General features: G+C 66.3%; 102 protein-coding genes. 28 read left to right on the top strand and 74 right to left on the bottom strand.

Annotated features, from left to right (window positions below; translation table 11 throughout):
- Window positions 1-603 precede the first annotated feature (603 nt).
- The 3 genes from VSR71_RS04795 to oxlT all read right to left on the bottom strand — a co-directional run bounded on the left by VSR71_RS04795 (window position 604) and on the right by oxlT (window position 3473).
- The gene (locus VSR71_RS04795) at window positions 604-822 is read right to left on the bottom strand and encodes a hypothetical protein (protein ID WP_342912775.1); all 219 of its coding nucleotides are present in this window, start codon (window positions 820-822) and stop codon (window positions 604-606) included.
- Between the two features lie 139 nt (window positions 823-961).
- Window positions 962-1900 (bottom strand): LysR family transcriptional regulator, encoded by a 939-nt coding sequence (locus tag VSR71_RS04790; protein ID WP_342912774.1) that lies wholly within the window; start codon window positions 1898-1900, stop codon window positions 962-964.
- 232 nt (window positions 1901-2132) lie between these two features.
- Window positions 2133-3473 carry an oxalate/formate MFS antiporter gene (oxlT, locus tag VSR71_RS04785; RefSeq protein WP_342912773.1) on the bottom strand — a complete coding sequence of 447 codons (1341 nt, stop codon included), beginning with the start codon at window positions 3471-3473 and terminating at the stop codon, window positions 2133-2135.
- 212 nt (window positions 3474-3685) lie between these two features.
- Between oxlT and VSR71_RS04780 the strand changes: the two genes are divergently transcribed.
- Both VSR71_RS04780 and VSR71_RS04775 read left to right on the top strand, forming a co-directional pair.
- On the top strand, window positions 3686-4627 hold the full coding sequence (locus tag VSR71_RS04780) for a LysR family transcriptional regulator (protein ID WP_342912772.1): 942 nt from the start codon (window positions 3686-3688) through the stop codon (window positions 4625-4627).
- Between the two features lie 119 nt (window positions 4628-4746).
- On the top strand, window positions 4747-5052 hold the full coding sequence (locus VSR71_RS04775; protein WP_342912771.1) for a LysR family transcriptional regulator: 306 nt from the start codon (window positions 4747-4749) through the stop codon (window positions 5050-5052).
- Window positions 5053-5158: 106 nt separating this feature from the next.
- On the opposite strand, the gene VSR71_RS04770 is transcribed toward VSR71_RS04775, so the two are convergent.
- Window positions 5159-5473 (bottom strand): HigA family addiction module antitoxin, encoded by a 315-nt coding sequence (locus tag VSR71_RS04770; protein ID WP_342912770.1) that lies wholly within the window; start codon window positions 5471-5473, stop codon window positions 5159-5161.
- An 11-nt stretch (window positions 5474-5484) separates the two neighbouring features.
- On the bottom strand, window positions 5485-5742 hold the full coding sequence (locus tag VSR71_RS04765; RefSeq protein WP_428979347.1) for a type II toxin-antitoxin system RelE/ParE family toxin: 258 nt from the start codon (window positions 5740-5742) through the stop codon (window positions 5485-5487).
- A gap of 316 nt (window positions 5743-6058) precedes the next feature.
- Between VSR71_RS04765 and VSR71_RS04760 the strand changes: the two genes are divergently transcribed.
- Entirely contained in the window at window positions 6059-6646 is a 588-nt protein-coding gene (locus VSR71_RS04760) for a TetR/AcrR family transcriptional regulator (protein ID WP_342912769.1), read from the top strand.
- Window positions 6647-6660: 14 nt separating this feature from the next.
- On the opposite strand, the gene VSR71_RS04755 is transcribed toward VSR71_RS04760, so the two are convergent.
- The 11 genes from VSR71_RS04755 to VSR71_RS04705 all read right to left on the bottom strand — a co-directional run bounded on the left by VSR71_RS04755 (window position 6661) and on the right by VSR71_RS04705 (window position 21512).
- The gene (locus VSR71_RS04755; protein WP_342912768.1) at window positions 6661-7665 is read right to left on the bottom strand and encodes a tripartite tricarboxylate transporter substrate binding protein; all 1005 of its coding nucleotides are present in this window, start codon (window positions 7663-7665) and stop codon (window positions 6661-6663) included.
- A gap of 76 nt (window positions 7666-7741) precedes the next feature.
- A complete protein-coding gene (locus VSR71_RS04750) occupies window positions 7742-9328 on the bottom strand; it encodes an AMP-binding protein (protein WP_342912767.1) in 1587 nt (528 codons plus the stop codon).
- Window positions 9329-9617: 289 nt separating this feature from the next.
- On the bottom strand, window positions 9618-10055 hold the full coding sequence (locus VSR71_RS04745) for a PAS domain S-box protein (protein ID WP_342912766.1): 438 nt from the start codon (window positions 10053-10055) through the stop codon (window positions 9618-9620).
- A gap of 149 nt (window positions 10056-10204) precedes the next feature.
- Window positions 10205-11455 (bottom strand): formyl-CoA transferase, encoded by a 1251-nt coding sequence (gene frc / locus VSR71_RS04740; protein ID WP_342912765.1) that lies wholly within the window; start codon window positions 11453-11455, stop codon window positions 10205-10207.
- Between the two features lie 41 nt (window positions 11456-11496).
- Window positions 11497-13236 carry an oxalyl-CoA decarboxylase gene (gene oxc, locus VSR71_RS04735; protein WP_342912764.1) on the bottom strand — a complete coding sequence of 580 codons (1740 nt, stop codon included), beginning with the start codon at window positions 13234-13236 and terminating at the stop codon, window positions 11497-11499.
- Between the two features lie 626 nt (window positions 13237-13862).
- The gene (gene pntB / locus VSR71_RS04730) at window positions 13863-15263 is read right to left on the bottom strand and encodes a Re/Si-specific NAD(P)(+) transhydrogenase subunit beta (protein ID WP_342912763.1); all 1401 of its coding nucleotides are present in this window, start codon (window positions 15261-15263) and stop codon (window positions 13863-13865) included.
- Window positions 15264-15288: 25 nt separating this feature from the next.
- On the bottom strand, window positions 15289-16851 hold the full coding sequence (locus VSR71_RS04725; protein ID WP_342912762.1) for a Re/Si-specific NAD(P)(+) transhydrogenase subunit alpha: 1563 nt from the start codon (window positions 16849-16851) through the stop codon (window positions 15289-15291).
- Window positions 16852-16895: 44 nt separating this feature from the next.
- Window positions 16896-17678, bottom strand: a complete 783-nt coding sequence (locus VSR71_RS04720) for a fumarylacetoacetate hydrolase family protein (RefSeq protein WP_342912761.1) — start codon at window positions 17676-17678, stop codon at window positions 16896-16898.
- 212 nt (window positions 17679-17890) lie between these two features.
- Window positions 17891-19123 carry a formyl-CoA transferase gene (gene frc, locus VSR71_RS04715; RefSeq protein WP_342912760.1) on the bottom strand — a complete coding sequence of 411 codons (1233 nt, stop codon included), beginning with the start codon at window positions 19121-19123 and terminating at the stop codon, window positions 17891-17893.
- A gap of 408 nt (window positions 19124-19531) precedes the next feature.
- Window positions 19532-20251 carry a GntR family transcriptional regulator gene (locus VSR71_RS04710; RefSeq protein ID WP_342912759.1) on the bottom strand — a complete coding sequence of 240 codons (720 nt, stop codon included), beginning with the start codon at window positions 20249-20251 and terminating at the stop codon, window positions 19532-19534.
- Between the two features lie 283 nt (window positions 20252-20534).
- Window positions 20535-21512, bottom strand: a complete 978-nt coding sequence (locus VSR71_RS04705) for a 2-dehydropantoate 2-reductase (RefSeq protein WP_342912758.1) — start codon at window positions 21510-21512, stop codon at window positions 20535-20537.
- Between the two features lie 183 nt (window positions 21513-21695).
- On the opposite strand from VSR71_RS04705, the gene VSR71_RS04700 reads away from it, so the two are divergent.
- From VSR71_RS04700 to VSR71_RS04690, 3 genes are all read left to right on the top strand, one after another.
- On the top strand, window positions 21696-22457 hold the full coding sequence (locus VSR71_RS04700) for a TerC family protein (RefSeq protein ID WP_342912757.1): 762 nt from the start codon (window positions 21696-21698) through the stop codon (window positions 22455-22457).
- Window positions 22458-22587: 130 nt separating this feature from the next.
- Window positions 22588-24189, top strand: a complete 1602-nt coding sequence (locus VSR71_RS04695) for a glucan biosynthesis protein D (protein ID WP_342912756.1) — start codon at window positions 22588-22590, stop codon at window positions 24187-24189.
- A 125-nt stretch (window positions 24190-24314) separates the two neighbouring features.
- A complete protein-coding gene (locus VSR71_RS04690) occupies window positions 24315-25007 on the top strand; it encodes a GntR family transcriptional regulator (protein ID WP_029047007.1) in 693 nt (230 codons plus the stop codon).
- 19 nt (window positions 25008-25026) lie between these two features.
- Here VSR71_RS04690 and VSR71_RS04685 read toward each other — a convergent pair whose 3' ends face one another.
- From VSR71_RS04685 to VSR71_RS04670, 4 genes are all read right to left on the bottom strand, one after another.
- On the bottom strand, window positions 25027-25914 hold the full coding sequence (locus VSR71_RS04685) for an EamA family transporter (protein WP_342912755.1): 888 nt from the start codon (window positions 25912-25914) through the stop codon (window positions 25027-25029).
- A 224-nt stretch (window positions 25915-26138) separates the two neighbouring features.
- Window positions 26139-26324, bottom strand: a complete 186-nt coding sequence (locus tag VSR71_RS04680) for a hypothetical protein (RefSeq protein WP_135702917.1) — start codon at window positions 26322-26324, stop codon at window positions 26139-26141.
- Window positions 26325-26853: 529 nt separating this feature from the next.
- Entirely contained in the window at window positions 26854-27039 is a 186-nt protein-coding gene (locus VSR71_RS04675; protein ID WP_342912754.1) for a hypothetical protein, read from the bottom strand.
- Between the two features lie 567 nt (window positions 27040-27606).
- Window positions 27607-27819: an alpha/beta hydrolase gene (locus tag VSR71_RS04670; RefSeq protein ID WP_342912753.1), complete on the bottom strand. Its 213-nt coding sequence runs from the start codon at window positions 27817-27819 to the stop codon at window positions 27607-27609.
- A gap of 95 nt (window positions 27820-27914) precedes the next feature.
- On the opposite strand from VSR71_RS04670, the gene VSR71_RS04665 reads away from it, so the two are divergent.
- On the top strand, window positions 27915-28040 hold the full coding sequence (locus VSR71_RS04665) for a hypothetical protein (RefSeq protein WP_342912752.1): 126 nt from the start codon (window positions 27915-27917) through the stop codon (window positions 28038-28040).
- 615 nt (window positions 28041-28655) lie between these two features.
- The gene (locus tag VSR71_RS04660) at window positions 28656-29084 is read left to right on the top strand and encodes a DoxX family protein (protein ID WP_342912751.1); all 429 of its coding nucleotides are present in this window, start codon (window positions 28656-28658) and stop codon (window positions 29082-29084) included.
- A 261-nt stretch (window positions 29085-29345) separates the two neighbouring features.
- Here VSR71_RS04660 and VSR71_RS04655 read toward each other — a convergent pair whose 3' ends face one another.
- From VSR71_RS04655 to VSR71_RS04640, 4 genes are all read right to left on the bottom strand, one after another.
- Window positions 29346-30506, bottom strand: coding sequence for an MFS transporter (locus tag VSR71_RS04655; protein WP_342912750.1), 1161 nt, complete (start codon window positions 30504-30506; stop codon window positions 29346-29348).
- On the bottom strand, window positions 30503-31858 hold the full coding sequence (locus tag VSR71_RS04650) for an MFS transporter (RefSeq protein ID WP_342912749.1): 1356 nt from the start codon (window positions 31856-31858) through the stop codon (window positions 30503-30505). The genes VSR71_RS04655 and VSR71_RS04650 overlap by 4 nt, the downstream gene beginning before the upstream one ends.
- Window positions 31859-31915: 57 nt before the next feature.
- A complete protein-coding gene (locus VSR71_RS04645) occupies window positions 31916-32674 on the bottom strand; it encodes a glucose 1-dehydrogenase (RefSeq protein ID WP_342913121.1) in 759 nt (252 codons plus the stop codon).
- A gap of 89 nt (window positions 32675-32763) precedes the next feature.
- A complete protein-coding gene (locus VSR71_RS04640) occupies window positions 32764-34539 on the bottom strand; it encodes an FAD-dependent oxidoreductase (RefSeq protein WP_342912748.1) in 1776 nt (591 codons plus the stop codon).
- A gap of 172 nt (window positions 34540-34711) precedes the next feature.
- Between VSR71_RS04640 and VSR71_RS04635 the strand changes: the two genes are divergently transcribed.
- Window positions 34712-35509, top strand: a complete 798-nt coding sequence (locus tag VSR71_RS04635; RefSeq protein ID WP_342912747.1) for an IclR family transcriptional regulator — start codon at window positions 34712-34714, stop codon at window positions 35507-35509.
- 181 nt (window positions 35510-35690) lie between these two features.
- On the opposite strand, the gene dmpG is transcribed toward VSR71_RS04635, so the two are convergent.
- The 7 genes from dmpG to VSR71_RS04600 form a co-directional block, all read right to left on the bottom strand.
- Entirely contained in the window at window positions 35691-36713 is a 1023-nt protein-coding gene (gene dmpG / locus VSR71_RS04630) for a 4-hydroxy-2-oxovalerate aldolase (RefSeq protein ID WP_342912746.1), read from the bottom strand.
- 10 nt (window positions 36714-36723) lie between these two features.
- A complete protein-coding gene (locus tag VSR71_RS04625) occupies window positions 36724-37665 on the bottom strand; it encodes an acetaldehyde dehydrogenase (acetylating) (protein WP_342912745.1) in 942 nt (313 codons plus the stop codon).
- 13 nt (window positions 37666-37678) lie between these two features.
- Window positions 37679-38467, bottom strand: coding sequence for a 2-keto-4-pentenoate hydratase (gene mhpD, locus VSR71_RS04620; protein ID WP_342912744.1), 789 nt, complete (start codon window positions 38465-38467; stop codon window positions 37679-37681).
- Between the two features lie 73 nt (window positions 38468-38540).
- Window positions 38541-39536: a SphA family protein gene (locus tag VSR71_RS04615; protein ID WP_342912743.1), complete on the bottom strand. Its 996-nt coding sequence runs from the start codon at window positions 39534-39536 to the stop codon at window positions 38541-38543.
- Window positions 39537-39778: 242 nt separating this feature from the next.
- Entirely contained in the window at window positions 39779-41320 is a 1542-nt protein-coding gene (locus VSR71_RS04610) for a bifunctional 3-(3-hydroxy-phenyl)propionate/3-hydroxycinnamic acid hydroxylase (protein ID WP_342912742.1), read from the bottom strand.
- A complete protein-coding gene (locus VSR71_RS04605) occupies window positions 41313-42131 on the bottom strand; it encodes an alpha/beta fold hydrolase (RefSeq protein ID WP_342912741.1) in 819 nt (272 codons plus the stop codon). Before VSR71_RS04605 ends, VSR71_RS04610 begins: the two co-directional genes overlap by 8 nt.
- A gap of 1 nt (window position 42132) precedes the next feature.
- A complete protein-coding gene (locus VSR71_RS04600) occupies window positions 42133-43029 on the bottom strand; it encodes a VOC family protein (RefSeq protein ID WP_342912740.1) in 897 nt (298 codons plus the stop codon).
- Window positions 43030-43373: 344 nt separating this feature from the next.
- On the opposite strand from VSR71_RS04600, the gene VSR71_RS04595 reads away from it, so the two are divergent.
- A complete protein-coding gene (locus VSR71_RS04595) occupies window positions 43374-45095 on the top strand; it encodes a sigma 54-interacting transcriptional regulator (RefSeq protein WP_342912739.1) in 1722 nt (573 codons plus the stop codon).
- 100 nt (window positions 45096-45195) lie between these two features.
- On the opposite strand, the gene VSR71_RS04590 is transcribed toward VSR71_RS04595, so the two are convergent.
- Together VSR71_RS04590 and VSR71_RS04585 are read right to left on the bottom strand one after the other, a co-directional pair.
- Complete coding sequence (locus VSR71_RS04590) at window positions 45196-45648, bottom strand: PaaI family thioesterase (RefSeq protein WP_342912738.1); 453 nt, start codon at window positions 45646-45648, stop codon at window positions 45196-45198.
- 12 nt (window positions 45649-45660) lie between these two features.
- Window positions 45661-46815: an acyl-CoA dehydrogenase family protein gene (locus VSR71_RS04585; RefSeq protein ID WP_342913120.1), complete on the bottom strand. Its 1155-nt coding sequence runs from the start codon at window positions 46813-46815 to the stop codon at window positions 45661-45663.
- Between the two features lie 181 nt (window positions 46816-46996).
- On the opposite strand from VSR71_RS04585, the gene VSR71_RS04580 reads away from it, so the two are divergent.
- From VSR71_RS04580 to VSR71_RS04565, 4 genes are all read left to right on the top strand, one after another.
- Window positions 46997-47377 (top strand): MarR family transcriptional regulator, encoded by a 381-nt coding sequence (locus VSR71_RS04580; protein WP_342912737.1) that lies wholly within the window; start codon window positions 46997-46999, stop codon window positions 47375-47377.
- 172 nt (window positions 47378-47549) lie between these two features.
- Entirely contained in the window at window positions 47550-49214 is a 1665-nt protein-coding gene (locus VSR71_RS04575; RefSeq protein WP_342912736.1) for a long-chain-fatty-acid--CoA ligase, read from the top strand.
- A 75-nt stretch (window positions 49215-49289) separates the two neighbouring features.
- Complete coding sequence (locus VSR71_RS04570) at window positions 49290-50288, top strand: Bug family tripartite tricarboxylate transporter substrate binding protein (RefSeq protein WP_342912735.1); 999 nt, start codon at window positions 49290-49292, stop codon at window positions 50286-50288.
- Between the two features lie 289 nt (window positions 50289-50577).
- Window positions 50578-51333: a glucose 1-dehydrogenase gene (locus VSR71_RS04565; protein ID WP_342912734.1), complete on the top strand. Its 756-nt coding sequence runs from the start codon at window positions 50578-50580 to the stop codon at window positions 51331-51333.
- Between the two features lie 42 nt (window positions 51334-51375).
- Here VSR71_RS04565 and VSR71_RS04560 read toward each other — a convergent pair whose 3' ends face one another.
- The 5 genes from VSR71_RS04560 to VSR71_RS04540 all read right to left on the bottom strand — a co-directional run bounded on the left by VSR71_RS04560 (window position 51376) and on the right by VSR71_RS04540 (window position 56021).
- On the bottom strand, window positions 51376-52296 hold the full coding sequence (locus VSR71_RS04560; RefSeq protein WP_342912733.1) for an SMP-30/gluconolactonase/LRE family protein: 921 nt from the start codon (window positions 52294-52296) through the stop codon (window positions 51376-51378).
- Between the two features lie 50 nt (window positions 52297-52346).
- The gene (locus VSR71_RS04555) at window positions 52347-53300 is read right to left on the bottom strand and encodes a tripartite tricarboxylate transporter substrate binding protein (protein WP_342912732.1); all 954 of its coding nucleotides are present in this window, start codon (window positions 53298-53300) and stop codon (window positions 52347-52349) included.
- A 68-nt stretch (window positions 53301-53368) separates the two neighbouring features.
- Complete coding sequence (locus VSR71_RS04550) at window positions 53369-54313, bottom strand: NAD(P)-dependent oxidoreductase (RefSeq protein ID WP_342912731.1); 945 nt, start codon at window positions 54311-54313, stop codon at window positions 53369-53371.
- Window positions 54313-54996, bottom strand: coding sequence for an RraA family protein (locus VSR71_RS04545; protein WP_342912730.1), 684 nt, complete (start codon window positions 54994-54996; stop codon window positions 54313-54315). Before VSR71_RS04545 ends, VSR71_RS04550 begins: the two co-directional genes overlap by 1 nt.
- A 47-nt stretch (window positions 54997-55043) precedes the next feature.
- The gene (locus VSR71_RS04540) at window positions 55044-56021 is read right to left on the bottom strand and encodes a tripartite tricarboxylate transporter substrate binding protein (protein ID WP_342912729.1); all 978 of its coding nucleotides are present in this window, start codon (window positions 56019-56021) and stop codon (window positions 55044-55046) included.
- A gap of 95 nt (window positions 56022-56116) precedes the next feature.
- Between VSR71_RS04540 and VSR71_RS04535 the strand changes: the two genes are divergently transcribed.
- Window positions 56117-56887, top strand: coding sequence for an IclR family transcriptional regulator (locus VSR71_RS04535; protein WP_342912728.1), 771 nt, complete (start codon window positions 56117-56119; stop codon window positions 56885-56887).
- Between the two features lie 28 nt (window positions 56888-56915).
- On the opposite strand, the gene VSR71_RS04530 is transcribed toward VSR71_RS04535, so the two are convergent.
- From VSR71_RS04530 to VSR71_RS04505, 6 genes are all read right to left on the bottom strand, one after another.
- Window positions 56916-58055, bottom strand: a complete 1140-nt coding sequence (locus VSR71_RS04530; protein ID WP_342912727.1) for a porin — start codon at window positions 58053-58055, stop codon at window positions 56916-56918.
- A 44-nt stretch (window positions 58056-58099) separates the two neighbouring features.
- Window positions 58100-59044, bottom strand: a complete 945-nt coding sequence (gene yddG / locus VSR71_RS04525; RefSeq protein ID WP_342913119.1) for an aromatic amino acid DMT transporter YddG — start codon at window positions 59042-59044, stop codon at window positions 58100-58102.
- 168 nt (window positions 59045-59212) lie between these two features.
- Entirely contained in the window at window positions 59213-60721 is a 1509-nt protein-coding gene (locus tag VSR71_RS04520; RefSeq protein ID WP_342912726.1) for an aldehyde dehydrogenase, read from the bottom strand.
- A complete protein-coding gene (locus VSR71_RS04515) occupies window positions 60721-61629 on the bottom strand; it encodes a dihydrodipicolinate synthase family protein (protein WP_342912725.1) in 909 nt (302 codons plus the stop codon). The genes VSR71_RS04520 and VSR71_RS04515 overlap by 1 nt, the downstream gene beginning before the upstream one ends.
- A gap of 45 nt (window positions 61630-61674) precedes the next feature.
- Complete coding sequence (locus VSR71_RS04510) at window positions 61675-63003, bottom strand: MFS transporter (RefSeq protein WP_342912724.1); 1329 nt, start codon at window positions 63001-63003, stop codon at window positions 61675-61677.
- 95 nt (window positions 63004-63098) lie between these two features.
- The gene (locus VSR71_RS04505; RefSeq protein ID WP_342912723.1) at window positions 63099-64418 is read right to left on the bottom strand and encodes an FAD-binding oxidoreductase; all 1320 of its coding nucleotides are present in this window, start codon (window positions 64416-64418) and stop codon (window positions 63099-63101) included.
- Between the two features lie 298 nt (window positions 64419-64716).
- Between VSR71_RS04505 and VSR71_RS04500 the strand changes: the two genes are divergently transcribed.
- Window positions 64717-65448, top strand: a complete 732-nt coding sequence (locus VSR71_RS04500; RefSeq protein WP_342912722.1) for a GntR family transcriptional regulator — start codon at window positions 64717-64719, stop codon at window positions 65446-65448.
- 25 nt (window positions 65449-65473) lie between these two features.
- On the opposite strand, the gene VSR71_RS04495 is transcribed toward VSR71_RS04500, so the two are convergent.
- Window positions 65474-65614 (bottom strand): hypothetical protein, encoded by a 141-nt coding sequence (locus tag VSR71_RS04495; RefSeq protein ID WP_342912721.1) that lies wholly within the window; start codon window positions 65612-65614, stop codon window positions 65474-65476.
- Window positions 65611-66894 (bottom strand): MFS transporter, encoded by a 1284-nt coding sequence (locus tag VSR71_RS04490; RefSeq protein ID WP_342912720.1) that lies wholly within the window; start codon window positions 66892-66894, stop codon window positions 65611-65613. The genes VSR71_RS04495 and VSR71_RS04490 overlap by 4 nt, the downstream gene beginning before the upstream one ends.
- 222 nt (window positions 66895-67116) lie before the next feature.
- On the opposite strand from VSR71_RS04490, the gene VSR71_RS04485 reads away from it, so the two are divergent.
- Entirely contained in the window at window positions 67117-68058 is a 942-nt protein-coding gene (locus tag VSR71_RS04485; RefSeq protein WP_342912719.1) for a LysR substrate-binding domain-containing protein, read from the top strand.
- Here the strand turns inward: VSR71_RS04485 and VSR71_RS04480 are convergent.
- The 7 genes from VSR71_RS04480 to VSR71_RS04450 all read right to left on the bottom strand — a co-directional run bounded on the left by VSR71_RS04480 (window position 68027) and on the right by VSR71_RS04450 (window position 75006).
- Window positions 68027-68332 (bottom strand): DUF2917 domain-containing protein, encoded by a 306-nt coding sequence (locus tag VSR71_RS04480; RefSeq protein WP_342912718.1) that lies wholly within the window; start codon window positions 68330-68332, stop codon window positions 68027-68029. The genes VSR71_RS04485 and VSR71_RS04480 overlap by 32 nt on opposite strands.
- A gap of 123 nt (window positions 68333-68455) precedes the next feature.
- Window positions 68456-69490 (bottom strand): porin, encoded by a 1035-nt coding sequence (locus VSR71_RS04475; RefSeq protein ID WP_342913118.1) that lies wholly within the window; start codon window positions 69488-69490, stop codon window positions 68456-68458.
- A gap of 61 nt (window positions 69491-69551) precedes the next feature.
- Window positions 69552-70547, bottom strand: a complete 996-nt coding sequence (locus tag VSR71_RS04470; protein ID WP_342912717.1) for a tripartite tricarboxylate transporter substrate binding protein — start codon at window positions 70545-70547, stop codon at window positions 69552-69554.
- A gap of 109 nt (window positions 70548-70656) precedes the next feature.
- A complete protein-coding gene (locus VSR71_RS04465; protein WP_342912716.1) occupies window positions 70657-71820 on the bottom strand; it encodes an acyl-CoA dehydrogenase in 1164 nt (387 codons plus the stop codon).
- A 30-nt stretch (window positions 71821-71850) separates the two neighbouring features.
- Window positions 71851-73074, bottom strand: a complete 1224-nt coding sequence (locus VSR71_RS04460) for an acyl-CoA dehydrogenase family protein (protein WP_342912715.1) — start codon at window positions 73072-73074, stop codon at window positions 71851-71853.
- 13 nt (window positions 73075-73087) lie between these two features.
- Window positions 73088-73777: an enoyl-CoA hydratase/isomerase family protein gene (locus VSR71_RS04455; protein WP_342912714.1), complete on the bottom strand. Its 690-nt coding sequence runs from the start codon at window positions 73775-73777 to the stop codon at window positions 73088-73090.
- Complete coding sequence (locus VSR71_RS04450) at window positions 73774-75006, bottom strand: CoA transferase (protein WP_342912713.1); 1233 nt, start codon at window positions 75004-75006, stop codon at window positions 73774-73776. Before VSR71_RS04450 ends, VSR71_RS04455 begins: the two co-directional genes overlap by 4 nt.
- A gap of 392 nt (window positions 75007-75398) precedes the next feature.
- On the opposite strand from VSR71_RS04450, the gene VSR71_RS04445 reads away from it, so the two are divergent.
- Window positions 75399-76652, top strand: a complete 1254-nt coding sequence (locus tag VSR71_RS04445) for an alkyl sulfatase dimerization domain-containing protein (RefSeq protein WP_342912712.1) — start codon at window positions 75399-75401, stop codon at window positions 76650-76652.
- 60 nt (window positions 76653-76712) lie between these two features.
- Here the strand turns inward: VSR71_RS04445 and VSR71_RS04440 are convergent, their stop codons facing one another.
- From VSR71_RS04440 to VSR71_RS04415, 6 genes are all read right to left on the bottom strand, one after another.
- Window positions 76713-77714: a tripartite tricarboxylate transporter substrate binding protein gene (locus VSR71_RS04440; RefSeq protein ID WP_428979355.1), complete on the bottom strand. Its 1002-nt coding sequence runs from the start codon at window positions 77712-77714 to the stop codon at window positions 76713-76715.
- A gap of 2 nt (window positions 77715-77716) precedes the next feature.
- Window positions 77717-79054, bottom strand: a complete 1338-nt coding sequence (locus tag VSR71_RS04435) for a DUF1254 domain-containing protein (RefSeq protein WP_342912711.1) — start codon at window positions 79052-79054, stop codon at window positions 77717-77719.
- A gap of 18 nt (window positions 79055-79072) precedes the next feature.
- Window positions 79073-80383 (bottom strand): DUF1254 domain-containing protein, encoded by a 1311-nt coding sequence (locus tag VSR71_RS04430; protein WP_342912710.1) that lies wholly within the window; start codon window positions 80381-80383, stop codon window positions 79073-79075.
- A gap of 48 nt (window positions 80384-80431) precedes the next feature.
- Complete coding sequence (locus tag VSR71_RS04425; protein WP_342912709.1) at window positions 80432-81430, bottom strand: tripartite tricarboxylate transporter substrate binding protein; 999 nt, start codon at window positions 81428-81430, stop codon at window positions 80432-80434.
- Between the two features lie 93 nt (window positions 81431-81523).
- Window positions 81524-83704: an acetate--CoA ligase family protein gene (locus tag VSR71_RS04420; RefSeq protein ID WP_342912708.1), complete on the bottom strand. Its 2181-nt coding sequence runs from the start codon at window positions 83702-83704 to the stop codon at window positions 81524-81526.
- Between the two features lie 52 nt (window positions 83705-83756).
- Entirely contained in the window at window positions 83757-84563 is an 807-nt protein-coding gene (locus VSR71_RS04415; RefSeq protein ID WP_342912707.1) for an IclR family transcriptional regulator, read from the bottom strand.
- A 162-nt stretch (window positions 84564-84725) separates the two neighbouring features.
- On the opposite strand from VSR71_RS04415, the gene VSR71_RS04410 reads away from it, so the two are divergent.
- From VSR71_RS04410 to VSR71_RS04400, 3 genes are all read left to right on the top strand, one after another.
- The gene (locus VSR71_RS04410; protein ID WP_428979346.1) at window positions 84726-85724 is read left to right on the top strand and encodes a Bug family tripartite tricarboxylate transporter substrate binding protein; all 999 of its coding nucleotides are present in this window, start codon (window positions 84726-84728) and stop codon (window positions 85722-85724) included.
- A 22-nt stretch (window positions 85725-85746) separates the two neighbouring features.
- Complete coding sequence (locus VSR71_RS04405) at window positions 85747-86733, top strand: LysR family transcriptional regulator (protein WP_342912706.1); 987 nt, start codon at window positions 85747-85749, stop codon at window positions 86731-86733.
- Window positions 86734-86864: 131 nt separating this feature from the next.
- A complete protein-coding gene (locus VSR71_RS04400) occupies window positions 86865-88400 on the top strand; it encodes a sensor domain-containing diguanylate cyclase (RefSeq protein ID WP_342912705.1) in 1536 nt (511 codons plus the stop codon).
- A 49-nt stretch (window positions 88401-88449) separates the two neighbouring features.
- On the opposite strand, the gene VSR71_RS04395 is transcribed toward VSR71_RS04400, so the two are convergent.
- The 9 genes from VSR71_RS04395 to VSR71_RS04355 form a co-directional block, all read right to left on the bottom strand.
- On the bottom strand, window positions 88450-89718 hold the full coding sequence (locus VSR71_RS04395; protein ID WP_428979345.1) for a YihY/virulence factor BrkB family protein: 1269 nt from the start codon (window positions 89716-89718) through the stop codon (window positions 88450-88452).
- Between the two features lie 222 nt (window positions 89719-89940).
- Window positions 89941-90975, bottom strand: coding sequence for a LacI family DNA-binding transcriptional regulator (locus VSR71_RS04390; RefSeq protein WP_342912704.1), 1035 nt, complete (start codon window positions 90973-90975; stop codon window positions 89941-89943).
- A gap of 662 nt (window positions 90976-91637) precedes the next feature.
- The gene (locus VSR71_RS04385) at window positions 91638-92621 is read right to left on the bottom strand and encodes a tripartite tricarboxylate transporter substrate binding protein (protein WP_342912703.1); all 984 of its coding nucleotides are present in this window, start codon (window positions 92619-92621) and stop codon (window positions 91638-91640) included.
- 42 nt (window positions 92622-92663) lie between these two features.
- Complete coding sequence (locus tag VSR71_RS04380; protein WP_342912702.1) at window positions 92664-93767, bottom strand: porin; 1104 nt, start codon at window positions 93765-93767, stop codon at window positions 92664-92666.
- Window positions 93768-93869: 102 nt separating this feature from the next.
- Window positions 93870-94211, bottom strand: a complete 342-nt coding sequence (locus VSR71_RS04375; RefSeq protein ID WP_133094357.1) for a cupin domain-containing protein — start codon at window positions 94209-94211, stop codon at window positions 93870-93872.
- Window positions 94208-95185, bottom strand: a complete 978-nt coding sequence (locus tag VSR71_RS04370; RefSeq protein ID WP_342912701.1) for a zinc-binding alcohol dehydrogenase family protein — start codon at window positions 95183-95185, stop codon at window positions 94208-94210. Before VSR71_RS04370 ends, VSR71_RS04375 begins: the two co-directional genes overlap by 4 nt.
- Window positions 95186-95226: 41 nt before the next feature.
- Complete coding sequence (locus VSR71_RS04365) at window positions 95227-96111, bottom strand: 3-keto-5-aminohexanoate cleavage protein (protein WP_342912700.1); 885 nt, start codon at window positions 96109-96111, stop codon at window positions 95227-95229.
- 56 nt (window positions 96112-96167) lie between these two features.
- Entirely contained in the window at window positions 96168-96917 is a 750-nt protein-coding gene (locus VSR71_RS04360; protein WP_342912699.1) for an SDR family oxidoreductase, read from the bottom strand.
- 40 nt (window positions 96918-96957) lie between these two features.
- Complete coding sequence (locus VSR71_RS04355; protein WP_342912698.1) at window positions 96958-97893, bottom strand: dioxygenase; 936 nt, start codon at window positions 97891-97893, stop codon at window positions 96958-96960.
- A gap of 458 nt (window positions 97894-98351) precedes the next feature.
- Between VSR71_RS04355 and cqsA the strand changes: the two genes are divergently transcribed.
- Window positions 98352-99656 (top strand): alpha-hydroxyketone-type quorum-sensing autoinducer synthase, encoded by a 1305-nt coding sequence (gene cqsA / locus VSR71_RS04350; protein WP_342912697.1) that lies wholly within the window; start codon window positions 98352-98354, stop codon window positions 99654-99656.
- A 9-nt stretch (window positions 99657-99665) separates the two neighbouring features.
- Window positions 99666-100988 carry a HAMP domain-containing sensor histidine kinase gene (locus VSR71_RS04345; RefSeq protein WP_342913115.1) on the top strand — a complete coding sequence of 441 codons (1323 nt, stop codon included), beginning with the start codon at window positions 99666-99668 and terminating at the stop codon, window positions 100986-100988.
- Between the two features lie 6 nt (window positions 100989-100994).
- Here VSR71_RS04345 and VSR71_RS04340 read toward each other — a convergent pair whose 3' ends face one another.
- Both VSR71_RS04340 and VSR71_RS04335 read right to left on the bottom strand, forming a co-directional pair.
- The gene (locus tag VSR71_RS04340; RefSeq protein WP_342912696.1) at window positions 100995-101588 is read right to left on the bottom strand and encodes a uracil-DNA glycosylase family protein; all 594 of its coding nucleotides are present in this window, start codon (window positions 101586-101588) and stop codon (window positions 100995-100997) included.
- Between the two features lie 67 nt (window positions 101589-101655).
- Window positions 101656-102576 carry an IclR family transcriptional regulator gene (locus VSR71_RS04335; protein ID WP_342912695.1) on the bottom strand — a complete coding sequence of 307 codons (921 nt, stop codon included), beginning with the start codon at window positions 102574-102576 and terminating at the stop codon, window positions 101656-101658.
- Between the two features lie 132 nt (window positions 102577-102708).
- Between VSR71_RS04335 and VSR71_RS04330 the strand changes: the two genes are divergently transcribed.
- Together VSR71_RS04330 and VSR71_RS04325 are read left to right on the top strand one after the other, a co-directional pair.
- Window positions 102709-104367, top strand: coding sequence for a choline dehydrogenase (locus VSR71_RS04330; protein ID WP_342912694.1), 1659 nt, complete (start codon window positions 102709-102711; stop codon window positions 104365-104367).
- Window positions 104368-104492: 125 nt separating this feature from the next.
- Window positions 104493-105809 carry an MFS transporter gene (locus tag VSR71_RS04325; protein ID WP_342912693.1) on the top strand — a complete coding sequence of 439 codons (1317 nt, stop codon included), beginning with the start codon at window positions 104493-104495 and terminating at the stop codon, window positions 105807-105809.
- Between the two features lie 61 nt (window positions 105810-105870).
- Here the strand turns inward: VSR71_RS04325 and VSR71_RS04320 are convergent, their stop codons facing one another.
- The 3 genes from VSR71_RS04320 to VSR71_RS04310 all read right to left on the bottom strand — a co-directional run bounded on the left by VSR71_RS04320 (window position 105871) and on the right by VSR71_RS04310 (window position 108672).
- The gene (locus VSR71_RS04320) at window positions 105871-107010 is read right to left on the bottom strand and encodes a DSD1 family PLP-dependent enzyme (RefSeq protein WP_342912692.1); all 1140 of its coding nucleotides are present in this window, start codon (window positions 107008-107010) and stop codon (window positions 105871-105873) included.
- 90 nt (window positions 107011-107100) lie between these two features.
- Entirely contained in the window at window positions 107101-107850 is a 750-nt protein-coding gene (locus VSR71_RS04315; protein ID WP_342912691.1) for a BON domain-containing protein, read from the bottom strand.
- A 150-nt stretch (window positions 107851-108000) separates the two neighbouring features.
- Entirely contained in the window at window positions 108001-108672 is a 672-nt protein-coding gene (locus tag VSR71_RS04310; protein ID WP_342912690.1) for an alpha/beta hydrolase, read from the bottom strand.
- 474 nt (window positions 108673-109146) lie between these two features.
- Here VSR71_RS04310 and VSR71_RS04305 point away from each other — a divergent pair, with 474 nt between their 5' ends.
- From VSR71_RS04305 to VSR71_RS04295, 3 genes are all read left to right on the top strand, one after another.
- Window positions 109147-111606, top strand: a complete 2460-nt coding sequence (locus VSR71_RS04305) for a DUF3772 domain-containing protein (protein ID WP_342912689.1) — start codon at window positions 109147-109149, stop codon at window positions 111604-111606.
- Window positions 111607-111881: 275 nt separating this feature from the next.
- The gene (locus VSR71_RS04300; protein WP_342912688.1) at window positions 111882-112235 is read left to right on the top strand and encodes a mechanosensitive ion channel protein MscS; all 354 of its coding nucleotides are present in this window, start codon (window positions 111882-111884) and stop codon (window positions 112233-112235) included.
- Window positions 112236-112237: 2 nt separating this feature from the next.
- Window positions 112238-112822, top strand: a complete 585-nt coding sequence (locus VSR71_RS04295; protein ID WP_342912687.1) for an SAM-dependent methyltransferase — start codon at window positions 112238-112240, stop codon at window positions 112820-112822.
- 105 nt (window positions 112823-112927) lie between these two features.
- Here VSR71_RS04295 and VSR71_RS04290 read toward each other — a convergent pair.
- A protein-coding gene (locus VSR71_RS04290; RefSeq protein ID WP_342913114.1) for an IS5 family transposase occupies window positions 112928-113745 on the bottom strand; the annotation gives its coding sequence in 2 pieces (ribosomal slippage) (window positions 112928-113397 and window positions 113397-113745; 819 coding nt in all).
- Window positions 113746-113907: the final 162 nt, after the last annotated feature.

Raw genomic sequence — 113907 nt, 5'->3', positions numbered from 1 at the left:
CTAGTGCTATACGGTATGTGATATATCAACCAAGTCAAGCGTATTCGTTGCGGCACTGCAGCAAACACTTTCCGCAACCTGCGCCGGCAATGCCGATGTTGCGGCGCCACTATTGCGCGCCTTGCATCAACGGCCCTGCCGCTGGTACCGGGAATCCTTGGAAATCAAGCAGTTGCCTTGAGTCGGCGCATCAATGCACGCGCCGGTGGCAACCATCAGCATGCCGGGGATTAAGGCGCGAGAAAACCGGGAAAGCGAGCGGTTGGGGAAAGTCCCTAGTTTGATACATTTAAAACAACGTGACTTCCGCTTGGCATGAGCGACCGGCAGGCCAGGTGCTGGTTTTGCCGAAATACAGGGAGAGGAAGGAAGCCAAGCGTCTCGTTGCATGCCTGGCGGCACGTTGGACGGGAGGCTAAAGCGGATTTGGATAGCGCGCAGGACAGCGCACCGAAGGAGGGAGAAATGGCGGCCGCGGGGTCTTCAAGCGAGGCTTGAGACGGACAGCTCTACAACAAGGAAGCCGGCCGCTACATCCTTGTCAGAGGCGCTCGAGGCGGTGCCATGCGCAATACGCGCGGACAGCGCCCGGCGCAGCGCCGATCAGGCGTATGCCAGTTCGCCGGCAGCGGGCACGACACGCGCCCGGCGTGCGCGGCCCACTCCGTCGCTTTCCTGGCTCGATCCCAGTCCGGCAAAGCGGCCATGTTCCTGCGCGGTCACCAGCACGTCCATCGGCAGGCGGGTAGCCAGCAGGATGGTCATGGCGGTACCGCCGGCAAGAACGGCCAGGCCAAGGACGAAGAGCAATGCGACTTCCATTTGAAAACTCCAGTTGCGTTGTGGTCAGGAGTTTTCATTATATGCTGCGCCGCACTATGTGTAAATATCCTGTATGTAATATATCAGTAGAGAGTTTGCTCCAATACAACAGCGGTTGGGATGGCGATCCCGCATCTGTTCATACGGTGGTGGTATCCCGGCGCACCGCTGCGGCTGTGGCTGTGGCCGGGGGTTCGTACTCCAGGCCGCGCAACGCGTCCCAGATGGCGGCGGCGTTGGGCTTCAGCGACCGGCTCTTGCGCCGCACCAGCATGACGGTCGAAGTGACCTGCGGCCGCAATGGCCGCATCACGGCGGCCGGGCTCAGGCCGGCCGCCTGCGCGCGCGACGGCACGACGCCGATGCCAAGCCCCAGCGCTACCATGCCGAACACCGCGGCAAAGTGCCCGAGCAGCTGCAGCGAACTGGTCCGCACGTGGTAGCTGCTGAGCGCCTTCTCCACCGCCGGCTGCATGCCGCACTGCTGGTCCAGCGTCAGCACGCTGGCATCGCTGAGCTCGCCCCACCCTACCGTGTCCCGCGCGGCCAGCGGATGCTGCGCCGGCAGCACGGCGTGATAGGGATCGATGCACAGCGGTTCGCAGTACAGGTCATCGGCGGCGCGCGGATCGGTGGCGATGCCGAAGTCGACCTCGCCGCTGCGCACGCTCTGCAGCACCGATTCCTGCGAGCGGTCCTTCAGGTGGATTGCAATCGCGGGCCATGCCTGCCGGCAGCCCGCCAGCCATGCCGGCAACGACATCGAGCTGAGCACCGGGTCCGACGCGATCTGCACCAGGCCCTGGCACGGACGGCTCGCGCTCTGGCTGTCGCGTAGCGTCTGCTCGACCTCCTCGATCAGGTGGCAGATTCGCTGCGACAGGTGCAAGCCGGCGTCGGTCAGTTCCACCTGGCGCGTGGTGCGGTCGAACAGGCGCTGGTCGATCTCTTCTTCCAGCTCGCGCACGCTGCGGCTTACCGCGGACTGCGTCAGGCCGAGCTCGGCGGCCGCGCGCGTAAAGCTCTTGTGCCGCGCCACCGCGGCGAAGGCCTTCAGTTGGGGGAGCGAGATGTTCATGGCCGCCCTCCCTGACACGCGACGGCGCGGCTCAGGCGCAACCCGTGGTCGGGCGCGGCGGGATGTCGCGGTGCGGGTACCGATGCATGCGGTCCGGTCATGGCAGTCTCCTTGATGGGGCGTGGCTGTGGGCAGCCATCGATAATGTGGGTATGGATTTGCTGGTGTCGCGGTCGTTGGCCTGATGTCATGGCAACGGCCTGCGTGCAGGCAGGCCGTTCTTCCGGGGTACTTAGTCTCCTTCTCTCTGGATTCGCGGCAGATAGGCGGCATCCGCAATCTGCAGGCCGTCGGCCTGCCCGGTGATAAATCGCCTGCGCATCGGCGCCAGCAATACCTTGGCCGAGATCCCCGCGGCGATCGTCACCACCGCCGCCACCGTGAACACCGCCTCCCAGCCGCCGCGCGCCGACAGCACCGATGCCAGCGGCACCAGCATCGCCGCCGTGCCCTTGGCCGTGTACAGCGTCCCGGCGTTGGCCGCCGCGAACTTGCTGCCGAACGTGTCCGCGCACAGCGCCGGGAAGATCGAGAAGATCTCGCCCCAGAACAGGAACGTCAGTGCCGCGAAGAACATGAACCAGTACGGGTTGTGCCCCAGCTGCATCAGGCCCAGCAGTGCCAGCCCCTCGCCGATGAAGATCACGAACATCGTGTTCTCGCGGCCGAACTTGTCCGACAGGAACCCGCACAGCGGCCGCGTGAAGCCATTGCACAGGTTGTCGATCGACAAGGTCATCGTCAGCAGCGGCAACGTGAGCCCCAGCAGCGTCACCGGCATCGACACAAACCCGTAGTCCTTCGCGATCGGGCCCAGTTGTGCCGTGGCCATGATCCCGCCCGCCGCCACCGCGACAAAGCTCGCGTAGATCAGCCAGAACACCGGCGTCTTCACCATCTGCCCCGGCGTGTATTCCACCGGGTTGGTCAGCACCGCCTTGGCAGCCACCGCTCCCTTGGGCGCCCTGGGCTTCACCAGCAGCAGCGCCAGCACGAAGATGCACGCGCCCTGCAGGATGCCGAAGAACAGGAACGCCTTTTCATACCCGGCGCTGTGGATCATGTTCGCGATCGGGATCACCGTGATCGCGGCGCCCGCGCCAAACCCCGCCGCGGTCAGCCCGGCCGCCAGCCCGCGCTTGTCCGGGAACCACTTCAGCGCATTGCCCACGCAGGTGCCGTACACTCCGCCAGCGCCGATGCCCGCGATCACCGCGGCCGCATACAGCTCCGGCAGCGTGGTGGCGTAGGCATTCATCACCCACGCCAGCCCCGCGCAGATCGCGCCACCAGCCACCACCGGGCGCGGACCGAACTTGTCGACCAGCCAGCCCTCCAGCGGTACCAGCCAGGTCTCGGTTACGATAAAAATGGAAAACGCCACCTGGATCGCGGATGCTCCCCAGTGATGCCTGGCGTCCATCGGGGATACGAACAAGGTCCAGCCATACTGCAGGTTGGCCACCAGCCCCATGCATACCACGCCGATTGCGAGCTGGATCCAACGGTTCTGCAGGCCCCGGCCGTTCACATTGCTGTGAGCGGGCGTGGCCGCCGCTTCATATTGCGCCATCTGTTCTTGTCTCCTGATGCTTGTCAGCTGCGTCCCGGATGGGACACCCTCCCGGGCCTCTTCGGTGCGGGCCCTTGGTCGCGATGAGATCGGCGCCTGACATTGCGGCATGCAAATCAGGGATTGATGCTACTTGAATCTAAGATCAGCACTGCATAAAGTTTTTTATCGTTTGTATTGATGACCGTTTATATATTGCACGGAACGATTGAATGAAGAACGCCACGCTGCGGCAACTGAAGGTCTTTGAAACCGTCGCCCGCCATATGAGCTTTTCGCGCGCCGCCGAGGAGCTGCACCTGACGCAGCCAGCCGTGTCGACCCAGGTGAGGCAGCTGGAACACCATGTCGGCCTGCCGCTGTTCGAGCAGCTCGGCAAGAAGATCTACCTGACGCCGGCCGGGCACGAGATGCTGCACTACAGCCGCAGCATCATCCAGCAGTTCCGCGAGGCCGAGGACGCCATGTCGCAGCTCAAGGGCATTTCCGGCGGGCGCCTCAACGTGGCGGTAATCAGCGCCGGCGACTATTTCTTTCCGCGGCTGCTGGCCGAATTCATGGAGCGCCATGACGGCGTGACGCTGAATCTTGCGGTGCACAACCGCGAAGAATTGCTGCACCAGCTGGCCGGCAACCTGACCGACCTGGCGGTGATGGTGCGTCCGCCGGAAGGCATGGATACCATCAACGAAGCCTTCGCGCCCCACCCTTACGTCATCGTCGCGGCGCCGAGCCATCCGCTGGTCGGCAAGCGCAACATCCCGCTTTCGGTATTGGCCGGCGAGGCCTTCGTTTCGCGCGAAAAGGGGTCCGATACGTGGAATTCGATGCAGGAAGGCTTTGCCGGCCGGCTGTCCAACCTGCGCATCGCCATGGAGATCAAGAGTACTGAGACCATCAAGCAGGCGGTGATCGCCAACATGGGCATCGCCTTCCTGTCGGCGCACACGGTCGGACTCGAGTTGCAGGCGGGGAAGCTGGCGGTGCTCGATATCGAGGGCTTTCCGGTGATGCTCAACTGGTACGTTGTGCATCGCAAGAACAAGCGCCTGCCGCCGGTGGCGCTGGCGTTCAAGCAGTTCCTGATGGAGGAAGGCGCGGGGCTGATCCAGCGGATTACAGGCGTGGAAGGATTGATTCGCCTGGAAGCATAGCCCCTTAATCTATAACCGATAACTTATGGTTTATCGCTGAAACTTTAATTATCGTAAATCGTTTGACGTCCCTATGCTTGTCTCAACCCCACCGCTACAGCGAATCGAGGAGACAAGCCATGAACCAGGTCCAGACTGACAGCCGCCCCGCAGCCATCACGGTCGGCACTGACAACCAGCCCATCCCGCGCGAAACGCAACTCGCGGCCTATAACGCCGCCTTTATCGAACTGGAACTGAGTTTCCGCTGGGACGCCGAGATGTACGAATGGCTGTGCGGCATCGAATGCGAAAAGGCCCGCGTCGCCCGCTATATCGAAGAGCACCACGCCCACCTGCTCGCCGCCTATGATGCGAGCTTCCTCAGCGGGCTGATCTTCGAGAAAAAGAACGAATACCTGCGCGCGGTCGGCCATCTCAACTAAGAGGGTCCGATCGGTTACAGGCGAGGCGCTCTGGCGGTCTCGCCTTTTTTATTCCGGCGATCGTCTCCACGCCCGCATTGACATTGGACTGCCTGCGCGCCGAGGCTCACGCCGCCATGCCCTCTACTTCGGAAGTCCGCCGGATCAATCGCTTGATACGAGGACGAGGCTGTTGTGCCGCAAGCCAAAGGTCATAGGCCATCTGCATGCCACTCCACATCTCGCGGCTCGCCCCAAGCGCGTCTTCGAGCCGGATGGCGATGTCAGGCGTGATAGACGAGTGTCCGTTGAGGATGCGCGAAAGCGTTGCACGCGTTACGCCGATATGCGCGGCAAACGCCGTGATGGTCATGTCCTCTACACCTTCGAGCCAGTCGGCCAGCACGGTTCCGGGATGAGGCGGGTTGTGCATGCGCTTCATGATGCAGTCCTTCAATGGTAGTCCTGGTAGTCGACGACGATGGCGTCCCTTCCCTCAAACCTGAATGTCAGCCGCCAGTGGCCATTGACAGAGACGGACCAATGGCCAGCCAAGTCCCCGCATAACGGATGCAAGCGCCAGCCGGGAACAGCCATGTCTTCCGGCCGGATGGCGTGATCCAGCGCACCGGGCTGCTTGCGCAGCCGATCTGCGTGATGTGGTTGAATTCCTGCCTTGGAGCCTCTCGAAAAAGCGCTGGAGGCCGGCATGGGCGAAGCTCTTGATCATCGAAGTCTGAGATAGTCGGCATTGTATAGCGTATAGATACGCTATACAACGGGATCGAAAACTGGACGGCATTGGATACACCATCGGAGACAAATCGATTACGTTTGACAGGTCTGGCCGTGCATACCGCAGGCGCCGTGCCGCATCCGCACCGATCGCTCGTGACCATAGCCCGCTGGCCTGCGCCCAGCAATCAGATTGGAGCGCGTCGTCACGAGGGCACGTACTTGCGCGCTGATCGTCGTAAGATGCGAGGGTTCTCTCGACACCCGGCATTCCGCCCTTCGCTTTTCATTCATGGCCACCCGACGCACCGACGATGAATTCATTCAGGAACTGACCCGGCTGCTGAGTACTGAAGGCGTTTCGTCGCTGACCATTGGCGAGCTGGCGCAGCGCATGCGCTGCTCGCGGCGGCGGCTGTATGAGATCGCGCCGACCAAGGAAGCGCTGTTCGTCGGCATCTGCGAGCGTGTGCTTGCGGCGAGCCTGGAAAAGGGTTTTGCCGCGGCGCGCCGCGAGAGCGATCCGGCGCGCGCGGTTTCCGCTTACCTGCACGCCACGCTGAACACCTCGGGGCTGAGCAAGACAGCGCTGACCGACCTGGATGCGATCGACAGCGGCAAGGCCGTGTTCGATGCCTACCAACTCGCCCGCGTGCGCGGGCTGGAAAACTTGCTGGAGGCCGGCATGCGCGCCGGGCAGATGGCGCCGCACAATCCGCGGCTGGTGTCCGAAGCCATCCTCGGTGCCGCGCACCGGCTGCGCAACCAGCAGTTCCTGAAAGAGACCGGCATGAAGATCGGCGATGCCTTCAGCGAGTTCTACGAGATCATCCTGAACGGCCTGCTGTGCCGGCCGGGGCAGGACGCGCGCGCGCCCTAGCCCGGCAAGCCGGATCACTGCGGCGGGATGTTCGCCGCGCGGACCACCTTGCCCCACTTGGTGTACTCGTCCTGCACGAAGCGGCTGGCCTGGTCCGGCGCGCCCGTCACCGGGATCAGCGCCGCCGCGTCGAGCGTAGTGCGCAGGTCGGGGTTCTGCTGCGCCTGATTGATGACCTCGTTCAGCCGCGCCACCACCGGCGCCGGCGTGCCCCTGGGCACGAATGCCGCCATCCAGCCGACCACTTCAAAACCCGGCACGCCCGATTCGGCAATGGTCGGCACGTCCGGCATCTGCGGCGCGCGCTTCGCGGTCGTCACCGCCAGAGCCCTGACCTTGCCCGACTTGACTTGCGTGACCGCCGCACCGATGTTGGCGAACAGAAAGTCCACGTGTCCGCCGATCAGCGCCGACATGGCTTCGGATGGGCCGCCGTACGGCACGTGCGTGTATTCCAGCCCCTTCACTTCCTGCTTGAGCAGTTCCGCCGCCAGGTGCGCCGAACTGCCGACGCTGCCGGACGCATAGTTGACCTTGCCCGGCCGCGCCTTGATATAGGCAAGGAACTCGGCAAAGGTCTTCGCCGGGAAGCTGTTGCTGACCAGCAGCACATTGCCGTTCAGCCCGAACACGGCCACCGCCTGGAAGTCCTTCAGCGGGTCATATGGCGTCGAGGCCAGCAGCCGCGGATTGATCGCGTGGGTGACGTTGGTGCCTAGCAGCAGCGTGTAGCCATCCGGCGCCGAGCGCGCGACAAAGTTGGCGCCGATGGTCGCGCCCGCGCCGGGCTTGTTCTCGGTCACCAGCGGCTGGCCCAGCGTGTCGCCCATGTACTTGGCGAAGGTGCGCGCGGTCAGGTCGGTCACGCCGCCGGGGGCGAATGGAACGACGAAACGTATCGGTTTGGCCGGATACGGCTCGCTGGCGTGAGCGGCGGGGCTGGCCAGGCAAAGCGCCAGCAGGCACGCCTGGGCGGCGCGCACGGCGTGGCGCGCATGCCGGATGATGCGGAATGACATGGTCTCCTCCATGGTTGTTGTTTTCGTTCTGCCGCCGGCCCTCTGCCGGGGCCGGGGGGCATGACTCGGCCGGCGCTCAGGCCACTTGCCGCTCCTGCCCGCCCCAGTAGCGGCTGCGGAGCGCCTTGCGGTCGATCTTGCCCAGCGCGGTCAGCGGCAGTTCGTCGGCAAACACCACCTGCTTGGGCGCGTTGACCACGCCCTTGTGCTGCGTGACATGGCCGACCACGTCGGCCTCGGTCACCGCCGCGCCGGGCCGTGCCACCACGATGGCCATGACCGACTCGCCCCACTTTGCGTCCGGGATGCCAATCACCGCCGACATGGCAATGGCCGGGTGCTGCGCCAGGCAATGTTCCACCTCGCTCGGATACACATTGAAGCCGCCGCTGATGATCATGTCCTTGGCGCGGTCGACCAGGTACAGGTAGCCTTCGCTGTCGCAGCGCGCCATGTCGCCGGTATGCAGCCAGTCGCCGGCGAACACTTTTGCGTTCTCTTCCGGCCGGTTCAGGTAGCCTTCCATCACCAGCGGCCCGCGCACGCACAACTCGCCGACCTCGCCCGGCGCGACTTCGCGCAACTCCGCGTCGAGCAGCCGCACCTGGTTGCCGGCGATGACCTTGCCGCATGAACGCAGCCGATCCGGCCGCTCCGGGTCGTGGTCGGCACGCGCCAGGTAGCTGATGCACATCGGCGCTTCGGCCTGGCCGTAGATCTGGCCGAACACCGGGCCAATGCGGCGCAGCGCATCGGCAAGCCGCACCGGAGCGATCGGCGCGGCGCCATAGAGCACCAGCTCCAGGCTGGACAGGTCGGCCGTATCGAGGCCATCGCAGTCGAGCACGCCGTAGATCTGCGTCGGCACCAGGAAGGTCAGGTTGATGCGGTGCCGGGCCACGCGCTGCAGGAAATCGGCCGGGCTGAACTTGTCGCACAGGTAGACGGTGCCGCCGCGCAGCAGCGTCGGCAGGATCATGCTGCCCGACGCATGCGAGATCGGCGTGGTCACCAGGTAGCGCACCTGCGCCGGCCATTCATAGGTGGCCAGCATGTATTGCAGCACGGTCACCGTGGTCCGGTGGGTATGCAGGATCCCTTTGGAGCGGCCGGTGGTGCCGCCGGTAAAGGAGATCTTGCTGATTTCCGTGGGATCGTCGCCGGGGATAAAGTCGGCGCCATCCATCGCCGCCGCCGCGCTGGCCAGACCGGGACCGAATTCGCCGTCGTCAAGCGGCAGCACCTGCACCGCGCAGGCACCGGCCAGCGCGCGCGCCCGCTCGGCAAAGCGCGCGTTGTCGACCACCAGCGCCGTCGCGCCCGCCTCCTGCAGCACGAAGGCGTGATCCGCTTCCGAGGCCATCGGATGCAGCGACACGTTCTTCAGCCCGGCCAGTTGCGTGGCGATGATCGCGGCCACCGCTTCGGCGCGGTTGCCGACCAGGAAGGCCACGGCATCCTGCCGCGCCAGCCCTTTGGCGGCGAACAGCCGCGCGATGCGCGCGCACCGTTGCGCAAGTTCGTCGTAGCCCAGCGTGATGTCGTCGCCGACGATGGCCGGCACACCCGGCCGCGCGCGCAGTGCCGTGGCGTAGAGCTGGCCCACGGTCGCGCCGCCATGCACGCGCGCGGCCGCCGGAACTCCGGGGGGCTGAAGCGTCATCTTGTCTCCTCGGTGGCTGTTCTTGTCAGGCCCCAATGTAGGCGCCGTTTGGTACCACGTCAACGCTTTTGGTACCGAAAAGGCGGCGTTCAGTCGCGTGGAAGCGGCGCGCAAGGTGCGCGGTGGGTGCCACGTGGGTATTAACGAGGGGGCGACAAGATGGGGGCAGCGCCGCGGCACAAGGCGGCGGCGCTGGCGACAAGCAGGCAGGGAGATCGCGGATGCAGTCTCCCCGCTTCCAATCATGGAAGCGGGGAGCAAACCGGCGGCATAACGCCTTGCCGGCGAATCAGGCCTGTTCCTTGACCTGGGTCTCCAGCTCGACCAGCCGCTTCTTCAACGCGCGCTCTTCCTGGAAGCGCACGGTCTCGTCGCGGATCACGGCGACGATGCCGGTAATGGCACCCGCGTCATCCTTGAGCAGCGCCACGGTAAAAGCGATCGACAAGGTCTTGCCGTCCTTGTCGGCCGCGGGCACCTTGAGCAGGTCATGGCCGTAGCGCGTGATGCCGGTGGCCATGGTCTTGTCATAGCCCTCCCAATGGCGCCCGCGCAGCCGTTCGGGAATGATGAGGTCGAGCGACTGGCCCATGGCCTCGGCCTGGGTGTAACCGAACATGCGCTCGGCGGCGGGGTTCCACAGCGTGATGGCGCCCTTGGCGTCGGAGATGATGATGGCGTCGCCGATGGCCGACACCAGTTGCGCGTAGTCGATGGGTTCTGGCATGGGGAGTCCCTCTCTGTCGGTCATTGCCGGTTGGGGTATGTGGCCATCAAGGTAGCGCGGCACGGGGCCGCGCTGCAAGCAAAATGCCGGGGCGGCGCGGTTGGCGCGGCCCCGGCGGACGCCCCGGCACATATGCCGGGCGGGCGGCGTCAGATCACCTGGGACTCGCGCAGGCGCTTGATGTCGTCCGCGCCGTAGCCCAGTCCGGCCAGCACTTCTTCGCTATGCTCGCCCAGCAGCGGCGAACCCGTGATTTCCGGCTTGAGGTCGGAGAACTTGATCGGGCTGCCCACCGTCAGGTAAGTACCGCGCTCCTTGTGCGGCACCTCGGTGATGCTGCCGCTGGCGCGCAGCGACGGATCGGCGGCGATCTCCTTCATCGACAGCACCGGCGAGCACGGGATGTCGTGCTTGCGCAGGATGTCGACCGCCTCGTACTTGGTCTTGTCGGCGAGCCAGTCCTCGATGGTCTTGAAGATATCGAAGATATGCGGCTGGCGTGCCTTGGCGGTGCTGTAGTTGGGATCGTCGATCCATTCCGGCTTGCCCAGTGCCTTGCAGATCGGCTCCCACGCGTGGCCCTGGATGGTGAAGTAGATATAAGCGTTGGGATCGGTCTCCCAGCCCTTGCACTTCAGCACCCAGCCCGGCTGGCCGCCGCCGCCCGCGTTGCCGCCGCGCGGCACCACGTCGCTGAAGCTGCCGTGCGGATACTGCGGATACTCTTCCAGGTAGCCCAGGCGGTCCAGGCGCTGCTGGTCGCGCAGCTTGACGCGGCACAGGTTGAGCACGGCGTCCTGCATCGACACGGCCACCTTCTGGCCCTTGCCGGTCTTGTCGCGGCCGATCAGCGCGGTCAGGATGCCGATGGCCAGGTGCATGCCGGTGTTGGAGTCGCCCAGCGCCGCGGCCGAGACGGTCGGAGGACCGTCCCAGAAGCCCGTGGTCGACGCCGCACCGCCCGCGCACTGCGCCACGTTTTCATAGACCTTCAGGTCCTCGTAGTGGTGGCCGTCGCTGAAGCCCTTGACCGAGGCGACGATCATCTTGGGGTTCAGCTCGTTGATGCGTTCCCACGAGAAGCCCATGCGGTCCAGCGCGCCCGGGCCGAAGTTCTCGACCAGCACGTCCGACTCGCGGATCAACTGCTCCAGGATCTTCTTGCCATCCGGCTTCTTGGTATCCAGCGTCAGGCTGCGCTTGTTGGAGTTGAGCATGGTGAAGTACAGCGCGTCGACATCCGGGATGTCGCGCAGCTGCGTGCGCGTGACATCGCCCGAACCGGGGCGCTCGACCTTGATCACGTCGGCGCCGAACCATGCCAGCAGCTGCGTGCACGCGGGGCCGGCCTGGACGTGCGTGAAATCGATGATCTTGATGCCGTTCAGTGGGAGGTTCACGTTCGTTCTCCTATTGGATCAGAGGGGTGAGTTCGGGTGAATTACTTTTTGGCCGAGCTTTGCGGGTTCAGATTGGTCAGGCGACCGCTTTCGGTGCCGGCAGCCGGGTCGATGACGGCGTTGACCAGCGTGGGCTTGCCCGACTTCAAGGCTTCGTTCACGGCAGCTTCGAGTTCCGCCGGCGTGGTGACGTTGTAGCCGACACCACCGAACGCTTCCATCATCTTGTCGTAGCGCGCGCCCGGGACGAACGTCGTGACCGCCGGATCTTTGCCGCCGGTCGGATTCACGTCGATACCCTTGTAGACGCCGTTGTTGTTGAAGATGACGATGCAGACCGGCAGGTTGTAGCGGCAGATCGTCTCGACTTCCATGCCCGAGAAACCGAACGCACTGTCACCGCACAGCGCCAGCACCGGCTTGTTCGTCTCGACCGCCGCGGCGACCGCGTAGCCCATGCCCACGCCCATCACACCCCAGGTGCCCACGTCCAGGCGCTTGCGCGGCTCGTACATGTCGATCACGGCACGGGCGTAGTCCAGCGTGTTGGCGCCTTCGTTGACGAACGAGATGCCCGGGTTGGCCTTGACGACATCCTTCAGCACGCCCAGCGCGCCGTGGAAGTTCATCGGCGACGCATCCCTGGCCTTGACCAGGGTCTCGGCCATCTTCGCCAGGTTCGTGTCCCTGCGGTCGGCTACCGCATTCAGCCAGTCGGCACCCGGCTTGGCAAAGTCGTTGCCTACCTTGTCGAGAATTGCCGACACGCACGAACCAATGTCACCCACGACCGGCGCGGCGATGGCGACGTTGCTGTCCATCTCGGTCGCCGCGATGTCGATCTGGATGAATTGCTTCGGCTTGCCCCAGGTCTTGCCCTTGCCGTGCGACAGCAGCCAGTTCAGGCGGGCGCCGACCAGCAACACCACGTCGGCTTCAGCCAGCACATACGAGCGTGCGGCCGAGGCCGATTGCGGGTGCGTATCGGGCAGCAGGCCCTTGGCCATCGACATTGGCAGGTACGGAATGCCCGTCTTCTCGACCAGCGTGCGGATATCCGCTTCGGCGCGTGCGTACGCGGCACCCTTGCCCAGCAGGATCAGCGGGCGCTTGGCGCTCTTCAGCAGCTCGACGGCACGGTCGATCGAGTCCGGTGCAGGCAGCTGGCGCGGAGCCGGGTCCACCACCTTGATCAGCGACTTGCGGCCCTTCTCGGCTTCCATCGACTGGCCCAGCAGCTTGGCCGGCAGGTCCAGGTACACACCGCCCGGACGGCCCGACACGGCGGCACGAATGGCACGCGCGATACCGACACCAATGTCTTCGGCGTGCAGCACGCGGAAGGCAGCCTTGGCGTGCGGACGGGCGATGGCCAGCTGGTCCATCTCTTCGTAGTCACCCTGCTGCAGGTCGACGATCTCGCGCTCGCTCGAGCCGCTGATCAGGATCATCGGGAAGCAGTTGGTGGTCGCATGCGCCAGCGCCGTCAGCCCGTTCAGGAAGCCGGGCGCGGACACGGTCAGGCAAACGCCCGGCTTTTGCGTGAGAAAGCCGGCAATCGCTGCTGCGTTGCCTGCGTTCTGCTCGTGACGAAAGCTGATGACGCGCATGCCGTTGGCCTGCGCCAGACGAGCCAGATCGGTGACCGGAATGCCGGGCAGGCCGTAGATGTTTTCGATGCCGTTCAGCTTCAGCGCGTCGATGACCAGATGAAAACCATCGGTTTGTGCCTGATGTTCTTCCGCGGCGTGACGCTGCAACTCGTTTCCGACTTCTGCCATGGTTGCTTCCTTCTATGCAAATTGACCGGGGTTGGAATTCTTTTATTTCAGGGTGTCTTCCGCGGTGTGCTGGCGGACCGCTTGGCTTCGACGACTTCGGACATGTCTTGGTCTCCTCGTTTGAACTCTGCTTGCCTGGCGGGCTTCAGGTTCTCTTTCCTGCGTGCCCGGTGTTGCTGTTTGCCTTGCGGCGCCTGATCGTTTTCGTCGATCTTGATGACATACGGTATGTGATATATCAGAACGACGCAAGAAGAATTTCCACTGATTCCTGAATTTTTATACGGTGCGATGCAGCAAAATTAACGATAATTGCTGCCAGATACGGGAAATTACTGAATGGATCGGATTAAGGAACAAATGACGTGAATCCCCGCCGGGGAAGTGCAGAGGAAGCACGCAATCTCCGTTGATATATTACATGCCAAGGATTTGCGCAGATTGCCTCTTCCCTCAGTGCGTCGTCCCTCACTCTCGAACAATGGCCGCGATTCATGCTAACCGAAGCTAAATTGGCGCTGGCTTAAAGTTTTTTATCGTATGTATTCACGATCGTTTATGCATCGGCGTCAGCGCATGACACGGCCAAAGGGAAGGCATACGCCTTCCCGCTTGACCACACCCGGTCATGCCGGTGTCTCTTCCAGCTGCCGCAGCAACGCATCGACACTGCCCTTGGCGTCGCCAAACCACATCCGGGTGTTGTCCTTGTAGAACAGCGGGTTGTCCACGCCCGCGTAGCCCGCCGCCATGCTGCGCTTGGACACCACCACGGTCTTGGCCTTCCACACTTCCAGCACCGGCATGCCGGCGATCGGACTGGCAGGGTCTTCCAGCGCACCCGGGTTGACGATGTCGTTGGCGCCGACCACCAGCACCACGTCGGCCTTCTCGAAATCGTCGTTGATCTCTTCCATTTCCAGCACGATGTCGTATGGCACGCGCGCCTCGGCCAGCAGCACGTTCATGTGCCCCGGCAAGCGCCCTGCCACCGGGTGGATGCCGAAGCGGACATTGACGCCCTGCGCACGCAGACGCCGCGCGATCTCGCTGATGGTGCCCTGCGCCTGCGCCACCGCCATGCCGTAGCCCGGCACGATGATGACCTCGCTGGCATCCTTGAGCAGGCCGCTGACTTCCTCGCTCGACACCGGCAGCACCTCGCCCTGCTCCGCAGCCGCGCCGCCCTGCGCCTGCACCGCGCCGAAGCCGCCCAGGATCACCGACAGGAACTTGCGGTTCATCGCCTTGCACATGATGTAGCTGAGGATGGCGCCGCTCGATCCCACCAGCGCTCCGGTGATGATCAGCAAGTCGTTGCCCAGCATGAAGCCGGTCGCCGCGGCCGCCCAGCCGGAGTAGCTGTTCAGCATCGACACCACCACCGGCATGTCGGCGCCGCCGATGGCCAGCACCAGGTGCGCGCCGACCAGCAGCGCGATCACCGTCATGGCCGCCAGCGGCACCAGCCCCTGCTGCACATCCGGCGCGCTGAGGAAGGCATAGCCCAGCCACAAGCACACCGCCAGTGCCCCGGCATTGAGCACGTGGCGGCCCGGCAGCAGCATCGGCTTGCCGCCCATGGTGCCCTGCAGCTTGAGGAAGGCGATGATCGAACCGGTAAAGGTGACCGCGCCGATCAGGATGCCAAGATAGGTCTCGACCTCATGGATCACCTTCTCGGCGCCGGCCAGCGTGGTCGGCTCCAGGTAGTTGGCATAGCCCACCAGCACCGCGGCCAGGCCGACAAAGCTGTGCAGCACCGCCACCAGCTGCGGCATCTGCGTCATCTCCACCCGTTTGGCCAGCACCGCGCCGGCGATGCCCCCCACCAGCATCGCGCCGATGATGATGGCGACGCCGTCGGGCGTGCCGGCCAGCACGGTGGTCACCACCGCGATCACCATGCCGGCGATGCCGAACAGGTTGCCGCGTTTGGCAGTGGCGGGATGGCTCAGCCCGCTCAGGCTAAGGATGAACAGCGCGCTGGCGCCAAGGTAAGCGATATTGCTGATTCCGGAAGGCATGGCTCGGTCTCCTTTGCCCTTGTATTCAGTCGCGCTGGAACATCTTCAGCATGCGCTGCGTGACGAGGAAGCCGCCGGCGATGTTGATGGTCGCAACCAGCACCGCGCAGCCCGCGATCACCGCCGTCAGCAGCGACGGCTTGCCCAGCTGCACCAGCGCCCCCACCACGATGATCCCGCTGATGGCATTGGTCACGCTCATCAGCGGCGTGTGCAGCGCGGCGGTAACGTTCCACACCACCTGGTAGCCAACAAAGATCGCCAGCACGAATACGGTGAAGTGCGCCATGAACGCGGGCGGCGCCACAGCCCCGAGGGCGAGCAGGGCAATCGCCGCCAGCGCCAGCGCGGCCAGCGTCACGCCGGTGCGGTTGCGCGGCGGGGACGCTTCCGCCTCCACCGGCGGCGACGCGGCAGGCGCCTGCTGCTGCGGTATCGCCACCGTCAGCGGCGGCGGCGGCCAGGTCACCGCGCCCTGGTGCTGCACCGTGGCACCGCGGATCATCTCGTCGTCCATGTTGACCACGAGCTGGCCGTCCTTGCCCGGCGTCAGCTCGGTCAGCAGGTGGCGGATATTGGTCGCGTAGAGCTGGCTCGACTGCTCCGCCATCCGGCTGGGCAGGTCGGTATAGCCGATGATCGTCACGCCGTCGCGGCGCACGCTTTCGCCCGGCACGGTCAGCACGCAGTTGCCGCCCTGCTCGGCGGCAAGGTCCACCACCACGCTGCCGGAGCGCATGAGCCCGACGGTCCCGGCTTCCAGCAGCTTCGGCGCCGGCTTGCCCGGGATCAGCGCGGTGGTGATGATGATGTCCACCTCGCGCGCCTGCTCGGCGAAGAGGCGCATTTCCGCCTCGATGAAGGCGGGACTCATCTCCTTGGCATAGCCGCCGCTGCCGCTGCCGTCCTCTTCGATCTCGACGGTCAGGAACTCGGCGCCCAGGCTCTCGATCTGCTGGCGCACCACCGGCCGCGTGTCGAAGGCGCGCACCACGGCGCCCAGGCTGCGCGCCGCGCCGATTGCCGCCAGCCCGGCCACGCCCGCGCCGATCACCAGCACCCGCGCCGGCGGGATCTTGCCCGCGGCGGTGATCTGGCCGGAAAAGGGCCGGCCGAAGGCATGCGCGGCCTCGATCACCGCGCGGTAGCCCGCCATGTTGGCCATGGAGCTGAGCGCATCCAGCTTCTGTGCGCGCGAGATGCGCGGCACGCAGTCCATCGCCAGCACCGTGGCGCCGCGCTGCGCCAGTCGCTCCAGCATCGGCATCTGCTGCGCCGGCCAGACGAAGCCTATCAGCGTGGCGTGCTTCTTCAGCAGCGCCGCCTCTTCCACGCCCAGGCTGGGGTGGACCTGCGGCGGGCGCACCTTGACCACCACGTCGACCGAGGCCCACAGGCTCGCCGCGTCGACGATGGCGGCGCCGGCGGCGCGATAGTCATCGTCGGAGAACGAGGCCTCCTGGCCCGCGCCGGTCTCTACCGCGACCTGGTAGCCGAGCTTGAGCAGTTCCTTGACCGAGTCCGGGGTGGCGGCAACGCGCCGCTCGCCCGGGTGGACCTCGCGGGGCACACCGATCGTCATTGGCATGGCATTCACCGTTTCGAGTTTGGTTGGGTCGGCATGGGTCGCGCTCAGCCGCGCACGTGGTTGACCAGCGAGCCGATGCCCGCGATCGACACCTCCACCACGGCGCCGTCCTTCATCGAACCCACGCCCAGCGACGTCCCGACGGCAATCACGTCACCGGGCATCAGCGTCAGGTCCTGCGAGATACGGCTGACCTGCTCTTCCGGCGAGAAGATCATGTCCGACAGCGGGTAGTTCTGCCGCTCCACGCCATCAAGCCGCGTCACAACGCTGGCACCGCGCCAGTCAAAGCCGGTGACGATGGCCGGGCCGATGCAGCCGAAGGTGTCGAAGCCCTTGGCGCGCGTCCATTGCGGGAAATTAGGATCGGCGGTGATCAACTCGGCCGCGGTCACGTCGTTGACGATGGTGTAGCCGAAGATATGGGCGCCAGCCTCTCCGACCGACACGTTGCGCGCCTTCTTGCCGATGACGATGCCGAGCTCGCCCTCGTAGACGATCTTGCCGTCGTAGCTCTTGGGGCGCTGCACGGCGTCGTTGGGGCCGGCCAGCGACGATGCCGGCTTGATCAGGAACAGCGGGTGCGTCGGCACCGGCTTCTCCAGCTTGCGCGCGAGCGCGTGGAAGTTGTTCCACAGCGCCACCACCTTGCCGGGTTCGCAGGGCGCGACCAGCGTCAGCGCGGCGCGTTCATGCACGGCGCCCGTGGGCTCGGGATGGCTGAAGCCGTCGCGGTCGTATTCGACCACGCGGTTCTGGTCGGTACCCTCAAGGCGGCCATGGCCGATGCTGCCGTCGGCACGGCGAAAGCGTATCCAGGTTTGCACGGGAATGCTCCTTGCGCAGGCAAAGGCGGGCCCTGCCTGCGCCGATATCGGTTGCAGGATGGTCAAAAGATGGGAACAAGCGCGAGAGCGGCGTCGGCGTGTCCGCCCAACATTCCCGCGACGGGGGAGCCCAGTGGCTTTGAAAGACGCTGGATTCCCCTTGCGCGGGAATGACGGAGGTACGCCGGCCGCGTTGCCTTCCGGCTAGCGCGTCATACCGCCCCGGCCAGCTTCATCGCCGAGATCTGCGCGGGCGTGCGGCCCAGCCATTCGAGGATCTCGTCGGTATGCTCGCCCAGCAGCGGCGAGCGCTCCACCTGCACCGGCGATGCCGACATCGTGATCGGGCAGCCCAGCTGCACGTAGTTGCCGCGCTGCGGATGCTCCAGCTCGACCAGGTAGCCGCGCTGGTACAGCGACTGGTCCTCGATCAGGTCCTTCATCGACAGGATCGGGCCGCACGGCACATCCACCTCGTTGAGCGCGGCCATCACGTCGAACTTGCTGACCTTGCTGGTCCACTTCTCGATCACGGCGAAGCAGTCGGCCAGGTGCTTGAGCCGTGCCTCCGGCGTGGCGTAGTCCGGGTTGGTGATCAGGTCCTCGCGGCCGCACAGGCGCATCAGCGGTTCCCAGCCCTGCGGCTGGATGATGACGTAGACGTAGTCGTTGGGGCCGCCCGGCGCGCAGCGCAGCGCCGCGCCCGGCTGGCCGCCGCCCGAGGCATTGCCGGCGCGCGGCACGTGGTCGCCGAACTCCTGGTTCGGGTATTCGCGCAGCGGGCCGTTGTCCAGGCGCTGCTGGTCGCGCAGCTTGACGCGGCACAGGTTCAGCACCGCATCCTGCATCGCCACCTCCACGCGCTGGCCGCGGCCGGTGTGCTCGCGATGCAGCAGCGCGGCCAGGATGCCGACCACGCAATGGATGCCGGTGCCCGAATCGCCGATCTGCGCGCCGGTCACGGTCGGCACGCCATCGGCATCGCCGGTGGTCGAGGCGGAGCCGCCCATGCACTGCGCCACGTTTTCATACGCCTTGCAGTCGGCGTACGGCCCCGGGCCGAAGCCCTTGATCGAGGCATAGACCAGCCGCGGATTCAGGTCCTGCAGGTGCTCCCAGTCGAAGCCGGCGCGCGCCAGCACGCCGGGCCCGAAGTTCTCGATCAGCACGTCGCTGCGCTGTACCAGGTCTTCGAGCAGCGCCTTGCCTTCAGGCGTCTTCATGTTCAGCGTCAGGCTGCGCTTGTTGGAGTTGAGCATGGTGAAGTACAGGCTGTCGGCGTTGGGCACGTCGCGCAGCTGGCTGCGCGTGATGTCGCCGCGGCCGGGCATCTCCACCTTGATCACGTCCGCACCCAGCCACGCCATCAGCTGCGTGGCCGAAGGGCCTGCCTGGACGTGGGTCATGTCCAGGATGCGAACACCTTGCAGTGCCTTGGTTTCCATTGCGAAAGTCTCCTCGGGCGATGGTTTTTACTTGTACATGGTTTGGTTCATGGTGCCCGGCGCGTACTCGCTCGGATCGACCCAGATATCGGTGGTGCTGGCGGTCCTTCTGGTTTCGACGATTTGGGACATGTGCTGGTCTCGTCGAAGCGTTTTGCCGCCCCTGATGACATACGGTATGTGATATATCAGAAGAGAGCAAGAGGAGTTTCGAGCAGAAACCGAAAATATCGACGACGCGGCGCAACATAAGCGGCTGACAAGTCGCTCAAGCGTTGCATTGAGGGCAAGGAAAAGCTTCCCCTCTCACATTGATATATCACATACCGCAAAGTGAAATGGTGGCGAACCGGGCGCCAAACAAAAACGGCGGACCACAGTCCGCCGTTTTTGTTTGCCCCGCCGCCTTCAGTCGAGGAAGTCGCAGTGCTTCTCCACGTAGTCCGCCAGGTCCAGCGAGTGCTGGCGCACCAGCCGCTCGGCCAGTTCGGTATCGCGCTTCTCCAGCGCTTCGATGATGCGCAGGTGATCCACGATCGACCTTGCCGCCCGGTCGCTCTGCGAGATCGTCATCTTCCGGATCGCGCGCACATGGATAAAGATATTGCGGATCGTGTCCATGATGATCTGAGACCTGGACAACTGCACGATCGCCTGGTGGAACGCGATATTGGCGTCGGAATACTCCTCGATATGTTCGGCCGGCGTCGAATCGCGGAAGCTGTCGAACATGCGCCGCAGCTGGGCGATTTCCTGGTCGGTGGCATTCTGCGTGGCAAGGCGCGCCGCCATGCTCTCGAGCGCCGCCCACATCTGGATCATCTCGACGATCTCGCGCTTGGTCTTGCGCATGATGTAGATGCCCCGGCGCGGCACGGTGCGCAGGAAACCTTCCTGTTCCAGCAGCGTCATGGCTTCGCGGATCGGCGTGCGGCTGACGCCCATGGCTTCGCTCAGCACTCTTTCGTCGAGCCGGATCTCGTCATGCGACTGGTAGATATCGGCGTCGGCGATGGCCTGCCGCAACATGGCATAAGCCTGGTCGCGCAGGCTTGCGCCGGCATTGATCGGTTGCACGGACAAGGTCAGCCCGCTGGGCTGGACGATGGATTGTGGTTGCGCAGACATGGAATATGCTCGTGTGAGACCGGTGGCGCGGCGGCCGGAATGGCCGCCCGCCACATTTCCGCACAGCTTAGCAAAACGCCCGACTCATTACGAAAATGCATCAAGCAATACGTTGCGGTTATGCATCGGCACCGTCAGCGTGCGCGGCCTGTCGTATATGGTATATCACAATCGTCTTGCCATTTCTTGCCCAAAAGCGGGCCGGGCGCAACATTTGGGCCGCCCGCTCAGGGCGGGAGCACCAAACCCGTGGGCGCTCCCGTCACCCGCCTGCCGCCGGCAATCACGCCGCCAGCTTGGCCATCGAGTCGCGCTGCTTGATCAGACCCAGCACGGCGTCGCACATCGGCGTCGGCTGCCCGACCAGCCGGCCCATTTCCTGAACCACCGTGAGCAGCGGATCGATTTCCATGGCCCGCCCCGCCTCCAGGTCCTGCAGCATCGAGGTCTTGTGCGCTCCCACCGCTCCCGCGCCGTCGATGCGCCGCTCCACGTCGACGCGGAACTTGACCCCGAAGCGCTCGGCGATGCCCTGCGCCTCCACCATCATCTGGCGCGACAGCGCACGCGTGGCCGGGTCCGAGGTAATGACATCGAGCGTGGCATGGGTCAGCGCGCTGATCGGGTTGAAGCAAAGGTTGCCCCACAGCTTCAGCCAGATCTCGTCGCGGATGTTGTCGCGCACCGGCGCCTCCAGGTCGGCCGCCATCATCAGCTCGCTGAGCCGGGTCACGCGGGTCGAACGGCTGCCGTCCGGCTCGCCCAGCGGAAACTTCTTGCCATAAACGTGCTTGATCACGCCGGGCGCGACGATTTCGGCGGCAGGATAGACCACGCAGCCGATCGCGCGCTCCGGCCCGAAGCCCCGCCATTGCCGGCCGCCCGGATCGACGCTTTCCAGCGTCGATCCCGCCAGTTCGCCGCCGTGCTTGTAGAAATACCAGTAAGGAATGCCATTGACGCCGGTCACGACTGCGGTTTCCGGACCCAGCAGCGGCTGGATCAGGTCCACCACGCCCGGCACCGAATGCGCCTTCAGCGTAATGAAGACATAGTCCTGCGGCCCCAGCTCGCGCGGATCGCTGGTACAGCGCACCCGCGCCGCGCGCTCCTCGCCGTCGATCAGCAGCCGGACCCCGTGTTCCTGCATCGCCGCCAGGTGCGGGCCGCGCGCGACAAAGCTGACATCGGCCCCCGCGCGCGCAAGCTGCGCCCCGACATAGCCGCCGATGGCGCCTGCGCCGTAGATACACACTTTCATTTGCTGCCTCCTTGATGGCTCGATTGGATATTTTGATATATCACATACTATATTCCACTCAGATGCAAAACAACCTTTATCTTCGAGGACACATTGCGGTAAGCGACGCTGCGCTAACATGAAACCTCGTGCGCCTGGAACGATGCCCGGGCGCCGGTTGCATACCGATACCGGAGCCCGTTCATGGAATCGTCGCTGGCTTTGCTGCAGGACCCCGCCGCGTGGGCGGCGCTGGCCACGCTGGTGGCCATGGAAATCGTGCTGGGGATCGATAACCTGATCTTCATTTCGATCCTGACCAACAAGCTGCCCCTGGAAATACGCGAGAAGGCACGCAAGATCGGCATCAGCCTGGCGCTGCTGATGCGTCTCGGCTTGCTGGCCACCATTGCCGTCATCGTCAAGCTGACCGAGCCGGTGTTCACGATCCTGGGCCAGGGGCTGTCGTGGCGCGACCTCATCCTCATCGCCGGCGGCGCCTTCCTGGTGTGGAAGGCCACCCGCGAGATCCATCACCACGTCACCGCGGCAGAGGAAGGCGAAGGCGAAGGCAATGGCACCGGCAAGGTGGCGCACAGCTTCGCCGCCGCGATCGGACAGATCCTGCTGCTGGACCTGGTGTTCTCGATCGACAGCATCATCACGGCGGTCGGCATGACCGAGCATGTCCAGATCATGTTCGTCGCGGTGATCGCCGCGGTGATGGCGATGCTGTTCGCCGCCACGCCGCTGGCCAACTTCATCAACCGCAACCCGACCATCGTGATGCTGGCGCTGGCCTTCCTGATGATGATCGGCATGACGCTGATCGCCGAAGGGCTCGGCACCCATGTGCCAAAGGGCTATATCTATACGGCGATGGCATTCTCGGCCGCGGTCGAAGGACTCAACATGCTGGCCCGGCAGCGGCGCCACGCACGCCGCGCTCGCCGCGAGGCCCACTGAGCGTCGGGCTGCACAATGTGACCTGTGTGCCGCCGCAGCCTGTAACAGACGGTGTCCGAACTTTTCCCCGGAAACGCCGTCTTTTAGAGTTCTGCTCAACCCACGGACAAGAAAAGGACGCTTTCGCCACATGATGAACCGCCGAACCCTGCTGGTCTCCGCCACCGCCTCCGCCGCGCTGGCCGCGCTGGGCATTACCCCATCGGTGCTGGCGGCCAGCCGGATCAAGCTCGGCGAGGCGCAGCCGTTCGGCTTCGACGCGCTGATCGAGCGGGCCCGCACCCTGGCTGCCAAGCCTTATGCGGCCCCGCCCTCGCCGCCTGCCGACGTCCTGGCGCGCATCGACTACGATGCCCATGGCAAGATCCGCTTCCGCACCGACGATGCGCTGTTTGCCAACGGTCCAGGCCAGTTCCCGGTCACCTTCTTCCACCTCGGCACCTACTTCCGCACCCCGGTGCGCATGCATGTGATCGAGCGCGGCAAGGATGGCCCCGGCCGTGCCCGCGAGATCGTCTATGACGATGCCTACTTCGACATGCCCGCCGACAGCCCCGCGCACAAGCTGCCGCCGGGCAGCGGCTTCGCCGGCTTCCGTTTCCAGGAAAGCCGCCTCGGCGACCAGAAGACGCGCGACTGGCGCAAGAACGACTGGGTTGCCTTCCTGGGCGCCTCCTACTTCCGCGCCATCGGCGACCTGTACCAGTACGGGCTGTCGGCGCGGGGCGTCGCCATCGACGTGGCCGAGGCCGGAAAGTCCGAGGAATTCCCGGCCTTCACCCATTTCTGGTTCGAAACCCCGGAAGGCAACGGCGATACCGTCACGGTCTACGCCCTGCTCGACGGCCCCAGCATCTCGGGCGCCTACCGCTTCGTGATGCAGCGCGCCAAGGCCGTGATCATGGACGTCGAATGCGCGCTGTTCCTGCGCAAGGACGTGGCGCGGCTGGGACTGGCACCGCTGACCTCGATGTACTGGTTCTCGGAAAGCATCAAGGGCATTGCAGACTGGCGCCCGGAAGTCCATGACTCCGACGGCCTCGCCATCTGGAACGGCGCCGGCGAGCATATCTGGCGCCCGCTCAACAACCCGCCCCAGACCACGGCATCGGCATTCTCCGACGACAATCCCAAGGGTTTCGGGCTGCTGCAGCGCGACCGCCTGTTCGACCACTACCAGGACGGCGTCAACTACGAACGCCGTCCGAGCCTGTGGGTCGAACCGCGCGACGGCTGGGGCGCCGGTGCCGTGCAACTGGTCGAGCTGCGCACCGACGACGAGATCCACGACAACATCGTTGCCATGTGGGTCCCCAAGGCGCCCGCCAAGGCCGGCGCCACCTACCGCCTGCGCTATCGCCTGCACTGGCAGGCCGACGAACCGAACCCCTCGCCGCTGGCGCGCTGCGTCGCCACGCGCCTTGGCAACGGCGGCCAGCCCGGGCAGCCGCGGCCCAAGGGCGTGCGCAAGTTCATGGTTGAATTCAAGGGCGCGCCGCTGGAAAAGCTGCCGTTCGGCGTCAAGCCCGAAGCCGTGCTGACCGCTTCGCGCGGCACCTTCTCCTATGTCTTCACCGAAGCCGTGCCCAACAATGTGGCCGGCCACTGGCGCGCCCAGTTCGACCTGGCCACCGATGGCAAGGGGCCGGTCGACATCCGCCTGTTCCTGCGCCTGAACGGCAAGCCGCTGTCGGAGACGTGGCTGTACCAGTACCACCCGCCCCAGTCATAAGCCCGCGCCGGTCGCAGCCGGCAGCCGGCGCCGCTTTGCAGGATATTGCGACGCCGTGATGTCAGGCGCGCTCGAGCAGGTATGATGGCTGGCTACGACAGTCAAACTGCACCAGCCAGCCTCACATGATTTCTCAAGAGTTTGCCGGTGCCGCCGACGGCGGCCAGGCTGCATCGCTCCCGCGCTCGGAGCGTGCCTACCAGCAACTGCGCGCCGCCATCCAGGCGGGGCAGCTTTCTCCCGGCACCCGGCTGCGCGAAGTGGAACTGGCGGAATCGCTGGGCTTGTCGCGCACGCCGGTGCGCGAAGCGCTGTCGCGGCTGGAATCGGAAGGCCTGGTGGTCAACGAGCCCAACCGGGGCATGATGGTGACCCAGCTCGACGCCAGCATGGTCAGCGAGCTGTATGTGATGCGCGAGGTGCTGGAAGGCACCGCCGCGGCGCTGGCCGCGCGCCATGCCACCGATGTGGAGATTTCGCTGCTGCGCGATATCGTCGAGCGCGACCTGGCGTTCGCCGACGATCCGGACCGGCTGGCGCAGAACAATCGCCTGTTCCACGAGACCCTGCACCGCTGCGCCCACAACCGCTATCTGCTGAAGAACCTGCGCTCGCTGCATGAATCGATGGCCCTGCTCGGGCGCACCACGCTGGCGGTTCCCGGCCGCGCGCGCAGTTCTTACGAAGAGCACACTGCCCTGGTCGAAGCGCTGGAAAAACGTGATCCGGCGCAAGCCGAGCAGATCGCCCGGCGCCATATCCAGCAGGCCTACAAGGTGAGGCTGTCGCTATGGATCCAGGAGCAGTCCGGCAGCTGAGCCTGCGCGCCGGAATGCTTCAGGCAGCCGCCTGTGCCCGCGCCGTGCGCAGCGTGCCGACGCTCAGCACGGCGAGGGCAAGCAGGATCAACACCACCGCGTACAGCGTCTGCGGCGCGATCAGCTCCCCGCCCAGCCAGGCGCCCATCGCCAGCGCCACCGGCGGATTGACGTAGACATAGCTCGCCGACAGCGTCTGGCTGACCGTCGCCACCAGGTACATATAGGCGGAGAACGCCACCAGCGAGCCCGCCACCACCAGGTAGACCCAGGCCCAGCCGGCTTGCGCGCTGATCGACGACAGCGAGGCCGGCCACGGCTCCTGCCGCAGCGCCGACAGCGCCATCAGCACCACCCCGCCGATCAGCATCTCCTCGGCAAAGGCCGCAGCGCCCGGCGGCAGTTCAAGCCGGCGCACCAGCTGCGAGCCGAACGACCAGCTCGCCACCGCCAGCATCAGCGCCACCACGCCGCCCGTGCTGACGCGGAACTCCGCCCCCGCGGTCAGCACCAGGATGCCCGCGCTGCCGATCGCGATCGCCACATATTCATACCACTTGGGGCGCTGGCCGAAGCAGGCTGCCCAGATCAGGGCAAAGATCGGCATCGAGCCAATCATTACCGTGGTCGCGCCCGACGAGATGGTCTGCTCGGCAATCGCGGTCAATCCCATGCCGCCTACCAGCAGGAACAGCGCCGGCACCGCGCAATTGCGCAGCTGCCGCCACGACGGCATCGGCGTGCCTCGCCACGCCAGCCACGCAGCCAGCAGCAGGCCCGCGCAGAGAAAGCGCGTACCCGTCATGAACAGCGGCGGAAAGCTCTCCAGCGTAAAGCGGATCGCCAGGTAGGTCGTACCCCAGACCACGTAAGTGATCAGCAGGCAGATAAGGACAAGCGGGGGCATGGTCGCGGACGGTTCTGCAAAGGCATCCAAGATAGCCTCCGGCAGCGCCGCGACAAAATGAAAAGGTCTGGCAAGCCTTGCCAAAGTTGCTCACAAGGCACGTCGACCGCGAAGCGAGCGGGCAAAACAAAACCGGCCGCGTCTTGCCCATTGGGGCGCGCGTCTGGCCGGTTCTACAACGCAGCCACAGGGGCCGCGGGTACTGCAATACCGCTGGAAACTGCTTAGCCGTTGGCGTAGACCACCTTGGCCTTGCGGGCCTGGGACTGCAGGCGGGCGATGACTTCCTGCACTGCGGCGATGGCGCGCTTGGCGTCGTGCACGAAGCCCAGGCTTTGCTTGCCGAGCTCACGCTCGATGAGGTCACGTTCCAGTTGATCGGTCAGCTTGATGTCGGATTGGGTGTTCATGGCTTCCTTCCTTGCTTGCTTTCGAGGGATTACCCTCATGGGGTTTTCCCGAATTGTAGCAAAGGAATTGTCGCAACGCAGCATTAGGTAATAGTGCGTATGCGGGAAAGCAACGGCTTTGGGACAGTTACGCGTAGCGGAGCTCGGAGTCGATCTGGCACTTGCCAACCAGAAAGCGCCGCATGAGTCCCAATGCGGCGGCACATTCGTGGTTTGAGTGACTGTTTCGACGACTTGTTGCAATGCTGGATCGCGCTTATCCAATTGCGCAAATATCTTTCGCTTCGAAATCGCAAGGATCAACCCGCGTGCCAGCCGACAGGACACCGGGCCCTCCAGCGGCCACCTTCGCCAGCATGGCTGCCGGGAGCGAAGCGGAGCGGGTGCATCTGACGGTCCGCGACTCAGGCGGCGGCTTTCCCGCTGGAGATACCGAGCGGCTCAGGGCGACAAGCAAAGGCAGAAGCTCCTGCTCCCTGGGTGTCAGGGTTTCGTACAGCTATGCGGATAGCGATAAGCCTTTCGATGGCTATGAACCGAAGACTATCGCCACATAGCCCGGGAAATCCAGGCCGAAGAACGGCGTCTCGATGGTCGCCAGCGACAACGCCCGTCCGTTGGACAGGTACGCCAGTGCAACCGAAGGCGGCCCGCCGAGATCGTGACTCAGTATGTGAAACTTGTCCACGCCCTCTGCCGCCAGCAGCTCTAGCATGCCTGCGGGAGTTGCTGGAATATTCGGCGCCTGCGGACCGCCAGCATTTCAAGCCTCGTGCGATCAGATGCCCGCCGGGCGCCTCCACCATCGCCAGGGTCAACTCGGCATCAGGTACGCCGACAACGCTGTCCAGGAATTCGCTTGGCGGATAGGGTGATTGCGGGTAACGAGTCGAAAACCGAGCACATCCTTCGCGTACAACCCCACCGCCCTTCCGGAAGAGGAGGTGCAGCAGTACGTGACGCAGATGCGTCAGCCAGGCAACCTGCGCGCGAGCCTCAATCATTACGGTTATATCCCGCAGATGGCCGAGCAGACGGCGGAACTCGCCAGGAACAGTCCCGGAAGAAATGCCGCAGGTACTGCTCCTCACATCCCTCCACGAGGAATCGCGTGATGTCCATGTTCATGTGCATGCCCAGGTGCCAGTACGGCACGCGTGGGTCCCACCCAGAACTTCAGCGATTCATCGAGTGAGGCGACGGTGAAACCAGTGTGATCGGCGCGAGTGATACCCGCAGCGCCAGACAGCGGCGTTTGACTTGCGTGCATGATGTCCCCCTGTCAGCTATGGGACGTCCAGAATGCGCCAAGTTGCTCAATGATGAACGCCGGCTTTTCTTCGAATACCCAATGCCCGCACTCCTCGATCACGCCGCCCTGCGCAGACACCGAGATGGCCTTGGCGCAATCGAAGCAGTGATCGCCAAACGAGGAGCGGCCGACCTTCAGCTTGATTTCAGAATTTTTGATGGACGCATTGCTGTTGGATCGCATCCATGCCGCACCTGACAGCCTAAAATCCCGACAAAAGACGGTGAAAAATATTTGAATTTTTTTTTGCCCTTCTGCGTAACCCAGGCAGCACTATCATGACTACGACAACTATTTCCCAATTGAACCTGCGGCAGGGCCCCGTTCTCATTATTGCTGCTCTCTTGATTGGCGGGATACTGAAGGTTGGCGGCTACGCGCTGATTGTTGCGTTATTTTCCTGAACTTCAGGATGCCCAGACAGGCGGCCCCGCAACTACCGGTGGCCTGGATGACCGTGTTGCGCGGGCAAGACGGGACGCTGGTCACTGGTTGGTACTCATGGTGCGCTGGACTCACCTCGGTACCTCGGTACTGCTCCTCCTCGGTAGTGCTTCTTGATGGCCGTCACCTCAAAGCGCTGACAAAAGTACACGCCCGGCGCTATCAGTCCTGCTGAGTTGCCACCCTGCGTCGCCCGCTGGTATGGAGGACGATCCGACAGCGTGCAGCCCCGGCAAGCCCGAGTATCCGCTTTCCAGGCGGACCGCGATCCTCCCACCGCCAGCATCCCGGCTATTGTGGTCAGCACGAGCCGCTCGCAAGACTGCCTCGCGGCCGCCGCCTCCTCGCCGGCCTCGACGAAGCCGATCGGGAACAGACATTCGCCCCCCATCTCCTACGACCGCCGGGCAATGTGCCTTCACATACCGTGAAATTGTTAAATATTTTGAATGACATGTTTCGCAATGACGGGCGAAGTACCGGCGTTCGACGCCTATCATCCTTTCTGTGCAAGGCGATAGTAATTCGATTTTTTTAATCGATACGCCATGCAAAATCCAATACGGAGCACTATCATGACCGCCACCACCTCCCCCTCCACCCTGGCCACCCCGAGCGCCTCCCACCTGTACCCCGTCGGCCGCGCCCTCCTGGGTTCCATTTTCCTGATCTCGGGCGCCTTGAAGATCGTGGGCTTTGCCGGCACTGCGGCCTGGATGGCCAGCGCAGGCCTACCCTTGGCCAGCGTGTTGCTCGTGATGACGATTGCCATCGAGATTGGCGGAGGCCTGACGTTGATCACTGGCTGGAATGCGCGGTGGGGGGCGCTGACCCTGGCGCTGTTCCTGGTCCCGGTTACGCTGATCTTTCACGGCTTCTGGAGTGCAGATGCTGCAAACTTCCAGAACCAGCTCAACCACTTCCTGAAGAATGTGTCGATCCTGGGCGGTATGCTGACGGTGTTCGCACTGGAATCGTCGCGCCAGCAAGCAAAGAGCCTTTAATCCGGGCTCTGCGCAAGGGACGCAGTTGACAGCGTCCCTTGCAGGGAACCGGCAGGTCCCACCTTCAATCCCTCTGGCGCAGTTCTCTCCACGCTTTCCGAAGTGGGCTGACTTGCGGGAAGCGGAGAACCTGCTGGATCCGCTGGCATGGGGCTGGTGGGTCATCACGGTCACGGGCGCAACGGGCCTGATCGGCGAACTGGTCCCCCGGCGAACCTTCGGCCGTCGTCTTGTTGAGTAGTGAGGTGAATCGAGGGCGAACTATCCGGCGCAGTGACCGGGACGCTCCGCGCGGAGCCTTCGTCCGAACGCCATGCCAAGAACAGGAAGCACGACGGCAGCCGCAAGGAACAGGCAACGTTCCCCGAGCACGGCTACCACTTCCGCCGCAACGCCCATTCCGATCGCCTGGCCAAGGAACAGGCTCGCGGCAAACAGTCCGATCGCCGTACCGCGCGCGTGCGGCGACATCTGGGTGGCCTCGGCCTGCAGCGTGTTGTGCAAGCTATAGAAGCCGAGCCCGCCAAGGAAGCAGCCGACCACGCTCCATTCCCAACGCGGTCCAATGGCCACGATGACGAATGCGGACCCCAGCAACACGCCGCCGAGGCTCGCGATCTGCCCGATGGCAAGGCGTCCGAGCAATACGCGGGACAGCGCGACATAGGTCAGCCCGCCCACGCCATACATCGCCATCACCGCACCAGCGGCACCAAGGCCAAGCCCGAAACGGGCGTGCAGGTAGGCCGGGACGAAGGCCAGGCTGGTCAGCGTGAACAGGCCTTCGATCGCCGTGACCGCGAGGACCAGCTGTGCCCGTGGCACCTCGATCACCGCTCTGAACTGTGCCCTGTAGGCGCGTCGCGCCGCCACCTCGGGTGCCCGGCCAGGGGCTTGCGCCTGCACCAGCAGGGCGGCGAATCCGGCTCCGGTTGCCAGTACGCCGAATACGACGCGCCAGTGCCACAGATCCGCGATGAGCCCGGATACCCACTGGCCGCCGATCATGCCGCCGATGGTCGCCAGCAGGAAGTGCGCAAGAACCTGCTGCCTGGCCCTCACCGGCACCGAGTCGCCGATCATCGCCATGCTCGTCGGGATGACGCCAGCCGCCGCGGCGCCGGCAAGACCCCGGGCCAGCGCGAGCGAAGCCATGGTCGGGGCGAGGGTCGCCATCATGTTCGCGACGCAGCACGCCATCAGTGCCATGGCGATGACGCGCCCCTTGCCGAAGCGATCGCCGAGCGGTCCATAGACGAGTTGCATGACACCGTAAGCCAATACAAAGGCGGAAATGGACCATGCCGCCACGCCGACGGACACGCCGAATTCGGCCGACAGCGCAGGAAGCATGGCATCGCAGGCGCGCATGGAGGCCATGCTCATGGCTGCCGCAACGGCGAGAGGCCAGAACAGTTTCACTCCGCCACCCTCGCGATCGGGTAGACCTCCTGCGGCTTCGCAATCACGAACACGGCGCATGCCGCCACCAGCGCGGGCACGGCCAGCAATCCGAAGACGTCGCCGAAACCCCAGCCAAGCCCAAGCAGGCCGGCGCCGATGAAGGATCCCGTCACGCCGCCGATGCGCCCGATCCCCTGCATCCACGCGACGCCGGTGGTACGCGCCTCGGTCGGATAGAGGCTCGCGGCATAGGTCGACATCGAAGTCGCCGCGCTCGTCACGAGTGTTCCGCACAGGAAGAGCGAGATGCCCAGGAACTGCGGATGGTCGACGCAGCGCCCCACCGCGATGACCAGCACGGCGGCCAGCATGTAAGCCACGACGATCGTGCGGTTGGCGCTGAAGCGATCCATCATCCAGCCCGCGGCCAGGTTCCCGAGCAAGCCGCCGAGCGGGAACAGCGATGCGAGGAGCGCGCCACGTTCGACGCTGAATCCAGCCTCGCGGAACAGTGTCGGCATCCAGTTCGTCATCAGGTAGTAGATCACCAGGCCCATGAAGCACGCCAACCACAGCAGGAAGGTGCGCCTGCGGTATCCGGCCGACAGGATCAGTGCGAGCGCCGAGGCCTTTCCGCTCTTGCCGGCCAACGCCACCGGCGCGACGAACGTGCAGTGTTCGAGCGATTGCCGGGGATCGATGCGCTTCAGGATTGCCGCGATCCGCTCGCGCGCGCCGGCCCGCACCGCCAGGAACTGAGCTGACTCGGGAAGCAGTGCCAGCAGCAGCACCGCAAGCCCCAGCGGAGCGATGCCGCCAGCGGTCAGCACGCTGCGCCAGCCAAAGTGGGGAATCAGCCAGGCCGATGCCGCGCCGCCCGCCACCAGTCCGCATGAGAATCCGCAGTACATCGCGTTGACCGTCAACGAGCGAAGACGCGCCGGCGCGTACTCCGACATCATCGTGATGGTCGTGGGCATTGCCGCGCCGAGGCCGAGCCCGGTCAGGAACCGGAGCACCGTCAACCCGACGATGGTCTGCGCGTGGGCGGCAACCAGCGTCCACGCCCCGAAGCACGTGACCGCCGCCACCAGTACCGCCTTCCGGCCGATGCGATCCGCCACAGGTCCCGCGAAGATCGCGCCCAGGCTCAGGCCGGCGAGCGCGGCGCTCATCACGACACCGAGTTCGCCGCGGGCAATGCCCCATTCGTGCGCCAGCGACGGCGCGATAAAGCCGATTGCGGCCGTGTCGTAGCCGTCAGCCGCCACGACGAGGAAGCAGAAGGCAAGGACCAGCCATTGGCAGGGAGAAAAGCGTGCGGTGTCGATGAAGGACTGCACGTCGATCGTTCGGGATGCCTGTTTCATCGTTGTCTCCTGAATGCGTGGGCAGGCGCTGTCCGCGCCCGCCTCCTTTATGGAAGGTCAGGCGGCGAGATAGCCGCCGTCGACGGGAAGGGTCACCCCTGTGACATAGGTGGACATCGACGAGGCCAGGAACAGCACTGCTCCAACCAGTTCTTCCGGCTTGCCGACGCGGTTCATCGGCACGCGGCGCATGAAGCGTTCGAGCTTCGCCGGGTCCGAGCGCGTCGAGACGGTCATCGGAGTTTCGATGACGCCAGGTGCAATGGCATTGACACGCACGCCATCGGCTGCGAGATCGGCCGCCAGCGACTGGGTCAGCATCTTCACCGCCCCCTTCGAGGGCGAGTAGCCGAGCGTATCGGGCTGGCCGGAGAACGACGCGATGGACGCGACATTGACGATGGCGCCCCGCGTCTGGCGCAGTGCCGGCAGCCACGCGTGGCAGACGTTGAACGTGCCCTCGTAGTTCACCCTCATCACCTGCTGCAGGTTGTGTAGCGCATTCGCGCTGTCGATGCCCTCGCGAATCAGGATGCCGGCGTTGTTCACCAGCACGTCGACGGGGCCCACGCTTTCAGTGATCGCGGCAGCGACTGCGCGGCACTGGCCGGCGTCGGTCACGTTCAGTCCACAGGCGCGCGCCGCATGTCCGCGGGCGTCGATCATGGCGGCGGTCTCGTGGGCATTGGCTTCGTTCATGTCGGTGACGACGACTGTGGCGCCGGCCTCGGCGAGACCGATGGCGATGGCACGGCCGTTGCCCTGGCCGGCGCCGGTAACGAATGCGACCTTCCCGGTCAGCAGTTGGGGAATCATCATGATGGTGAGCGGAAGAATTTCAGGGTGAGCGCCGCCACGCGGCCGCCGCAGGGCGGTCGCGGGACGACAGGAACCGGAATGGAAAATCAGTGCATGGCCAGTGGCGCGCGCCCGGCTGTGGCGGTGGCGGTGGCAGCCGCAGCCGGCTTCGGGCGAGCGACGTGCGCATGATCGGCGATGTGGTTGCCCGCGACGTAGCCGAAGGTCAGCCCCGGGCCAAGCGTGATGCCCGCGCCGCTGTACTCGCCGCCCATGATGCTCGCGGCATCGTTACCGGCGGCGTACAGCCCGGCGATCGGCTCGCCGTCGCCCGAGACGACCTGGGCGTGCTCGTTGGTGCGGATTCCCATGAACGAGCCCAGGTCGCCCGGGACCAGCTTGAGCGCATAGAACGGTCCCGTTTCCAGCGGCGCGACACAGGGGTTGGGAGAGTGCAGCGCATCGCCCTGGTAGCGGTTGTAGGCCTTGCTGCCACGGCCGAACTCGGGGTCGCGGCCGAGCTGTGCGGTCTCGTTGTACTGGCGGATGGTTGCGGCGAGCGTCACCGGATCGACACCGATCTGCCGCGCGAGCGCCTCGACGGTCTTGCCGCGCTTGAGGTAGCCGTTGCGCAGATGCGGGCCCAGCGGCATCGGGAACGGCTTGACGAAACCGAGCCCGTAGTGGCGGATGGCGGCGTGGTCGGCAACCAGCCAGCACGCCGTCTCGGACTTGCCCTTCGAGGCCGCGATCATCGCCTGCACGAGATCGTGGTAGGAGTTGGCCTCGTTGGCAAAGCGCCTGCCGTCCAGGCTGACCGCGATCACGCCCGGTTTCGCGCGGTCGATGAAATGGGGCATGATGCCCGTCGTGCCGTCCTTGCGCGGCACCAGCGACATGGGCGTCCATGCGGCGGCGTTCGAGAGGGACTTGTCGAACATGCCGCCGGCCTCCTCGGCCATGCGCACGCCGTCCCCCACGTTGGTCTGGGGCGTCGGCGAGAAGTGGCCGTGACCGGCCTGTACGTGGGGATAGGTGTCCTTGCGGCGCGCGAGGTCGTGCGGGAATCCACCGCTGGCCAGCACGACACCGAGGCGCGCCCTCACGTTGACCGCCTGCCCACTGCGCTCCAGCACCGCGCCCGTGACCTGGTCGCCATCCCGCAGCAATCGCACGGCGGGCGACGACAACCAGACCGGGATCGACAGGTCCGCCGCCGACTTCGCCAGCCGCGCGGCCAGTGCGTTGCCGTTGGTCAGTGTCATCCCTCGTCCATACTTCATCACCTCGAGAAAATGCCGGGTCAGGCGCTTGGTGACGTACCACGCGGACGCGAGCGAGCGCGTGACGCGCATGAAGTGGACAATCTCCTTGCCCGAGCCAATCGTCACGCCGAAGACCGTCAACTCCGGCAGCACGGGACCGAGCATCTCCAGCAGCGGGCCGAGTTCGCGTGCGTCGTAAGGGCGGGTCACCATCGAGCGCCCGCCTTGCGCGGCGCCGGGTGCTTCGGCGTGGTAGTCCGGGAAAGTGAGCGGCATGTCGAACTGGACCGCGGTCTTCGACATGAAGAACGCGATGGCCTTCGGGCCGTTCTCCAGGAAGGCGCGCACCCGCGCCTCGTCGAACCCGGCCCCGGCCTGGTTGCGGATATAGGTCAGCGCCTGGTCCGGCGATTCATGGTGACCGTAGGCCTTGGCCAGATGGGTGTTGGGCACCCAGAGCCAGCCGCCCGAGCGTGCGGTGGTCCCGCCGTAGTAGCTCGCCTTCTCGGCCACGATCACCTTCAGTCCCCGGCTGGCGGCGGTAATGGCCGCCGACATGCCGGCGACGCCCGATCCGATGACCAGGACGTCACATTTTTCCTCTTGCAGTGTAGACATCGACTTCTCCGTTCAAGTTGCGGGCGGTTGGCCGTGAAACCGGGCGTCGCCATGTTTGCTAGATTAGAACTAGCGAACTTGAAATGATCTACACGTTAACCCTACGCTTGTTCGCTAGATAATATCTAATGCTATACTGCGCGCACTATCCATCTCATGGCAGGGACGTACCGTGGATCACACCGAGCCGGCACCCGAGCGCGAGCGTCGCGGCATACAGTCGATCGAAGTGGGGGGAGAAATCCTGAAGGTGCTGGCCTCGGAGGCCAGGCCGATGGCGCTGCGCGATCTCGTGCGCGCGGCCAACATGCCGTCGGGCAAGATCCATCCGTATCTGGTGAGCTTCGGGAAGATCGGGCTCGTCGCCCAGGACCCCGTGACGGGTCATTACCTGCTCGGCCCCATGGCGATCCAGCTTGGGCTGACGAGCCTGCAGACGCTCAACCCCATCCGCGAGGCTACGCCGTTCGCGGAGGCGTTGTCGGAAGAAACGTCACACGCGGTCGCGCTGGCCGTGTGGGGGAACCTGGGACCGGTCATCGTGCGGCTGATCGATGCGTCCTATCCGATCCACACGAACATCCGCACAGGGACCGTCATGTCGCTCGCCAATACGGCGACCGGAAGGGTCTTTTCGGCGTTCCTGCCACGCCAGTTCACCGAAAAGCTGCTGCTGGACGACCGCATCCGGCTCGGCCCCGATATCGCGCACCCGCTCGAGGCCGGCGTGGTGGAGGAAATGATCAGGGAAGCGCGGGACCGCCACATGTCCCGCAGCGTCAACCATCCCACGCCGGGGATCGTCGCCTTTTCCGCGCCCGTATTCGACTACTCGGGAAATATTGCGTTGACGATCACCATCATGGGACCGACCGGCACGGTCGATACCGATTGGGAGGGCCCTGTTGCCCAGGCGCTCGCCAACTGTGCGCAGGCAGTTTCGAAACGCCTAGGGTACCGGGCCTCATAGGCGTGCACGGCGGGTGGAAGGGCCCAAGCTGGTAGAACGCTGTCTAACCTGATGCGGCCCCAAGTCCAATGTTCCCCGGGGTCATTTCGCAGTTCGACAGCGGCAACCTGGCTTCAGGGGACTGCACCTGATCGAGACGTTGAGCGTACCGCGAGCACTTTGAGCCTTTGGTCGCCCGGGCTTATGCCTTGTTGATGAGGTCGAGCGCGACGTCGACAATCATGTCTTCCTGGCCGCCGACCATGCGGCGCTTTCCCAGTTCAACGAGGATGTCGACAGTCTTGAGGTTGTACTTCTTCGCGGCCACTTCCGAGTGGCGCAGGAAGCTCGAATACACGCCGGCGTAGCCCAGTGCCAGAGTTTCGCGGTCGACGCGGACGGGGCGGTCCTGCAACGGACGCACCAGGTCGTCGGCGGCGTCCATCAGCGCATAGAGATCGATGCCGTGTTCCCAGCCGAGCCTGTCGGCGGCGGCGATGAAGACTTCCAGCGGCGTGTTGCCGGCGCCGGCGCCCATCCCGGCCAGCGAGGCGTCGATGCGGTCGCAACCTTCTTCCACGGCCACAATCGAGTTGGCCACGCCCAGCGACAGGTTGTGGTGGGCGTGCATGCCGGTCTGCGTTTCCGGATTGAGCACTTCCTTGAAGGCGCGGAAGCGGGCACGCACGTCATCCATGCCAAGAGCGCCGCCGGAGTCGACCACGTAGATCGTCGTCGCGCCGTAGCCTTCCATCTTTTTGGCCTCGACTGCCAGGCTCTCCGGCGTGGTCATGTGGCTCATCATCAGGAAGCCGACGGTATCCATGCCGAGTTCGCGGGCGCGCTCGATGTGCTGGCGGGACACGTCCGCCTCGGTGCAGTGGGTAGCGACGCGCACGATGCGGGCGCCGGCCTTGCAGGCGTTTTCCAGGTCATGGATGGTGCCGATGCCGGGCAGCAACAGCGTGGCGATCTGTGCGTGCTGGATTTCGCCGGCCACGGCCTCGATCCACTCCAGGTCGGTGTGGGCGCCGAAGCCATAGTTGAAGCTGGAGCCTTGCAGGCCGTCGCCGTGGGCCACTTCGATGGAATCGACCCCGGCCTTGTCGAGCGCGCGGGCGATGTCCTTGACGTTCTGGATCGAATACTGGTGGCGGATAGCGTGGCTGCCGTCGCGCAGCGTGACGTCGGAAATGTAGAGCTTCTTGCCGGGGTTGAAAGGCATGGCGGGTTCCTCAAGCGGTCAGTACGGACTGCGCCATGCGCTCGGCGGTGGCCAGCGCGGCGGAGGTCATGATGTCGAGATTGCCGGCATAGGCAGGCAGGTAGTGGGCGGCGCCTTCGACTTCCAGGAACACGGATGTCTTCAGGCCGCTGAACTTGCCGAGGCCCGGGATGTTGAGCGGCGCGCTGGCAGGGATCTCGTCGAACTGCACCTTCTGCTTAAGGCGGTAGCCGGGCACATAGGCCTTGACGGCAGCGGCCATTTCTTCGATGGACGCTTCCACTTCGGTCCGGTTGGCGGCTTCGCTGAGCACGTAGACGGTATCGCGCATGATCAGCGGCGGCTCGGCCGGGTTCAGGACGATGATGGCCTTGCCTTTAGCGGCGCCACCGATCACTTCAATGGCCTTCGACGTCGTTTCGGTGAACTCGTCGATATTGGCGCGCGTGCCAGGGCCGGCGGACTTGCTGCTGATCGATGCCACGATCTCGGCGTAGTGCACCTTCGCCACGCGGGACACGGCCGCCACCATGGGGATGGTGGCCTGGCCGCCGCAGGTGACCATGTTTACGTTGAGCGCGTCCAGGCGTGCGTCCAGGTTGACCACGGGCACGCAGTAGGGGCCGATGGCCGCCGGGGTCAGGTCGATCATGCGGATGCCGGGCTTCGCTTCGCGCAGGCGGGCGTCGTTTTTGACGTGGGCTCCGGCGGAGGTGGCGTCGAACACCACGTCGATCTCGTCGAACACCGGCAGGCCGACCAAGCCTTCCACGCCTTCATGCGTGGTCGCCACGCCCATGTGCGCGGCGCGCGCCAGGCCGTCGGAGGCCGGGTCGATGCCGACCATGGCGCCCATCTCCAGGTGCTTGCCATGGCGCAGGATCTTGATCATCAGGTCCGTGCCGATATTGCCGGATCCGATGATCGCGGCCTTGAGTTTGCGGGTAGTCATGGGTGGGGATTCCTTATTCGGTAAACGTCGCACGGACGCTGCCGAGTCCTTCGATCTGCGCCGTGAACGTGCCGGGCCGCGTGACGGCAACCATGGGGCCGAGCGCGCCGGTCAGCAGCACGTCGCCCGCGCGCAGCGGGGTGCCGAGCCGGACCATGCGGTTGGCCAGCCAGACCGCGGCATTCAGCGGGTTGCCCAGGCAGGCGGCACCGCTGCCGCGCGAGAGCAGTTCGCCGTCCCGGGTGAGCGTCATCGCGCAGGCGGTGAGGTCGATGTCGCGGAGCGAGACCGGCCGGCTGCCCAGTACGAACATGGCGCTCGACGCGTTGTCCGCCACGGTGTCGACGAAGCGGATGTCCCAGCCCTGGATGCGGCTGTCGACCACCTCGATGGCGGCCAGAGCATAGGCGGTGGCGTCGATGATGTCGGCGAAGGTGTGCTGCTCGTGCGTGAGGTCGCGCGCCAGCACGAGGGCGATCTCGGCCTCGACCTTGGGCTGGATCAGACGCGACAGCGGCATGGGCTGGTCATCGCCATAGGCCATGCCCGCAAACAGCGCGCCGAAGTCGGGCTGGTCCACGCCGAGCTGCTTCTGCACCGCCAGCGAGGTCAGGCCGATCTTGCGGCCGACGATGCGCTCGCCGTTCGCCACGCGGGCGTCGACGTTGGTCTGCTGGATGGCGTAGGCAGTGGCCATGTCATCCTGTGCGATTTCGCCACGAATCGGCCCGATTGGCTGACGCGACAATTCGGCCGCGTTCAGCCGCCCGGCGATAGTAGTCAAGAGCTCTATTTCAGGCATCGAAAATTGCATTTCTTGGTTGAGGAAGCGGAGGCAGCCGCAGTCCGATCAAGGGCTGGGCTGAACCTTGCGATTACAAAGACAAAGGAAATATGGCACGAACCCAGAGCGCACTTCCTTGTGCGCGATTGCGGACTCCCGTTTCGAATTCGTACTTGAGCGTCGCAAACCATCCCTTGCCGCTGTCATACTTGATCGACGGCCCGATGGCCCAGGCTCTCCCCTTGTTGTTTGGGACAATGTTTCCAGCCTGTTTGTCCTCGGTAGTCTGCTGATAGAAATACCCACCCGCGCCGACAACCCATCCGGCCCCGATTCCATAGCCCACTGCGTAGTCGATGATCAGTTCCTGCCCGGATCGGTAGTCGGTGTCGCGATTGATCATGTTGAACGTGTACATGACCTTCATGTCCCCGTTGAATCCTTCCGGGTCAATGTAGGTGATACCGAAGAGAGGCTGAACTGCCCAGTAGTTCCGTCCGATATTGGCAAGGTCGTTCTTGTTATAAGCCCCGGTGGGGAGAAACAGATCGACGCCCAATACGGTATGGAGATTGGGGCCATGGTGCCAACCCAGTGCCGTGCCAAGAGTCATGTCGCCGATACCAGTCTTGCTTTGACTGGCGGCAGCGGTCTTGACCTCCAGATTGACGAGCGGAAGCACTCCATGGAATGCGAGTGATCCGCCCATCAATTGCTGGTTGGTTACCCAGACCAGACGAGGCACAACGGCGGTCGACCGGACTCGGAATCCGGGAATGGGCACTTCATTGCCATCATTGCCGCGGAGGGAATCCGCCGAGTAGTGCTCGCCATAGGCAAGGCCATAGACGCCCGGGGGCGGCAGCGCACAGCACGAGAAATTCTCAGCGCCGACGGGGTAAATTGAGCCGCCGCCTTCGGTCGCGATGGCAAGGCGAGGCAACAGGTTTGCCGCCAAAAAAATGGTGAGGGCAGCAAGGACTTTCTCAATACGCATGAACTTGTCTCCGTTTACAACTTTGTATTTTTTCGTTGTGTGAACCAAATTGATTTCTGCTACTGAGGCGCTCCCGAACAGGAATCGCATACATCTCCAGTCCGTAATGCCTGTAACCGGATGAAGCGATCGCCTGCATTCTCAAAAATCGAAAAAGCGCTGCCCCGCCCCCCTGGATGGGGAGCTGAGGACATACTTCCTTTTTCTCTGACGTCAGCCGATTACGCCAGTCAAGACCGGGATGGATGTCGGATAAAGGTATGTCGTTGTGTACCTGAATCCGTTATGACCCATCGCGTATCGACCTGATGATGGGAAGCGCGGTTCAACTGTCAAAGCGCAGGCACGTTGAGATTGCCGCTGGCCGCAGCGACGATCTTGTCCTGGCGCACGACAACGACGTCCACGTCTTCCTTTTGCATCCAGGCAATGAGTTCGCCGTTGATGTCGAACACGTCGTCGTCGGCTTGCGCTCGCTGGTCGGCCGACCGCACCGCGATGAACGTCGCGCCCAGCATTTCCCACGCGGCTTTCTGCTCGGCATCGAGCTTGCTTGCCGGATCCGTGTTTGCCCCCAGCACGATCAGACCGTTGCCGGTAAGTTCGTCGAGCAGGCCGACCTGTCCCTTGCAGTTGGCCGCGCGCGGCTGCGGCAGAAATTTGCCGACGACGTCCTTGCTGCCTTTGCCTTTCTGCAGCCAACCTTGCTGATAGTGGGGCGGACGCAGCACCATTGGCAGGTCGCCGGTGGCGCGCTCTTCCTCCATCATCGCAGCGACCTGCTCATCGCTGAGTTCACGCTTGATGATCATGCCGAGGCCGACCGAGATGTTCGTGTAACGCGCGACGTCCGGCGCGCGTTCCTGCTCGTAGGTGTCGAGCAGATCTTCCGGAAGGCGACCCTCCAGCACCTCGACCAGCTTCAGGCTGGCATTCTGCGCATCGCGCATGCCGGACTGCATGCCGCTGCCGGCCCATGGCGGCATCAGGTGTGCGGCATCGCCGCACAACAGTACGCGGCCGACGCGCCAGCGCTCCGCATGACGTACGTGATGGTTATAGAAAGCGTGCTGATGAATCTCGACTTCATTCTCGGTCACGCCAAGCGAATTGAGGAGCCTCCACAACTGGTCGTGGCTCTGGAAGTCGGCGTCGCTCTCGTCCGGATTCAACGGAAATTCCCAGCGATGGTTGCCAAGGCCCAGCGGAATGTCCACCACCGGACGGCGCGCGTCCGACCAGAACGTATGCATATGGCGGTTCGGCCACCACCGCTTGACGCGGCAATCGATCACCACCCAGCGCACCGACAAGGTATCGCCGATCAGCTCAACACCAAGTTCCTGGCGGGTTCTGCTGGACCCGCCATCGCACGCCAGCACATACTTCACGCGAATGGTTTCGGTCTCGCCGGTAGCAAGATTGCTCATCCCGATGGTGACGCCACCCTCGTCTTGCCTGAGCGTGGTCATTTCGCGTTCATAGCGGACGTCGACGTTGCTGTAGCGCTCCACGCCTTCCCGCAGCACGCGCTCCATTTCCGGCTGGTAGAGGCAGTATGCCGTGGCATAGCCGTAGATGCTGGACGGGAAAGGCATCCACGTCAGCTCTCGCCCTTCGTAGTCGACCCAGCGGAGTGAATGCATGCCATCCATCACCGCCAGTTGCTGCTCGGCCAGGCCAAGATCCTGCACGATGCGCATCGTCCAGTCATTCACCGTCACTGCGCGGGCACGGGCATAGATGTCCTTGAAGCGCTCGATGGCGATGGTCTTGACGCCGCGCTTGCCCAGCATATTGGCGGCTACCACGCCGCTGGGCCCATAGCCGATGATGGCGACGTCAGCGTCGTATTTCTGATTCGTCTCAGTCATTCTTCAGGAACCCCAAAACGGTCTTGTTGAATTCGTCCGCGTGCTCCCACTGCGCCCAGTGGCCGCACTGTGGCATGACGAAGAGTCGTGCACGCGGAATCTGCTTCATCAGCACGAAACCGGTATCCAGCGGCATGACGCGGTCTTCGCGCCCCCAGATGATCAGCGTTTCATGGGGAAGCCTGGCCATGCGCGGATCGCGCCACAGTTCTTCCAGCACCACGCCGGGACCCATGCGCATCGGCGGGTTCTCGATAATGCGCTGGTCCATCGCCGCCTCGAGGCGCTGGGCCATCAGTTCTTCCGTGATCTGCGAGGGGTCATAGACGAACTGGTTGATGAAGCCTTGCAACCGCTCCATCGACGGGCCGGGGCCATCGTAAAAGCTCACGAGAGTCTTGATGCCTTCGGTCGGGAGCACGGAGGTGACTGGCGTACCGCCGCCGGGTCCCATCAGGATCATGCGTTCCACGCGCGACGGGCTTTCCATGGCGATCTTGAGCGTGATCGCGCCGCCAAGGGAGTTGCCGACGAAGTGAGCCTTCTCGATGCCGAGGTAATCGAGCAATTCGACGATCTTGTCCGCCCACCAGCCCGGAATCGGCGTTCCCGCTGGCTTCATGTCGGATTTGCCGAATCCCGGCAGGTCAGGAACGATCACGCGGAAGTGCTTCGCCAGGGCTTCGATGTTGCGGATGAAGTTGGCGCGACCGCTGGCGCCGGGCCCGGATCCGTGGATCAGGATCAAAGCCGGCCCCTGGCCCACATCGTCGAAATGCAGCTTGATGCCGCCGAGGTCGGCGATCTTCATGTCAGGCATTGGCATGGGCGCGCTCCTCCGGGTTGATGGTCAGCTCGTGGCCCCAGATGCTGATGGAATCGTGACGTTCCACGGTCCAGGTCGCGTCGTCAATTTCGCGCGCTCCCCAGCCGAACTCCAGTTCCCACCTGGAGGGCGACAGCATGTAGAAAGAGGTCATGTGGTCGTTGGTGTGGCGGCCGAAGTCCCAGGCAATCGGTACCCCGGCTTTCCTGGCGCGATCGCGCGCCAGTCCGACATCATCGAGATGATTGGCCTGCAGCATCAGGTGGACGATTTTCTTTGCGCCGGGAACGCAGGCAAACGCCAGCGTGTGGTGGCGCGGATTACAGTGCATGAACGTCACGTTGGCATGAATGCCCGGGGCCGGCTGGAACTCGATGTAGTCGCTCAGGCGGAAGCCGAGCTTGCTCCAGAAGGCTTGATAGACCTCCGGATCAGGCACGGCGATGACGATATGACCCATGCCTTGTTCGCCGGTGACGAAGCCTTTCACACCGGCGGGCGACACGAACGGACGCTGGAATATCCGCGTCCCGCCGTAGAACACCTCCACCGTGACGCCTGCCGGATCGACGAAGGTCGCCAACTCGACCACGCCACGCTGCCTGGCCAGCGCTGCATCCTTCGTGTACTTCACGCCTTGTGCATCGAGCGCCGCCAACGCGTTGGAGAACGCGACCGGCGTAGATGTCTCGAAGCCGACGGACTTCACGTCATCCGAAGGGCCTTGTTCGACACGAATGCGCCAGGCGCGGTCGTCGATCCGCAGTTCGAGCGCGCCTTCCACTTCGTTGCACTCGACACCCAGTATGTTTCGCGCGTAGTCAGCCCACGCCTTGAGGTCGCTCGCTTCGACGACCACATAACCCAATGCGGAAATTGCCATACGTTTCCTTGTCCCCTTGATTGCTGGTTTGTGCACCGATGCTTTTCACACTTCGGAGCGGCGCTCTTTACGCAACCACCGTGCCATCGCACGATTGCTGCATCGCACACAGCCACGCTTTTCCTGGAATCGCGCGGATTAACGACGCGATGCAGATTCGGCACGCGTCGTTATCCCGCATCGCAGCAATTCTGTGGGTAGTGGTGTCCCTATTGAAAATTCACAGGCGACGTCGAAAAATAGACGGCCACTGAAAAATTTTGCGGGCCGCGTGAACGAGGCGCCGGGCGCCATCGGGGCGCAGCGAGACAGGGCAAGCCATAAGAATGAATCTGGAGACTGGAGTGCAGAGCATCTACCCAAGTCCGACATTGCCGGACGCACTAATCGAGGCGAGGCTCAAGTTCAGCGCCGAGCGCGCTGAAATCATCCTGGGTGACCAGCGGATGATCCTGATGCATACCGCGTCACTCCATGACTTGCGCAGCGAACTGATCGCGTCGCTGGGCAGCCAGACGGCACGTACCCTGCTGACTCGCATAGGGTTTTCCACCGGCACGCGCGACGCTCAGTTGGCGTTGCAACTGCATACACCGGAGGAGAGCATTTTCGATCTCCTTTCGCGTGGCGGGCAGCTGCATGCACTGCAGGGCGTCGCGCTGGTCGAGTTAGTCAGTGCGGACCTTGATATCGAAAAGGGCCTCTGTTCACTGGAGTTCCTGTGGAAGCACTCGTTCGAGGACGAGCACTACGCGGCGCAGGACAACGCGCAGACCACGCCGGTGTGCTGGCTCGAGACTGGCTACGCGAGCGGCTACCTCAGCGCCTGTGTGGGCAAGCTGATCATTGCGCGCGAAATAGAATGCCGGGCAATGGGCTTCGACGCGTGCCGCGTGATCGCGCGGCCGGCAAGCGAGTGGGAAGATGCCGAAGCGGATCTCCAGTTCCTGAAAGCGCCGGTACTTCGCGAAGCCCTTGGGTTGAAGACACGTGGCGACGCGAGCAAGCACCGGAGCGCCCTCGCCGCGCTTGAACAGTCAAAGAGCCGCTCGGACGTGGTGGGTCTTTCGCCGGCGTACCAGGCCGTCGTTGGCAAGATCAATCGTGTTGCCGGAACGGGCGCCACGGTGCTGCTGCTCGGCGAGAGCGGCGTCGGAAAGAGTACTTTCGCGCGGCTGCTGCACGAACAGAGCCGGCGAGCCGGCGGCCCGTTCGTCGCCATCAACTGCGCCACGATTCCCGAAACACTGATGGAATCCGAGCTGTTCGGCGTTGAACGCGGGGCATTCACCGGCGCAGACGCCGCGCGTGCCGGACGCTTCGAGCTGGCCGAAGGCGGTACCTTATTCCTGGATGAGGTCGCCACGCTCCCACTCATCGCGCAGAGCAAGCTGTTGCGCGTGCTCGAGACCGGGCAGTTCGAGAGGCTCGGCAGCGGCACGGCGCGCCAGGCCAACGTGCGCATCATCGCCGCAACGAACGATGATCTGTGGGCGGCGGTTTGCGCGGGACGGTTCCGTGAGGATCTGTTCTTCCGTCTACACGTGTTTCCGATCGAGATTCCGCCGCTACGTCAGCGCAAGGAAGATCTCCCGATCTTGATTGAGCATTTCATGCAACGCTTTGCCGAGGCCTATGGCCGAGACGTGTATGGCCTGACCCCCGAAGCCATGTCGTTGCTGCTCGGCTATGCATGGCCCGGCAATATCCGGGAACTCTCCAACGTGGTCGAGCGCGCTGTGATCCTCGCCGAGGATGGCCGCGCACTCGATGCAGTACACGTCGTCCTCATGAAGGATTTGGCGCGCGAAAGAATTGACACCTCGACGCGGGTTGCGCCTGTGTCCCGGCATGCGCCGGCAGTCCCGGAGTCGCCGGAGAAGCCTGCGCCTTCGCTCGCGGAGATTGTTGGCGGCCTGATGAAAGATCGCGGCCTGACGCTCGAGGGGATGGAGAACACCATGGTCGAAGCCGCGATCGAACATGCGGGTGGCAACATGTCACGCGCCGCGGCGTTGCTCGGAATCTCCCGGGGTCAGTTACTCTACCGGCGCAAGCGCCTGTAGTGCGATGCTCGATAAAGATGGAACGCCTTGTTCAGCCTCCCGACACGGTGACGCCATAGCGGATCGTTGCGATCAGGCGGGATTCTCCTGCCGCAATGGCTTACCCCGCGCCCAGCATCAACGTCGACGAGGCCGAAGCGACCAAACGCGCAGGCGCATCCACTGGCATCAGCACTGATTGCGCGAAGGCAACTGCGCTGCCCTTGCGCTCGATCCGGCCGACGGCCAGGTAGTCTCCACGCGGCGCCGGACGCAAGAAAGCGGTCGCAAGATTGACCGTCGCGCAAGTCCGTCCGTCTGGCAGTGCCGCAAGTACGGCGAACGCCATGGCGAAATCGAGCATCGCTGAAACGGCACCACCCTGCAGCACGCCTGCGCCCTGAATGAACAGGGGTTCCGGCGAAAACGAAAGCGTCACGGCGCCCTCCTCGTCGATGCGTACCAGCCTGGCACCCAGCGCGATAGCCATCGAGTTGGAATCCACGGGGCACGGTGTGTCCGGCCGGGCCTGGAAGCGCCGGATGACGGCTTGATCTGTATTCGGCTGCACCATTGGTTCTCCAGGCTAGTGTGTCCGCTCATCCAGCACGTGCCGGGCGATAATTTCCTTCATGATTTCTGAAGTCCCTGCGTAGATCCGTTCGATGCGCGCATCGACGTAAGCTCTCGCGATGGGAAACTCCGCCATGTAGCCATAACCACCGTGCAGTTGCAGGCAGGCATCGACCACGCGACCCAGCATCTCGGTGTGCCACAGCTTGCCAGCGGATGCCGAAGCCGCGTCGAGCCGCCCTGCGAGATGCAGCGCTACGAGTTGGTCGCAATAGGCGCGGCCGGCCTGCAATTCGGCAAAGATGCCAGCGAGGCCGAAGCGTGTGTTCTGGAAGCCGCTCAGCGCCTGCCCGAAGGCCTTGCGCTCGCGCACGTAGTCGCGTGTCCATGCCAGGGCAGCTTCGGCACGCGCCTGACACTGTACCGACACAAGCAGGCGCTCCTGCGCCAGCCCTTCCATCAGATAGCGAAACCCTCCGCCAATCTCACCAAGAACGTGACTTTCCGGAATTCGCACGTTCTCGAAGAAGAGCTCTGCCGTATCCTGGGCGTGCTGGCCAATCTTATGGAGATTGCGGCCGCGCGAGAAGCCGGCCATGTCCGCCTCGACGACCATCAGCGAAACGCCACGCGCCCCTGCTGCCCTGTCAGTCTTGCACGCCACCACAATCACGTCGCTGTGATGGCCGTTAGTAATGAAAGTCTTCTGGCCATTCATCACCCAGTGGCTGCCCTGCTTCTCCGCACGTGTGCCGATGGCTGCCACGTCGCTGCCCGCGCCCGGTTCCGTCATGGCAATGGCGCCAATCAGGCTGCCGTCGGCCATTCCGGGAAGTAGCCGCTGCTTCAGTGCATCGGCGCCATGCCGGACAATATACGGCGCAACGATCACCGAGTGCAGCGGGAAGCCAGGGCCCGTCGCTCCCACGCGGCCGAGTTCTTCACTCACGATGAAGTCGAACAACAGGTCTGCGCCCGGCCCGCCGAGCGCTTCGTTGATCCAGCAGCACAGCATGCCGTTTGCACCCGCCTGCCGCCACAGCTCGCGCGGCACCTGATGAACGGCAGCCCAGTCCTCATGATAGGGAACGATTTCGCGCTCGCAGAAGCGCCTGACCTGCTCACGGAACGCGTCGTGCTCCGCGCTGAACAGTGTGCGCGGTAGGATGTGCATAGTGATGTCTCCGGTAATCGATATGATCCGCGCCTGACAAGTGTGCTGGCGGATGACGAGCGGATGATGTAGTGCTCAGGATATAATGTCAACAAACATTGACAAACAAGGAAGGTAATTGAAGAAGACTCGGAAGCCATTCCTGCGCGATCTCTTGCTTGCAAGGATGGAATGGATGGAAGCGCGCGTCATGGAGGGTGCACAGCGCAACGGCTATGGCGAGGTGACGCCAGCCATGAACAAGATGTTTGCCCATATGGTGGGGCCACCGGTAAGCCTGTCAGAACTCGCACGCCACCTGGCTGTATCGCGCCAGGCCGTCCACCAACTCGCCAACGAGGCTGCGCGGCTGGGGCTGGTCGAATTTGTGCCAAGCGAGCTGGATGGCCGCGTCAGGCTGCTACGCTTCACTGAAAAGGGCTGGACGATGTCGGCGGTGGCTGCAAAGGACTTCGAGTCGGTCGAAGACGAACTCGCAAAGCGGATCGGTAACGACGATCTGGCAACGCTGCGCAGGATCCTCGGAAAGGCGTGGTCGGAGGACGAACAGGCCTGACTGGTACCACCACTCACACAATCCCACGGGAAATCCCCAATCCGAAATGTTGTCAGGGTAACTTGACAAATATCGGTCTCCACCGAAGAATGACGGAATCGTCAAGGTACATTGACATTCAGATCCGTGACGCCGGGATGAACCGGTGCGCTGATCGTCCGGCAAGGAGACCATGGACCCGACCGAATTTGAGGCGTGCCGCCGCAACCGCGCCCTCCAGGCGCTACCGTGCACGATGATGGATCGGCCCCTGCGCGTGACAGACGTCATGCGCAGGGCCGAGCAATTGTTCCCGACGCGCGAGATTGTCACCCGCACGGCGCCAGGCGTAATTTCGCGTCGCACCTATGCCGATGTCGCCCTGGAAGCGCGGCGCCTGGCCACAGTCCTGGCGGAACGTGGAGTGCAGCCGGGCCAACGGGTGGCCACCCTGATGTGGAATCACGATCGCCATCTGGCCGCCTATTACGCGGTGCCCGCACTGGACGCGGTACTGCATCCCATCAATCCCCGTCTGTCCGCGCAGGAAATCGCCTATATCATTGCCGACGCCGGCGATGTCGCCCTGCTCATCGACGAGGACCTCCTCCCGCTCTGGCGGGAGGTGCACGGGCTGGTGGCCGTTCCGCTGGTCATCGTGCACGGCGACGGCATGGCCGCGCGCACTGCCGGGTTGCCCCGCTGGCAGGATCTGGTGCGCGACGACGTAGTGCCGCGCGCCTGGCCGTCCACTCCCGTCGACGAAACCGCACCGGTTTCAGTCTGCTACACGTCCGGAACCACCGGCCGGCCCAAGGGCGTGGTCTATTCCCACCGCTCCATCCTTCTGCATGGTCTCGCTGCCTCGCTGCCCGACGCATTTGGCATCTCCGGGCGAGATACCCTGATGCCGCTGACGCCTATGTTTCACGTCAACGGATGGTCCATGCCTTATACCGCCGTGCTACTGGGGGCGAAACTGGTGCTGACTGGCGCCCGGCCATCGAGCCGCGACATCCTCGACCTGCTCGACAGCGAGCGCGTCACGGCCACGTTCGGTGTCCCCACTGTCTGGACCGACGTGCTCGCCGCTGTCGATGCCGCCCCCACCCGCTGGCGACTGCAGCCAGGTCTGCGCATTTATGCAGGCGGCTCGGCGCCGCCGCCAGAAATGTTCCGCCGCTTCGACGCATTAGGCGTCTGGCTGCAGACCGGCTGGGGCATGACGGAGTGCTCGCCGATCGGCACGCAGACCTGGTTGCGTCCCGAGTACGACGGCGCAGACGCCGCCCAACGCCTGCAGATCCGCTGCAGCAACGGCCTGCCACTGCCCTTCATCGAGATACGCCACGTCGGCGACGCTGGAGACGCTCTGCCGTGGGACGGCAAGGCACTGGGCGAACTGCAGGTACGCGGACCCTGGGTGACTTCAGCCTATGTCGGTATTGCGGGTCCTCTGCCGGCAGTCAGCGACGATGGCTGGCTGAAGACGGGGGATATTGTCCGGATCTCGCCCGACGGCTATCTGTGGCTCGTGGACCGGCTTAAGGATCTGGTGAAGTCCGGCGGCGAATGGATCAGCTCCATCGACATGGAGAACGCCTTGTGCGAACACCCCGACGTACTGGAAGCCGCAGTCATCGCCGTGCCGGATCCGCACTGGAGTGAGCGTCCCCTGGCGCTTGTAGCCCCGCGCGCGGGTGCATCGCTCACCGGGCAGCAGCTTCGTGAGCACCTCCTGAACCAATTCCCGAAATGGATGGTGCCTGAGCACATCGAGATCGTCCCGGCTCTGCCGAGGACGTCAGTCGGCAAGATCAACAAGCTGGCGCTTCGGCAGCGTTACACCGGGACCTAGCGAGTCCCTACCCGGACGGACGCGACCGGTACGCGTCCGGCGGCAATCCCTACAAAGACACCGGAGGAGACAGAAATGACCATGACCCGACGCCAGTTCCTGGCATCCACAGCGACTACCGCCGCGGCGACTTCCGCCGGGCTTGCAGCCCTGCCCGGTGTCGCACTCGCACAAAGCGACACCGCGCGCATTCTTGTCGGCTTCCCGCCCGGTGGCACGCCGGACGTCCTGGCTCGCCGCCTGGCGGAGAAGATGCAGGGTGGTTACGCCAAGGCAGTCATCGTCGATAACCGCGCCGGGGCGGCCGGGCAAATCGCCGCGCAGGCCATGCGAGCTGCCGCTCCGGACGGCAATACGATGCTTCTGACGCCGATGTCGATCCTCGGCGTCTATCCGCACACGTACAAGCATCTCTCCTATGACCCACGGACAGATCTTGTTCCGGTGACGAAGGCGGTCTCCTTTGATTATGTTCTGGCGGTAGGCCCCGCTGTCCCGGATTCCGTACGGACTGTCCCCGAGTTTCTGGCCTGGTGCAAAGCGAATCCGGGCAAGGCAAGCTTCGGCTCTCCGGCAACAGGCTCGACCCTGCACTTTATCGGCATTCTGCTTGGTCGCGCGGCAGGCGTGGAGTTGACTCACATCGGATTCCGCGGCACACAGGCTGCGTTGCTCGACCTGGTCGGCGGACAGATTCCGGCCGTGTGTGGACCGCTCGGAGAGTTCATGAAATTTGCGTCCGCCGGCAAGTGCCGCGTGCTGGGGACATCTGGCGCCAGCCGCAGTCGTTTCTTCCCCAACGTGCCGACCTTCGTCGAGCAAGGCTACAAGGGCATGGCATTCAGCGAATGGTACGGCTTCTTCCTTCCCGCTCGCAGCAGTGCGGCGACGATCCAGAACCTGAACGCCGCGGTACGCACAGCGCTTTCGCATCCTGATGTCGTCGAGAGCCTTGCCGCCTTCGGACTCGAACCCGCGCCGTCGACTCCCGCAGACCTGGATGCCACCCTGCGCGCTGATACTGCCCGTTGGGCCAAACTGGTTGCTTCCGTTGGCTTCACTGCGGAATCGTAGTTGGCCCTCCCGGCTCCCGGCCGGGGTATTGCGCCAGGACATTGCTCCGGGTGTGCCCGAGGCCGTTGACCATTCCGAACGGATTCCGGCTATTTCCGGCTAGTCCAATTGAACGATGCGGGAAACGCCATCGGCCAGCAGAGTTGCGCTCGACGAAGCCATCCGCTTTTCGCGCGCGGTTGGGGTGCAGCGCGACAAACGTGATCGTGCCTGGAGCACAACCGGACATGCGAGGGATGACATTATGAAGCGGCGTCCTGCATTTCCATATATGGCCATGGAGCTTCCAATGAAGTCATTCGAAGGTAAGGTTGCGTTGGTAACCGGCGCGGCGACTGGCATCGGCCGCCAGACCGCACTGAGCTTTGCCAGCGCTGGTGCCGATGTCGCATTATTGGACACCGCAGTCACCGCTGCTGAAGAAACAGCCCATGAAATCGAGAAGGCCGGCTCGAGGGCACTGTTTGTTCGCGCGGACGTTTCGCAGGGCGCAGACGTTGCCAGGGCAATCGGCGAGACCATCGGCTCGTTCGGCCGCCTTGACTACGCGTTCAACAATGCAGGCATAGCGCCCCGCGGAATGCCGATCACCGAGTTATCCGAGGAAGAATGGGATAAAGCGATTGCCGTGAACCTGAAGGGGGTCTGGCTGTGCATGAAGCATCAATGTGCATGGATGCTGGAGCACGGTGGCGGCGTGATCGTGAACACATCCTCCATCATGGGACTCGTCAGCGGGCCGGGGCTCTCGGCATACTCGGCCTCGAAAGCAGGTGTGATAGGGCTGACACGGTCGGTGGCCGTCGACTATGCCAGCCGTGGCATTCGCGTCAATGCCATCTGTCCCGGAGGCATCGCGCACACAGCCATCACGGACCGCCCGGAGAATCAGCAGGACATGGCGCAGCTTAGGTTGGCTACGCCAATGCAACGGCTAGGGGAGCCGGCTGATATTGCGGGCACGGTCATGTGGCTCTGCTCCCCGGGCGCTGGCTTTGTCACGGGCCAGGCCATCGCTGTCGATGGGGGCTTCACCATCTGGTGATTCCCGCGCCGACCTGTGCTGAGCGGACATCCTTCGTCCGGCTTACTTCGCCAGGTACGGGGGCCTCACGCCGGGGACCGACATGCCGACTTGCAGGATTTCGCCCGCGCTCGAATCGGTAACGTAGAGCGCCCGCCGGTCCTCTCCGCCGAAGGCGACGTTCGTCAGCGAGTGGCCCGGAGTGCCACGAATCACCTCGACCGGCTCGGCCCGGTGATTGAGCACCCAGACATAGGCAAGCCCCGGATTGGCGACAAGCAGGCGCCCATCGACGTCCATGGCGAGGCCGTCCGGCCCGCTGGGGCCGTATGACGTGAAGAATTGCCCGGCCTTGGATACGCTGCCGTCTTCCTGCAAGGGCATGCGCCAGACGCAATTGCCCCGCGTGACGGCGACGAACAGGAAGCGCTCGTCTGGCGACAGCACGATGCCGTTCGGGCTTGGCACATTGCCAAGCAGCAGTTCGAGCCGCCCTTCCCGGGTCAGCCGGTATACCCGGCCGCTGGGGTCATGCAGGCCGGTCTGTCCCTGGTCGGTGAAATAGATATTCCCGTGCGAATCCAGCGTCAGGTCATTCACGCCCTTGAAGCTTTCGGTATTGCGGCGTGGCAGGTACGGACGGACACTGCCGGCGCGCAGGTCGACTTCCATCAGCCCGTTGCGGTAGTCCGTGACCAACAGACGCGCCGCGTCCAGAAACTTCATGCCATTGGGCTCGCCGTCCCATTCGGCAACCACGTCCCAATCGCCTTTCCGGTCAACCCTGAAGATCCGGCCATTGGGGATATCGGTGACGTACAGGTTGCCGGCGTCGTCGACGACCGGGCCTTCCAGAAAGGAATCGATCTCGCGGCCACCCTGGTTCGCCCTGGACCATTCGCTTCGCCGCGCATGGCGATAGCGCGCGGGAAGGCTGGAGAACGACACGGCCTCACGGATGACCGGTGAATTCAGTAGAAACATGTCTCGACGCCTGTTCCTGTTGTTCGTGCCTTGTCGCGGTGGCGCATCCGTTACTGCTTCTGAAACCCGGTACCGCGGGCGACCTTCCCCCAGAATGCCGTCCTGCTGGTCATTTCGGTCCTGAATGCGCCGGCATCCCAATAGCCCGGCTCGGCGCCGATACTCTCAGCATAGGACTGCATGTCCCGGGTCGCCATGGCCTTGCCGACCTCTTTCTGGATGCGGTCGAGCACGTCGGCCGGCGTGCCCTTTGGCGCCCACAAACCGGTGAAATTGATGACACCGTAATCCTTGACGCCGGCTTCGGCAAACGTGGGCACGCCGGCCAGCGCGGGCAAGCGTTTGGTACCGCTGACGGCCAGCACCGCCAGCTTGTTGCCCTTGACCTGCCCGATCACGCCCGGAATGGAAGCCATCTGGAAGTCCACGGTACCGCTCAGCAGCGCGACGGTGGCCTCGCCCGCGCCCTTGAATGGCACGTGCATGAAGTGCGTTCCCGCGGCGAGGCCCAGGGCTTCGCTGGCGAAATGTGGGGTCGACCCCGGCCCACCCGATCCGTAGGACACCTTGTCGTCGGACTTCGCCGCGGTAATCAGGTCGGCCAGCGTCTTGTACTTTCCGTCAGCCTTGACCACCACGCCCATCGGGGCAAACACGTATGCTGCGACAGGCTGCAGGTCTTTCGCCGGATCGAAGGGAAGCGACTTGAAGATGTGAGGCAGCAGCGCGTAAGTCGTATCGTTGGCGAGCAGCGTGTAGCCATCCGGCGCGGCGCGCGCGACCTGGGCCGTGCCGATCGTGCCGGTCGCGCCGGCCTTGTTCTCGACATAGAAACTCTGGCCCGTCTGCTCGGAGAGACGCTGCGCCATCTTGCGGGTGACGGCGTCCACGGCGCCGCCCGGCGGGTAAGGAACGATGATCTTGACCGGCTTGGCCGGCCATCCCTGCGCTTGCGCCGCCATCGACATGGCGGCAAGGGTGGCGATCGCCAGCGCCCGGAACATCGAGGCTGCGCCTGTATTGAAATTCATGCTGTCTCCATTCGCGCGAACATTTTTTCAGGGTATCGGGGCTAGTGCTGTCCAGGCGCCGGCTCGGCCACCTTGCGCAGGACCGCCAGGGTATTGTTCGCCGCGGCGACTCCCATGTTGACGTAGGCGGCGCTGGTCACGCCACCGATATGCGGGCTCAGCACAAAGCCCGGCTGCCCATGGAAAATATGCGGTGCCTGCATCGGCTCGTGCGCAAAGCTGTCCAGGCCGGCAGCGGCCACGTGGCCCGAGCGGACAGCTTCGAGCAGCGCCGCTTCGTCGATCAGCCCGCCGCGCGCAGTATTGATGAGGATCACGCCGCGCTTGCACTGCGCCAGCGTACCGGCATTGACCATCTCCTTGTTATCGGCCGTCAACGGGCATTGCAGCGAGATGACATCGGAATCCTGCCAGATCCTTTCCAGCGGCACGGCCTCGATATAGTCCGGCAGGTCCGTGGCAAACGGATCGAAGCCGATCACACGCATGCCGATGGCATCGCACATCCTGGCGAACCGTCGCCCGATCGCGCCCAGGCCAATGAGGCCGATGGTCAGGCCATTCAGTTCCAGGCTCTTGTGGGTGGCCTTGTCCCAGTGGCCGGCATGCATGCGCGCATCCAGCTGCACCACCGACTTGGCGCAGGCAAGCATCAGCGCCAGCGCATGCTCGGCAACGGCGGCCGCATTGGCCCCGGCCGCGGCGGTCACCTCGATGCCGCGTGCCTCGGCAGCGGCCTTGTCGATGGTGTCGGTGCCGGTGCCGTGCTTCGAAATCACACGCAAGGCTGGTGCCGCATCCATGACTTCGGCCGTCACGCTGCCGTAGCGCACGATCATGCCGACCGGGTTGTGCTTCGCCGCCAGCGCGACCAGGTCGGCGGCCTGGGGCGTCTTGCCGGCGAATACGACCTCGTAGCCACCGAGCAGAGCGAGGGCTTCCGGTGCCAGGTCCGCACCCGTGACGATAATGACTGGCCGGTTCATCACAATGCCTCTCCCTCTTTCAGGACGCCGGCCGTCACCAGCGATGCCAGCAGCCAGGGCGCGTTGGTGTTGCCCTCCCTGATCTGGGCGATGCGCCTGGCTTCCGCTTCCTCCTTCTTTGCGGCGGCATCGAGCAGGGCTTCGATCTTCTCGCGCTCGACCACGACCAGGCCATCGGCATCGCCGCAGATATAGTCGCCGGGGTTCACCGTCACGCCCCCGACCGAAATCGGATGCCCGATGCGGCCGCCGACTTCCTTGGTCGGGCCATTCGGATTCGTGCCCACCGAGAAGACCGGGAACTGCATGTCGTCCAGCTCGAGGCTGTCCCGCACCGCGCCATCGATGACGACACCGGCCAGGCCGCGCTGGCGGGCGGCATGCATCATGATGGTTCCCATCAGCGCCGAGGTCTGGTCGCCCTTGCCGTCCACGACCAGCACATCGCCGGGCTGCGCAAGCGCCAGGGCTGCATGGATCATCAGGTTGTCGCCGGGACGGACTTCGACAGTAAATGCCGGGCCGGCGACCTTCATGGTCGGGCGCAGGGCTTTGATGCGGCCATGCAGGGCACCGCGGCGTCCGCCGACATCCGAGAGGATGGCCGGCTGGAACCGGGCGGCGCGCGCGACGATGTCGGCGGGAACGCGATCGAACGATTTGATGATATTGGGCAACGTCATGGAGAACTCCGGCAATACGAGAAATGGGTAAGGGATACGGGCGTCGATCAATCCAGCTTCGCGCCGGAGGCCTTGATGACCGCTGCCCAGCGTCCGATGTCCTGCCTGATCAGCGCGGTGAATGCTTCGGGTGTGCCGCCGAGCACCGACGCGCCTTGTTCATTCAGCTTTTTGGCGAGCGCCGGGGACTGGAGCGCCTTGTTGAACTCGGCATTCAGGCGCGCGACGATTTCCTTCGGTGTCGCGGCGGGCGCGACGAAGCCGAACCAGGTCGCCGTCTCGAAGCCGGGATAGCCCGACTCGGCAACGGTGGGCACCTGGGGCAGGTCTTGCAAGCGCTTCGATGACGTCACCGCGAGCGGCCGCAGCTTGTTGTTCTTGATATGCCCGAGCAGCGTCGGCACGGACGCCATGTACAGGTCGACCTGCCCGCCCATCAGGTCGTTGACCGCCTGGGCCGCGCCCTTGTACGGCACGTGGGTGAACTTCACTTTCGCGGTGCCTTGCAGCTGCTCGCCACCCAGGTGCGCAACGGTGCCGTTGCCCGGCGAGGCGAAATTCAGCGATCCGGGCTTTGTCCTGGCGGACTGCATCACGTCCTTCATCGTCTTGTACGGCGAGTTGACGTGCGTCACCAGCACCAGCGGCGCGGAGGCGACCAGGCTGATCGGCGCAAGGTCCTTCAGCGGGTCATACGGCAGCCGTTCGTACAGCGAAGGATTGATGGCAAGGTTGCTGGTCTGCCCCATGGCGATGGTGTAGCCATCGGCGGGCGCCTTGGCCGCCGCGTCCACGCCGAGGTTGCCGCCGGAGCCCGGCTTGTTTTCCACGACGAACACCCAGCCGGTCGACCTGCCGACGGTATTGGTCACTTCCCGCGCGATGATGTCGGTGCCGCCGCCGGCGGGGAACGGGACGATGACGCGGATGGGCTTGGCGGGATACTGGGGCGCGGCGTGGACGGTGGCGGTTGCCATCAGGAGGCCGGCAAGGGCCAGAATGCCGCGGCGGAATATTGCCTTCATGGTGTCTCCGAATCTGGTTTCGTTGTGATTCGGATTGTGGTCGCTCGTTTCACGGCATACAATGCCGTTTCACACCGTGCACCGCATTTCGTCCCATGAACCCAAAAAGTGATGCGCAATCCGCCTCAGATGGCAATGAGGGGCCGAGCGCCGTGATCGCTGTGACGCGCGCCTTGCGCGTGCTGGAAGCGTTCGGCGTCAACGACCCGCAGTTGTCGCTGGCGGAACTCAGCCGGCGCACCGGCATCCACAAGACCACGGTGCTGCGGCTAGCGCGCACGCTGGCGGCGGACAACTACCTGGTACAGAAGGAAGACGGCAGCTGGCGGCTCGGCCGCGCGGCGGGATGGCTGGGCGCGTGTTACCAGGCAACGTTCAATGTGCAGGAAGTGGTGGAGCCCGTGCTGCGGGAGCTGACGATCAGGACCGGCGAAAGCGCTTCGTTCTACGTCCGCGAGGGTCAGCAGCGAACCTGCCTGGTCCGTGTCGAAGGCCCGCAGGCCATCCGCCATCACGTCAGGATCGGCGCGGCACTGCCGCTGGACAGCGGCTCGCCCGGACGGGTCATCCTGGCTTTCTCAGGCGAATCGGGCGAGCTTTATGAAATGATCCGGCGCCGCGGATTCCACCTGTCCCTCGGCGAGCGCGAACCCGAAGTCTCCAGCGTTTCCGCGCCGGTGTTCGGGTTGCACTGGCGCCTGCTGGGCTCGATGTGTATTTCAGGCCCGACTTCCCGGCTCGGCGAAGAGCGGTTGCTGGAGCTGGCGCAGACCGTGGTCGATGCGGCGACCAAGCTGTCGTACGCGATGGCAGGCAGCCAGCGGCCTGCCATGCAGATTGAACGGCCGTCGACCTGGCATCCTTGACGGGACAGGAGCCGACGGATTACCTGCCTCAGAAGAAGTGCCGGATCCCGGTGCGCAGCAACAGCTGGTTCCGGTTGGACGAGACATTGGCCGCCCCGGCGATAAAAGCGGCATCGAGAACCGTACCGGTGGCATCGCCGCCAACGCGCTGGTACATCCCCTGCAGATAGACATCGGTCCGCTTCGACAGCTGGTAATCCGCCATCATGCCGATCGAATGGTAGACGGGATGCTGCCTGCCGGATGTCGCGCTGACGCTTGCGCGCGTATAGGTGTACATCACCCCCGCCCAATACGAGGCGCCAAACTGGTACTTGGCATTGACCTCGAAGTTCTGGAACCTGAGCGAAGACAGCGACCCCGCCGGCGGGACGATCGGCCCGACATAGCCGGAGCTTTGCGGATTTTCCACATCGGCATCGGAATACACGACTCCCAGCGCTGCCTTGCCAATGGAATAAGTGGCTCCCGCGCCAAAGATCCTCAGCCTGCTGCCCAGCAGGTTCTGGTCGCCGCCGTTGTTGATCGCACCGTAGGACGTGGCCGACGGATTGTCGGCCCGCAGATAGGCTGCCGACACGACCAGCCCGCCGCTGGCATACTGGCCGCCTACGCTGTACTGGCGATTGTTCGACCAGCTGGCGTCATCGCTGAAGCTGTACGTTGCGCCGAATTTCAGGCCGCCCAACGCAGGACTGGTGTACTTGAGAGTGTTATTGACGCGGAATGTGTTGATCAGGTTGTCATTGTCGTACGGGTGGGCAAACATGTAGCCGCCCCACGTGCCGCCTGCGGAATTCTGCGCGAGGAAGTCGACCACCGAGTCATATTGCCGGCCGGCGGTGAGCGCACCCGCACTGTCACTGGAAAGCCCCACGTATGCCTGGCGTCCGAACAGGAGACCGCCCTGGTACGCGCGGCCGCTGTCCACGTCGAACCCGTTCTCAAGCTGGAACACGGCCTTGACGCCGCCGCCCAGGTCCTCCGTCCCCTTGAGGCCCCAGCGGCTGCCATGCGGAAATCCGCTTGCCATCTCCACCATGCTGTGGCCGCCGACGTTGCTCGTATAGTTGAGGCCCTCGTCGAGCACCCCATACAAGGTCACCGAGCCCTGCGCGAATGCCGGTGCGGACAACGCACACAGCAAAGCGGACAACCGAATCTTCATCTTTGTCTCCGCGGACATATTCTTGTCCTGTTTCTATATCGATTTCACTGCCCGGCAGCGCGCTCAGGCACTGCGCCCGGTTCCCGCGCATCCGGTGCCCGGGAACGTTGTCCGCGCGTGGCGAGCCAACACAGGATGGAACCCGCGCAGACCATCGATGCGCCCTTCCAGAACGCGATTGACAGCGGCGTGCGCAACAGCATGGCCGCCAGCGCAGCGGAAAGGACCGGGATGAAATAGGAGGCGCCAGCAAGCACGGAGACGTTGCCGTGCAGGATGCCGACGTTCCAGGCCGCGTAGCCAAACCCCATCGCGGAAGCTGCCAGCGCCAGGTACACGATGACCTGGTAGCTGAACACCATTGCCCCGCCGTCGCCGGTGAAATACTTGATCCACAGCACCAGCGCCGTCAGCATGAAGAACAGCGTGATGCCATTCTTCCCGCCCGCGATCCGGCTGGTCACGGTGCAATAGGCGGCCCAGATCATCGCGCCCGCAAAAGCCAGCCCATAACTGAGCGGGTTGTCCTGGACATTTGCCGCCATCCCGGCGAGGTCCAGTCCCTGGTCGCCCCCGAGTACCCGGCAGATGCCAAGGATGGCAATCGAAAAGCCAGGAAGGATCAGCAGGTTCGATTTCTGGCCGTTGAACGCAATCGCGCACAACATGGTGAAGCTCGGCCACAGGTAATTGACCATGCCGACCTCGATGGCCTGCCTGCCACTGTTGGCATAGCCGATCGACAGGGACAGGCACAGCTCGTAGGAAACAAACAGGATGCTTCCCCAGATGAGATAGCGCCGGGGCAATTCACCTGGCCTGACGAAGCCAACGGTCAGCCAGAGCATGACCGAGGCAACGGTATAGATCATGGCCGCGCCGCCGGTTGCGCCAAGGCTTTCACTGACGCCTCGGATCAGGCCGACGATCGAACTCCATAACAGGATCGCGATTAGCCCGATGACTGTTGCCTGACGCTTGCTTCGGATGACACCTGCTTGCATGGAACTGATGACTTTATGAGGGACGATGGAAGGACAAGGCCGGAGCGCGGCTCCAGCGAGTCGCGCATGATACGTGTGTTGAAAGGCGGCCGGGCATCGCGCGAGCGTCATGCCCGGTCCCGACGGGACCCGGGGCATGGCTCGCCAGATCAGTTAACTGTTGCCCGCCTGGTCCGGTACGTCGATCCAGATGGTCTTCTGCTCGGTGTACTGGTCATGTGCCCAGATCGATTTGTCCCGGCCACCGAAGCCCGATTCCTTGTAGCCACCGAACGGCGTGGTGATGTCACCCTCGCCGAAGCAGTTCACCGTCACCACGCCGGCACGGATTTCCCGCGACAGCCGGATCGCATGGTTCAGGCTGCTCGTATAGACCGAGGCCGCGAGTCCATAGACCGAGTCATTCGCCAGTGCGATGGCTTCGTCGACGGTGTTGAACGTCGTGACCGAAAGGATGGGACCGAAGATCTCTTCCCGGAACAGCCTGCTGTCCCGGCCCACGCCGTCGACCACGGTCGGCTCGACGAAAATGCCGCCCTCCGTGCCGCCGCCAAAGGCCACGCGCAGTCTCTCGATGCCGGCCTGCTCGATGTACGAGTTCACCTTGCCGAAATGGGCTTCGCTGACCAGCGCGCCAATCCGATGCTCCGGATCGAGGGGATTTCCCATCTTCCATTCGCGCATGTGGACACCGATGCGCGACAACAGCGCATCCTTGATCTCGGCATGGACGATCAGGCGCGACGAGGCCGAGCAGTTCTCGCCCATGTTCCAGAAAGCACCGTTGACCACGTGCTGCGCGACGACATCGAGGTTCTCGGCGTCTTTCAGCACCACCGCGGGGTTCTTGCCGCCGCACTCGAGCACGATGCGCTTCAGGTTCGAGTCGGCCGCGTATTTGAGGAACAGCCGGCCGGTAGCCGTCGAACCGGTGAAGCTCACCATGGACACATCCATGTGCATCCCCAGCGGCTCGCCCACCTCCTTGCCGCCGCCCGGCAGCACATTGAACACGCCGGCGGGCACGCCGGCCTCATGCGCAAGCTCGGCCACGCGCAGCGCCGTCAGCGTGGTTTCCTTGGCCGGCTTGACAATGATCGAGCAGCCCGCGGCCAGCGAAGGCCCGATCTTCCACGCCAGCATCAGCAACGGGAAGTTCCACGGCAGCACCAGGCCCACCACCCCGATGGGCTCGCGCACCACCAGCGACAATGCGCCCACCCCGACCGGCGCCGTGCTGTCATAGATCTTGTCGATCAGCTCTGCATGCCAGCGGATCGTATGGATGGTCTCGGGGATGTCGGTGTTCTGGCATTCGCGGATCGGCTTGCCGCTGTCCAGGCTTTCCATGACGGCCAGTTCATGGGCGTTCCTTTCGAGCAGGTCGGCGAAACGCAGCAGGACTGCCTTGCGCTCGGCCGGAGCGCGGCGGTGCCAGCGTCCGTCCTCGAATGCCGCCCTGGCCTTCGCTACCGCGATATCGACATCGCGCGCATCGCAGGCGGCGATACAGGCCAGCATTTCGCCGGTCGCGGGATTGGTGCTCTGGAACGTTGCGCCCGACACCGAGGGCACATAGGCGCCGTCGATGAATGCCTGCGTCGGCAGTGCGATGTCCCGGGCGATCGCTGCATACTCGGCAGCCGTCAGTAGCCGCGCCATCAGACCTTCCCCCCGACGACAGCGGCGACATCCTGCCTGAGCCTGGCGACAATGGCCTGCAATGCCTGTTGTTCCGCTTCGTCGAGCCCTTGCAGCGGCGCGCGGACGCCCCCCGGGCGCAGGCCGGCGAGCTGGCAGCCAGCCTTGATCGACTGCACGAACTTCCCGCCTTCCAGGAAATCCATCAGCGGCAGCAGCGCGGCCATGATGCGGCGGCCCTTGTCGAAATCCTTCTCGATGACGCACGCTTCATAGAGCGCAACATGCTCGCGCGGGATAAAGTTCGAGCCGGCGCAGACCCAGCTGCGCGCGCCCCAGGCAAAGAACTCCAGCGCCTGGTCGTCCCAGCCGCACGAAATGCCGATGTTCCTGAACTCCGTGGCCAGCATGTGCAGCTGTGCCGCCTGGCCCGAGCTTTCCTTGATGGCCACGAAATTGCCGGAAGCCGCCGTGACAGTGCGAAAGAACTCGCGGCCCATCGACACGCCCATCCGGCCGGGATAGTTGTAGAGCATGATGGGCAGGCCGGCGGCCCGGTCGATCGCGAGCGCGTGCGCGGCGTTTTCCTGCTCGGTCGGCAGCGCGTATGGCGGCGAGCCGACCAGGATGGCATCGGCGCGGATGGCCCTGGCCGCCTTCGCATACTCGACCGAATCTTCGGTGCGCACGGCGCCGGTGCCGACCACCAGCGGCACGCGCGTGCCGATGACTTCCCTGGCCAGCGCGGCAAGATCGAGGCGTTCCTGCGCCGTATGCGCATAGTATTCGCCGGTCGAGCCCCCGATGACGATGCCGTGTACCCTGGCTTCGATCAGTGATTCAAGGACTTCCGCAAAGGCGGCGTTGTCGATCTTGCCTTCCGCCGTCAAGGGCGTGATGGCAGGCGTATAGATGCCTTCGAATTTCATGGTTTCTCCGTGGAGTCAGGAAGGATGTTGATGAGGACGAGCGGCCTAGCGATTCAGTGATGCCGCTTCCTGCAGGCTGAGCGAGCGCGTTTCGGGAGCCAGCGCCAGCGATACCAGCAGGCCGAGCAGCGTGACCCCGGCGGCGGCGAACATGGTGTTGCCGATGCCGATGCTCTGCAGCGAGATGGGCACCAGCCACGTACCAATGGCCGCACCGATACGTGACAGCGACGCGCCCATGCCGACCGCGGCGGAGCGGATCTCGGTAGGGAACAATTCATTCGGGTAGACCAGCTGCAGTACCTGGGCGCCGCCGATAAAGACCGCGTACGCGCCGAACAGCGCCAGCACCAGCACCTCGGCGCCACTGGAGAACGCGCCCAGCCCCAGCAGCGCAAGGCCGGACCACAGGAAGCTGTGGATCAGCATGCTGCGCCGGCCGATGACATTGATCAGCCGCGTGGCGATGAAGCAGCCCACCACGAACAGCAGCGTGATGGCCACCGAGCCATACGACGCCCACGCGCCCTTCAGGTTGAGTGCCTGCAATACCGTCGGCGCGAACGCATACACGGCAAAGACGGGAATGACCGAGCAGCTCCAGAACACCGACACGAACAGCATGCGCTTGCCGTAGCCCGAGTGCAGCAGGCTCAGGATCGACACCTTTTTCTCGGCCGGCTGTTCCGGCAGGTTCCGCAGCGAGAACGACGGGCCATAGACCTTCCTGATGACGCGCTCGGCTTCCGCGGTGCGCCCCTTGCTCAGCAGCCAGCGCGGCGATTCGGGCGTGCCGATGCGCAACAGCAGCAGCACCACGCCGATCACCGCCGGACTGGCCAGCACCAGCCGCCATGCGTCCGGCCGCCCGCTGTCCAGGATCATGTTGCCGACGATATAGGCGAGTGCGGCGCCGGCGAACCACAGGATGGTCAGCATCGCCAGGCGCGGGCCGCGGTACTTCTTCGGCATGAATTCCACCAGCAGCGACCCCGCCACCGGATATTCAAACCCGACGCCCACGCCGATCAGGAAGCGGAAGAAGAACAGCGCGACGCCCGAATCGGCCCAGAACTGCGCCACCGAGCACAAGACGAAAATCGTCGGCCCGAAGAAATACAGCTTCTGGCGACCCAGGTGGCCGGTCAGCAGGCCGCCAAGGAAGCCGCCGCAAAAGATGCCCAGCAAGGCGGAGGCCGCGACCATGCCCTGCCAGAAGCCGTCCAGCTCGAGCGCGGACGACAGCTGCACCATTGCCACGCCGATAATGCTCAGGACGTAGCCGTCCAGCACCCAGCCGCCGCCGGAGCGCACGCTGAGCAACTGGTGGAAGCCATTCAACGGCACGTCTTCGATCGATACATTGTTTGCCACGCTTTGTCTCCTGCAATGCCCAGGCCGCCCTGATGGAATGCGGAACCTGAGTCTTTTAATGAAACCGAAGGGTCCGGGGACCCCTGGATGAAGGATCAGATCTCCCTGCCCGCGCGGCGCTGTCCCAGCCACAGGTTGGTGTTCACGCCCAGGGACAGGAACGGTTCGGGCGGATTCCGGTTCGGCCCCGGCGATGACAGCAGGAAGTCGATCAGGTCATTGCGCTCGCCTGCCAGGTAATCCGCCAGCAAAGTCCCGGTGACGGTGCCGCGGGTTACCCCCAGGCCATTGCAGCAAAGCGCGCCGTAGACATTGGGAGCGAGCTGGCCGAATTGGCCCATGTGGTTGCGCGAGAGCGCCAGCGAGCCGCCCCAGGTGTATTCGAATTCGACGCCGGGCAGCATCGGGAAGCGGCGCTCGAAGGATTCCCGGTGGGTCCTGACAAAGCGTTCCAGATATTTCTGCTGGCTCCGCCCGTCGCGATTGAAGCTGAAGCTGTTCCGGACCAGGATGCGGTTGTCGTGGGTGCGGCGCAGCGTGGTGCCGTACGGGTCCGCCGGGGTCAGGCCCCAGAAAGGCTTGCCGCCGAGGCGCGCCTGTTCGGCCTGTGTCAGCGGCCGCGTCAGGCTGGCGTAGGTGAAGATCGGCAGCATGGTCCCTTGCAGGAAGCCGAAGCGCATGCCGAAGGCGTTGTTCGTCAGGACCAGCTGGTCCGCGACGATGCGGCCATGCCGGTGCGACAGCACGATCTTTTCACCGTATTCCACGTCGGTGATGGCCGTGTGCTCGTAGAGCTCCACGTTTGCGGGGAGGCTGTTGGCCAGGCCCTTCACCAGCGCCGCCGGCTGGATCAGCGCGGTGCCGGGGGTGAACAGCGCCTTCCGGTAGTAGGACGTGCCGATGTGGTCGGGCAAGGCTTCGCCTTCGATCATCTCGTACGGCTGGCCCAGCTTGTCCAGGCCGCGCCGATAGGCGTCGAGTACGGCGACACCGCGATCTTCGATCGCTGCCTGGTATTTGCCGGAGGCCCGGAACTGGCAGTCGATCTGGTGTGCCTCCACCAGCGACCTGAGGATCTGCTGCCCGGTCAGGTTCAGTTTCAGGCTGATCTTTGCCGCTTCGATCTCGCCGATGTAGTCCTCGGCCCCGATGTCATGGGGCAGGTCGATCGCAAAGCCCGCATTTCGCCCGGACGCGCCCAACCCCACCTCCTGGGCCTCCACCAGCACCACCGCATCGCCCGGGAAGTTGAGCGCCAGTTGCCGGGCCGCGGCAAGGCCGGTGAATCCGGCACCGATTACCACCCAGCGCGCCCTGCTCTCTCCCGAATGCGAGGGCTTCGGCTTGCGCGGCTGGCTCAGGTGAAACCAGCCGCAGGTCGAATCGTCGGCGGGAATGGAAGTTACTTTGGTCATGTCGAAAACTCGCTGTCGCCCTTGTCTCCACCGCTCCCGATCCGGCGCCGGAGCGCGTGTCGTAGTCGTCGTGGTCATCGCAATCGCCTGTCTACAAATTGTAGGCATAGAATATTCATACGCTAGACATGCCGCCATCAGGGTAAACGCGGCAGCGAAATCGCGTGGAAGTGGCGTCGAAATGGTGTCGAAAGGCGATTGATATGCCGCATGAAGCAATTTTTTCGCGACAGTCGGGATGGGGGCCATCGCCCGCCTGCTATAAAATGTCTACGATTGATAGACAAAGGCGATGATGATGGCGAAGACAAAGGCAGCCGCCGAGAACGATTCCCCGCTGGCCGATCCTTCCGTTGACCGGAAGGCGCTGCTGAGCGAAGCCTTGCGCAGGCGAATCGTCAGCATGGAGATGGCGCCGGGCGCCGTGGTGGATGAACTGGCGTTAAGCGAAGAGTTCGGCTTGTCGCGGCCGCCGGTCCGGGAACTGATGCGGCAGATGGCGGCGGAGGGATATATCGAGCTCGAGGCCAACCGGGCGGCGCGCGTGTCGTCGATGAACCATCAGTCGCTGCGGAATTTCTTCCTGGCCGCGCCGCTGATCTATATCGCGACCACGCAACTGGCCGCGACGAATGCAACGCATGCCGAGATCGAAGAACTGAAGCAGATCCAGCTGCGGTTCCGCGAAGCCATCGAAAAGAACGATGTCGAGAATCGCGTGCTGTACAACGACCAGTTCCATCTGCAGATCGGCAAGATGGCCCATAACCCTTACCTCATGCCAAGCCTGCGCCGGATCCTGATCGACCATGCCCGGCTCGGCAAGATCTTCTACCGGCATCCGACCACGCACGACATGGAGGCGGATCTCGGCAAGGCGGCCGGCCAGCACGAGCAGATCATCGAGGCCATCGAGCGTCACGATGCGCAGGCCGCGGGGGATATCGTGCGCGCGCACATGGACCTGTCCCGCCGCCGGATGACGGAGTACGTCGCGCCTGTCGGCGTCGAGGTGCCGCTGGCCTATTGAAGCCGCGCCTGGCTGCGCGGCTCCGCTAGCGGCACAGCGCCATCAGCTGCACCCACGCCAGCGCATAGGCCGGATCGAGCCACGCTGCCAGTGCCGCTGCGCACACGGCCGCCAGGCCGAGCGCCGACAGCCATGCGCCCAGTGCCGGTCCGCAGCGCGGCTTCATGTCCGCGCCGGCGCGAGGCCGCTCCTGACGATCTGCCGGTCGTCGATCGGCCAGTGCAGCGCCGCGGCTACCAGGCCCAGCACCATGGCGCCGAACCAGACCGGGTCGTACGAGCGCGTCAGCTCGAACACCAGTCCGCCCAGCCATACGCCGAAGAACGATCCCAGCTGGTGGCCGAAGAACACGAAGCCGAACAGCGTGGCGAGATAGCGCACGCCGAACACCTGCGCCAGGATCCCGTTGGTCAGCGGCACGGTGCCGAGCCAAAGGAAGCCCATCGCCGCGCAGAACAGGTACAACGTTGGCGTGCTCAGCGGCAGCAGCAGGAACAGCGCCATCGCCGACGTGCGTGCCAGGTAGATGCCGGCAAGCAGGTATTTCTTGCTGTGGCGCCCGCCCAGCAGGCCGAACACATAGATGCCGGCCACATTGGCGAGCGCGATGATGGCGAGCGCGGCCATGCCGTCGGCCGGACGCATGCCGCGGTCGAGCAGGTAGGCGGGCAAGTGGCTGGCGATGAAAGCCAGCTGGAAACCGCAAGCGAGGAAGCCAAGGTTCAGCAGCCAGAAGCCGCGATGGCTGAGGGCCTCGCGCACCGCGGCCAGCAGCGGCAGCTCGCCGGCCGCTTTGACTGCGCCACCGTGCGCCGGCGCGGCGGCGGCCCGGTCCCGGAAAGGCAGCGCCATCGGCAGCGCCACCGCCAGGGCCACGGCAAGGATCAGCAGCGTGGCCGCCCATCCCGATCCCGCCAGCAGCCCCTGCGCCGCGGGCACCAGCGCGAACTGCGCGATGCCGCCGACAGCGCCGGCCAGGCCAAGCGCGCGGCTGCGCTGCGCGTCGCCGGTCATCCGGCTCAGTGCGCCGTACACCACGCCGAAGGTCGTGCCGGACAACGCAACGCCGATGCACACGCCTGCCGACCAGACAAAGGCCGGCGGCGTGTCCGCCTGCGTCATCCCGTACAGCCCGGCGGCATAGAGCGCCATTCCGCCGGCCATCACTTTCCATGAGCCGTACCGGTCGGCCAGCATGCCGGTAAAGGGCTGCACCAGTCCCCAGGTCAGGTTCTGCACCGCCATCGCAAAGCCGTAGGTCTCGCGGGTCCAGCCACGCTCGCCGATGATGGGCAGCAGGAACAGGCCCTGCACGTGGCGCACGCCCAGGGCCAGCCCCATCAGCAATCCTCCGGCCAGCACGAGCGCCCACATCGTTCGCCACCACGGCGTGGCGGCTTGCAGCGAAGCTATGGCGGCGGATGCGTTCGGCAGTCGTGTGGTCATGACGGCCCCCCCTTTGTCAGACGATGGGACGATGGCGCCAACCGGCGCGCAGGATGGCTCTATTGCAGCCGCCCCGGCGCCCCGCCTCAAGCGATCATTCTGTCGTTTTGCCATGCGCATCACGCATGGCAAAGGCGTCGCGGATCGTGCTGTAATGGGGTTTCGCGCGTCTGTCCGCCGTGTTTTCCGGTGTTTGCCGGTGTTTGCCTGGAGAGCCCCCGCATGTCTGTCCCGCTCGTCCGACTGTTCCCGCTCGACCTGCTCAAGGGCTTCGTCGCCGTCGGCCGGCGCATGAGCATCACCCAGGCAGCGGACGACCTGTGCCTGACGCAATCGGCGGTCAGCCGGCAGATCCACGCGCTGGAAGAGCAGCTGAAGGTGCCGCTGTTCGTGCGCAAGCATCGCGGCGTCGCCTTCACCGCCGAGGGCGAACGGTTGTTCCGCAGCGCCGACAGCGCGCTGCAGCAGCTGCAGGACGTGGTCGCCGAGGTACGCCGCATCGAGGGCCAGCGGCCGGTCACGGTCACCGCCAGCATCGGCGTGACCGGCTTGTGGCTGCTGCCGCGGCTGGGCAGCCTGCAGAAGACGCATCCGCACCTGGACGTGCGCCTGTCGGCCAGCAACCGCATCAGCGACCTGCGTGCCGAGGGCATCGACCTCGCCGTGCGCTATTGCCGCGACGCCGCGGCGCCGCCCGGTGCCATACGCCTGTTCGGCGAGCATATCGCCCCGGTCGCCCATCCCTCGCTGGTGCGCGAGATCGCCGAAGCGGGCGGGCACGACGAACCGCTGCTGAGCCTGCCGCTTCTGGAATTCGACGATCCCCGCACATGGCTGCAGTGGCGCAGCTGGCTGGAGCCAGGCGGCAACCACCAGGCGAGCCAGCGCGGCATGCTGCGCTTCAACCAGTACGACCAGGTCATCCATGCCGCGCTGGCGGGCCAGGGCATCGCACTCGGGCGGCTGGAACTGGTGCGGCCGCTGATCGATGGCGGCCAGTTGGTGATCGTGCCGACGGCGCTGCAGGCGCCGCCGAGTCCGAACGCCTACTGGCTGATCCATGCCTCGGACCAGCCGCGCGAAGACGTCAGGCGCGTGGCCGAATGGATCTGCCTGGAAGCCGCGCAAACTGTCACGACGCCCGCGCGCGCCACAGCCACCTGAAGCGCCTGACCCACGACGATCCAGCGCTGCGCGAGCGCGGCGGCGCTTCGATCTGGCACAACGCGGGGCTCGCGCCATGCAGCGCGGCGACAAACACATCGGCGTCGCGCTGCAGCCGGTAGCGTTCGCCGGGCGCAAGCATGATGTCAGCCGACGGCCTGTCCCCGGCTTCGAAGGTCAGCCACAGGCTGCCGCCCCGGCAAACCAGCTCCGCGCCGGCAGGCAGCCGCAGGCGCCGGCATTCCGCTTCGAGGGAAAGAGTGCATGAGGGCATGAAAGGCTCCGGTTGGCCTTTCCATTGTGCGAACCCTCAAGGTCGCCTGCCATGAGCATTGCGTCGGCATGACATGCCTGGCCGGCATGCCGCGCAGGCCGCGCGGCCCACCTCCCCCCGCCCTCAAAACCGATGCCGCAAGCCCACGCTCACCGACCTGGCATCGTCGCCGCTGCCCGGATCGATCGCGATGCTGTTGATGCTGGCGCTGCCGCCCGGGCTGTTATGCACCCACACCGCGCGCATGTACGCCGTGGTGCGCTTGCTCAGGTCATGGTCCCAGCCGATGGTCATGGCCAGCGGCCGTTCCCCGCCGCCCAGGATCTGCCGCTTGATTGCCGCGGCCTTGAAGGTGTCGCGCGGCGTCACCGTCCAGCTGAAGGTCACGCCATAGTGACGCGCCGAGCGCGTCTCGGGACGGTTGCTGCTGGCCATGCTGAACAGCAGGCCGACTTCCACCGGCTTGAAGCGGTAGGATCCGCCGACAAAGTGGTTCGACGTCAGCGTCGGCTCCACCGGCAAGTTGGCGCCGGAATACATGCCCTGGTAGCTGTAGAACGCGTAGACGTTGCCGGCTTCGTAGGTCGCGTTCATGCCGAAGTTCAGCCCCGAGCGCGGCGAGCCCGGCACTTCGCCCGGCGCCACCGCCGCGCCGAAGGCGAAGCCGCCCCAGTTGGGCGAGAAGTACTGCACGGCGTTGTCGAAGCGCGCGCCATAGGCGACGTGCCCGGTGCCCTGCGATGCCGTGGCACTGAGCAGGTTGAATGGCGACACCGCGCCGTTGAGCAGGAACGGGTCGAGCCGCAGCAGCGCATAGAACGACGGCGTGTACTGGCGGCCGAGGCGCAGCTCGCCCCAGCCGTCGGACAATCCCATGTACGCCTGCCGCCCGAACAGGCGGTTGTTGCCGAAGAACTCGGTGCCGTTGTCGATATTGAAGCCTGACTCGACCAGGAAGTTGGCCTTGAGGCCGCCGCCCAGGTCCTCGATGCCGCGGATGCCCCAGCGCGATGCCGCCTGCTGGCCTTCCCGCATCCGCACCACGCTGTCGGATCCCCGCGCGTATTCGATCGAGGCATCGACCACGCCGAACAGCTGCATCGTGCCCGCGGCCGTGTTGCCGCCGTAGAGCGCCGCCCCGGCCAATCCCATCGCCATCCACTGTCTAGCCTTCACGCTGCCTGTCTCCCGTCCTCGTTGTTGTCTTCGTGTCTTGCGTTTATTGCGCCTTCAGTCCCGCCACCTTCACCACCTCGCCCCATGCCGCCAGGTCGGCGCTGACGAGCCTGGCCAGTTCGGCAGCGCTGGTCGGCGTGGCCGGCTTCAGGTTCATCGCGGCGAAGCGCTCGCGGTCTTCGGGTGATTGCAGGATGCGGTTCACCTCGGCATTGAGCCGCGCGACGATCGGCGCGGGCAGCCCCCTGGGCCCGAACAGCGCGACCCAGCTGGCCTGCTGGAACGGCACGCCCTGCTCGGTCATGGTCGGCACGTCGGGCGTGGGCAGCAGCCGCTCCGGGCCCGACACGGCAATGCCGCGGATGCGGCCGGATTTCAGGTGCGGTATGGACGAGACGGAATCGGTGATGCCGATGGTCACGTGGCCGGCGGCCAGGTCGTTGCTGCACTGGGTCGCGGTCTTGTAGGGGATATGGCGCAGGTGGATGCCGGTCTTCGCCTTCAGGTACTCCATCGCCAGGTGGCCGCCAGAGCCCACGCCCCACGAGCAGTACGCCAGCTCGCTCTTGCTTGCCTTCACATAGGCCAGCAGTTCCTGCAGGTTGCGCACCGGCACGCCGGCGCTGACGGCGAGCAGGTTGCCGCCCGGCGCGCTGGGGCGCGCGATCGGCGTGAAATCCTTGACCGGGTCATAGGGCAGCGACGGCGTGGTCCACGGGTTCACCGTCAGCGTGGCGGAATAGGTGAACAGCAGCGTGTATCCGTCCGGCGCGGCGCGCGCCACGGTCTCGCTGGCGATGATGCCGTTGGCGCCGGGACGGTTGTCGACCACGACCGGCTGCTTCAGCGCCGAGGTCAGGCGCTCGGCGACCAGCCGTGCGGTCTGGTCGGTCACGGTGCCGGCGCCCGAGGGCAGCACCATGCGGATCGGCCGGTTGGGGTAGGCGGCCTCGGCGTGCGCGCCGGTGGCGGCCGACAGGGCCAGCGCCGCAATGAGGGCCGTGCCGGCCCGGCGGGCGCCGGCGTGATGGTTCAACATGCTGCTGTCTCCGTACGGCGCATTGGCCGCGCTGTGCCGGTGCGTTGCCGGCTTTGATGGAAACGGGCGCTCGCCGGCGCCCTGGGTAAGGCCGGATCAGGCTGGCGGCTCAGGTTGCGTGCGCCTGCGCCGCGTGCTCAGACTCCGCCAGCCGTTCGTAATGCCAGTCGGCATCGCCGAACAGATTCGCCAGCGCGGCCAGCCGCTTGTAGCAGTGGCCGATCTCCATCTCGTCTGTCATGCCCACCGCGCCGTGCAGCTGCACCACGTCCTCGCCAAGCGCCCGCCCAGCGACCGACACGAAGGCCTTGGCGAGCGAGACCGCGCGCCGGCGTGGGGTCGCGTCGCCGTGCAGAGCGGCGGCGGCCGCCTCGGTGATGGCGCGTGCCTGCCCGACGCTGACATACAGGTCCACCAGCCGGTGCCGGATCACCTGGTTGGCGGACAACGGGCGGCCGAATTGCTCGCGCGTCGTCGCATAGTCGCGCGTCAGTTCAAAGGCACGGTCCATGGTCCCGACCGCGTCGGCGCACGCCATCGTGGTGGCATGGTCGATGGCCGCTTCGACCAGCGGCCAGGCGCCGTGCACCGCGCCGATGCGCGCGCTGTCCGGCACGCTGACGCGGCGCAGCGTCACCGTCGCGGTCTGGCGGCCGTCGTAGGTCGGCAGCGGTTCGATGAGGATGCCGCGCGTTGCGGCCGGCACGGCGAACAGCGTCAGGCCGTCGTAATCGCGGCGCGCGCCGCGGGTGCGGGCCAGCACCAGCAGCACATCGGCGCTGCCGCCGCCGAGGACCAGGGTCTTGCGGCCATCCAGCATCCACTGGCCAGTGGCATCGTCGTGCTGCCGGGCGGTGGTGGCGACGTCGAAGGCGTCATGGCGCCCCTGCGTCTCCCATGCGGCCAGTGCCAGCAGCGTGCGTCCTTCCGCCATCGCCGTAGCGGTGGCCACATGCGCCGGATCGCCGCACGCGGCCAGCAGCGGCGCGCACAATGCGGCATTGGCCAGCCACGGTTCCGCCGGCTGCGCGCGGCCCAGCTCCTCGGCCAGCAAGGCCTGGTCGCTGGCATCGCCGAGGCCGCCGCACGCTTCCGGCAGGCCCAGCGCCAGCCAGCCGAACCCGGCAAATGCCTGCCAGTGCCTGCGCGAGAAGCCGCCCGGTTCGGCCAGCGCCGCGCCACGCTGTGCGAAGCCGTAGTCGCGTTCGACATAGCGCCGCACGCTTTCCTGCAGCATGCGGCGATCGTCCTGATCGTCCTGAAGGTCGCTCATGGATTGGTTCCTGTTGCAGCGGTGCGGGGACTAGAGCCCCAGCACCTGCCTGGCCAGCAGCTCGTGCTGGATCTCGCTGGAGCCGCCGGCGATGGTGTAGCCGCGGGTGACGAAGCGCCGGGCCGAAGCCGCCGCCGCATAGGCGGATTGCCCGGGCCGCGGCGCCGCCGGCTCGAAGTGGGCGGCGCGGTCGTAGGCCAGCGTGCCGGGGCCGAGCGCGTCGACGGCAAGGTTCTCGATGTCCTGGATCAGCCGGCTGCCCAGCAGCTTGAGCATGCCGGTCTCCGGTCCCAGCCGTTCGCCGGCGCGCGCCCGCTTTCGAAAACGCAGCACGGTCGCGGCCAGCGCTTCAAGACGCACCTCCAGTTCGCGATACCTGCGGGCAAACCACGGCCGCTGCAGCAGCGGCTGACCGCCCTCTTCCAGCTCGGCGGCGATGGCGCGCACCTTGGCCAGCCGGCGCCGGTTCTCCGCCACCCGCGCCAGGTTCAGGCGCTCGTGCTCCAGCAGCGACTTGGCGATGGCCCAGCCGGCGTTTTCGTCGCCGACGCGGTTGTCGACGGGCACTTCCACGTCATCGAAGAACACCTGGTTGAACAGGTGCCAGCCGTGGATGCCCACCAGCGGCCGCACGCTGATGCCGGGGCTGCGCATGTCGACCAGCAGGAAGCTGATGCCCTGCTGCGCGCGCGCCCCGCTGTCGGTGCGCACCAGGCAGAAGATCCAGTCGGCGTACTGCGCATAGGACGTCCAGATCTTGCTGCCGTTGACCACGTACACCTCCGTGCCGTCGGGACGGGTCTTGCGCACCGCGCGGGTCTTCAGCGAAGCCAGGTCGGAGCCGGCGTTGGGCTCGGAATAGCCCTGGCACCACCAGTGCTCCAGGTTGAGGATGCGCGGCAGGAAGTACTGTTGCTGCGCCGGCGTGCCGTAGCGGATCAGGATCGGCCCGATCATCTCGATCGAGATGCCGCCGGTTTCCGGCGCGTGGGCCAGCACCAGTTCCTCCTGGAACGCGGCGCGGCGCTCGGCGCTCCAGCCCTGGCCCTGCCACTCGCGTGGCCAGTGCGGCGCTAGCCAGCCGCGTTCGGCCAGCCTGCGCTGCCACCCGATCATCTCGTCCTTGCTCACTTCCAGGCCCAGGCGCACCTTCTCGCGCACGCCATGCGGCAGCGCCTGCGCAACGAACGCGCGCACCTCGCTGCGGAAGTCCTGCAGCGAGGCTTCGCTGTCGGGGGTATCGGATACGCTCATGCGGGGTCTCGCTTCAGTGTTGTTCTGAGATGGAATCGCGGCGGGCGCTGGCGGCGCGCATGCCGCCCTTGATCGCGGCGACACCGTCGACGGGGAATCCGGCGATGGTCGCGGCCAGTTCGCGCGCGCGGTCGACGACCCGCGCGTCATCGATGACTTCGGTGGCAATGCCCAGCCGCAACAGCTCCGCGGCCGGCACCCGGTCGCCCAGCAGGCACAGCCGCGCCGCCACCGCCTCGGAGTGCCGCAGCGCCAGCCACGCCGCGTTGCGCGGTGCGGCCATGCCAAGGCGGATCTCGCCGATCTGCAGAAAGGCGCCGGCGCCGCAGACCATCAGGTCGCCGGCCAGCGCCAGCGCCGCACCGCCGTTGACCGCATGGCGCTCCAGCGCGACGACCCAGGCCTTGCGGCTTTGCAACAGCGACACGTGTACCCGTTCCCAGATCCGCGCAAACCCGGCCATGCCTTCGGGCTCGGCCTGCAGGGCTTTCAGGTCCAGGCCCGAACAGAAGGCGCCATCGGCGCCGCGCAGCAGCACGGCGCGCGTTTCGGAATCGGCGTTGATGGTGTCGACGGCATCGGCCAGCGCGCGGGCCAGCGCTGCGTCGATGGCGTTGCGGCGCGCCGGGCGGTTCAGCACGATCTCGGCCCAGCCGGCGTGGCGCACCAGCAGCACCGGCGACGTGGACGGGGTTTCGCTCATGCCACCTCCTGTTGCTCGCAGCCGATTGCACCGGCGCGGGCCAGCTCATCGATCTGCGCAGCGTCGTAGCCGAGCTCGGCCAGCACCTCGGCGGTGTGTTGGCCGAGCCGGGGCACCGCAGCCATGTCGTCGGCCGCCACATCGTCGGCCGCCATGCTTGCCAGCGTGAACGGCAGGCCCGGCAGCTCCAGCTGGCCGCCCTCGCCATTGCCGACCGCGCGCAGGATGCCGCTGGCGCGCACGTCGTCGGCGGCGCTGACCTGGTGGTAATCGCGCACCACGCCGACGACGACGTGATGGCGCTCCAGCAACGCACGCGCGGCATCCCCGCCGAGGTGGCGCAGCGCCTCGTGCAGAATGGCCAGCAGCGCGGGCCGGTTCTGCACGCGCAGCGCATTGCTGGCGAAGCGCGGGTCATGCGCCAGCGCGGGCTGCCCAATGGCTCCGCACAGGCGGCCGAAGTGCTCGTCGAGGTAAGCCGACAGCACCACGTGCCCGTCTGCCACGGCGATCACGTCGGCCGCGGGCGCGGCCCGGGGCTGGCTGTTGCCGCTGCGCACCGGCAGCGCGCCGGAACACTGGTATTCCGCCCACGGCTGCGCCTGCAGCTGGATGCCGACCTGCAGCAGCGAGGTGTCGATGGTCTCGCCCTTGCCGGTGCGCAAGCGGCGGAACAGCGCGGCGAGAATGGCATTGGCAGCGGCCAGCGCGGTGGCGGCGTCGATCAGCGCGAAGCCTGCCTTCAGCGGTTGCCCACCGGCCTCGCCGGTGACGGACATCATGCCGCTTTCGGCCTGTGCGGCGATATCAAGCCCGGGGCGCGAGCGCGACGGGCCGCGCGTGCCGAAGCCGCTGATCGCGGCATGGACCAGTTCCGGCTTGGCCGCGCGCAGCGTGTCGGCGTCGAGGCCCAGCGCTTCCATCACCCCGTGGCGGGTGTTGTGCAGCACTACATCGCTGGCCAGTGCCAGCCGGCGCGCCGCCTCCGCACCACCGCTGCTGCGCAGGTCCAGCGCGATGCCGCGCTTGCCGCGGTTGTACGCCAGGAACATCGGGCTCTGCGGGCTGGTGCCGTCGAAGCGCCGCGCGCTGTCGCCGCGCAGCGCTTCCACCTTGATGACGTCGGCGCCAAGGTCGGCCAGCATCATGGCCGCGCCGGGCGCCGCGATGAACTGCCCGAACTCCGCTACCCGAATGCCTGCCAGGGGCAGGTCTTGCCGGCTTGCCATGCGATCCACTCCCGTTTCGTCGATGCGCAGACATCATGTGGCAGCCGCGCCTTTTGCGGCAGATGCCAGGATCGCGGGGGCGTAAACCCACGGTTAGCACCGCGGGAAATCCCGGGCTTCGCTTCGCCCTTAGCGCACTGCGCGGCAACCGGGAATTGCCACGCAACGCCCGCTGCCAACCACCGGTTCACACCGCGTCGGCGTGGCCGGCTTCCGCACCGCGCCGGCGCTGGCCCGACGGGCGATGCGCGTCGGCTTGCGGGGACTTTCCCCAATCCCCATGTGCCATCCGCTTGCGCGACATTGCGGTTCAGGGCGAGCCGCATGCATCCGGCGGATGGCGGATAGCGGATGGCGGCTGCCGCATCCATTTTTTGCTCAGGGAGTCACGCATGCAGGATTTCGAGGACAGGCCGGTCGCGCTGGTGACCGGCGCCGGGATCGAACCGGTCGACGACGGCGTCTGGCTGTTGCACGGACAGGGACAGAGCTTCGTCGCCGACGTTGGCGGCGGACTGCTGGTGGTCGACAGCGGCCCGGGCGGCCGCGTCACCGCAGGCATGATCGAGGCGCTGCGCACGCAGACCAGCCTGCCGGTGCTGGCGCTGTGCTACAGCCACGGCCATATGGGCTACAACGCCGGCGTGCGGCAATGGCTCGACCATGCCGCCGCACGCGGCGAGCCTTCGCCGCGTGTGCTGGCCCATGTCAACGTGCTGGCGCGGCAGGCGCGCTATCGCGAGACCGCGCGCATGCAGGAGCGGATGGCCGAGATCCAGTTCCGGCGCCCGGCCGGTGCGCTGGCGGGCAAGCTCGGCCACACCGCGCCGAGCGAGACCTTCGCGGATGGCCTGACGCTCGGCCACGGCGAGCGCCGCGCCGAGCTGCTGTGGGCGCCCTCGGAGACCGACGATGCGATCGCGGTCTGGCTGCCGGGACGGCGCCTGCTGTACGGCGGACCGGCCGTGATCGATTCCATCCCCAACGTCGGCACGCCCTTCCGCACGCTGCGCGATACCGTGCGCTGGGCCGAGACGCTGGAGCGCATGGCCGCGCTGCGGCCGCGCATCGTGGTGCGAGAGTTCGGGCCCACGCTGCAGGGCGCGGCGGAATGCGAACGCGTGCTGGGCCAGACTGCCAGCGCCCTGCGCTGGCTGCGGGCCGAGGTGGTGCGGCTGATGAACGCCGGCTGCAACGAGCGCCAGATGCTGGCCGCGCTGAAGCCGCCGGCGGAGCTGTTCGAGCAGCCGTGGATGCGGCCGACGTACGGCGATCCCAGCTATATCGCGCGCGATATCTATCGCTCGGAAAACGGCTGGTGGGACCGCAACGCGACCACGCTGCACCCGGCCGCGCCGCAGGACGCCGCCGCGGAAATCGCCGCGGCGGTGGCCGACCACGGCGCGCTGATCCGCCATGCGCAAGCCCTGGCGGAGCGTGGCGACACCCAGCTCGCGCTGCATGTGATCGACGTGCTGGCGCTGGCGCCGGGCGATGCGCCCGCGCTCGCCGAGGCGCGCCGGCTCAAGGCCGGGTGGCTGCGCCAGCGCGCCGGACAGGTCAGGAGCTATGTGTCGCGCAGCCTGTACGGCGCCGCCGCCGACATGCTGGAACATGGTGCGGACGACACCTTCGGCATCCACTGAATGCCCGCCTGAATGCCTCCCTGCACGCCACATGCGCGCCCGCATGTGGCCTGCATGCCGCTACTCCAGCACCACGCCGCTGGCCTTGATCACCGCCGCCCATTTGCGCACTTCCGCATCGATGAACCGCGCAAAGCCGGCACTGTCGCCCGGCTCCGGCTGCAATCCCAGCGCCGCCAGCTTGCTGCGCACATCCGCGCCGGACAGCACCGCGCTGGCATCCTGGTTGAGCTGGCGCACGATCGCCGCGGGCGTGCCTGCCGGCGCCATCAGGCCGAACCAGCCGTAGCCAATCACGTCGGGATAGCCCTGCTCGACGAAGGTGCGCGCATCGGGATAGACCGGCGTGCGCTGTTCCGACGCGACCGCCAGCACCCGCAGCTTGCCGGCCTTGATAAACGGCAGCGCCGTGGTGATGGCGGTGAGCGTGGCGTCGACGCGGCCGGCCAGCAGCTCGGTGTAGGCAGTGGCGTCGCCACGGTAGTGCACGTTCAGCACCTTGAACTTCGCCTGTGCGCCGAACAGTTCCGCCGTCAGGTGCGGCCCGGACCCGGCGCCGGGCGAGGCAAAGGTGACGCCTTCCGCCTTGGCCCGCGCCAGCTTCACGAAATCCGCGACCGAGCGCGCCGGCGAATCCGCCTTGACGATCAGGAACACCGGCCCGAGCACGCGCGGCCCCACCGCGACGAAGTCCTTGTGGATGTCGTATTGCTGCGGCAGCCCGGCCGCCGTATTGATGGCAAACGGCGCTGCCGCCCACAGCAGCGTGTAGCCGTCGGGCGCGGCGCGGGCCAGTGTTTCATTGGCGACCCGGGTGCCGGCGCCTGGCTTGTTCTCGACCACGAACTGCTGGCCATGCTTGCGGCTCAGCGCTTCGGCCAGCAGCCGTGCCGAGGTGTCGTTGGACCCGCCGGGCCCATACGGGGAGAGCAGGCGCACCGTGCGCGCCGGATACGCCTGCGCCAGCGCGGCCAGCGGCGCCAGCGCGGGCGCCGCGCCCAGCAGCATCACGTCGCGCATGCGTGCCAGCAGGTCCCTGCGCGATATCTTGCCAGCAGTCATCGTCATGCCTCCAGGGCCTGGATGCCCGGATACGGGAAGGTCTTGCCAAGGTGCGCCTCGCCCGGCACGTAGAGCCGCAGCGCCACGTAGAAGGGTCCCGCCGGCGCCGGCAGCCAGTTGCCGTGGTGCGCCGCGTCGCGTGGCGCCGCGGCACCCAGGTGCAGGCGCAGGCTGCCGTCCGGCTCGTAGCGCAGGCTCGGCGAGCGGTCGCCCAGCGAATAGCGGCCGATCGGGTTCTCCACCAGCATGCAGTCGCCCTTGTCATACATGGTCAGCGACCAGAACGCGCCCACCTGCGGCAGCTTGCCGGCCGGGAACACCAGCTCGTGCGGCTCGTTACCGTCAAGCGGGCGTCCGTGCGCATCGCAGTCGGCGATGATGTACATGGCCTCTTCCATGCCGAGCGCGCCGATGTAGTTGCGCGCCACCTGCGCGCGCTCGGCATAGCGCGTGCCGAACGACGCGCCGATCTCGACCGGCAAGCTCCAGCCGCCACCCAGTGCGGAAGGCATCGGCCGGGCCAGTTCGGCCAGTACCTGCTCCATGGCAGCGGCCAGCAGCGCCGCCTGCGTCTCCTTCAGCGGCACGCCCTCGCTGGCGGCACCGAGGCCCAGCGCGGCGAAGGCCTGCACCGTCGCCGCCTCGTGCGCCGGCGGCGGGTTCTCGCGCAGCGCGCGGTTCACCACTTCGGCATAGCGCCGCACCTGCTGCGGCGACGCGCCGAGGTATTCGTTGGGCTGCATGCCGACATCGCAGGCACGCACCGGGTCGCCGCCGTCCGGCAGCGTCAGCCGGAATCGGTCCTGCAGCGCATGCACCGCGGGCAGGTCGTCAGGCCCGTCCACCAGCAGCCGGCCCAGCAGCCACACCGCATCGGTCGGACAGGCGATGGCGGTGGCGCCAGCCGGCGCTTCGCCCTGCCAGCGGGGACCGTGCAGCAGGAAGCGCCCGGCCTGCGTGCCGGTGGTGCGGCTGCCGATGTAGGCAAACGGGTTGGTATAGAAATCGAGCAGCCCGAGCACGTAGTAGCGCCCGGCGCTGTCCGGCACCTCCAGCAGCAGCGGTCCCTGCGACAGGTCGAGCCAGGCGTTGCTGTAGAGCGTGTCGTTGTTGGGCGTGACCACCTGCCGGTGCTGCGGGCCCAGCAGCTGGCGCGTGTGGAAGAACTGGTTGACCCAGCGCAGCGTGCCGTCGGGCCGCTCGTCGGCAAAGGCGCCTTCACGGCGGCGGCGCGGGCAGGTGGCGGCGCGCATGCGCGCCATTTCGTAGAGCGGCAGCGTGTACAGCACGGACTCGCGGGCAAGGGCGAGCGTGCGGGAATCGGCGGTGGATGACGTCATGGAATCTCGCTCCTCGGCTCAGGCAACCCGGCGCACCGGTGGAATGCGGTACTCGCCCGCGATAAAGGCCGGCGCGGGATGGTACAGGCGCAGGATCAGGTAGAACGGGCCCGCGGGAGCCGGCAGCCAGTTGTCGGCCTGTTCGGGCCGACGGTGCGAGATCGGGATGACCAGGCTGCCGTCGGGCTCCATGCGCAGGCCCGGCGTGCGGTCTCCCACGGCGTAGCGGCCGATCTCGTTGGAGCTGAAGAAGCGGTCCTCGCCGTACAGCGAGACCGACCAGAACGCCTGCGCCGGCGGCAGCATGCCGGGCGGGAAACGCAGTTCGTATGTCCGCGTCCCATGCAGCGGCTCGCTGTCGGCATCGAAATCGGCCATCGCATAAATCGCCTCGTCGGCGCGCAGCGCGCCGAGGCCCTTCATCGCGGTGCAGGCGCGCTGCAGCCAGTCGTCGCCATAGACGCCGAGCTTCAGGCTGTAGCCCCAGCTCTTGCGGCCCTGGCTGCGCGTATGCGCCTCGATCAGCTGCATGGCCTGGCGATATGCGTTCTCCAGGCCGGCGCGGATCTCCGCGCGCAATGCCGTGACGTCGATTTCGGCCTCGAGCTTCAGGCCGGCCTTGCGCAGCAGCGTGAACGCGCCCAGTTCGCGCTCGGCGGGCGGGTATTCGCGCAGCGCGTTGAACAGGTTCTGGAAGAAGTCGAGCGCCTCGTTGCCGGACTCGCGCCAGTCGCGCACGCATTGCGGCACGGGCTTGCCCGGCGCGTCCAGCGCAAAGCCGCTTTCGAATGCATGGGCCGCGGCCAGGTCGTCAGGGCCCTGCACCAGTACGCGCCCCAGCAGCCACACCAGCGAGGTCGGGCAGGCCACGACATGCTCGCCTTCAGCGTGCTGTCCGGGGCCGACCAGCGTCACAGTGCCGCCTTCGGCCGGCACGTTGCGCGGGCCCAGGTTCTCGAAGTTGTTGGTATAGGCGTCCAGCAGCTCCACCACGTAGTAGCGGTCGCGTTGCGGCAGCGGCGGCACGCGCAGCGTGACCGGCCCGTCGGCCAGGTTGGCCCAGCCGCAGAAGTACAGCAGGTCGTTGGCGGGCGTGACGACGTCGCGGTCTTCATGCGTCCACTGGCGCTCGCTCGCGGACAGCGTGTTGACCGGCGCGCGGCCATAGCCAGTAGCCTCGCTGACCGCGGTCTGCACCTTGCAGGTACGGATGGTTTCGACCAGCGGATAGCCGTAGATCGCCAGCGGGATGGCGGCGGCGGCAACCAGCGCTTCCTGGCTGGAGCTGTAGACGGGCGCGGAGAAGAACTGTGGCGCGGGATGGTTCATGCAGGGACTCCGGAAAAATGGGCGGAAATAGTGGAAACGCGTGGCGGCTCATTCCTGGGCCGCGCCGCTCGACTTGACCAGCGCGGCCCAGGCGGGCACATCGCTGCGCATCTGCGCGGCGAAGGCGCTGCGCGGCTGGGGGGTGTAGCGCATGCCGAGCGCGTCGGCCTGCGCCTTGATGGCGGGGTCGCGCATGGCGGCGTTGGTGGCGCGTTCGAGCTTGTCGACGATCTCGGCCGGCGTGCGCGCCGGGGCGAACAGCGCAAACCAGCTGTCCACGCCGAACGCCACGCCCGCCTCGGTAAAGGTCGGCACGTCGGGCAGCGCGGGCGAGCGCTCGGAGCCGGTGACCGCCAGCGCCCTCACCTTGCCGCTGCGGATCAGCGGCAGCGTGCCGGCGAGGTCGGACATGGCCACGGGCAGCGTGCCACCCATCACGTCGGTCAGCATCGGGCTGACGCCCTTGTACGGGATGTGGCGCAGGCGGATACCGCCCAGCACGTTGAGGCTCTCGCCGGCGAGATGGCCGCCGGAGCCGTTGCCCCACGAGCCGTAGGTCAGGTCTGCGCCGGGCCGTTTGGCCGCCCCGATCAGCGCGGGCAGGTCGCGGCCGGTAAAGCCGGGGCCGGCGATCAGCACATTGCCGCCGTAGAAGAGGCGGCTGATGGGCACGAAATCTCGCAGCGGGTCGTAGGGCAGCTTCGGGAAAATCGCCGGCGCGATCGCATGCGTGGCGGAGATGCCAAGCACCAGCGTGTAGCCGTCCGGCGCGGCACGCGCGACCTGTGCCGAGCCGATGGTGCCGGTGGCGCCGGCCACGTTCTCCACCACCACGGTCTTGCCGAGTTCCTTCGACAGGCCCGCCGCGAGCAGCCGGCCGACCACGTCGGTGCCGCCACCGGGCGGAAACGGTACCACCAGCCGGATCGGCTTGTCGGGATATGGGCCGGCGTGCGCGGGGGATGCCACCCCGCACAGCGCCACAGCCAGCGCGCCAAGTCCGCGCAGCGCCATGCGCCGCGCCGGCAAGTACGTGTGCCTTTGCATGCTTGTCTCCTGTCTTGTTTGAGGTATTGCGTCCTGCCGCGGCGGCGGCGCCCGTCTGTGCGGGCATCCTGTCCACCGCGTTGCGCGCCGTCGCTATGCAGCGCTGCGACGGTCCGGGCGAAGCGTGACCACCGCATCGGCGGCGACCAGCCCCTGCGCGGTGACGATGAAAGGATTGATCTCGAGCGTGTCCAGGCGCTCGCCCAGTTCGGCGGCCAGCTGCGACACCGTGGCCAGGACCTGCGCGGCGGCATCGAGGTCCACCTCGGGGTTGCCGCGATGTCCTTCGCACAGCGCTGCGGCGCGGCTGTCGCGCAGCATCGCGCGCGCCTGCGCGCGCGACAGCGGCGCCAGCCCGCAGGCGGTCTGGCGGAAGATCTCGACCGCGGTGCCGCCGATGCCCGCCAGCGCCACCAGCCCGAACACCGGGTCGCGCCGCACGCCGACCATCACCTCGCCCCAGCCGCGCACCATGCGCGCCACCAGCACGCCTTCGAACGGCACCAGCGCGCCGCTTTCGGTGCGCGCCAGGGCGACCGCTTGCGCCATGCGGGCAAAGGCGTCGCGCACCGCCTGCGCATCCGCGAGGTTGAGGGCCACGCCGCCGACATCGCTCTTGTGCAGGATCTCGCGCGAGCACAGCTTCACCACCACGGGATAGCCAAGACCCTCGGCGATGCGCACCGCCTCGTCCGCATCGCGAGCGAGCCCGTGCGGGGCCACCGGCACCCCGGCGTCGGCGAGCAGGCGCATGGCCTCGGATTCAGACAGCGCCGTGGCTTCGGGCGGCAGGTCGCATAGCAGCGCATCGCTCACACCCTGCCGCGGCTCAACCTCAGACGACGTACCCGCGCCGCTGGCGGCTTCCAGCGCCGCCGCATGCGCCAGCGTGGCGACGGCTTCGACCGCATGGCCCGGCTCGCGGAACACCAGGCAGCCGCGCGCTTCCAGCCATGCGCGCTTGTCGTCGTCGACGATGCCCGCCAGCAACAGCGGGGCGGCATCCGCGTCTTCGCTCAACGCACCGATGGTCTGCTGCAGCTCCGGCCACAGCCGCGGCGCATTGGCACCCCCGGCCAGGAAGGCCGCCACGCAGCCATAGGCGCCGCTGCGCGCCACGCCCGCGATGGCATCCATGAACACGCGCGGCTGCGCCACGACCTGCCCCGTCACGTCGATGGGATTGGCGGTGCTGGCGAACGGGATCGCGGTGCGCAGCGCCTCGGCCGCATCGTCCGGCATCGGCGGCAGCGGCAAGCCCAGCTGTTCGGCACGGTCGGCCATCATGATGCCCACCCCGCCCGACACGGTGACGATCGCCAGCGGCGCAGCAGCACTGGCTCCTTCCCCTTCCGGTTGCTGCCAGGCCGCCGGACGCCGCCCGCGCGACAGCACATAGCCGAGCCGGAAGAACTCTTCCAGCGTATGGGCCCGGTGCACGCCGTAGGCATCGAACACCGCCTGGTAGACCGCGTCCTCGCCGGTCAGGCTGGCCGTGTGCGACTGCGCCGAGCGCGCGCCTGCCGCCGTGGTGCCGACCTTGGTGACCACCACCGGCTTGCCCGCCGCGCGCGCGGCGGCAAGCGCCTGGCGCAGGCGCGCGCCGTCGCGGCAGCCTTCGATGTAGGCGAGGATCACGCGGGTGTTCGGGTCATTGGCCAGCCATTCGATCACGTCCGCCACCTGGAGCCCGGCCTCGTTGCCGGTGGTGACCCAGTGGCTCAGCCCCAGCCCCGCCTCGCGCGCCAGCGCATACGCATAGGCACCGAAGGCACCGCTCTGGCTGACCAGCCCGACTTCGCCGACCGGCGGCACCCCGCTCAACGGGATCGGCGAGAAGGTGGCGAACATGCGCTCGCGCAGGTTCATCGCGCCCAGGCAGTTGGGACCCAGCAGCGTCACGCCCGCGTCGCGCGCGCTGCGGGCCAGCATGTCCTGCATGCGCACGCCGCCCTCGCCGGCTTCCGCGAAGCCGGAAGTGAAGACCACCGCCGCGCGCGTGCCGTTGCCTGCCAGCTGCGCCATCACGTCCTGGCTGGCGCTGGCGGGCACCGCTACGATGGCCAGGTCGACCGGCTCGCCGATGTCCGCCAGCGAGCCATAGGCGCGCAGGCCCTGCACTTCGGCAGCGGACGGGTTGACCGGATAGAGGCGTCCTGCATAGCCCAGTTCGCGCAGCAGCCGGATCGGCATGCCGCCCACCTTGTCCGGCTGGGTGGAAGCACCGACCACCGCGATCGAACGCGGGTACAGCAGGGAATTCAGGTCAACCATGTGGCAGTCTCCGGGTCTTGTCTTGTGGATAGTTTCGGTCGGGCCTGGCGGGCTATTGCCGCAGGCCGGTGGCGGCCTCGATGGAGCGGACCATCTCCATCAGCAGCGGCGCCACCTTCTTTTCCATCATCCCGCGCTTCACCTGCGAGCCGGACACGGCGCAGTTGAACAGCAGCGGGCGGTTCAGGTACCTGATGCGCGAATAGACGCCCACGCCGTACACGCCGACGCCGGCATCGCCCTCGTTGAGCGCGAAGCCGCGCTTGGGGTAGTGCGCCACGTTGTGGCAGAGCGTGTCGTAGAACGCCGCGTATTCCTCGGGCCGCTCCTCGCGGGCGGCCGCCATCAGGCTTTCGAACTCCGCCTTCGACAAGGTGCACAGGTAAGCCCGGCCCATGGCCGTGCTCAGCACCGAGCGCACGGCGCCGGTTCCCGGCCGTGCCGGGGTGCCCTCGTTGTGGGTGCAGGACTGCAGGTAGGTCACGTCGAGCCGGTGCGCCACGCCCATCGACGCAGCGCCCTCGATGCGGTCGGCCAGCGCCTGCATCAGCGGACGGGCCACGTGGCGCACCTGCAGCCCGGCCAGGTACGGATAGCCCAGCGCCAGCACCTGGGCGCTGACGAAGTACTTGTCGAGCTTGGGATCCCAGTCGAGGTAGCCCAGCTCGAACAGCGTGCGGCAGATGCGCGAGACGGTGGCGCGCGGCAGCTGCAGCCGCTGCGCCAGCTCGCCGTTGCCGAGCGGGCGCGGCTCGTCGATAAAGCAGCGCAGCAGGGCAAAGCCCTTGGCCAGCAGGCCGCCGAAGGACGGATCCTCGCGGCGGCGTTCGGCGATGAATTGTTCGACTGGCAGGTTCATGGCGGTTTCCTCTTTACCCAGTCTGGACAGCACGCTATCCAGTGTCAAAAGGCGGAATCAATTTCCACATATTGGAAATATAGGCCATCGTATTGACCCCTCCGGCGTGCCGCCCATAAGGTTCTCCGGCATCGGACAAAGATTCGAAAAGGAGACAAAGACATGAAGAACCGCACCCTGGCCCGCAGTCGGCGTGCCATGCTGATCACAGCCGCGGCCCTCTGCCTGCAGCCGTTTGGCGCAAGCGCCGAAAATACCTACCCGACCAAGCCCGTGCGGCTGGTGGTGGCGTACCCGGCAGGCGGCCTGACCGACACGCTGGCGCGCGCGCTGGCGGATGGCCTCGGCAAGCGCCTGGGCCAGACCATCGTGGTCGAGAACAAGGGCGGCGCGGGTGGCATCATCGGCACCGACCAGGCGGCCAAGGCGGCGCCCGACGGCTACACCCTGCTGCTCACCATTCCCGGGCCGATCACCGCCAACCTGGCGCTGTACAAGAAGCTGCCCTACGATCCGCGCACCGACCTGCGCCCGATTTCTGACATCGCCACCGCGCGCACCGTGCTGGCGGTCAATGCCGCCGTCCCGGTCAAGACCGTGGCCGAACTGATCGACTACGCAAAGAAGGACCCCGGCAAGCTGCGCATGGGTTCGTGGGGACCGGGCACCCAGCCGCATACCATCCAGACCTACATGGCCAAAAAGTATGGGGTCGACATCCTGCACGTGCCCTACCGCGGCGAGGGTCCGATGGTGACCGACCTGCTGGCCGGCCAGGTCAACGTCACGGTGGGCTCGGTCACCGCGCTGCAGCAGCACTTCGCCGGCGGCAAGCTGCGGCCGATGGCCGTGACCGGACCGCGCCGCGCCAGGTCGCTGCCCGACGTGCCCACCTTTGCCGAGGCCGGCTTTCCCGACGACGCCTACCGGCTGACCGGGCCGATCACGCTGATGGCCCCGGCCAGGACGCCCCAGCCCATCATCGACCGCCTCGGCCGCGAGGTCAGCGCGCTGGTGAAAAGCCCGGCCTTTTCGAAGCGGGTCGAGGACATGGGCGCCGAGCCCATCGGCAACACCCCGTCCGAGGCGGCCAGCGCCTACACGGCCTATCTGCCTGTGGTGCTGAAGCTGACCGCCGACACCGGGGTCACGCTGGACTGACGCCCCGAGCGGAGCGCCTTCCATGCGGCTCAGCCAGATCCAGGACTTCATCGCGGTGGCGGAAGGCGGCAGCATCCGTGCCGCGTCCCGGACGCGCGACGTATCGGCGCCCGCGCTCACCAAGAGCATCCGGCAGCTCGAGGACGAGCTGCATGTGCCGCTGCTCACGCGCACCACGCGCGGCGTGGTGCTGTCGAACTACGGCGAGGCGTTCCTGCGCCGCGCACGCCTGATCGCGGCCGAGGCCCGCAGGGCCGCCGAGGAGATGACGCAGATGCTGGGCGCCCGCACCGGCACGGTCCGCCTCGGCGTCACGGGCGGACCGGCGCACCTGCTGGTGCCCGCGGCGCTGAACCGCTTCCGCCGCCAGCACCCGGAGGTCCAGGTCTGCATCGACAGCGGCCGGTATGCGGCGCACCTGCAGGATTTGCGCGCGGGCCTGATCGACATGGCGGTGAGCCCGGTTCCCGACGCAGGCATCGACCACGACTTTGTCTGCGAGCCGCTCTACAACAACGACTCGGTGGTGGTGGCGCACCAGGAGCATCCGCTGCGTCATGCGCGCTCGCTGCGCGAGCTGGTGGGATCCGAATGGATCCTGACGACCGCCGGCATGCACGGCCCGGGCGCGGCCATCATGGATGCGTTCCGCGCGCGGAGCCTGCCGCTGCCGCGCGTGGCGGTGCGCTGCGATACCTTCGGCATGATCCAGGCGCTGCTGCAGGACCGGAAGCTCCTGTGCATGGTGGCGCGCCAGCTGATGCAGGCGCGGGCGTCGGCTTCGACCGGATTGGCTATCCTGCCGGTCGAGGACGTCCTGCCCAGCCATACCGTGTGCCTGATCTACCGCGCCGATTCACCGCTGCCCCCCGTATGCGCCAGCTTTGCCGCGCAGCTCAGGCGCGAGGCGCACTACCTCATCAACATGCCGGACAGTCCGCTGCGGCGGCCCTGCGCGCAGCCAGCGTGCGAGCCGGCGCCTTTCCCAAGTGGCGATCTGGCGACTTGAAGACCGGCTCGGCAAGCGTCGAGCGATGTGCAGGCCGCTAAACTCAGTTGTGACATTTTTTCCCACGGCTCAGCCGAGGGTCCCGCGGGCACTACAATGCTGCAAAAAATGCACCGGCAGCGCCCGCTTCCATGATCGACCTTGCAAGACGACGCCTGCGCGTACGCCTGAACCCCGCCGCGATGATCGTCCCGGCGACCATCGCCCTGGCGGTTGCCATTGCCGGACTGGGCGCCGCGGCACTGGCCCAGATGCGAAGCGACGCCCTGGCCGGCGCCAGCGAAGCCTCTGCCAACCTGGCGCTCACGCTGGAGCGCAGCATCTCGCGCAACCTGCATATCTACCAGTTCGCCATCGCCGGGGTCGCCGATGCCATGCAGGATCCGGAGGTGATGCAGTTGCCGACCGACTTGCGCCAGCGCGTGCTGTTCGACCGTTCGATCAATGCGGAGGACATGGGCTCGCTGCTGGCCACCGATGCCAGCGGCAACCTCGTGCTCGATTCGCACAAGTGGCCGCCCCGCGCCGTGAACCTTGCGGACCGCGACTATTTCCAGGCCCACCTGCACGACGCCAACGCCGGCATCTTCCTCAGCCGGCCGTTCCAGCCACGCCTCACCGCGGAGAACAAGTCCATCGGCCTGAGCCGGCGCGTGTCGGGGCCCGATGGCGCTTTCCGCGGCATCGTCGTCGGCACCCTGCGCCTGAACTACTTTCGCAAGCTGTTCGATGGCGTCAGCCTCGGCGCCGGCGGTACGCTGACGCTGCTGCGCACCGACGGGACCATCATCATGCGCCGCCCCTACGACGATTCGTCGGTGGGCCGCAATATCTCGGCCAGCCCGTCCTTCGCGCCGCTGCTGCGGGGCACCGAAGGCAGCTTTATCGGCGTTGCCGCGGTCGACGGCGTGCGGCGGCTGTACAGCTACCGGCGCCTGCCCGACTTCCCGCTCATGGTGGTGGTCGGACTCTCGGTCCACGACGTGCTGGCTCCCTGGTACAAGCGGGCATGGTGGTTTGCCGGACTGATCGCGGTGGTCGATGCGCTGATCGTGGCGCTGGCGGTGCTGCTGTCGCGCCAGTGGCGCCACCGCCTCGACATGGAAGCGCACCTGCGCCTGATGGTGAATACCGACGGCCTGACCGGCCTGGGCAGCCGGCGCGCGCTGGATGACGCCGCCGACAAGGAATGGCGCCGGGCATGGCGCGACGGGCAGCCGCTGTCGCTGCTGATGGTCGATGTCGACCACTTCAAGCAGTTCAACGACCGCTACGGCCACCTTGCCGGCGACGATGCGCTGGCCGCGGTCGGCGACAGCATCCAGAAGCATATCCGCCGGCCGGGCGACTATGCCGGCCGCTACGGCGGCGAGGAGTTCGCGATCCTGCTGCCTGGCACGCCTGCCGCCGGCGCCGCCAGGGTCGCCGAGGCCATCCGCCACGCGGTACAGGCCCTGGGGATTCCGAACGCGACCAGCCCGCTCGGCACGCTGACGGTCAGCATCGGCGTTGCCACCAGTGCGGCCAGCGGCGGGGATGATGCCCAGCGGTTCGCGAACCTGCGCGCGTTCCTGCATGGCGGCGACCAGGCGCTCTACCTGGCCAAGCGCGACGGCCGCAACCGCGTGGTGGCACTGGGCGAGGCCACGCCGGCGCTGGCCGACTGATGCGGCGCCTTTTCCCGCGATGCAGCGCGATGCAGCGCGCTGCATCGCCTCATTGCGTCCGGTGCAGGTAGGCTTCGACGTAGCTCACGCCGAACTTGATCAGGTCGCGGGTATCGCCGGAATGATGCCCCGCCTCGGCGGACACCACCAGCGCCTGCGCCAGTTCGCGCAGGCGGTTGCGCAATGCCCGCTTGTCCGACCCCGCCGCGCTCCTGAAGTGGATAAAGGCCTTCTCGGCAGCGTCCGCGATGGCGACCGCCGTCGCCTGCCCTTGCTCGCCTGCCTTGACGGCAGCGTTCACGATCTCGTCGACATAGAGCGCCACGATGGGCGTCACGCCGTCGTTGCCGGTCATTACCGGATGGCGGATCGCGTCGCCGCGGGCCTGCTCGTCCACGACGACCTGGGCCCGCCCGCGTATCGGCGCGATCGGCGGCGCCGGCTGGCCGCTATGCCGCATCGAGCCGAAGCGCTGGGCAAAATGCCAGGTAAATTCGGCACCCAGCAGGAAAATCTGGGCGGCGTAGTACACCCATAGCAGCAACACCACCAGCGACCCCGCCGCGCCATACCCGCTGGCCACGCCACTCTTGCCGATGTAAAGGCCGATCAGGAACTTGCCCAGCGTGAACAGCAGCGCCGTGACGACGGCGCCCAGCCAGACGTCGAACCAGCGGATCTTGGTGCGCGGCATGATCTTGTAGATCATCGCGAACACCACGGTCGTCAGCACCAGGCTGATGATGGTGTCCAGCGCGTGCCCGACCGCCTCGTCGACGCCCAGCAGCGGGCCCCACTCACGCCCCATCGCCGAGATGCCGGCACTGAGCAGCAGCGAAACGACCAGCAGGAAGCCGATGCCCAGGATCATGCCGAACGACAGCAGCCGCGCGCGCAGCAGCGAAAACAGGCCCGAACTCTTCTGGCGCTGCGGCACGCGCCAGATGCGGTCGAGTGCCGACTGCAGCTCGGCAAACACCGTGGTCGCGCCGATCAGCAGTGCCACCACGCCGATGATCGCGGTGACCGTGCTGGCCGCCGGCTCGCTGACTGCGATCAGCATGTCTTCGACCACCTCCGCCCCTTCGGTGCCGATCAGCCCATTCAGCTCGCTGACGACCTCGCCGCGCGCCGCGTCCGCGCCGAATATCACCCCCGCCACGGTGATGACGATCATCAGCAGCGGGGCAATGGAAAAGACGGTGTAGTACGCCAGCGCCGCGCCCATGCTCGGGGCATAGTCGTCGATCCACGAATTGATGCTCTCGCGGATCAGCTCGAAGGCGGCGCGCGGCGACACGGGGCCAAGGGAAAGCATGCGAGGTCCTGTCGCGACGTGTCCTGCATGGCAATAGCAAATCCCGTTCCAGAGCACCGGCGCCCGCATTGCGGCGCCTGGGGCGACATTCTGGCGCTCCATCCTGCAACGGGCGCTTCCAGAATTACCAGGCGCGCGCGCGGCTGTGCGCCATGTGCCTGCCAGCATACGCGGCGGCCCATGGCGGCGCTGATGGCAAACCGGCGGCGCCTTTTCCGGCCCTCACGCGTCGTCGCGCGGCGCGGCAGTCGAGCCGCGCACGATCAGCTGCGGCGTCAGCTGCACGGTGACGGCATCGGATCCCGGCTTGTCGATCTGCCGCAGCAGCAGCCGCGCGGCCTCCTCGCCCATTTCATGGACGGCGATGCGCACCGTGGTCAGCGGCGGGGTCAGCGCATCGGCGAACGGCATGTCGTTGTGGCCCACCACCGAAATGTCGGCGGGGCACTGCAGTCCGCGTTCGCGCAGCAGGTCGTAGCAGCCCATCGCCACCAGGTCGTTGCCGGCGGCGATGGCGGTGACCGCCGGAAAGGCTTCGAGCAGTTGCGCGCACGCCAGCTTGCCGGCCTCGCGCGAATAGCTGGCGGCCTCGATCACGTGCCAGCCCTCGCGGCGCAGGCGGTGCCGCCTGACCGCCTCGACAAACCCCTCGCGCCGCAGGAAGCCGGTGGACAGCGCGGCAGGCCCGGCGATATGGCCGATATGGCGATGGCCCAGGCCGACGAGATGGTCGACCGTCAGCCGCATCGCCAGCAGGTTGTCGCTGACCACGCACGAGACCCGTCCCGTCTCTTCGCCGCGGTTGACCGTGACGACGGGGATATGCTGCCGGATGCAGTAGTCGAGCACCGCGTCCTCGCGCTCCGCCGTCGCCAGCACCAGCCCTTCGACCTGCCGGCCGATCATCTGGTCGATGATGAAGCGCTGCCGGCTCTTGTCGGTTCCGGCGTTGACGACGATGGGCACGTAGCCCTGCTGCGCCAGCACCGACTCGATCCCCGCCAGGATCGGCGGGAACACCGGGTTGGCGATGTCGGGCAGCACCACGCCTACCAGCCCGGAGCGCTGCGTGCGCAAGCCCGCGGCGATGCGGTTGGGGCGGAAGCCGCGCGCCTCGGCCACCTCCAGGATGCGCGCCGCCACATCCTGCGCCACCAGGTGCCGCGTGGCCGGGTTCATGACCCGCGAGACCGTCGAGTAATGCACGTCGATCTCGGCGGCCAGGTCTTTCAGGGTGAGGCGCTTGCGCTCGGACATGACGGCAGGTGGGTGGGCGGGGGCCGGGGAATGGTGGGATGCGACATTTTAAGGGAACGAGGGCTGGTGCTTCGCTTCGAGCGACATATTTGCGGTCAACTTGACGTGGCTGAGGCTTGGCATCTGGCGGATGCATCTGGCGGATACTTGATGCGCCCGGTTCCGCCCTGAAGGGCGGGTAACTTTTTGTCCGAGCGACAAAAAGTCACCAAAAAGCGCGTTTACGGCCCTGCGGGCGGCCACTCTTATCGTAGTGGGCCGGGGCTTTCGTACGGGGCTTTACTTCGTTGCAGGGCAGGGCTGCCTGACGCCCTGGTGCGCCACGGTGGCTGGGATTGACGTGGTGATTGAACGAGCCCAGAGCTGTGGGTGGTCCCTGCTGCGGGCGTCAACTTAGAAGCGCCTACGGCTGCGCTGCGCGCCGGCTGCATCTCAGGTCACTGGCCCTGGCACGGAACGCGTCGCTGCGCTCGCTTGGCGCTATCGCCGATGAGCCCAAGCGTCTGCCGCCGCCCGCTTGTTTGCTCCCCTCTCCCGCGCGCGGGAGAGGGGCCGGGGGTGAGGGCCGGAGCCTCCACGAAGTACAGCGCTTTACTTCCAGACTGCCGGGCCGCTCCCCAACCACCCAATCGGCACGCTTGTGCCACGGCGATACCCAGCCCTTACTCTCCGGCCCTGACCCCCGACTGCCGCACCACCGGCGCCAGCTTACCGATTTCCGCCTGGATATACGCGGCAAACTCCTGGGGTGACGAACGCCGCGGCTCGGCGCCCTGCGCGGCCAGGCGCTCGCGCACATCGGGCGATGACAGCGCCTTGCCGATCTCGGCGTTGAGGGCGTCGACGATCTCGCGCGGCGTTCCGGCGGGGGCAAGGATGCCGAACCACGAATCGAAGGCATAGGCCGGCAAGCCCGACTCCGCAACGGTCGGAATATCCGGCAGCGCGCTGGCCCGCTTTGCCGTGGTCACCGCCAGCGCGCGCAGCTTGCCTTGCCTGACGAACGGCATGGCCGAGACAGAGGGCGCGAACATCATGTCGCCGCGGCCGGCCATGACGTCGGTCAGCGCTTCGCCGGTGCCTTTGTACGGGATATGCGTGATGTCGATGCCGGCCTGCATCTTGAACATCTCGCCGCTCAGGTGTGTCGAGCTGCCGGAGCCCGCGGAATCAAAGTTCAGTGCGCCCGGCGTGGCCTTGGCCGCCGCCACCACGTCGCGCACCGACTTGTACTTGCTGGCCGCATTGACCACCAGCACATTGGGCACGCTGGCCACCAGCGAGACCGGCGCGAAGTCCTTCACCGTGTCATAGCCGAGCCTGGGATACAGCGTGGCGTTGATCGCGTGCCCGACCGACACCAGGATCAGCGTGTAGCCGTCCGGCGCGGCCTTGGCCACGCCGGTGGCGCCGACGGTGCCGCCCGCGCCGGGCCGGTTGTCGACGATCACCTGGTAGCTGCCGCCCTCGGCCATCTTGCTGCCGAGAATGCGCGCCAGGATATCGGTGGCGCTGCCGGCGGAAAACGGCACCACCAGCCGGATCGGCTTGGTCGGGTACTGGGGCTGTGCACTGGCGGCGGGGGCGGCCGCCAGCATCAACGTCGAAGTCAGCGCCAGCACGGCGCCCTGGATGGATCGAATCATTCCTTGTCTCCTCATTGCCGGTCGGGACGCGTGTGCCGCGCCTCAGAAGAAATGCCGCATGCCGAGCGCGACGGTCTGCGGGTCTGCGCCCGCGCTCACGCCCAGTTCGTTGATGGCAAAGTCATAGATCGCGTTGCGCTTGTTGTTGATGCGGCTGTAGTACGCAAACAGCGCCGTGCGCTTGGACAACGGGTAGTCGTAGCCCACCGTGACCTGCGTCGCGCCCGTCTCCGCGCCGCTGCGGAAGAAGCCGACGGTCTCGGTGGCATTGCCGGCGCCGTTGCTGGCCAGCCCGAAGCCGATCCGCACGCTGCCCGGCCCCAGCTTCTGCACCACCGACGCGTAGTAGCCGTTGCGGGTCAGGTCGCCGGTGGCGGTGCGGTAGTGCAGCCGTTCATAGAGCAGCGCGACGGTGGTGCTCGGGAACTTGTAGGAAACCCCCGCCTTCATCGCATCGTCGTTGCGCCCCGCGGTCTGGTAGTGCTGGTGGATTTCGTAGGCCAGCACCACGTTGAGCGGACCGTCGTCGTAGGCGGCGGAAAACGAGTACAGCCCGGGGTTGCGCGGCACCGTGGTCTTTTCCTCGTTGACGCCCCACGCGGCCGCGCCGCTGAAGCCCGCCAGCGACGGCGTCTTGTAGACGATGATGTTTTTCTGCCGGCGGTCGAACGCGCTGGTGTCCTGCACGTTGTCCGAGCTCGACGTGGAACCGTTGCCGATCAGCGCCATGTAGCCCGCCGTGGTCGGGTAATACGGATCGTAGGCCGCGGTCGCCTCGGTATAGGGCGTCTGCCAGTGCCCCATGAACAGCGTGCCGGCGTTGCCCTGCAGCCCGATGCGGGAGTTGCGCCCCGCGATCTGGCCCTGGCCGGTGTCGAGCGAGACATTGCTCTCGATCTGCCAGATCGCCTTGAGGCTGCCGCCCAAGCCTTCCTCGCCGCGCATGCCGAACACGGAGCGGTTGTTGGTCAGGCGGCCGACGCCGCCAAGGCGCGTGCCGTCGGTCGCCGTATTGGCATAGGAATACTCCAGCGCGGTGTTCAGGCGCCCGTACAGCGTCACGGACGACTGCGCGCCGGCGTGGCCGCTACACGCCGCGCCCATGGCCAGCAGCAGCAAGCGGCTCCGCTTGGAAACGGATGTCATTGGTCTCTCCCCTGGGGTTGTGGTCATTCTTTTTGTAGTCGCATTTTTGGTCAGCGCTGTGTACTTCGGCACTGCAATCGTTTGCATCTTTTGCGCGAAAAATCAGGCCTTTGGATATGGCATCGCCAGCAGCAGCAAGGCGGGCCGGTTGCCAGGGTTGGACACCTGCCGCGCCTCGCCCGGCGCCAGCCGCACCGAGTCGTACTGTCCCAGCGTGACGGCCTCGTCCGGCGTGCGCACGCAGACCTCGCCTTCGAGCACGACGTAGTGCTTTTCCACCGGCGAGGCATCCAGCGCGGTATGCCCGCCTGGCAGCAGCACCGAGACCCCGAGCCACAATGCCTCGGAAGGCCCCGCCTCGTGTCCCTGCAGCCGCAGGCAATGCATGCCGTCGTGGTTGGGCGGGAAATACGCCGGCGCCCGGGCAAAGCGGGTCGTGTTCATGGCTTGAGCACCACGCGCTCGGTCGCGCCTTGCAGGACCGCGCGATACGCGTCCTTGGCATTGGCCAGCGCGTAGGTGTAATCGGACAGCACCGGGAACGGCCGCAGCGCGCCCGAGGCGAACATCGGCGCGAGCTGGTCCAGGATCTGCGCGCACGCGCCGCTGTCCAGCGCCAGCGTGTCGACGCCGACGTACGTATGCTGGCCGCGGTAGAAGGCAAAGATGTCGAAGGGCACCGGCTTCTCGATGGTCGAGATAAAGATCTGCGTCGCGCCGACGGCCATCGCCTGGTTGGCCTGCTCGAAGTACGGGCTGCCGACGGTGTTGTAAACGATGTCGGCGCCATGGCCGTCGGTCTCGTCGCGCACCACGCCGGCGATCGCTTCGCGGCTGGCGTCGATCATGCGCACGTCGCCGCTGGCATGGCCGCGGTAAGGCTCGGCCGTGCGCTCGACGGCAAAGACGCGCGCGCCCAGCGCCGTGGCGATCTGGATGGTGGCCTGCCCGACCTTGCCATTGCCGCCACAGACCAGCACGGTGCTGCCGGCCTGCGGCATGCCGGCGCGGCGCAGGCCCTCATAGGCGGTGATGAACGGCACGCCCACGGCGCCGGCTTCCAGCAGCGACACCGAGGCCGGCTTGGCGCGCACCGCGCTGGCCGGGATGCGCAGGTACTTGCCATGCGTGCCGTCGCGGCGGATGCCGAGCTCGCCGCCGCTGCCCCACACCTGCAGGCCCAGCAGCGCGTCCGGCCCGTCGATCACCAGGCCGGCATAGTCGCGGCCGGGGGTGCGCGGCCACACCGCATGCGGCATCAGGCCCAGCGTCGCCTTCACGTCGCTGGGATTGACCCCGGCACTGGCGACTTCGATGATGCATTGGTCCGCAGCGGCATGCGGGCGCGGCACGCCGAGCAGTTCGAGGTTCAGCGCCTCGATATCGGCGGCTTTCTGGTTCACGCGGATCGTGTTCATAAGGTTTGTCCTTTCGGGAATCGGCAATTCGGTTGGCGGGCTCAGGCTTCGCGCAGGCCCAGCGTGCGGCGCGCTTCGGCAGGCGTCGCGATCTCGCCGCCGAGCGAGCGCACGATGTCGCGCGCCTTGGCGACCAGCGCGGCGTTGCTGGGCGCCAGCACGCCCTTCTCCAGGTAGATGTTGTCTTCCAGTCCCACGCGTACGTGGCCGCCGGCCAGCCATGCCTGCGCCACGATCGGGAACTCGGCGCGGCCGATGCCGAAGGCAGACCAGTGCGCCCCGGCGGGGAGCATGTTGCGCGCATAGAAGATCGTCTCGGGCGTGGGTGCGAAGCCGTACTTGACACCCAGCACGAAGGTCCACAGGCCAGGCCCGTCGAGCACGCCGTCGCGGATGAAGTCGAGCGCCATGTTGAGGTCGCCCGAATCGAAGATCTCCAGTTCCGGCATGACGCCGGCGGCGCGGATCGCGGCGGCCATCTTGCGCACGTTGGCGGGCGTGTTGATGACCACGTCGCCGCCGGAGTTCATGGTGTTGAGGTCGAGCGAACACACGTCCGGGCGCAACGCGGTGATGTGCTCGACGCGCTTGCCCGGAGGCAGCAGCGTGGTGCCCGGCGCCGCCACGCGCGGCTCGTCTTCGCTTGGCACGAAGCGGCCGCCGGGGCCGGTGGTGAGGTTGATGATCAGCGTGCGGTTGCGCGCGCGGATGCGGTCGATGACATCCGCGTAGTACTCGAGCGCCATCGACGGGCGGCCCGTCTCGGGATCGCGCACGTGGATATGGGCCGCGGCGGCGCCCGCTTCGGCGGCTTCGAGCGCGGCGTCGGCGATCTGCGCCGGCGTGACCGGCAGGCCGGGATGCTGCTCGGGGGTGACGATATTGCCGGTCACCGCGCAGGTGATGATGGTCTTGCGTGCGTGCATGAGCGAATGTTGCGAATGTTGGCTAGGAACAAGAGAAAACGGAGCGCGGCGCAGGTCTAGCCGAGCTGCCGGCCGCCGTCGACGACGATGGTGGTGCCGGTGGCAAAGCGCAGCGAGGTCGCGCACGCGGCGATGGCATCGGCCACGTCCTGCGCCTGGCCGATGCGCTGCAACGGCGTGGTCCTGGCGGCGCGCTCGTTGAAGCTGCTGTCGCGTCCGGGCACGAACGCGCTGTCGACCACGCCGGGCGAGACGTTCAGCACGCGGATCTGCGGCGCCAGTGCGCGACCCAGCGACATCGCCATGACATCGAGCCCGGCCTTGGCCGCGCAGTACGCCACGTTGCTGCCCTGTCCGTTGCGCCCCGCGATGGAGCCGACATTGACCACCAGCCCGTCGCCATGGGCGCGCAGGTGCGGGGCGAAGGCACGGATCGCGGCGAACTGGCCGCGCCAGTTGATGGCGAAGAGTTCGTCGATCAGCGCGTCGTCGAGCGCGTCGAGGTCGCCATGCGGGATTGCCCGCGTAAAGCCGGCGGTATTGACCAGCATGTCGACCCGGCCGTAATGGCAGATGACTTCGTCGGCCAGCGCGCGCAGCGAGGCGCTGTCGGCAACTTCCGCGACGGCGGAAAGATGGTTGCCGGCTGGCAGCGCGGCCGCCGCGCTGGCCGCCTTGTCGGCGTCGCGGCCGGTCAGGACGATGCTCGCGCCGAGTCGGGCCAGTGTTTCACCGGCGGCAAAGCCGATGCTGCCGGTGCCGCCGAGGATCACGGCAACCTTGCCGGAAAGGGGGGATGCGCTCATGTTCGGAGTTGAATTTGCGTGAAAGGAAAACGGCCGGCGTTCAGTCGATCGGCGGCTTGGGAAAGGTCTGCTGCCCCGGCTCCAGCGTGAAGTCGAAGTCCAGCGTGTAGAACGGCGCCGGCACGTCGCCCCACGCGCTGCTGCCCTGGTCGTGCAGCTGCAGCGTGCCGACCAGTTGCCGGTGCACGCCGAAGGTGACATCCGAGGCCAGCTTGTCGGCCTCGTCGGCAAACACCTGCGTCACCAGCGTCCGATGTCCCGGCGCCGCGACGATGAAGTGGATATGCGCCGGCCGGTACGGATGGCGCTGTTGCGCGGCCAGCAGCGCGCCGACCGGGCCGTCGGTCGGCACCGGGTAGCCGGCCGGGCGCACCGTGCGGAAGCGGTAGCCGCCGTCGGCATCGGTATGAAAGCAGCCGCGCAGGTTGCGGTCGGGCTGGGCCGGGTCCTGGTTGTCGTACAGGCCTACCGGCGAGGCCTGCCATACCTCGACCAGCGCGCCGGCCAGCGGCGTGCCGTCGGTGCCGCGCACGGTGCCGCTGACCAGCAGCGGCAGGCCGGGCGCGTCGTCCTGCACCACGCAGTCGCCGCAGGCATAGCGCGGCGCGTTGGCGCGGTAGAACGGTCCCAGCAAGGCGCCGGGCGTGCGGCCGTCGCGGGTGCTGTTGTTCATCACCGTCACCAGCGTCGACAAACCCAGCACATCGGCGGCGAGCACGACCTCGTTGTGCGTGGCGTGCGTCGCATGGCCGATGCTGGCAAGCCAGCCCAGCGCGAACTCGAACTCTTCGTCGGTCAGGCGGGCTTCGCGCAGAAAACCGTGCAGATGCCGGACCAGCGCATCCATGACGAAGCGCAGGCGTGGGTTGGCGGTTTCCGCCATCGCGGCCAGGACGATGCCGGTGACCGAATGCTCGTCGTCTATCAGCGTGGGGCGCGGGGCCGGCGATACCTGCCGCGCGATCGATGTGTCCATGTCATGCCTCCTTTGCAAACGTTTGCATCATTATCGGCGGCCCACGCGGGAGGTCAAGGTGAAAGTTCGGACCGGCGCACCCGCGATGCGCGTCTCCCAGGGAAAATCGCAATCAAAACAAGCCGCTACGCCGCATTCTCGGGACAAACCCTAGGCACTTCCCGCCCGGGCGGAGGGTGGTATTTGTGGGTACATCTGCCTATATATGCCTTGCCAGGCACTAAATCGGCGTTAACCGGCATGCCAGCGAGCGCTGGCCGCGCCACAATGCAACGGCAGCGTGGCCCTTCCCGCTCATACAAGCGTTGAGCTGGTGGAAGCCCGGTCACAATCGTTGCCGAGGACTTGGCACAGTAATCGCTAACGTGCAGAAAGCCCGACGTGCCTGCGATGCCCGGGTTTCTGGCAATGCCGCCAGCGATCCCCTTCGATCCCTCCTACCTACCAGAGGAAAACCGATGTTCTCCGCCGCCCAGCGTCCGCAGCCGACGCACCCCGTTCCCTGCCCGCCCCGCAGCGTGGCCACGCCGCCGCTGCCGCAGTGGATCGCAGCCCGCATGTCAGAGCATTTCGATGCCCGGCTGGGCAAGCTCTGGGGCGGCGACCACCTGCTGCACGGGCGCAAGCCGGGTCCCGATGCGCTGCACCTGAGCAGCAACGACTACCTCTGCCTGCTGGGCGAGCGGCCGTTGCTGGAGGCGCAGGCGCGCGCGCTGCTGGACGAACGGCCCGAGCTGCTGATGTCGTCCGTGTTCCAGTACGGCGAGACCCCGCAACGGCACGTCGAGCGCAAGCTGGCCAACCTGATGCAGGCCGAGGACGGGCTGATCGCGCAGTCGGGTTGGGCCGCCAATGTCGGCCTGGTGCAATGCATCGCCGGGCCGGGCGTGCCGGTCTATATTGACATGAACGGCCACGCCTCGCTGTGGGAAGGCATCACCGCCGCCGGCGCGCAGGCCGTGCCGATCCGCCACAACGACGTGGGCCATGCGCGCCGCCAGGCCGAGCGCTTCGGCCCCGGCGTGATCATGGTCGACGCGGTGTACTCCACCACCGGCGCCGTGGCGCCGCTGGAGGAATATGTCGCAGTGGCGGAAGCTACGGGTTCAGTGCTGGTCGTGGATGAGTCGCACTCGCTCGGCACCCACGGGCCGTCGGGCGGCGGGCTGGTGCCGGCGCTGGGGCTGTCGGAACGGGTGCATTTCCGCACCGCGTCGCTGGCCAAGGCCTTCGCCGGGCGCGCGGGCTTCGTCACCTGCTCCAGCCGGTTCAAGGACTTCTTCGCGGTCGAGTCGCGCCCGGCCATTTTCAGTTCGGGGCTGCTGCGCCACGAGGTCGCGTGGTTCGACGCCGCCATCGATTTCATCGCCGCGGCAGACCAGCGGCGCGAGCAGCTGCATGCGATCACCTGCCAAACCCGCGAAGCGATCAGTGCGCTGGGGTACAACATCAGCGACGGCTCCGAGCAGATCATCGGGCTGGAGGCAGGCACCGAGCCGCAGGTGATGGTCCTGCGCAATGCGCTGCAGCAGCGCGGCATCTTCGGCGCGGTATTCTGCTCGCCGGCAACCCCCAAGAATCGGGCATTGATGCGACTTACCCTGCATGCGAAACTTAGCGCCGGTGAAATCGACCGGCTGGTCAGCGTCCTCGCCAGTATCCGCGACGAGGTGCGTCTGGAAGAATGGTCATCGACGCGCCGCAGCCGGCGCAAATCCCCCAATCCCAAAGAGGAGCTCGCCGCAAGCTCCCATGAGGAGTAGCCGTTGGAGATGGAAGCAGAGTTGGCCGACTCAGGCGGCCGCAGGCGCCGTACCGGTTTCTCCGGCCTTTGCAGCCTTGCCCGCCGGGCCTGGCAGTCGGTGTTCGAAACCGCGGCACGGGCCATCCTGCTGGACGAGGAAAGCGTCATCCGCCTGCGGCGGATCCAGATGGTGGGCGCGCTGGGGGTCATCGGGCACCCGCTCTACTACCTGATCTGGTCCTATGTGTTCCCGCAGCCCTACGAAAGCCTGTGGCTGCGGCTGATCTGCACCGCGCTGTTCGTGCCGCTGCTGTTCGCCAGCGCGTTCTCGCACCGGCGCTGGCTGCCGCCCTACGCGCTGTTTGCGATCACGGTGGGCATGCCGTTCGCCTTCATCTTCCTGTACCTGGAGAACGGCGGGTCGATGGCCTGGGCCGAGTCGGTCATCATCGCCGTGGTGATCCTCTATCACTTCAATACGGCGTTCGCGACCATCTCGCTGCTGTCCGGCGCGGCGGCCGCGGTGGCGCTGTTCGTGCTGGCCGGCAATTCCATGGGCGGGATCCCGTGGGAGCCGGTGCTGCTGCAATTGCCGATCATCGGCTTCGTGATCTCGGTGCTGGTGGTGATCAAGCTTGACCGCCAATTGCTGATCGAGCAGAAGCGGCGCGGCATGGCGGCCGCGCTGGCCACCGTTGCGCACGAGCTGCGTACGCCGCTGACCAGCCTGAGCGTCAGCGCTTGCGGCCTCAAGGCGCGGCTGCCGGCAGCGCTGGACCAGGACGCGCCGCGCCGCGAGGGGCTGATGCAGGCGGTGGCGCGCATGGAGTCCGACATCGCGCATATCAGCAACAGCATCGAACTGCTGGTGGCCAACTCCAAGAACCCGGAAAAGGCCACGCGCGAGCTGTTCGAGCTGGGCGGCGTGATCCGCGACACCATCGCCCGGTTCCCGTTCGATGAACCGGGCCGCGACATCGTCACCTTCGATCTGCCCGGCCCGGTGCGCGTGCTCGGCAACGCGCAGCTGTTCGGGCTGGTCATAACCAACCTGCTGAAGAACGCGCTCGAAGCGATCAAGCGCGCCGGCAAGGGCGATATCCGGATCTGCTGCGAGGTGCGGCCGGACGGGGTGCACGTCACCTTCCGCGACACCGCGACCGGGGTGCCCCCTCAGGTGCTGGCGCGCATGTTCCAGCCCTTCTTTTCCTACCCGGCGCACCGCGGCACCGGCATCGGGCTGGCGTTCTGCCAGAACGTGCTGACCAGTTGGGGCGCGGGCATCAGCTGCCGTTCCGTCGAGCATGAGTTCACCGAGTTCGAGATCCGCTTCCCGCACAAGGACCACTGAGCGACATCAGCCTGACAGCGCCAGCGCCACCTGCTGCCGCAGCCGCGGCAGCACATCGGTATCGAACCACGGGTGGCGCTGCAGCCAGAAGCGGTTGCGCGGGCTGGGATGCGGCAGCGGAAAGAACGCTGGCAGGTAGTCGGCGCAGGCGGCAACGGTATCGGCCAGCGTCGCTCCGGCCCGGCTGCCGAGGTAGCAGGCCTGTGCGTGGCGGCCGACCAGCAGTGTCAGCCGGATATCCGGCATGGACGCCAGCAGCGGCGCATGCCACAGCGGCGCGCATTCGCGCCGCGGCGGCAGGTCGCCGCTGGCGCCCTTGCCCGGATAACATAGCCCCATCGGCACGATCGCCACCTTGCCGGCGTCATAGAACTGCTCCGGCGTCAGCTGCAGCCAGCTGCGCAGCAGGTCTCCGGAAGGGTCGTTCCAGGGGATGCCGGTTTCATGCACGCGCCGTCCCGGCGCCTGGCCGACGATCAGCAGGCGCGCATGGGCGCCTGCCTGCACCACCGGCCTGGGCTCATGCGGCAAGGCGCAGGCGCGGCAGGCGGCAATGTCGGCGAGGAGCCGGTCAAGCGTGGTGGATCGGGTACGAGGCAAGATCAGCGGGGCTGGGGAATGCGGGGCTTCCCAGTGTAAGCGCTTGCCCGGCAAGGCGCGTTACCCGCTATGGCGCGCAGAGGATCCGCGCCATTTCGTCGGCGGCACCCTGCAGCATCGGCACCGCCTTGAGCAAGGCATCCATCGACACGCGCGCCGTCGGCGCATGGCAGGCGATGGCGGCCACCACCTGACGCCGCGCCGGCTTCGGCCTCACCTCCGATCCCGGCCCCGTCCCCGTCCCCGACTTCGGCCCGGGCTCCAGTACCGGCACCGCCACCGCGCACATGCCGCGCACGAATTCCTCATGGTCGACGCCGATCGCGCGCGTGCCCAGCCGATCCAGTTCCGCCTCCAGCGACGCCAGGTCCGACAAGGTGCGTGGCGTGTTGCGCGTCAGCGCGAGGCGCCCGAGCATCTGGCGCCGCTCCAGCCGGCTCATCGCGGCCAGGAACAGCTTGCCGCTGGCGGTGCAATGCAGCGGCACGTGGATACCCGGCGACAGCTGCAGCCGCAACGGCTCGTGCGTCTCGACGCGCTCCACGTACAGCACGCGGTCGCCGTCCAGCGCGGTCAGGTTGCAGGTCTCGCCTAGGTTCGTCACCAGCCGGGCCAGGATCGCCCGGCACTCGCGCAGCACCGGCGGGCTGCGCAGCGTCTGCAATGCAAGTGCGCTGGCGCCAGGCCCGGGCACGAAGCCGCGCTCGGCGGGCATCCTGACCACGAAGCCGGCGCGCTCCATCGCGGCCAGCAGCCGCATCAGCGTTGCCTTGGGCACATGCAGCCGCTGCGCCAGCTGCGACAGGGTCTGCGGATGCTGGGCGCGGGCCAGGCTAGCCAGCACCGTCAGCGCGCGCAGGCTGCGGGCGTCGTCATCGCCGGCAGCGGCCGCGCTTGCGTCGGTGGCCAGGCTTGTGGCTGCCGACGAATTGCTGACAGCCTCTGCTGCACTGCGATTCTGAAACGGGATTGACACGTTCTGTTTCACAACCGGCGTCTCCTCGCGATTGGGCTTTCCATTCCACTTTTGAAAAATAAAATTCGGAACAGAACGTTTCAGATTATAGATCGATGCCGGAACAGCGGGACAGATCGCCGGCCATCAAAGGAGACAGCAACGATGTCGCAAAGCGTTGACTACATCGTGGTAGGCGCCGGCTCGGCCGGCTGCGTGCTGGCCAACCGGCTCAGCGAGGACGGCCGTCATTCGGTCTGCCTGCTCGAGGCCGGCCCGCCGGACCGCTACCCGTGGATCCATATCCCCATCGGCTACGGCAAGACGATGTTCCACAAAGAAGTGAACTGGGGCTTCTACACCGATCCCGACCCCAACATGCTGAACCGCCGCATCTACTGGCCGCGCGGGCGCACGCTGGGCGGCAGCAGCGCCATCAACGGCCTGATCTTCGTGCGCGGCCAGCGCCAGGACTACGACCACTGGGCTGCACTGGGCAACCCCGGCTGGGAGTGGGACGCCTGCCTGCCCTACTTCCGCAAGCTGGAGAACAACGACCTCGGCGCCGGCCCGACGCGCGGCACCGCGGGCCCGCTGAACGCCACCTCCATCGACCGCCGGCACCCGCTGGTGGATGCCTTCATCGACGCCGGGCAGGCGCTGGGCCTGCCGCGCAAGACCGATTTCAACAACGGCGACCAGGAGGGAGTGGGCTACTACCAGCTCACCACGCGCAATGGCTGGCGCTGCTCCACCGCGGTGGCGTACCTGCGGCCGGCACGCACTCGCGCCAACCTGCGCGTCGAGACCGATGCCCACACCACCGCGGTGCTGTTCGAGGGCAAGCGCGCGGTGGGCGTGCGCTACATCAAAGACGGCCTGCCCTATATCCTGCGAGCGCGCCGCGAGGTGATCCTGTGCGCCGGCGCGCTGCAGTCGCCGCAGCTGCTGCAGCTGTCAGGCATCGGCCCCGCCCCGCTGCTGCAGGAGATGGGCGTGCCGGTGGTGCAGGCGCTGCCGGGCGTCGGCGAGAACCTGCAGGACCACCTGCAGATCCGCCTGATCTACGAAGTGGCGCGGCCCATCACCACCAACGACCAGCTGCGCTCCCTGGCGGGCAAGGCGCGCATGGGGCTGGAATGGCTGCTGATGCGCAGGGGGCCGCTGGCGATCGGCATCAACCAGGGCGCCATGTTCTGCCGTGCGCTGCCGGAAAGCGCCACGCCCGACACACAGTTCCATTTCGCCACCCTGTCCGCGGACATGGCCGGCGGCAACGTGCATCCGTTCTCGGGCTGCACCTATTCGGTCTGCCAGTTGCGGCCGGCATCGCGCGGCACGGTGCGCATCCGCAGCACTGATCCATTCGAGGCGCCTTCGATGCAGCCCAACTACCTGTCCGCCGAGCTGGACCGTCGCTGCACCGTCGCCGCGGTCCGCTACGCGCGCCGCGTGGCGCAGGCAGAACCAATGCGCGGGCTGATGCAGCGCGAATTCCGCCCCGGCAATGCGGTGCAGAGCGACGACGAGATCCTGCACTTCTGCCGCGAGTACGGCGCCACCATCTTCCACCCGTCGGGCACCGCCAAGATGGGCCCCGCGCACGATCCGCTCGCCGTCGTCGACGCGCGCCTGCGCGTGCATGGCGTGGGCGGCCTGCGCGTGGTCGACTGCTCGGTGATGCCGACGCTGGTGTCGGGCAACACCAACGTGCCGGTGGTGATGATGGCCGAGCGTGCCGCCGACTTTATCCGCGAGGATGCGCGGCGCGAGCCGCTGTCGGCGGAAATCGCCGAGCGCGCGCCAATGGCGGCGGTCGCCTGACGTTTTTCGACAAGCGCCACGGCCGGCGCTGACAACGACAAGGCCGACCCTGCAGTGCACGCGGCGTCCAATACGACCATGATGACGATTAAAGCGGACGCCTCCCACCACCAGAGGAGACAGCAATGACAAGCCCCAATGAACAGGCGGTGCGCAAGGTAGCGCTGGCGTCGGTGATCGGCGCCACCATCGAATGGTATGACTTCTTCCTGTACGGCGTCGTCGCCGGCCTGGTCTTCAACAAGCTGTACTTTCCCGGCGACGACCCGCTGGTCGCCACCATGCTGGCCTACACCACCTTTGCGGTCGGCTTTGTCACGCGGCCGCTGGGCGGCGTGATCTTCGGCCACTTCGGCGACAAGGTCGGCCGCAAGAGCATGCTGGTGATCACGCTGATGATCATGGGCGTGTCGACCTTCCTGATCGGACTGGTGCCCACCTATGAAAGCATTGGCATCGCCGCGCCGATCCTGCTGTTGCTGTTGCGTGTGCTGCAAGGCATCGGCCTGGGCGGCGAATGGGGCGGCGCGGTCCTGATGGCGTACGAATATGCGCCGCCGGAGCGGCGTGGCTTCTATGCCTCGCTGCCGCAGATCGGGCTGGCCATCGGGCTGTGCCTGGCCTCGGGCGTGGTGGCGCTGCTGTCGCTGACGCTGACCGATGCGCAGTTCCTGTCGTGGGGCTGGCGCGTCGCCTTCCTGATCTCGGCGGGGATGGTGTTCGTCGGCATGTATATCCGCCTGAACGTGAAAGAGACACCCGAGTTCGCCCGCGTCAAGCAGCGCAATGCGGAAACGCGCATCCCCTTTTTCGACATGATGCGCCGCTACCCGGGCAATATCCTCAAGGGCATGGGCGCGCGCTACATCGACGGTGTCTTCTTCAATATCTTCGGCGTGTTTTCGATCAGCTACCTGACGCAGACCGTCAATATCAGCCGCACCGAAGCGCTGGTGGGCGTGATGGCCGCCGCGATCGCGATGTGTTTCTTCATCCCGTTCTTCGGCCACCTGTCCGACCGCATCGGCCGCACGCGGGTGTACTTCTGGGGTTCTCTGATCACGGCGCTGTCGGCGTTCCCGGCGTTCTGGCTGATGCTGAACAGCGGGCAGAGCATGATGCTGCTGTGGCTGTCGATCGTGGTGCCGTTCGGCATTTTCTATGCCGCGGTGTACGGGCCCGAAGCCGCGCTGTTCTGCGAGTTGTTCGATGCTCGCGTGCGCTATACCGGCATCTCCTTCGTCTACCAGTTCTCCGGCATCTTTGCTTCGGGCATCACGCCGATCATTGCCACCGCGCTGCTCAGGTCGGGCGGCGGCAAGCCGTGGCAGATCTGCGCCTACGTGGCCTTTGCAGGGCTGGTGTCGGCGCTGTCGGTGGCGTTGATCGAGCGGCGCGCGGGCGTCGGGCTGCCGCGCGAAGGCAACGCGCCGGCGCGCTGAGCGCGCCGGGCCAGTTGATCGAGCCAGTTGAGCAAGTTGAGCCAGGCTAACCGGGCGACCTTCATCGGCTCAGCCCGCGCGCCTCGATGGCCCATACCGCTTCCACGCGCTCGCCGCGCACGCACGCGTAGGCATCGTGCAGGTTGGCGGTGGGATCGCAATGGCCCGGCACCAGCCACAGCCGCTCGCCCAGCAGGTCGCGGCTGTCGGCGTCGGTCACCGTCAGCACGCCATGCTCGTCGTTGGCGGCAACGTACTCCAGCGCGCCGTCGGCATCGCGCGGCCATACGTGCGGCAGGCCGGAATCGACCGCGACCGATTTCAGGCCGACATCGCACACGGCCACGCCGGCGCGCGCCGCGCTCATCACGGTCGATGCCACGAACAGGGAATGCAGCGGCCGCAGCGCGCCTTCCCATTCGAGCGAGCCGTAATGGCCGTCGAGAAAAAGGTACGAGCCCGGCTGGATTTCGGTGTAGACGCCGCTCTCAAGGTCGAACTCGGCGGTGCCGGTGCCGCCGCCGGTCACCACCGGGCAGCGCAGCCCGCGCCGTTCCAGCGCGCGCAGGTAGCCGGCGGTGGCCTCGGCCGCGCGCTGCGCGGCCTCGCGCCGCTGTGCCCATGCCTCGATATGCTGGATGCCGCCGTGATAGCCCTGCAGGCCGCCGAAATACAGCGCGGCTTCGGTATCGATCGCATCGATCAGCGCCAGCAAGGCCTCGTCGCTGTCCACGCCGCAGCGGCCCTGCCCCACGTCCACCTCCGGCAACACCGCGATGCGCACGCCGGCGCGCGCCGCGGCGGCGCCGACCTCGCTGACCTGGCGCACATCGTCCACGCAGATCGACAAGCGCGTGTGGCGCGCCAGTTCGGCCGCCATCGAGGCCTTGTCGGCGCCGACGAACTCATTGCTCAGGTGGATGCTGGCGATACCGGCGGCGGCAAAGGGATACGCCTCGGACAGCTTCTGGCAGCAAATGCCAACCGCGCCCGCATCGACCTGCCGCTGCGCGATCGCCACGCACTTGTGCGCCTTGGCATGGGGGCGCAGCGCTACGCCGGCGCGTTCGGCAAGTTCCGCCATGCGCGCCAGGTTGGCTTCAAAGGCATCGAGTTCGATCAGCAGCGCAGGGGTAGACAACGCTGACAACGATTGGCCGACCGCCGCGTGCGGCGGCCGGAATACGCTGGCTTCATGCATGGTGTGGGGCCCGGTGGCGGCAGTGCTTGCCGTGGGCCCTCACGATAACACCGGCGTGCCCTTGCGCACAGACTTGCGTGCGCAAACGCGCTAGCGGCGCGTGGCCAGCAGGCGGTAGCCGCGTCCGCAGTGCTCAGCGGCAGCGGCGCGGGCCACATCGGCATCGTCGAACAGGCCCGCCTGCGCGATCGACCTCACCATCACCGCCTCGCCGCGCTCGTTGGCGAGGAAACGCCCGTCCGAGCCTTGCACGATGTACAGCACGTCGCCGGCCGGGGAGCCGACCTGCCGGCGCTGGCCGGTGGACTGGCCGACCCGCTGCTGACCCGGACCCTGACTCCAGCCCAAGTCCCGATCCTCGCCGCGCGCTGCTCCGCCGGCACGCTCGCCGACGCTGCCCGGCCGCGCCATCTGGATGTTGTTGCGCACTTCACTGACGCCGAGCACATCCTCGGCCATTTGCTCGATACGGAACTTGGCGTCGCGGTCCCGGACGGTGCCGGCCAGCGTGACGATGCCCGAGCCGACGTCGACGGTGACATCCGAGACATCGTCATCGGCGTGTGCGAGCCGCTCGCACAGATCATCGCGAATGCGGGTGTCGGTGCGCTGGTAGCCCTTGGGCATGCGGCGCGACCCCGCTTGCGCGGCCCAGCGCGAAGGGCGCGTGGGCCGCTCGTCGTCTTCATCCTCCAGGCCATAGCGGGCCTCGCCATAGCCATATGGCGAGCCGCCGGTGTCGCCGCTGCGCCAGTGGCGTGCCTGGCGGGTATCGTCGGGGTCGGCGTAGCCACGGTGGCGCCAGGTGTCCCGAATTTCCGACGGTGGATAGTCTTTCATGGATTGCCTCCGATCTGACGTCCTAGCCTTGATGATCTGACGTCCTAGCCTTGATATCGGTAGCACAAAACATGCCCTTGCGCCGGTGCGGGCCGCATGGCGCTCGGGGCAGCGCCGCGGGACGCAGTTTTTACACGATGCGCAACAACGTCATGCGCTTCGGCCCTCCCCGTCGGGCCGGTCGAGGTACTGGCTGACGATGCGCACCAGCAACGGCAGCTTGCCGGTAAAGAAATGATCTGCGCCCGGTACCACCACCACCGGCAGCGCCTGGGGACGGGCCCAGTCGAACAGCGCCGGCAGTTCCGCGCGCTCGTCGCGCTCGCCATGCACCACCAGGCAATCGGCTGGCACCGCCGGCGTGTCATAGCTGCGATGGGCCTTGACCGTGCCATAGGGCAGGCCGGTCAGCACCAGGTGACGGATTGGCACGCCCTGCGCCGCCAGCGTGGCGGCCACCTGCGCCATCACGAACGCGCCGAATGAAAAACCCGCCAGCGCCAGCGGCAGGCCGGGGTGGTCGTCGCGCAACTGCGCCACCACGGCCAGCATGTCGTCAGTCTCGCCGCGGCCCTGGTCGTGCTCGCCGCCAGAGCCGGCCACGCCGCGGAAGTGGGGCCGCACGGTGAGAAAGCCTCGCGCCAGCAGCGCCTTGGCCAGCTGGTGCGGCACCTTGTGCGTGGCCGAGCCGCCCAGCAGCGGGTGCGGATGCGACACCACCGCGATCCCGCGCGGCGCGCCGGCGGGACGGTCGACCAGCATCTCGATCGGCCCGGCGGCGCCGGCCAGGTGCGCCGTTTCCGTGGCAGACGGTACCCCCATGAATACTCCTTGCAATGTCGTTCGGACCGCTTGCCGGCCCGCGAAAGCCGTGATGGTAATGCGATTGTGGCGAGCATGCCGCCCGCCTTGCCGGCGCGCGTGCACCATGGCGCAAAATTCTGCCCGCCGGTGCCCCAGGCGCCGCTTGTGCGGGGCATGTGACCTGAACGCTTTCGTATAATTGCCCGAGCCGCGGCGGCCCCGAAAATGGACCCGCCGCGATCGGTCAGCACGACTCGTGCCACGCATTGCCGGCTTGCGGCTTCGCCCGCGGGCCTTTCTCGTGGCTGACCCAGATTCGCCGAAGCGGATGGACTGTACGCAGCCCTCCCTTCCCGTGTTCATCGCCGGTGACCCGGCCGTTCCGCAGCGGAATCGCGACGCAGCGCCATGTGGCCCTGCCCGCACCGTGCCTTGCCATTTCCATCCGCCGCCGGAGCGCCGCAAGCCGTCACCACCCGACGAGAATCCGCCATGAGCAAAGCTTCACGGCTCGCACTGGGCCTTGCGCTCGCTGCCCTATGCCACCTGATGCCGGCTACCCTGCCCGCAGTCCATGCCGCAGAGACCGCTTCGGAAGCCGAGGCCGCCGCGCAAGCGCCCGCGCTGACGCACGCCGAGGCCACCGCCGAACTCAAGCGCCTGCAGACCGAGCAGGACAGCGTCAAGCAGCAGGCCTCCGACCCCGACGGCAATACCAGGCTGCATGACCTGCAGGAAACGCTGCAGCGGCTCGACACCGACGTCGGCAAGCTCGCCGCGGCGCTGACGCCGCAGCGAGCCCAGTTGCAGGCGCAGCTCGACGTGCTCGGGCCGCCGCCCGCCGATGGCACCACCAAGGAAGCGCCCGCCGTGGTGAAGCAGCGTGCCGAGCTCAATGCGCGCCGCACGCAACTCGATGCCCATCTCAAGCAGGCCGCCGAAAGCAAGGAGAACATCGCCAACCTGAGCGAGCAACTGGGCCGGCTGGAGCGCGGCCACCTGAAGGACCAGCTCGCGCTGCGCTCGGAAAGCATCCTGAATCCGCAGTTCTGGCAGCCGCTGTTCAGCCCGCCGCCGGAAGACCAGGCGCGCCTGGACGGCTTCCGCGACCAGGTGGCGCCGATGCTGCAGCTGGCGTGGCAGCCATCGCAGCTCGCGGCCACGGTGGCGCTGCTGCTGCTCGCGCTGGCGGTATGGACGCTGGGACGGCGCCTTGCCGAGCGCGCGCTGGCGTGGTTCTGCCTGACGCGGCTGCCCGAGACACGCCTGCGCCGCAGCGCGCTGGCGCTGGCGACGACGCTGGCAACGGTCTGCACCACCGGTCTCGCGGTGCAGCTGGTGTACCACGCCTTCGCGCGCAACTATGAATTGCCGCCCGACGTGATGGCGCTGTACGCGCAGCTGGTCAAGCTGACGCTGACCAGCGCGCTGATCGTCGGGCTGGGGCGCGCGCTGCTGTGCACGCGGCACCCCAGCTGGCGCCTGCCCGCGCTGGCCGATCCGGTCGCGCTGGCGATGAAGCCCTTCCCCGCCGTGCTGGCCGGCCTGTTGCTGCTCGCCGGCACGCTCGAGCAGATCAACCGCATCGCCGATACCACCGTGCAGGTCACGCTGCTGGGCCGCGGGCTGGTATCCCTCGTGGTGGTGCTGACCATCGGCGCGGCGCTGCTGCGCGCCAACCGCGTGCGCAACGAACTCGCCGCCGCGGGCGAACGCCCGGAGGCGCGCGCCACGCTGGCCGGCATGATCCACGCCGCCGTGACCGTGCTGGTGATCGTGTCGATGGTCGCGCTGCTGGCCGGCTATATCAGCTTCGCGCGCTTCCTGACCTATGAGCTGGTCTGGTTCGACATCGTGCTGTGCAGCCTGTACCTGCTGACGCAGGTCACGCGCGATGTCTGCGAGGCCGTGCTGTCGACCAGCCACGCCAGCGGCCGCGTCATCAAGCAGCTGTTCGGCGTCGACGATTCGCACCTGGAGCAGGCCTCGACCATCCTGTCGGGCATCGGCGCCAGCGTGCTGCTGCTGGTGGCCGTGGTGGCGCTGCTGACCGGCGGCTTCGGCACCACGCCGGCGGACCTGCTCAACAGCCTGCTGACGGTGCTGGGTGGCGAGCAGCTGCGCAGCCTGAACATCATGCCGGACCGCATCCTGAATGCGGTGCTGGCGCTCGGCGTGGGCATCTGGCTGCTGCGTTCGGTGCGGCGCTGGCTCGACGCGGAGCTGCTGCCCAAGGTGTGCAAGGAGCCGGGGCTGCGCGCATCGCTGATCACGCTGTTCAGCAATGTCGGCTATGTGCTGCTGGTGCTGCTGACGCTGTCGCTGCTGGGCGTGCGCTGGGACAACCTGGCGTGGATCGTCAGCGCGCTGTCGGTGGGCATCGGCTTCGGCCTGCAGGAGATCGTGAAGAACTTTGTCTCGGGACTGATCCTGCTGACCGAGCGCCCGGTCAAGGTCGGCGACATGGTCAGCCTGGCCGGCGTGGAGGGCGACATCCGCCGCATCAACGTGCGCGCGACCGAGATCCAGCTGGGCGACCGCTCGACCGTGATCGTGCCCAACTCGCAGCTGATCTCGCAGAACGTGCGCAACGTGACCATGAGCAACAGCACGCAGGGCGTGGTGTCGCTGCAGCTGACGTTCCCGCTCAATACCGATCCCGAACAGCTGCGCGACCTGCTGATCGATGTCTACAAGGAGAACGAGGCCATCCTGGACGTGCCGGCGCCGTCGGTCATGTTCAGCCAGCTGGCGTCCAACGGCATCACGCTGTCGGTGACAGGCTACGTCAGCAGCCCGCGCATCGCCGCGAACGTGCGCAGCGACCTGCTGTTCGAAATCCTCAAGCGCCTGCGCGCCGCGGACATCGCGCTGACCGAGCCGCAATCGCTGCGACTGGAGAACCTGCCGCCGTTCGGAGAAGCATCGCAGCGCGCGTACGCGGCGGGGTAACTCCGCCGTTCGCGGTGCCCGCTGGATACGTGCTCTGAACCCCGGCACGCCCGCCCTGCGCGGGCCCGGGCAGGCTGGCCAAAATCCTGGGGAGGCGTTCCGGACTGGGTGCGTGACAGAGTACGTGACAGGGGCTGTCTTACGGCCTGTTAAAAACCGGCCCCGTAAAAAGCCCCTGTTACAAAGCTAACAAGTCGGCCTCCGCGGCGAAACACCTTACGGGGCAGTTTGCATCCATCATTCAGGGACACAAGCTGCATCTCAAGGAGTCCGACATGCGCCCCTCCACCCGAATCGTCGCCGCGGCCGCCCTGGCCGTGGCCCTGGTAGCCGCCGGCCCCGCGTCCGCGCGCGGCCGCCACCATGGCGGCGGGTCGAATGCCGGCGCGGTCCTCGCCGTCGGCGCGCTGGTCGGCCTGGCCTTCGGCGCCGCGCTGGCCTCGGCGCCGGTAGTGGCCGCACCCGTGGCAGTGGCGCCGCCGCCGGTCACCTATGCCCCCGCGCCGGTGTCGTACGCGGCGCCGGCGGTGCCGCCGGGCTATTGCTACAGCGATTACGACGGCGCGTACGTGCCGTGCGGCCCGCAGCCGTCCCGCTACTACCAGCAACAGCCGTACTACGGCTACTGAGCATGCCGGTCGACCGCGAATACTTCAGCCGGCTGTATGGCCGGCAGGACGACCCCTGGGGCATCGGCACGCGCTGGTACGAGGCACGCAAGCGCGCGCTGCTGATGGCGACGCTGCCGCGCGCACGCTTCGCACGCGCATTCGAGCCCGGCTGCGGCGGGGGGCATCTTACCGTCGAACTGGCGCCGCGCTGCGATGCGCTGGTGGCAATGGAACTGGCCGACAGCGCTGCCGGGCAGGCGCGGCAGCGCGTGGCGGAGTTTGCGCACGTGCAGGTGCTGACAGGTGAACTGCCACAGCATTGGCCCGAGGGACCGTTCGACCTGATCGTGTTTTCCGAACTCGGGTACTACTTCCCGAAGCCCGACTGGCACGAGGTCGCAGCGCTTGCGGCGGGCGCATTGGCCGATGACGGCGTCATCGTCGCCTGCCACTTCCGGCATCTGTTCGCGGAGCAGCAGATCACCGCGCAGGCGGTGCATGACGCGATCGGCGCGCAGCCCGGGCTGTATCGGCATATCCATCATCAGGAGCCGGATTTCACGATGGATTTGTGGTCCAGGCAGTTGGAGATGAGGCTGGCCTGATTAAGGTGTGGCTGGGGTTGGGGCTGCGGCTGGCAGCATGACGACTCACCCCCTTTTTGCAGCCTTGACTTTTGACGATGTGGTTGGCTTGCCTTAGAACTCATTTCAAAATGAAGACTCGTCACGCTGAAGGGTGCGCCAGCAAATGAGGCAGCAGGCCAGCTTGAGTAAGGCTTCATGGATGTCGGCGCGACGCTCGAAGCGAGTGCGCAGACGCCGGAATGCATGCAACCAAGCATGAGTGCGCTCTACAACCCAGCGGATCTTGCCGAGTCCGCTGCCGTGCGGCTGGCCACGCCGAGCGATCGAAGTCGGGAAGCCGGCAGCGTGAAGCGGCCTGCGATATTTGTCGTAGTCGTACGCGCGATCAGCGTAGATGCGCCCAGGCTTGCGCAAAGGTCGACCTCGACATCCCCGGATAGCGGGAATCGCTTCGATCAGAGGCAGGAGCTGGGTAATGTCGTTGCGGTTCGCGCCGGTCAGGATGACCGCGATCGGCGTGCCGTTGGCGTCGGTGGCGACGTGGTGCTTGGAACCTGGTCGCGCGCGATCGGTGGGGTTCGGGCCTGTTTTTGGCCCGCCCCAATCGCTCGAACTGAAGAGGAATCGATGACGACGCGTGAGAAATCGATGCGATCGGCCGCGCGTAGCTTGGCTAGAAGGATCTCGTGCAACCGATCCCATACGCCGGCACTTTGCCAATCGCGTAGCCGACGCCAGCAACTGACACCGGAGCCGCAACCCATCTCGGCGGGTAGTTCGTTCCACCGGATGCCGCTTCTCAACACAAACAGGATGCCTGTCAATGCTGCCCGATCCGACACCGGCATGCGACCCGGATATCGGAATCGTCGCGGCTTGGCCGGAGGAAGAAGCGGTTCGATCAGTGCCCACAATTCGTCATCAATGATTGGCTTGCCCATCCCCTCTGTCCCGTTGTCACAACGGATGAGGTTAAGGATGGTGTTCAAAACAACGTCCGCAGCGCCGAGTTGACCGTGAGAGCGTGGCCAAGTGAGTTCAATGAGCGATTCCCCTCGACTTCGATGCGAGATTCGGTGCGCGCTTGGGCGTTATCGCCCGCG

This window comes from Cupriavidus oxalaticus (assembly GCF_038900635.1).
Lineage (GTDB): Bacteria > Pseudomonadota > Gammaproteobacteria > Burkholderiales > Burkholderiaceae > Cupriavidus > Cupriavidus oxalaticus_B.
Note: the sequence above shows the minus strand (reverse complement) of the source record. Positions and strands in the feature narration are given on the sequence as shown.

Bases quoted from the DNA above. Each gene is read 5' to 3' on its own strand.
- VSR71_RS04405 (WP_342912706.1), top strand. From the start codon at position 85,747: ATGCGGCTCAGCCAGATCCAGGACTTCATCGCGGTGGCGGAAGGCGGC.
- VSR71_RS04485 (WP_342912719.1), top strand. From the start codon at position 67,117: ATGTCTGTCCCGCTCGTCCGACTGTTCCCGCTCGACCTGCTCAAGGGC.
- VSR71_RS04495 (WP_342912721.1), bottom strand. From the start codon at position 65,614: ATGAAGCCGCGCTGCGGACCGGCACTGGGCGCATGGCTGTCGGCGCTC.
- VSR71_RS04795 (WP_342912775.1), bottom strand. From the start codon at position 822: ATGGAAGTCGCATTGCTCTTCGTCCTTGGCCTGGCCGTTCTTGCCGGC.
- oxc (WP_342912764.1), bottom strand. From the start codon at position 13,236: ATGGCAGAAGTCGGAAACGAGTTGCAGCGTCACGCCGCGGAAGAACAT.
- VSR71_RS04440 (WP_428979355.1), bottom strand. From the start codon at position 77,714: ATGACTGCTGGCAAGATATCGCGCAGGGACCTGCTGGCACGCATGCGC.
- VSR71_RS04465 (WP_342912716.1), bottom strand. From the start codon at position 71,820: ATGAGCGACCTTCAGGACGATCAGGACGATCGCCGCATGCTGCAGGAA.
- VSR71_RS04360 (WP_342912699.1), bottom strand. From the start codon at position 96,917: ATGAGCGCATCCCCCCTTTCCGGCAAGGTTGCCGTGATCCTCGGCGGC.
- VSR71_RS04570 (WP_342912735.1), top strand. From the start codon at position 49,290: ATGACCATGACCCGACGCCAGTTCCTGGCATCCACAGCGACTACCGCC.
- VSR71_RS04385 (WP_342912703.1), bottom strand. From the start codon at position 92,621: ATGATTCGATCCATCCAGGGCGCCGTGCTGGCGCTGACTTCGACGTTG.
- VSR71_RS04580 (WP_342912737.1), top strand. From the start codon at position 46,997: ATGGAAGCGCGCGTCATGGAGGGTGCACAGCGCAACGGCTATGGCGAG.
- VSR71_RS04325 (WP_342912693.1), top strand. From the start codon at position 104,493: ATGACAAGCCCCAATGAACAGGCGGTGCGCAAGGTAGCGCTGGCGTCG.
- VSR71_RS04555 (WP_342912732.1), bottom strand. From the start codon at position 53,300: ATGTTCCGGGCGCTGGCGATCGCCACCCTTGCCGCCATGTCGATGGCG.
- VSR71_RS04295 (WP_342912687.1), top strand. From the start codon at position 112,238: ATGCCGGTCGACCGCGAATACTTCAGCCGGCTGTATGGCCGGCAGGAC.
- VSR71_RS04790 (WP_342912774.1), bottom strand. From the start codon at position 1,900: ATGAACATCTCGCTCCCCCAACTGAAGGCCTTCGCCGCGGTGGCGCGG.
- VSR71_RS04430 (WP_342912710.1), bottom strand. From the start codon at position 80,383: ATGAACCATCCCGCGCCACAGTTCTTCTCCGCGCCCGTCTACAGCTCC.
- VSR71_RS04310 (WP_342912690.1), bottom strand. From the start codon at position 108,672: ATGGGGGTACCGTCTGCCACGGAAACGGCGCACCTGGCCGGCGCCGCC.
- VSR71_RS04700 (WP_342912757.1), top strand. From the start codon at position 21,696: ATGGAATCGTCGCTGGCTTTGCTGCAGGACCCCGCCGCGTGGGCGGCG.
- VSR71_RS04505 (WP_342912723.1), bottom strand. From the start codon at position 64,418: ATGACCAAAGTAACTTCCATTCCCGCCGACGATTCGACCTGCGGCTGG.
- VSR71_RS04680 (WP_135702917.1), bottom strand. From the start codon at position 26,324: ATGAACACCCAATCCGACATCAAGCTGACCGATCAACTGGAACGTGAC.
- VSR71_RS04370 (WP_342912701.1), bottom strand. From the start codon at position 95,185: ATGAACACGATCCGCGTGAACCAGAAAGCCGCCGATATCGAGGCGCTG.
- VSR71_RS04420 (WP_342912708.1), bottom strand. From the start codon at position 83,704: ATGGTTGACCTGAATTCCCTGCTGTACCCGCGTTCGATCGCGGTGGTC.
- VSR71_RS04625 (WP_342912745.1), bottom strand. From the start codon at position 37,665: ATGACTACCCGCAAACTCAAGGCCGCGATCATCGGATCCGGCAATATC.
- VSR71_RS04305 (WP_342912689.1), top strand. From the start codon at position 109,147: ATGAGCAAAGCTTCACGGCTCGCACTGGGCCTTGCGCTCGCTGCCCTA.
- VSR71_RS04300 (WP_342912688.1), top strand. From the start codon at position 111,882: ATGCGCCCCTCCACCCGAATCGTCGCCGCGGCCGCCCTGGCCGTGGCC.
- VSR71_RS04415 (WP_342912707.1), bottom strand. From the start codon at position 84,563: ATGAACCTGCCAGTCGAACAATTCATCGCCGAACGCCGCCGCGAGGAT.
- VSR71_RS04375 (WP_133094357.1), bottom strand. From the start codon at position 94,211: ATGAACACGACCCGCTTTGCCCGGGCGCCGGCGTATTTCCCGCCCAAC.
- VSR71_RS04650 (WP_342912749.1), bottom strand. From the start codon at position 31,858: ATGAAACAGGCATCCCGAACGATCGACGTGCAGTCCTTCATCGACACC.
- VSR71_RS04515 (WP_342912725.1), bottom strand. From the start codon at position 61,629: ATGAAATTCGAAGGCATCTATACGCCTGCCATCACGCCCTTGACGGCG.
- VSR71_RS04590 (WP_342912738.1), bottom strand. From the start codon at position 45,648: ATGGTGCAGCCGAATACAGATCAAGCCGTCATCCGGCGCTTCCAGGCC.
- VSR71_RS04645 (WP_342913121.1), bottom strand. From the start codon at position 32,674: ATGATTCCCCAACTGCTGACCGGGAAGGTCGCATTCGTTACCGGCGCC.
- VSR71_RS04755 (WP_342912768.1), bottom strand. From the start codon at position 7,665: ATGTCATTCCGCATCATCCGGCATGCGCGCCACGCCGTGCGCGCCGCC.
- VSR71_RS04400 (WP_342912705.1), top strand. From the start codon at position 86,865: ATGATCGACCTTGCAAGACGACGCCTGCGCGTACGCCTGAACCCCGCC.
- VSR71_RS04500 (WP_342912722.1), top strand. From the start codon at position 64,717: ATGGCGAAGACAAAGGCAGCCGCCGAGAACGATTCCCCGCTGGCCGAT.
- VSR71_RS04775 (WP_342912771.1), top strand. From the start codon at position 4,747: ATGAACCAGGTCCAGACTGACAGCCGCCCCGCAGCCATCACGGTCGGC.
- VSR71_RS04685 (WP_342912755.1), bottom strand. From the start codon at position 25,914: ATGCCCCCGCTTGTCCTTATCTGCCTGCTGATCACTTACGTGGTCTGG.
- VSR71_RS04605 (WP_342912741.1), bottom strand. From the start codon at position 42,131: ATGAAGATCGCCGACCTCGGCGGCATCAAGCTGCATTTCGACGATGTG.
- VSR71_RS04725 (WP_342912762.1), bottom strand. From the start codon at position 16,851: ATGCCAATGACGATCGGTGTGCCCCGCGAGGTCCACCCGGGCGAGCGG.
- VSR71_RS04480 (WP_342912718.1), bottom strand. From the start codon at position 68,332: ATGCCCTCATGCACTCTTTCCCTCGAAGCGGAATGCCGGCGCCTGCGG.
- oxlT (WP_342912773.1), bottom strand. From the start codon at position 3,473: ATGGCGCAATATGAAGCGGCGGCCACGCCCGCTCACAGCAATGTGAAC.
- VSR71_RS04615 (WP_342912743.1), bottom strand. From the start codon at position 39,536: ATGCGATTCCTGTTCGGGAGCGCCTCAGTAGCAGAAATCAATTTGGTT.
- dmpG (WP_342912746.1), bottom strand. From the start codon at position 36,713: ATGCCTTTCAACCCCGGCAAGAAGCTCTACATTTCCGACGTCACGCTG.
- frc (WP_342912760.1), bottom strand. From the start codon at position 19,123: ATGGAAACCAAGGCACTGCAAGGTGTTCGCATCCTGGACATGACCCAC.
- VSR71_RS04610 (WP_342912742.1), bottom strand. From the start codon at position 41,320: ATGACTGAGACGAATCAGAAATACGACGCTGACGTCGCCATCATCGGC.
- VSR71_RS04770 (WP_342912770.1), bottom strand. From the start codon at position 5,473: ATGAAGCGCATGCACAACCCGCCTCATCCCGGAACCGTGCTGGCCGAC.
- VSR71_RS04450 (WP_342912713.1), bottom strand. From the start codon at position 75,006: ATGGCAAGCCGGCAAGACCTGCCCCTGGCAGGCATTCGGGTAGCGGAG.
- VSR71_RS04750 (WP_342912767.1), bottom strand. From the start codon at position 9,328: ATGACGCTTCAGCCCCCCGGAGTTCCGGCGGCCGCGCGCGTGCATGGC.
- VSR71_RS04455 (WP_342912714.1), bottom strand. From the start codon at position 73,777: ATGAGCGAAACCCCGTCCACGTCGCCGGTGCTGCTGGTGCGCCACGCC.
- VSR71_RS04390 (WP_342912704.1), bottom strand. From the start codon at position 90,975: ATGTCCGAGCGCAAGCGCCTCACCCTGAAAGACCTGGCCGCCGAGATC.
- VSR71_RS04345 (WP_342913115.1), top strand. From the start codon at position 99,666: ATGGAAGCAGAGTTGGCCGACTCAGGCGGCCGCAGGCGCCGTACCGGT.
- VSR71_RS04765 (WP_428979347.1), bottom strand. From the start codon at position 5,742: ATGCCGGCCTCCAGCGCTTTTTCGAGAGGCTCCAAGGCAGGAATTCAA.
- VSR71_RS04600 (WP_342912740.1), bottom strand. From the start codon at position 43,029: ATGGCAATTTCCGCATTGGGTTATGTGGTCGTCGAAGCGAGCGACCTC.
- VSR71_RS04575 (WP_342912736.1), top strand. From the start codon at position 47,550: ATGGACCCGACCGAATTTGAGGCGTGCCGCCGCAACCGCGCCCTCCAG.
- VSR71_RS04560 (WP_342912733.1), bottom strand. From the start codon at position 52,296: ATGTTTCTACTGAATTCACCGGTCATCCGTGAGGCCGTGTCGTTCTCC.
- VSR71_RS04780 (WP_342912772.1), top strand. From the start codon at position 3,686: ATGAAGAACGCCACGCTGCGGCAACTGAAGGTCTTTGAAACCGTCGCC.
- pntB (WP_342912763.1), bottom strand. From the start codon at position 15,263: ATGCCTTCCGGAATCAGCAATATCGCTTACCTTGGCGCCAGCGCGCTG.
- VSR71_RS04545 (WP_342912730.1), bottom strand. From the start codon at position 54,996: ATGACGTTGCCCAATATCATCAAATCGTTCGATCGCGTTCCCGCCGAC.
- VSR71_RS04710 (WP_342912759.1), bottom strand. From the start codon at position 20,251: ATGTCTGCGCAACCACAATCCATCGTCCAGCCCAGCGGGCTGACCTTG.
- VSR71_RS04380 (WP_342912702.1), bottom strand. From the start codon at position 93,767: ATGACATCCGTTTCCAAGCGGAGCCGCTTGCTGCTGCTGGCCATGGGC.
- VSR71_RS04530 (WP_342912727.1), bottom strand. From the start codon at position 58,055: ATGAAGATTCGGTTGTCCGCTTTGCTGTGTGCGTTGTCCGCACCGGCA.
- VSR71_RS04470 (WP_342912717.1), bottom strand. From the start codon at position 70,547: ATGTTGAACCATCACGCCGGCGCCCGCCGGGCCGGCACGGCCCTCATT.
- VSR71_RS04410 (WP_428979346.1), top strand. From the start codon at position 84,726: ATGAAGAACCGCACCCTGGCCCGCAGTCGGCGTGCCATGCTGATCACA.
- VSR71_RS04315 (WP_342912691.1), bottom strand. From the start codon at position 107,850: ATGAAAGACTATCCACCGTCGGAAATTCGGGACACCTGGCGCCACCGT.
- VSR71_RS04330 (WP_342912694.1), top strand. From the start codon at position 102,709: ATGTCGCAAAGCGTTGACTACATCGTGGTAGGCGCCGGCTCGGCCGGC.
- VSR71_RS04760 (WP_342912769.1), top strand. From the start codon at position 6,059: ATGGCCACCCGACGCACCGACGATGAATTCATTCAGGAACTGACCCGG.
- VSR71_RS04695 (WP_342912756.1), top strand. From the start codon at position 22,588: ATGATGAACCGCCGAACCCTGCTGGTCTCCGCCACCGCCTCCGCCGCG.
- VSR71_RS04670 (WP_342912753.1), bottom strand. From the start codon at position 27,819: ATGCGATCCAACAGCAATGCGTCCATCAAAAATTCTGAAATCAAGCTG.
- mhpD (WP_342912744.1), bottom strand. From the start codon at position 38,467: ATGCCTGAAATAGAGCTCTTGACTACTATCGCCGGGCGGCTGAACGCG.
- VSR71_RS04640 (WP_342912748.1), bottom strand. From the start codon at position 34,539: ATGTCTACACTGCAAGAGGAAAAATGTGACGTCCTGGTCATCGGATCG.
- VSR71_RS04395 (WP_428979345.1), bottom strand. From the start codon at position 89,718: ATGCTTTCCCTTGGCCCCGTGTCGCCGCGCGCCGCCTTCGAGCTGATC.
- VSR71_RS04690 (WP_029047007.1), top strand. From the start codon at position 24,315: ATGATTTCTCAAGAGTTTGCCGGTGCCGCCGACGGCGGCCAGGCTGCA.
- VSR71_RS04320 (WP_342912692.1), bottom strand. From the start codon at position 107,010: ATGCATGAAGCCAGCGTATTCCGGCCGCCGCACGCGGCGGTCGGCCAA.
- VSR71_RS04705 (WP_342912758.1), bottom strand. From the start codon at position 21,512: ATGAAAGTGTGTATCTACGGCGCAGGCGCCATCGGCGGCTATGTCGGG.
- VSR71_RS04460 (WP_342912715.1), bottom strand. From the start codon at position 73,074: ATGAGCGTATCCGATACCCCCGACAGCGAAGCCTCGCTGCAGGACTTC.
- VSR71_RS04535 (WP_342912728.1), top strand. From the start codon at position 56,117: ATGAACCCAAAAAGTGATGCGCAATCCGCCTCAGATGGCAATGAGGGG.
- VSR71_RS04565 (WP_342912734.1), top strand. From the start codon at position 50,578: ATGAAGTCATTCGAAGGTAAGGTTGCGTTGGTAACCGGCGCGGCGACT.
- VSR71_RS04745 (WP_342912766.1), bottom strand. From the start codon at position 10,055: ATGCCAGAACCCATCGACTACGCGCAACTGGTGTCGGCCATCGGCGAC.
- cqsA (WP_342912697.1), top strand. From the start codon at position 98,352: ATGTTCTCCGCCGCCCAGCGTCCGCAGCCGACGCACCCCGTTCCCTGC.
- VSR71_RS04490 (WP_342912720.1), bottom strand. From the start codon at position 66,894: ATGACCACACGACTGCCGAACGCATCCGCCGCCATAGCTTCGCTGCAA.
- VSR71_RS04435 (WP_342912711.1), bottom strand. From the start codon at position 79,054: ATGACGTCATCCACCGCCGATTCCCGCACGCTCGCCCTTGCCCGCGAG.
- VSR71_RS04550 (WP_342912731.1), bottom strand. From the start codon at position 54,313: ATGAACCGGCCAGTCATTATCGTCACGGGTGCGGACCTGGCACCGGAA.
- VSR71_RS04475 (WP_342913118.1), bottom strand. From the start codon at position 69,490: ATGGCGATGGGATTGGCCGGGGCGGCGCTCTACGGCGGCAACACGGCC.
- VSR71_RS04520 (WP_342912726.1), bottom strand. From the start codon at position 60,721: ATGGCGCGGCTACTGACGGCTGCCGAGTATGCAGCGATCGCCCGGGAC.
- VSR71_RS04660 (WP_342912751.1), top strand. From the start codon at position 28,656: ATGACCGCCACCACCTCCCCCTCCACCCTGGCCACCCCGAGCGCCTCC.
- VSR71_RS04355 (WP_342912698.1), bottom strand. From the start codon at position 97,893: ATGGACACATCGATCGCGCGGCAGGTATCGCCGGCCCCGCGCCCCACG.
- VSR71_RS04445 (WP_342912712.1), top strand. From the start codon at position 75,399: ATGCAGGATTTCGAGGACAGGCCGGTCGCGCTGGTGACCGGCGCCGGG.
- VSR71_RS04540 (WP_342912729.1), bottom strand. From the start codon at position 56,021: ATGAAGGCAATATTCCGCCGCGGCATTCTGGCCCTTGCCGGCCTCCTG.
- VSR71_RS04665 (WP_342912752.1), top strand. From the start codon at position 27,915: ATGACTACGACAACTATTTCCCAATTGAACCTGCGGCAGGGCCCCGTT.
- VSR71_RS04675 (WP_342912754.1), bottom strand. From the start codon at position 27,039: ATGCTAGAGCTGCTGGCGGCAGAGGGCGTGGACAAGTTTCACATACTG.
- VSR71_RS04365 (WP_342912700.1), bottom strand. From the start codon at position 96,111: ATGCACGCACGCAAGACCATCATCACCTGCGCGGTGACCGGCAATATC.
- VSR71_RS04425 (WP_342912709.1), bottom strand. From the start codon at position 81,430: ATGCAAAGGCACACGTACTTGCCGGCGCGGCGCATGGCGCTGCGCGGA.